Annotated in this window: 89 protein-coding genes and 2 pseudogenes (1 of these 91 running past the window's edge); 46 read left to right on the top strand and 45 right to left on the bottom strand. The window is 62.1% G+C overall.

Annotated elements, in window-relative coordinates; all coding sequences use genetic code 11:
* The 4 genes in view from V7066_RS14945 to V7066_RS14930 are tightly spaced (at most 40 nt apart) and all read right to left on the bottom strand, a layout consistent with a single transcriptional unit that may run on beyond the window.
* A protein-coding gene (locus V7066_RS14945) for a Rieske 2Fe-2S domain-containing protein (RefSeq protein ID WP_334183837.1) crosses the window boundary here: on the bottom strand, positions 1-990 show its 5' portion. The gene continues 369 nt to the left of window position 1, outside the view; the window shows 990 of its 1,359 coding nt (coding positions 1-990); it begins with the start codon at positions 988-990; its stop codon lies beyond the left edge, outside the window.
* 29 nt (positions 991-1,019) lie between these two features.
* Positions 1,020-1,934, bottom strand: coding sequence for a dioxygenase family protein (locus tag V7066_RS14940; protein ID WP_334183836.1), 915 nt, complete (start codon positions 1,932-1,934; stop codon positions 1,020-1,022).
* A 40-nt stretch (positions 1,935-1,974) separates the two neighbouring features.
* Complete coding sequence (catC, locus tag V7066_RS14935) at positions 1,975-2,265, bottom strand: muconolactone Delta-isomerase (protein WP_334183835.1); 291 nt, start codon at positions 2,263-2,265, stop codon at positions 1,975-1,977.
* Between the two features lie 3 nt (positions 2,266-2,268).
* A complete protein-coding gene (locus V7066_RS14930; RefSeq protein WP_334183834.1) occupies positions 2,269-3,426 on the bottom strand; it encodes a muconate/chloromuconate family cycloisomerase in 1,158 nt (385 codons plus the stop codon).
* A 112-nt stretch (positions 3,427-3,538) separates the two neighbouring features.
* Here V7066_RS14930 and V7066_RS14925 point away from each other — a divergent pair, with 112 nt between their 5' ends.
* From V7066_RS14925 to V7066_RS14910, 4 genes are all read left to right on the top strand, one after another.
* A complete protein-coding gene (locus V7066_RS14925) occupies positions 3,539-4,462 on the top strand; it encodes a LysR family transcriptional regulator (RefSeq protein ID WP_334183833.1) in 924 nt (307 codons plus the stop codon).
* A 123-nt stretch (positions 4,463-4,585) separates the two neighbouring features.
* Entirely contained in the window at positions 4,586-5,914 is a 1,329-nt protein-coding gene (locus tag V7066_RS14920; RefSeq protein ID WP_334183832.1) for an MFS transporter, read from the top strand.
* A gap of 10 nt (positions 5,915-5,924) precedes the next feature.
* Positions 5,925-7,136: a benzoate/H(+) symporter BenE family transporter gene (locus tag V7066_RS14915; protein ID WP_334183831.1), complete on the top strand. Its 1,212-nt coding sequence runs from the start codon at positions 5,925-5,927 to the stop codon at positions 7,134-7,136.
* Between the two features lie 55 nt (positions 7,137-7,191).
* On the top strand, positions 7,192-8,661 hold the full coding sequence (locus tag V7066_RS14910) for an alginate export family protein (RefSeq protein WP_334183830.1): 1,470 nt from the start codon (positions 7,192-7,194) through the stop codon (positions 8,659-8,661).
* Positions 8,662-9,274: 613 nt separating this feature from the next.
* On the opposite strand, the gene V7066_RS14905 is transcribed toward V7066_RS14910, so the two are convergent.
* Both V7066_RS14905 and V7066_RS14900 read right to left on the bottom strand, forming a co-directional pair.
* On the bottom strand, positions 9,275-12,028 hold the full coding sequence (locus V7066_RS14905) for a TonB-dependent receptor (RefSeq protein ID WP_334183829.1): 2,754 nt from the start codon (positions 12,026-12,028) through the stop codon (positions 9,275-9,277).
* A gap of 84 nt (positions 12,029-12,112) precedes the next feature.
* Positions 12,113-12,847: an acid phosphatase gene (locus tag V7066_RS14900; protein ID WP_334183828.1), complete on the bottom strand. Its 735-nt coding sequence runs from the start codon at positions 12,845-12,847 to the stop codon at positions 12,113-12,115.
* Positions 12,848-13,494: 647 nt separating this feature from the next.
* Between V7066_RS14900 and V7066_RS14895 the strand changes: the two genes are divergently transcribed.
* The 6 genes from V7066_RS14895 (at position 13,495) to V7066_RS14870 (ending at position 21,468) form a co-directional block, all read left to right on the top strand.
* Positions 13,495-14,361, top strand: a complete 867-nt coding sequence (locus tag V7066_RS14895; RefSeq protein ID WP_334183827.1) for an SDR family NAD(P)-dependent oxidoreductase — start codon at positions 13,495-13,497, stop codon at positions 14,359-14,361.
* Between the two features lie 12 nt (positions 14,362-14,373).
* The gene (locus V7066_RS14890; protein WP_334183826.1) at positions 14,374-14,928 is read left to right on the top strand and encodes a nuclear transport factor 2 family protein; all 555 of its coding nucleotides are present in this window, start codon (positions 14,374-14,376) and stop codon (positions 14,926-14,928) included.
* A gap of 491 nt (positions 14,929-15,419) precedes the next feature.
* On the top strand, positions 15,420-15,920 hold the full coding sequence (locus tag V7066_RS14885; RefSeq protein WP_334183825.1) for an RNA polymerase sigma factor: 501 nt from the start codon (positions 15,420-15,422) through the stop codon (positions 15,918-15,920).
* A 1-nt stretch (position 15,921) separates the two neighbouring features.
* Positions 15,922-16,851 (top strand): FecR family protein, encoded by a 930-nt coding sequence (locus V7066_RS14880; protein WP_334183824.1) that lies wholly within the window; start codon positions 15,922-15,924, stop codon positions 16,849-16,851.
* A 95-nt stretch (positions 16,852-16,946) separates the two neighbouring features.
* A complete protein-coding gene (locus tag V7066_RS14875) occupies positions 16,947-19,964 on the top strand; it encodes a TonB-dependent receptor (protein WP_334183823.1) in 3,018 nt (1,005 codons plus the stop codon).
* Positions 19,965-20,037: 73 nt separating this feature from the next.
* Positions 20,038-21,468, top strand: a complete 1,431-nt coding sequence (locus tag V7066_RS14870; RefSeq protein ID WP_334183822.1) for a phosphoesterase — start codon at positions 20,038-20,040, stop codon at positions 21,466-21,468.
* On the opposite strand, the gene V7066_RS14865 is transcribed toward V7066_RS14870, so the two are convergent.
* From V7066_RS14865 to V7066_RS14855, 3 genes are all read right to left on the bottom strand, one after another.
* The gene (locus tag V7066_RS14865) at positions 21,450-21,605 is read right to left on the bottom strand and encodes a hypothetical protein (RefSeq protein WP_334183821.1); all 156 of its coding nucleotides are present in this window, start codon (positions 21,603-21,605) and stop codon (positions 21,450-21,452) included. The two genes, V7066_RS14870 and V7066_RS14865, sit on opposite strands and share 19 nt — an antisense overlap.
* A gap of 64 nt (positions 21,606-21,669) precedes the next feature.
* Positions 21,670-23,055, bottom strand: a complete 1,386-nt coding sequence (locus V7066_RS14860) for a glycoside hydrolase family 28 protein (RefSeq protein WP_334183820.1) — start codon at positions 23,053-23,055, stop codon at positions 21,670-21,672.
* Between the two features lie 10 nt (positions 23,056-23,065).
* Positions 23,066-25,576: a glycosyl hydrolase gene (locus V7066_RS14855; RefSeq protein WP_334183819.1), complete on the bottom strand. Its 2,511-nt coding sequence runs from the start codon at positions 25,574-25,576 to the stop codon at positions 23,066-23,068.
* A 682-nt stretch (positions 25,577-26,258) separates the two neighbouring features.
* Between V7066_RS14855 and V7066_RS14850 the strand changes: the two genes are divergently transcribed.
* Positions 26,259-26,456, top strand: coding sequence for a hypothetical protein (locus V7066_RS14850; protein ID WP_334183818.1), 198 nt, complete (start codon positions 26,259-26,261; stop codon positions 26,454-26,456).
* Positions 26,457-26,548: 92 nt separating this feature from the next.
* Here V7066_RS14850 and V7066_RS14845 read toward each other — a convergent pair whose 3' ends face one another.
* The 3 genes from V7066_RS14845 to V7066_RS14830 form a co-directional block, all read right to left on the bottom strand.
* Positions 26,549-27,844 carry a polysaccharide pyruvyl transferase family protein gene (locus tag V7066_RS14845; RefSeq protein ID WP_334183817.1) on the bottom strand — a complete coding sequence of 432 codons (1,296 nt, stop codon included), beginning with the start codon at positions 27,842-27,844 and terminating at the stop codon, positions 26,549-26,551.
* Complete coding sequence (locus V7066_RS14840) at positions 27,841-28,743, bottom strand: sulfotransferase family protein (protein WP_334183816.1); 903 nt, start codon at positions 28,741-28,743, stop codon at positions 27,841-27,843. Before V7066_RS14840 ends, V7066_RS14845 begins: the two co-directional genes overlap by 4 nt.
* Before the next feature lie 911 nt (positions 28,744-29,654).
* On the bottom strand, positions 29,655-30,821 hold the full coding sequence (locus V7066_RS14830) for an MFS transporter (protein ID WP_334183815.1): 1,167 nt from the start codon (positions 30,819-30,821) through the stop codon (positions 29,655-29,657).
* 137 nt (positions 30,822-30,958) lie between these two features.
* Here V7066_RS14830 and V7066_RS14825 point away from each other — a divergent pair, with 137 nt between their 5' ends.
* Positions 30,959-31,417 (top strand): winged helix-turn-helix transcriptional regulator, encoded by a 459-nt coding sequence (locus tag V7066_RS14825; protein ID WP_334183814.1) that lies wholly within the window; start codon positions 30,959-30,961, stop codon positions 31,415-31,417.
* Positions 31,418-31,654: 237 nt separating this feature from the next.
* On the opposite strand, the gene V7066_RS14820 is transcribed toward V7066_RS14825, so the two are convergent.
* Positions 31,655-32,554, bottom strand: a complete 900-nt coding sequence (locus V7066_RS14820) for a LysR family transcriptional regulator (protein ID WP_334183813.1) — start codon at positions 32,552-32,554, stop codon at positions 31,655-31,657.
* A gap of 160 nt (positions 32,555-32,714) precedes the next feature.
* On the opposite strand from V7066_RS14820, the gene V7066_RS14815 reads away from it, so the two are divergent.
* From V7066_RS14815 to V7066_RS14795, 5 genes and pseudogenes are all read left to right on the top strand, one after another.
* Positions 32,715-33,122 carry a (R)-mandelonitrile lyase gene (locus tag V7066_RS14815; RefSeq protein WP_334183812.1) on the top strand — a complete coding sequence of 136 codons (408 nt, stop codon included), beginning with the start codon at positions 32,715-32,717 and terminating at the stop codon, positions 33,120-33,122.
* Positions 33,123-33,124: 2 nt separating this feature from the next.
* Positions 33,125-33,355: a tautomerase family protein gene (locus tag V7066_RS14810; RefSeq protein WP_334183811.1), complete on the top strand. Its 231-nt coding sequence runs from the start codon at positions 33,125-33,127 to the stop codon at positions 33,353-33,355.
* A gap of 8 nt (positions 33,356-33,363) precedes the next feature.
* Positions 33,364-34,101, top strand: a complete 738-nt coding sequence (locus V7066_RS14805) for an SDR family oxidoreductase (RefSeq protein WP_334183810.1) — start codon at positions 33,364-33,366, stop codon at positions 34,099-34,101.
* Between the two features lie 7 nt (positions 34,102-34,108).
* Positions 34,109-34,447 (top strand): annotated as a pseudogene (locus tag V7066_RS14800) (hypothetical protein); the annotation flags it as partial.
* A gap of 82 nt (positions 34,448-34,529) precedes the next feature.
* Positions 34,530-35,237 carry an SDR family NAD(P)-dependent oxidoreductase gene (locus tag V7066_RS14795; RefSeq protein ID WP_334183809.1) on the top strand — a complete coding sequence of 236 codons (708 nt, stop codon included), beginning with the start codon at positions 34,530-34,532 and terminating at the stop codon, positions 35,235-35,237.
* A 472-nt stretch (positions 35,238-35,709) separates the two neighbouring features.
* Here V7066_RS14795 and V7066_RS14790 read toward each other — a convergent pair whose 3' ends face one another.
* On the bottom strand, positions 35,710-37,251 hold the full coding sequence (locus V7066_RS14790) for a vWA domain-containing protein (RefSeq protein WP_334183808.1): 1,542 nt from the start codon (positions 37,249-37,251) through the stop codon (positions 35,710-35,712).
* A 255-nt stretch (positions 37,252-37,506) separates the two neighbouring features.
* On the opposite strand from V7066_RS14790, the gene V7066_RS14785 reads away from it, so the two are divergent.
* The 3 genes from V7066_RS14785 to V7066_RS14775 are packed head-to-tail and all read left to right on the top strand — an operon-like array spanning position 37,507 to position 41,451.
* Complete coding sequence (locus V7066_RS14785; protein ID WP_334183807.1) at positions 37,507-39,096, top strand: DUF4153 domain-containing protein; 1,590 nt, start codon at positions 37,507-37,509, stop codon at positions 39,094-39,096.
* A gap of 16 nt (positions 39,097-39,112) precedes the next feature.
* Positions 39,113-39,850: a response regulator transcription factor gene (locus tag V7066_RS14780; RefSeq protein WP_334183806.1), complete on the top strand. Its 738-nt coding sequence runs from the start codon at positions 39,113-39,115 to the stop codon at positions 39,848-39,850.
* Positions 39,847-41,451, top strand: coding sequence for a sensor histidine kinase (locus V7066_RS14775; protein ID WP_334183805.1), 1,605 nt, complete (start codon positions 39,847-39,849; stop codon positions 41,449-41,451). Before V7066_RS14780 ends, V7066_RS14775 begins: the two co-directional genes overlap by 4 nt.
* A 252-nt stretch (positions 41,452-41,703) precedes the next feature.
* Here the strand turns inward: V7066_RS14775 and V7066_RS14770 are convergent, their stop codons facing one another.
* The 4 genes from V7066_RS14770 to V7066_RS14755 all read right to left on the bottom strand — a co-directional run bounded on the left by V7066_RS14770 (position 41,704) and on the right by V7066_RS14755 (position 46,850).
* Positions 41,704-42,636 carry a formylglycine-generating enzyme family protein gene (locus tag V7066_RS14770; RefSeq protein ID WP_334183804.1) on the bottom strand — a complete coding sequence of 311 codons (933 nt, stop codon included), beginning with the start codon at positions 42,634-42,636 and terminating at the stop codon, positions 41,704-41,706.
* A gap of 62 nt (positions 42,637-42,698) precedes the next feature.
* Complete coding sequence (locus V7066_RS14765) at positions 42,699-42,908, bottom strand: hypothetical protein (RefSeq protein WP_334183803.1); 210 nt, start codon at positions 42,906-42,908, stop codon at positions 42,699-42,701.
* 139 nt (positions 42,909-43,047) lie between these two features.
* Positions 43,048-45,357, bottom strand: a complete 2,310-nt coding sequence (locus tag V7066_RS14760; RefSeq protein WP_334183802.1) for a glycoside hydrolase family 3 N-terminal domain-containing protein — start codon at positions 45,355-45,357, stop codon at positions 43,048-43,050.
* An 83-nt stretch (positions 45,358-45,440) separates the two neighbouring features.
* Positions 45,441-46,850: an MFS transporter gene (locus V7066_RS14755; protein WP_334183801.1), complete on the bottom strand. Its 1,410-nt coding sequence runs from the start codon at positions 46,848-46,850 to the stop codon at positions 45,441-45,443.
* Positions 46,851-47,060: 210 nt separating this feature from the next.
* Here V7066_RS14755 and V7066_RS14750 point away from each other — a divergent pair, with 210 nt between their 5' ends.
* On the top strand, positions 47,061-48,122 hold the full coding sequence (locus V7066_RS14750; protein WP_334183800.1) for a LacI family DNA-binding transcriptional regulator: 1,062 nt from the start codon (positions 47,061-47,063) through the stop codon (positions 48,120-48,122).
* Positions 48,123-48,208: 86 nt separating this feature from the next.
* Here V7066_RS14750 and maiA read toward each other — a convergent pair whose 3' ends face one another.
* The 6 genes from maiA to V7066_RS14720 are packed head-to-tail and all read right to left on the bottom strand — an operon-like array spanning position 48,209 to position 56,054.
* Positions 48,209-48,847: a maleylacetoacetate isomerase gene (maiA, locus tag V7066_RS14745; protein ID WP_334183799.1), complete on the bottom strand. Its 639-nt coding sequence runs from the start codon at positions 48,845-48,847 to the stop codon at positions 48,209-48,211.
* Positions 48,840-49,538 carry a fumarylacetoacetate hydrolase family protein gene (locus tag V7066_RS14740; RefSeq protein WP_334183798.1) on the bottom strand — a complete coding sequence of 233 codons (699 nt, stop codon included), beginning with the start codon at positions 49,536-49,538 and terminating at the stop codon, positions 48,840-48,842. The genes maiA and V7066_RS14740 overlap by 8 nt, the downstream gene beginning before the upstream one ends.
* Positions 49,535-50,584 (bottom strand): gentisate 1,2-dioxygenase, encoded by a 1,050-nt coding sequence (gene gtdA, locus V7066_RS14735; RefSeq protein ID WP_334183797.1) that lies wholly within the window; start codon positions 50,582-50,584, stop codon positions 49,535-49,537. Before gtdA ends, V7066_RS14740 begins: the two co-directional genes overlap by 4 nt.
* A gap of 7 nt (positions 50,585-50,591) precedes the next feature.
* Complete coding sequence (locus V7066_RS14730) at positions 50,592-52,280, bottom strand: glycoside hydrolase family 3 protein (RefSeq protein ID WP_334183796.1); 1,689 nt, start codon at positions 52,278-52,280, stop codon at positions 50,592-50,594.
* Complete coding sequence (locus tag V7066_RS14725) at positions 52,273-53,619, bottom strand: sulfatase family protein (RefSeq protein ID WP_334183795.1); 1,347 nt, start codon at positions 53,617-53,619, stop codon at positions 52,273-52,275. Before V7066_RS14725 ends, V7066_RS14730 begins: the two co-directional genes overlap by 8 nt.
* Before the next feature lie 53 nt (positions 53,620-53,672).
* Positions 53,673-56,054: a TonB-dependent receptor gene (locus tag V7066_RS14720; RefSeq protein WP_334183794.1), complete on the bottom strand. Its 2,382-nt coding sequence runs from the start codon at positions 56,052-56,054 to the stop codon at positions 53,673-53,675.
* A gap of 361 nt (positions 56,055-56,415) precedes the next feature.
* On the opposite strand from V7066_RS14720, the gene V7066_RS14715 reads away from it, so the two are divergent.
* The 8 genes from V7066_RS14715 (at position 56,416) to V7066_RS14680 (ending at position 67,534) form a co-directional block, all read left to right on the top strand.
* Positions 56,416-57,747, top strand: a complete 1,332-nt coding sequence (locus V7066_RS14715) for a spinster family MFS transporter (RefSeq protein WP_334183793.1) — start codon at positions 56,416-56,418, stop codon at positions 57,745-57,747.
* Between the two features lie 63 nt (positions 57,748-57,810).
* Complete coding sequence (locus V7066_RS14710; protein WP_334183792.1) at positions 57,811-59,589, top strand: arylsulfatase; 1,779 nt, start codon at positions 57,811-57,813, stop codon at positions 59,587-59,589.
* A complete protein-coding gene (locus V7066_RS14705) occupies positions 59,586-61,004 on the top strand; it encodes a sulfatase-like hydrolase/transferase (RefSeq protein WP_334183791.1) in 1,419 nt (472 codons plus the stop codon). Before V7066_RS14710 ends, V7066_RS14705 begins: the two co-directional genes overlap by 4 nt.
* Positions 61,001-62,470 (top strand): sulfatase family protein, encoded by a 1,470-nt coding sequence (locus V7066_RS14700; protein ID WP_334183790.1) that lies wholly within the window; start codon positions 61,001-61,003, stop codon positions 62,468-62,470. The genes V7066_RS14705 and V7066_RS14700 overlap by 4 nt, the downstream gene beginning before the upstream one ends.
* Before the next feature lie 12 nt (positions 62,471-62,482).
* Positions 62,483-64,192 (top strand): sulfatase family protein, encoded by a 1,710-nt coding sequence (locus V7066_RS14695; RefSeq protein WP_334183789.1) that lies wholly within the window; start codon positions 62,483-62,485, stop codon positions 64,190-64,192.
* Complete coding sequence (locus tag V7066_RS14690; RefSeq protein ID WP_334183788.1) at positions 64,189-66,108, top strand: sulfatase; 1,920 nt, start codon at positions 64,189-64,191, stop codon at positions 66,106-66,108. The genes V7066_RS14695 and V7066_RS14690 overlap by 4 nt, the downstream gene beginning before the upstream one ends.
* Entirely contained in the window at positions 66,105-66,581 is a 477-nt protein-coding gene (locus V7066_RS14685) for a DUF3237 domain-containing protein (RefSeq protein ID WP_334183787.1), read from the top strand. The genes V7066_RS14690 and V7066_RS14685 overlap by 4 nt, the downstream gene beginning before the upstream one ends.
* 644 nt (positions 66,582-67,225) lie before the next feature.
* Positions 67,226-67,534: a hypothetical protein gene (locus tag V7066_RS14680; protein WP_334183786.1), complete on the top strand. Its 309-nt coding sequence runs from the start codon at positions 67,226-67,228 to the stop codon at positions 67,532-67,534.
* 32 nt (positions 67,535-67,566) lie between these two features.
* Here V7066_RS14680 and V7066_RS14675 read toward each other — a convergent pair whose 3' ends face one another.
* Positions 67,567-68,190 carry a TetR/AcrR family transcriptional regulator gene (locus V7066_RS14675; protein ID WP_334183785.1) on the bottom strand — a complete coding sequence of 208 codons (624 nt, stop codon included), beginning with the start codon at positions 68,188-68,190 and terminating at the stop codon, positions 67,567-67,569.
* A gap of 392 nt (positions 68,191-68,582) precedes the next feature.
* Between V7066_RS14675 and V7066_RS14670 the strand changes: the two genes are divergently transcribed.
* Positions 68,583-69,905, top strand: a complete 1,323-nt coding sequence (locus V7066_RS14670; protein ID WP_334183784.1) for a cytochrome P450 — start codon at positions 68,583-68,585, stop codon at positions 69,903-69,905.
* A 441-nt stretch (positions 69,906-70,346) separates the two neighbouring features.
* Here V7066_RS14670 and V7066_RS14665 read toward each other — a convergent pair whose 3' ends face one another.
* Positions 70,347-71,093: an SDR family NAD(P)-dependent oxidoreductase gene (locus tag V7066_RS14665; RefSeq protein ID WP_334183783.1), complete on the bottom strand. Its 747-nt coding sequence runs from the start codon at positions 71,091-71,093 to the stop codon at positions 70,347-70,349.
* A gap of 271 nt (positions 71,094-71,364) precedes the next feature.
* Between V7066_RS14665 and V7066_RS14660 the strand changes: the two genes are divergently transcribed.
* Positions 71,365-71,682 carry a 2Fe-2S iron-sulfur cluster-binding protein gene (locus V7066_RS14660; RefSeq protein WP_334183782.1) on the top strand — a complete coding sequence of 106 codons (318 nt, stop codon included), beginning with the start codon at positions 71,365-71,367 and terminating at the stop codon, positions 71,680-71,682.
* A 628-nt stretch (positions 71,683-72,310) separates the two neighbouring features.
* Here V7066_RS14660 and V7066_RS14655 read toward each other — a convergent pair.
* A complete protein-coding gene (locus V7066_RS14655) occupies positions 72,311-73,609 on the bottom strand; it encodes a metallophosphoesterase (protein WP_334183781.1) in 1,299 nt (432 codons plus the stop codon).
* A 31-nt stretch (positions 73,610-73,640) separates the two neighbouring features.
* Positions 73,641-75,983: a TonB-dependent receptor gene (locus V7066_RS14650; protein WP_334183780.1), complete on the bottom strand. Its 2,343-nt coding sequence runs from the start codon at positions 75,981-75,983 to the stop codon at positions 73,641-73,643.
* Between the two features lie 97 nt (positions 75,984-76,080).
* Here V7066_RS14650 and V7066_RS14645 point away from each other — a divergent pair, with 97 nt between their 5' ends.
* The 4 genes from V7066_RS14645 (at position 76,081) to V7066_RS14630 (ending at position 81,527) form a co-directional block, all read left to right on the top strand.
* Positions 76,081-76,677, top strand: coding sequence for a TetR/AcrR family transcriptional regulator (locus tag V7066_RS14645; protein WP_334183779.1), 597 nt, complete (start codon positions 76,081-76,083; stop codon positions 76,675-76,677).
* A 362-nt stretch (positions 76,678-77,039) separates the two neighbouring features.
* Entirely contained in the window at positions 77,040-77,708 is a 669-nt protein-coding gene (locus V7066_RS14640; RefSeq protein ID WP_334183778.1) for a TetR/AcrR family transcriptional regulator, read from the top strand.
* A gap of 242 nt (positions 77,709-77,950) precedes the next feature.
* Positions 77,951-80,203, top strand: a complete 2,253-nt coding sequence (locus tag V7066_RS14635) for a TonB-dependent receptor (protein ID WP_334183777.1) — start codon at positions 77,951-77,953, stop codon at positions 80,201-80,203.
* Positions 80,204-80,237: 34 nt separating this feature from the next.
* Complete coding sequence (locus tag V7066_RS14630) at positions 80,238-81,527, top strand: MFS transporter (RefSeq protein WP_334183776.1); 1,290 nt, start codon at positions 80,238-80,240, stop codon at positions 81,525-81,527.
* A gap of 68 nt (positions 81,528-81,595) precedes the next feature.
* Here the strand turns inward: V7066_RS14630 and V7066_RS14625 are convergent, their stop codons facing one another.
* Positions 81,596-83,890 carry an arylsulfatase gene (locus tag V7066_RS14625; RefSeq protein ID WP_334183775.1) on the bottom strand — a complete coding sequence of 765 codons (2,295 nt, stop codon included), beginning with the start codon at positions 83,888-83,890 and terminating at the stop codon, positions 81,596-81,598.
* A 124-nt stretch (positions 83,891-84,014) separates the two neighbouring features.
* Between V7066_RS14625 and V7066_RS14620 the strand changes: the two genes are divergently transcribed.
* The gene (locus V7066_RS14620) at positions 84,015-84,881 is read left to right on the top strand and encodes a LysR family transcriptional regulator (protein WP_334183774.1); all 867 of its coding nucleotides are present in this window, start codon (positions 84,015-84,017) and stop codon (positions 84,879-84,881) included.
* A 672-nt stretch (positions 84,882-85,553) separates the two neighbouring features.
* Positions 85,554-86,479 (top strand): annotated as a pseudogene (locus tag V7066_RS14615) (conjugal transfer protein TraG N-terminal domain-containing protein); the annotation flags it as partial.
* Between the two features lie 135 nt (positions 86,480-86,614).
* On the opposite strand, the gene V7066_RS14610 reads toward V7066_RS14615, so the two are convergent.
* The 13 genes from V7066_RS14610 to V7066_RS14550 form a co-directional block, all read right to left on the bottom strand.
* A complete protein-coding gene (locus V7066_RS14610) occupies positions 86,615-87,676 on the bottom strand; it encodes an AraC family transcriptional regulator ligand-binding domain-containing protein (RefSeq protein WP_334183773.1) in 1,062 nt (353 codons plus the stop codon).
* 132 nt (positions 87,677-87,808) lie between these two features.
* Positions 87,809-88,726 carry an SDR family NAD(P)-dependent oxidoreductase gene (locus tag V7066_RS14605; protein ID WP_334183772.1) on the bottom strand — a complete coding sequence of 306 codons (918 nt, stop codon included), beginning with the start codon at positions 88,724-88,726 and terminating at the stop codon, positions 87,809-87,811.
* Positions 88,723-89,610 (bottom strand): SDR family NAD(P)-dependent oxidoreductase, encoded by an 888-nt coding sequence (locus V7066_RS14600; protein WP_334183771.1) that lies wholly within the window; start codon positions 89,608-89,610, stop codon positions 88,723-88,725. Before V7066_RS14600 ends, V7066_RS14605 begins: the two co-directional genes overlap by 4 nt.
* Positions 89,611-89,615: 5 nt before the next feature.
* Positions 89,616-90,194, bottom strand: coding sequence for a nuclear transport factor 2 family protein (locus tag V7066_RS14595; protein WP_334183770.1), 579 nt, complete (start codon positions 90,192-90,194; stop codon positions 89,616-89,618).
* Entirely contained in the window at positions 90,184-91,080 is an 897-nt protein-coding gene (locus V7066_RS14590; RefSeq protein WP_334183769.1) for an SDR family NAD(P)-dependent oxidoreductase, read from the bottom strand. The genes V7066_RS14595 and V7066_RS14590 overlap by 11 nt, the downstream gene beginning before the upstream one ends.
* Complete coding sequence (locus V7066_RS14585; RefSeq protein ID WP_334183768.1) at positions 91,077-91,607, bottom strand: nuclear transport factor 2 family protein; 531 nt, start codon at positions 91,605-91,607, stop codon at positions 91,077-91,079. The genes V7066_RS14590 and V7066_RS14585 overlap by 4 nt, the downstream gene beginning before the upstream one ends.
* A 151-nt stretch (positions 91,608-91,758) precedes the next feature.
* On the bottom strand, positions 91,759-94,098 hold the full coding sequence (locus V7066_RS14580) for a TonB-dependent receptor (protein WP_334183767.1): 2,340 nt from the start codon (positions 94,096-94,098) through the stop codon (positions 91,759-91,761).
* Positions 94,098-94,295 carry a hypothetical protein gene (locus V7066_RS14575; RefSeq protein WP_334183766.1) on the bottom strand — a complete coding sequence of 66 codons (198 nt, stop codon included), beginning with the start codon at positions 94,293-94,295 and terminating at the stop codon, positions 94,098-94,100. The genes V7066_RS14580 and V7066_RS14575 overlap by 1 nt, the downstream gene beginning before the upstream one ends.
* Before the next feature lie 22 nt (positions 94,296-94,317).
* Positions 94,318-95,064, bottom strand: coding sequence for an SDR family NAD(P)-dependent oxidoreductase (locus V7066_RS14570; RefSeq protein ID WP_334183765.1), 747 nt, complete (start codon positions 95,062-95,064; stop codon positions 94,318-94,320).
* Between the two features lie 4 nt (positions 95,065-95,068).
* On the bottom strand, positions 95,069-96,799 hold the full coding sequence (locus V7066_RS14565) for a class I adenylate-forming enzyme family protein (RefSeq protein ID WP_334183764.1): 1,731 nt from the start codon (positions 96,797-96,799) through the stop codon (positions 95,069-95,071).
* Positions 96,800-96,809: 10 nt separating this feature from the next.
* Entirely contained in the window at positions 96,810-97,997 is a 1,188-nt protein-coding gene (locus V7066_RS14560; RefSeq protein WP_334183763.1) for a MaoC family dehydratase, read from the bottom strand.
* 264 nt (positions 97,998-98,261) lie between these two features.
* A complete protein-coding gene (locus tag V7066_RS14555; RefSeq protein WP_334183762.1) occupies positions 98,262-101,018 on the bottom strand; it encodes a TonB-dependent receptor domain-containing protein in 2,757 nt (918 codons plus the stop codon).
* Between the two features lie 262 nt (positions 101,019-101,280).
* On the bottom strand, positions 101,281-102,357 hold the full coding sequence (locus V7066_RS14550) for an AraC family transcriptional regulator (RefSeq protein WP_334183761.1): 1,077 nt from the start codon (positions 102,355-102,357) through the stop codon (positions 101,281-101,283).
* An 806-nt stretch (positions 102,358-103,163) separates the two neighbouring features.
* Here V7066_RS14550 and V7066_RS14545 point away from each other — a divergent pair.
* The 3 genes from V7066_RS14545 to V7066_RS14535 all read left to right on the top strand — a co-directional run bounded on the left by V7066_RS14545 (position 103,164) and on the right by V7066_RS14535 (position 105,387).
* Entirely contained in the window at positions 103,164-103,463 is a 300-nt protein-coding gene (locus V7066_RS14545) for a DUF1330 domain-containing protein (protein ID WP_334183760.1), read from the top strand.
* Positions 103,464-103,466: 3 nt separating this feature from the next.
* The gene (locus tag V7066_RS14540; RefSeq protein ID WP_334183759.1) at positions 103,467-104,456 is read left to right on the top strand and encodes a zinc-dependent alcohol dehydrogenase family protein; all 990 of its coding nucleotides are present in this window, start codon (positions 103,467-103,469) and stop codon (positions 104,454-104,456) included.
* A 64-nt stretch (positions 104,457-104,520) separates the two neighbouring features.
* Complete coding sequence (locus V7066_RS14535) at positions 104,521-105,387, top strand: LLM class F420-dependent oxidoreductase (protein ID WP_334183758.1); 867 nt, start codon at positions 104,521-104,523, stop codon at positions 105,385-105,387.
* Positions 105,388-106,030: 643 nt separating this feature from the next.
* Here V7066_RS14535 and V7066_RS14530 read toward each other — a convergent pair.
* Both V7066_RS14530 and V7066_RS14525 read right to left on the bottom strand, forming a co-directional pair.
* On the bottom strand, positions 106,031-106,663 hold the full coding sequence (locus V7066_RS14530) for a TetR/AcrR family transcriptional regulator (protein ID WP_334183757.1): 633 nt from the start codon (positions 106,661-106,663) through the stop codon (positions 106,031-106,033).
* A 127-nt stretch (positions 106,664-106,790) separates the two neighbouring features.
* Positions 106,791-107,966: a hypothetical protein gene (locus tag V7066_RS14525; protein WP_334183756.1), complete on the bottom strand. Its 1,176-nt coding sequence runs from the start codon at positions 107,964-107,966 to the stop codon at positions 106,791-106,793.
* Positions 107,967-108,272: 306 nt separating this feature from the next.
* Here V7066_RS14525 and V7066_RS14520 point away from each other — a divergent pair, with 306 nt between their 5' ends.
* On the top strand, positions 108,273-109,466 hold the full coding sequence (locus V7066_RS14520; protein WP_334183755.1) for a sulfotransferase family protein: 1,194 nt from the start codon (positions 108,273-108,275) through the stop codon (positions 109,464-109,466).
* Positions 109,463-110,470: an alcohol dehydrogenase catalytic domain-containing protein gene (locus V7066_RS14515; RefSeq protein ID WP_334183754.1), complete on the top strand. Its 1,008-nt coding sequence runs from the start codon at positions 109,463-109,465 to the stop codon at positions 110,468-110,470. The genes V7066_RS14520 and V7066_RS14515 overlap by 4 nt, the downstream gene beginning before the upstream one ends.
* A 13-nt stretch (positions 110,471-110,483) precedes the next feature.
* Here the strand turns inward: V7066_RS14515 and V7066_RS14510 are convergent, their stop codons facing one another.
* Positions 110,484-111,245 (bottom strand): sugar phosphate isomerase/epimerase family protein, encoded by a 762-nt coding sequence (locus tag V7066_RS14510; protein WP_334183753.1) that lies wholly within the window; start codon positions 111,243-111,245, stop codon positions 110,484-110,486.
* A gap of 354 nt (positions 111,246-111,599) precedes the next feature.
* On the opposite strand from V7066_RS14510, the gene V7066_RS14505 reads away from it, so the two are divergent.
* The 4 genes from V7066_RS14505 to V7066_RS14490 all read left to right on the top strand — a co-directional run bounded on the left by V7066_RS14505 (position 111,600) and on the right by V7066_RS14490 (position 115,065).
* The gene (locus V7066_RS14505; RefSeq protein ID WP_334183752.1) at positions 111,600-112,916 is read left to right on the top strand and encodes an amidohydrolase family protein; all 1,317 of its coding nucleotides are present in this window, start codon (positions 111,600-111,602) and stop codon (positions 112,914-112,916) included.
* Between the two features lie 145 nt (positions 112,917-113,061).
* On the top strand, positions 113,062-114,126 hold the full coding sequence (locus V7066_RS14500; protein ID WP_334183751.1) for a Gfo/Idh/MocA family protein: 1,065 nt from the start codon (positions 113,062-113,064) through the stop codon (positions 114,124-114,126).
* Positions 114,127-114,193: 67 nt separating this feature from the next.
* Positions 114,194-114,472 (top strand): helix-turn-helix domain-containing protein, encoded by a 279-nt coding sequence (locus V7066_RS14495; RefSeq protein ID WP_334183750.1) that lies wholly within the window; start codon positions 114,194-114,196, stop codon positions 114,470-114,472.
* Between the two features lie 308 nt (positions 114,473-114,780).
* Positions 114,781-115,065, top strand: coding sequence for a hypothetical protein (locus V7066_RS14490; RefSeq protein WP_334183749.1), 285 nt, complete (start codon positions 114,781-114,783; stop codon positions 115,063-115,065).
* Positions 115,066-115,343 lie beyond the last annotated feature (278 nt).

Here is a 115,343-nt window from a genome sequence, read left to right as displayed (position 1 = left end):
CACTTCGGTGGTGTGCACGTCGATCGGGCGAACGACGCGGATCTGGGTCGAGAACTGGTCCATCAGGAACACGTTGGGATAGAGCGCCAGATTGCGCGTCTGCTCGATGATGAACTTCGCCCGGTCCTCGCCCAGCCGAGCGTCGAGTTCCGGCTTGTGGTTCCAGATCGGCCGCACTTCGGGATTGATCACCTGCGTCCACAGCAGGATGTGCCCGTGCTCGAAACCATAGACGCCGCTGGCGGGCGCCTTGGACCAGCCATTGGCGTCCACCGCCTTGGTCCCGCCCTCAGCGCGGCGACCCATGGTGGACTGGTAGTTTTCGTGAACGGAGCTGACGTGATAGCCGTCGCAGCCGTTCTCCATCTGCATCTTCCAGTTGCCGTCGAAGGTGTAGGTGGAATTGCCGGTCAGCACTTCCAGTCCCTCCGGCGCCTGATCGACCATCTGGTCGATGATGACCTTAGCCTCGCCGAGATGCTGTTCCAGTGGCAGCACGTCATGGTTCAGCGATCCGAACACGAAGCCGCGATAGCTTTCGACGCGCACTTTGGTCAGGTCGTGCGAACCCTCATGGTCGAAGCTGTCCGGATAGGCGCCGGTGCTGGCATCCTTGGCGCGCAGAAGCTTGCCGTCGGTCTTGAAGCTCCAGCCGTGGAACGGGCAGACGAACAACGGCTGGTTGCCCCGCTTGCGGCGGCACAGCTTGGCGCCGCGATGCGCGCAGGCATTGACCACGCCGTTGATCGCGCCGTCCTTGGCACGGGTCAGGATCACGGGCGTGCGCCCGATGAAGGTCGTGAAGTAATCGTTCTTGTTCGGAAGCTGGCTTTCGTGGGCCAGATAGACCCAGTTGCTTTCGAAGATGTACTTCATTTCCAGTTCGAACAGCGCCGGATCGGTGAAGACGTCCCGACGGCAGCGGAACTCTCCGGTTTCGACGTCATCGACCACGGCGGTCGAGACCCGGTGCATGAGGTGTTCGTACATGATCCTGTCTCCCGTGTTGTTGTTGGCGGTCAGGCCGTTTCTGTTTCCGGCTCGACCTCGGCGCGAGCGCGGGACGAGAAGTGCTCGTCATCCGCATCGGCGGCGCGCTGCATCTGGAAGTCGAACTGGATGTAGGCGCTGTCGCCCTGGCGGCTGGGCACCGGCAGCAGACCCTCGCGGGTGCCGAAGGCGAAATCGTCGGCCGCGAAAGGATCGTCGCCGAAGTTGATCTGCGTCGTCAGCGTGCGATAGCCCGGCGCCTCGATGAAGAAGTGCACGTGGGCGGGGCGATTGCCGTGGCGACCCAGCGCCTGCATCAGCTGATCGGTCGATCCGCCGGGCGGCACCGAGTAACCGCTCGGCTGCTTGGAATGGAACGCATAGCGGCCGTCCTTGCCCAGCTTGATGCGGCGGCGGTTGTTGAACGGGGTCTGCTCGCCGGTCGGGTCGAAGTGCGAATACCAGCCCTTCGAATTGGCATGCCAGACGTGGACGATCGCGTTCTCCACCGCCTCGCCGGCCGGGCCGGTGACACTGCCGGTCATGTGCAGGACGGTGGTGCCCTCGTCCTCGTCGACGGAGAGGTTCACATTGCCTTCCACCAGCGGCGCACCGGCGACATAGAGCGGGCCCTCGATGGTGCGCGGGGTGCCGCCGGAGAGGCCGGCCTCGGCATCCTTGGCGTCCATGTAGAGGTCCAGGAAGTGCTCAAGGCCGGTGCCCGGCACAATCAGGCCGATCTCGCCCGCGCTGTCCGAAAGGTACTTCATGGCGAGCCAGAACTCGCTTTCGGAGATGTCGTGGCGGACGATCAGCTCCATCACCGATTCGGTAAGGTCGCGCATGATCGCCTTGAGGCGCGGGCTGCCGCCGCTCTCGTTCACGCCGGCGGCGCGGTCGAGCAGCTGCTGGATTTCCGGGGTCTTTACGAAGCTGACGTCCATTTTGTTCTCTCCCAAGGACTGTATTCAGTGGCTCCGGCGATCAGCGATCGTCGTCATGGATGGAGGATGGGTGCCGGCAGAGCGGCGTGATTTTCATGGTCATGAAGGGGTAGAGCGGCAGGCCCATCAGCGTGTCGTGCAGCGCCGCATTGCTCTCGACATCGAAGATCGAGACGTTCGAATAGAGCCCGACCTTGCGCCAGATGTGGCGCCAGATGCCCGCCTGCTGGAGCTTCTGGAAATAGGCCTTCTCGGCCGCCTTGATCTTCGCGGCTTCTTCCGCGTCGAAATCCAGCGGGATGTTGACGTCCATTTCGACCATGAACAGCATGCCTCAGGCTCCTGCATTTACGGCGTGAAGGCGCGGACCCGAACGGTCACGCCGGAAGAATTCGACCTTGTCGGGATCGAGCGCGATGCCGAGGCCAGGGCCGGTCGGCACCTTCAGCGAAAAGTCCCCGTAGCCGAGCGGCTCGGTCAGAATTTCCTCGGTCTGCAGCAGCGGGCCGAACAGCTCGGTGCCCCAGGCCAGCTCGGGAACGGTGGCGAAGACATGGGCCGAAGCCGCCGTGCCTACGCCGCCCTCCAGCATCGTGCCGCCATAGAGGCCGATACCCGCCGCCGTGCCGATGGCGGCGACTTCTGCCGTGGCGAACAGCCCGCCCGACTGCGCAATCTTCAACGCGAAGACGCCCGCCGCCCCGGCAGAAGCAATCCGCAGCGCGGTGCGCGGCCCGTGCAGCGCCTCATCCGCCATCAGCGGCACGCCGCGCGTGGTGGCAAGGCGGGTCATCGCTGCAATGTCGTCCCCGGCGATGGGCTGTTCGACAAGGTCGCAGCCCACGTCCTGAAGCATCGCCATGCCCAGCTTGGCCTGCGCCTCGCTCCAGTTCTGGTTCACGTCCACGCGCACGCTGGCCCGGTCACCCAGCGCCTTGCAGATCGCGCCGACATGGGCGACGTCCTGTTCCACGGTGCGCTTGCCGATCTTCAGCTTGAAGATGCGGTGGCGGCGGAGGGAGAGCATTTCCTCGCCCTCGGCAATGTCGCGCGCGGTGTCGCCGCTGGCGAGGGTCCAGGCCACCGGCATATCGTCGCGCACGCGGCCGCCGCCGATGAGTTCGGAGACCGGCACACCCAGCCGCTTGCCCGCCATATCCAGCAGCGCGGTTTCGACCGCGCACTTGGCGAAGTGATTGCCGCGCACGCACTTGGCCACTTTGGCCATCGTCGCGCCGACACGGCTGATGTCGCAGGTCTTCAGGACCGGGACGATATACGTATCGATGGCGGACTTGATGCTTTCCGGGCTTTCCTCGCCATAGCTGAGGCCGCCGATGGTCGTGCCCTCGCCGATGCCTTCGACGCCGTCGCCGTCCGTCAGGCGGACGATCACCATCGCCTGCGAATGCATCGTGGTCATGGCCAGAACATGCGGGCGGATCGTCGGTACATCGACGATTAAGGTATCAGCTTGGCTCAACAGGGCCATTGCAGCGACTCTCCCGAATGTTTAGCTTTCGATAGGAAAGTTAGGCCTCACTCGCAGCGGCTGCAAAGATCAATGCGGTTACGGGCCTATACCTGAGAGGTATATTATCGTGATGGACGTGCGCCTTCTGCGCTATTTCGTGGCCGTGGCGGACGAGGGGAACTTCAACCGCGCCGCCGAACGCCTGCACATCGCCCAGCCGCCGCTTTCGCGCGCGATCCAGCAGTTGGAGGCGCATGTCGGCGCGCCCTTGCTCGATCGCGGCACGCGCCCGCTGCGGCTCACCGCCGTCGGCCGCCTGCTCCACGAACAGGCGCTGCAAGTGCTGGCACGCATGGAGGACGTGGAAGCCATGGTGCGGGCAGCCGCCACCAGCGAGCGGCGACGGCTGGTGATCGGTTTCGTCGCCTCCACCATCTATGCGCGCCTGCCCGAACTGATCCGCGAATTCCGCAAGGTGGCAGAAAACGTGGAACTGGTCATGGTGGAGGCGACTACGCTGGACCAGATCGCCGCGCTGAAGGACGGGCGCATCGATGTCGGCTTCGGGCGCATCCGCTTCGAGGACCCTTCGGTCCGCCGCATCATCCTGCGCAACGAGAAACTGGTGGCCGCCTTCCCGGTCGACCACCCGCTGGCCACCGGCAGCGGACCGATCTCGCTGCGCGACCTGGCCGACGAACCGCAGATCATCTATCCGCGCGCGCCCCGCCCCAGCTATGCCGACCAGGTCATCTCGCTGTTCCGCGATCATTCGATCGAGCCGCGGATCGTTCACGAAGCGCGCGAACTGCAGATCGCCATCGGCCTCGTCGCGGCGGAGGAAGGCATGGCTGTCGTCCCGGAATCGGTGCGCCGCGCGCGCAGCCACGACGTCGCCTTCCGCGAACTGGCGGAACCGGCCACATCCCCCATCATCATGAGCCACCGCCCGGGAGACCGCTCCCCCGAACTGGCGCTCATGGCCTCGGTGATCGCGCGGCAATATGCGCTGTGGGGCTACGATGTGCCCGCCGCGCTTGGCGAGGAATTGTGACCCACATGTTTCCGGCGATACCCCCTGCGTATTCGCATCGGACTTAAACGGTATTTGTTGAACCTTCGCAGCTCATTCACTTTCCCGGAAAATCACACAACGTGAAATGGGAGAGGAATCGATATGCAAGGTATCGATGTAAGTCGTCTTGTCGACGAAGCCAGATTCGGAAATCTGCACCTCAAGATAGTTATAGCCTGCGCGCTGCTTCTTATAGTCGATGGCTACGACGTATTCATTTATGGCGTCGTGCTTCCCAAGCTGATGGAGCAGTGGCAACTGACCGCGCCGCAAGCCGGTTCTTTGGCGAGTTGGGCCTTGTTCGGCATGATGTCCGGCGCGCTTCTGTTCGGACCGATGGGTGACCGGATCGGCCGCAAGAAATGCATCACCCTCTGCTTCACCCTGTTCAGCGCCGCGACCTTCCTGAACGGCTTCGTGACGACGCCGACGATGTTCGGCGTGCTGAGGTTCGCCGCAGGCCTGGGCTGCGGCGGGCTGATGCCCAATGCCGTCGCGCTGACCAACGAATATGCCCCCAAGCGGATGCGCAGCACCCTCGTGGCGCTGATGTTCAGCGGCTATGCCGTGGGCGGCATGGTCGCGGCGGGCCTGGGCATCTGGCTGCTGCCCCGGTTCGGCTGGCAGGCAATGTTCCTGGCCGCCGCCGTGCCGCTGGCGCTGCTTCCGCTGATCCTGCGCGGCCTGCCGGAATCGGTCGGCTTCCTGGTGCGCAAGGGCGAGCAGGACAAGGCCCGCACGATCCTTCGCCAGCTCTCGCCGGAGGCCGCCTCCGGCGCGCCGCTGGTCCTGCGCGAGGCCGACGCGGGCCGCGCCTCGGTGAGCGAGCTGTTCCGGCATGACCGCACGCTGGGCACGCTCTCCATGTGGCTGTGCTTCTTCTGCTGCCTGCTGATGGTCTATGCGCTGGGTTCGTGGTTGCCGCAGCTGATGCGGAGCGCCGGATACAGCCTGGGTTCCAGCCTCTCGTTCCTGCTCGCGCTCAATTTCGGCGGCATGTTCGGCGCCATCATGGGTGGGCGCCTGGCCGACCGCTTCGGGCTGCCCCGCGTGGTCATGGCCTATTTCGCCCTGGGCGCGCTCTGCATCGCCCTGCTCGGCCTGAACAGCGCCATGCCGGTGCTCTACCTGCTGATCTTCATCGCGGGTGCAGGCACCACCGGCACGCAGATCCTGCTCTATGCCAGCGTCGCGGAGTTCTACAGCCTCTCCGTCCGCTCCACCGGGCTGGGCTGGGCCTCGGGAATGGGCCGGGTCGGCGCGATCGTCGGGCCGATGCTGGGCGGGCTGCTGCTCGCGGCCGAACTGCCGATGGCGCTCAACTTCCTCGCCTTCTCCATTCCGGGCCTGGTCTCGGTACTGGCGACCGCGCTCTACATGGTGAGCCGCCGCCAGCAGCGCAGCCGGGAAGCCTACGCCCTCGCGGCGTGAACGGACGATCATGACCACCACCATCGAGACGCTCCCGGCACAAGGCCAGACATCGATGATCCCGGCAATTGTCGCCGGGATCATCGCCACCACCATATCCTATGCCGGACCGCTGGTGATCGTGTTCCAGGCCGCGCAAGGGCTGGAGCCGGCGGTCGTTGCCTCGTGGATCTGGGCGATCTCGATCGGCAGCGGGCTCCTGGGCATCGTGCTGAGCTGGCGCTGGCGCGTGCCGATCGTGGTGGCGTGGTCGGCGCCCGGATCGGCACTGCTGGTGACGATGCTGCCGCAGACCGATTTCGCCACGGCCGTGGGCGCCTATATCGTCGCCAACCTCGCGGTGCTGGCGGTAGGCGCTTCGGGCGCGTTCGACCGGCTGATGAAGTACCTACCCGCCGCGATCACCGCCGCCATGCTGGCCGGCATCCTGTTCCGCTTCGTGATCGACATGATCGGCGCCGTGCCCTCCGCGCCGGTCATGGTGATCGCGATGATCGCCGCCTTCTTCGCCGGACGCGTGCTCGCCCCGCGCTATGCCGTATTGGCCGTGCTGGTGACGGGCGTGACGCTGACGGTGCTCGACGGCGGCCTCTCGGGCACGGTCGGCACCCCCCGCCTGACCATGCCGGTCTGGACCACGCCCCGGTTCGACTGGGCCGCCACCGCCAGCATCGCCCTGCCGCTGGCAGTCGTGGCGCTGACCGGGCAGTTCCTTCCCGGCATCGCCGTCCTGCGCGCCGCGGGCTACGAGACCCCGCCCGCGCGCCCGATCGTTTCGGCCAGCGCGATAGGCTCGATCCTGCTCGCGCCGTTCGGCTGCCACGGCCTGAACCTGGCGGCCTTCACCGCCGCGATCTGCCTCGGCCCGGATGCGCACCCCGATCCGGCGAAGCGCTATCTCGCGGGGATCGCGGGCGGCGTGACCTACCTTGTCTTCGGCGCCTTCGCGGCGACCGTGCTGGCCCTGTTCGCCACTTTGCCCAAGACGCTGATCGCCGCACTCGCCGGGCTGGCGCTGTTTCCGGTCGTCTCCGGCTCGCTCAGCACCGCCTTGCGCGCGGAGCGGGGCCGCGACGGAGCGCTCGTCACATTTGCAGTCAGTGCTTCGGGCATGACGCTGGCGGGCCTCGGCTCCGCCTTCTGGGGCCTGATCTTCGGCCTGGCCGTCCACTTGCTCCAGACTTTCGCATCCAGACCGCTGCGCAAGACGGCGACGACATAGCGGCCGCGATTGGCCGCCCCTTTCAGAACAAACGAAAAGAATCGGGAGAGTATCGATGTTCCAGATCATGGCGCATGCCCTGACCGCAGCCACCGCGCAGGTGCCCGCACACACCCCCGCGCCGGTATCGGCGCAAGCGCCCGCCGAGGCCCCCGCCACGACGCAGACCGCCGCGCCCACCGGGACCGAGATCCCGGCGCCGCAAAGCCCGAACCGCCCCAAGACGCCGAAGCCCGCGTTCAAACCGATCAACCACGACGAGGACTATTCCAGTTTCCGCACCGTGCGCGACGCCAACCTCTGGACCCGGATCAAGTACATTCCACTGGCGGGCAATACCTATGCCTCGCTCGGCGGAGAGCTGCGCCTGCGGCCCGAGTTGCGCATCGGCGAGCGCTGGGGGCGCGGCCCGCAGGATGACGACGGCAACTTCCAGCAGCGCACCCGTGTCTGGGGCGACCTCCAGATCGAAGGCCTGCTGCGCGCCTTCGTGGACCTGGAACACGCCACCAGCACCGGACTCGATTCCGTGGTCGCACCGATCGAGGAAGGCCGCCTGGACTTCAACCAGGCCTTCGTCGAAGCGCATGTTCCGGTCGGCAGTGCCCGGATCACCGCGCGCTTCGGTCGACAGGAAATCGGCATCGGCAACCAGACCGTGTTCGACATGCGCGAAGGCGCCAATACCCGCCGCTCGCTGGACCTGCTGCGCGTCATGGGCACGATGGGCCCGTGGGACGGCGGCTTCCTCACCGGCCATGCGGTGCTGGAAAAGCTGGGCACCTTCGACGATGCGACCAACCACGACTACGACCTGACCGGGCTCCACGCCGGACGCACTTTCGGCGCCGGAAGCCATACGGGCCGCGCCGAAATGCTGTTCGTTTCCTCCGACCGTGCCAGCGTGTCCTTCGCCACCGCGCCCGCCGCGCGCGACCGGCGCCGCACGCTCTCGCTGCGCTATGCCGGGAAGGCCGATGCCTGGAGCGTCGACGTCGAAGGCATCCGGCAATGGGGCTCGTTCGGGAACCTCGATATCGATGCCTATTACGTCACCGGCACCATCGCTCACGGCTGGCAGGGTGGCTGGAAGCCCAAGCTGGCCCTGCGCATCGACGTGGGTTCGGGCGACCGCAATCCCGGCGACGGAAAAGCCGGAACCTACGGCCCGCTGTTCCCGAAGCCGCTCACTTACAACGGCGACCTGGGACCGCATAACCTGACGATCTTCCAGCCGATGCTGACGCTTCAGCCGACGGCCAAACTGACGCTCGACTTTTCGGCGGCAGGGCTGTGGCGCACCTCGATCCACGACGGCGTCTATTCGCTGGGCGGGCAAGTGCTGCGCCGCGCCGACGAGACCGATTCCCGCTTCTTCGGAAAGCGGGCAACCGCAGCCGGGCGCTATGCCCTCAACCCTTTCACCACGCTCGGCTTCTACACGATCTACGGCGACGTTTCCGAGAAGTTCAAGCCGGGGCGCGACTTGTTCTACGCCGCCGCCTACCTGACCTTCCGCATATGAAATGGGCCTATTTTCCCGTCTTTACTTGCGATAAGCGTCATCGTCGCAACATCCGACCGAGGCTGCGTCAAAACGCTGCGTCAAGACGGACTGACAGCGGAGCAGGATGTACTGATCGGGCCCGGATTCCCTGGATGAGCGGCTGAACGCAGAAGATCCGGATCATGCGCTTCATCTTGTAGGCGAGAACCCTCATCCGAACAGCATCGACATTGTCATGTCTTATTATCTCTTGAGAACAGCGAAAGTCGTTTCGATGGCAAGCGACCGCGAAATGCGGGGTTGATCATTTCAGACGGGTTTCAACGGATCACTATGCAAAAGCGGCGGTGCTCATTCACGCTTCATGGAGCCGCTTGCACATTTCTGATAAAAACGTGATCGGGATTTTACGCGTTACGAAAGCTCTCTGTCAAAAATTCAAGATTTCGGAAAAGCCAGGGGAGCTTCAGACAGCTCGCTCAAAATGGCTGCTTCCAGGTTGGTGAAGCACAATTCTGTTGCGGATCATGGCAGGTTCATGGCGATCGGCTAACAATATCGGCCGTAACGAAAAGGGCGGCCACGCGGAGCCGCCCTTTCCCATTTGCATAATGCCGGATCCGAAACCCGGTCAGAACTGGACGCGAACGCCCATCGTCCAGCGGCTTCCCGACTTTTCGTACATGGTGGGGAAAGAGGGGTCCATGGTGTAACCCTTCGTCGCTTCCTTGGTGATGTTGAGGCCCTGTACTTCCAGACGGACCTTGTCCGTCAACTGGTAGCTGGCTGCGAAGTCGAGCTGGCCATAGGCGTCGCGGTAGACCGGATACATGTTGTTCTGCACGGCCTCGACGTACGCCCCCTTGCGGTTGAACGACAGGCGAGCTCCGATCGGACCCTTGTCGTAGTAAACGGTGACGTTGTAGACGTTGTCCGCGAGGCCGATCGGCGAAGTCGGTATGCCGAGATCGGACTGCCCCGTCAGTGAGCTGTCGAGGAAGGTGTAGTTAGCGTTGATACCGAAGCCATCCAGCATCGGAGTGATCATGCCGAACGGAATCACCGCCGCCAGTTCGACGCCGCTGACGGTGTACCACCCTTCGGCATTGACCGGCTGATAGACCTCGAAGTCATAGACGCCATCGATCGTGCCGTTGGCATTGTACTTGGTCACGTCGGGAACGATGCCGGTCATCTGGTTCTGGATGACGCCCTTGATCTTCTTCCAGAAGTACGAGGCGGAAAGGATGCCGCCGTTACCCAGGTATTGCTCGGCACCAACTTCCCACTGGTCGGCATAAGTCGGCTTGAGACCGGGGTTGCCGTCAGTGAAGCGGAAGTTGTTGAAGCTGGCCGTGCGCTTGTAGGCGAGATCGGTCAGCGCCGGGCGGATCAGGGTTTGCGAGGCAGCCGCGCGGATCAAGAGGTTGTCGGTGATCTCGGCCCGCAGGTTGATAGCCGGCAGAAGCTTGCTGTACGTGCCCGTGCTGGAAATCGGCGCGGGCGTGTAGCCGGTCGAGCCGTCCGCGTTCTGGATCTGGTGGAAGCCTTCGGACTTCACCTTTGTGTTGATGTAGCGCGCGCCTGCATTCACGAACAGCGGCACGGGTCCTAGATCGAAGCGGAAATCGATCATCCCGTACCCGGCAAAGGTCTCCTCACGAACCTTGTAGTAGTTGCTGTCCTGGAACGGCGTGACGAAGCCGTCCGGGCGGAAGAAGCTGCGTGCATAGTCGTTCGAAATCATCTGCCAGTCGAGATCGCGGACCTGATAGGACTGGCCGCCGACGATATCGGTGACGTTCTCCAGCGGGCTGTCGGACAGCTTGCGGGTGTTGACCCACTCGACGCTGCCCCGGGTCGGACTCTGCAGCTTTTCCTCGCCATACCAGCGCTCATTGGTCTTGTTGGTGTAGCGGCCGCCGAAGCTGATGCGCTTCAGGGCCTCGAACCCGGTAATCTCGAACTTGCGACTGACGTCGAGTTGGGCTGCGTACTTGTCGTCCTTGATCTTCTCCCGCGTGGTTTCATACGCTTCGAACAAGTACGAATTCGGCGAATTGTACATGTCGATCGTGCCGGCAGCATCGCTCGGGATCGTTTCGCCGCCCCTATCGGTATAGCGGGTGCGCGAAGGCGCATAAGCCACATGTTTGAGGTTGGCATAGTCGAGCGTCTTCTTGGCGCCCGAATATCCCCCGAGCAGGTCGATGTGCCAGCTGCCCGTATCCCAGTTCATTTCGCCTCCGAACTGGCGATAGTCGGTCTTGTTGATGTATTCCTTGCTCAGGAATTCATGCTGGGTGCGGGTATAGGCGGCGTCGCGGATCACGACGATGCCATCGTCCGCCAGCGTGGTGGCGTCGTAGTCGTAGATGCGATCCAGTGCCGAGGTGCTGGAGGCCGAATAGCCCGCCGCATCGTATTCGTCCTCATGCGTCTTGTACGAGCCGAGAAACGCGTCGAAGCTGAGGCTGAACTGTTCGCTTGGCTTGTACTGGAGTGAACCCGAAACGCCTAGGCGATCCTGATCGTTGAGGTACATGCGGTCGCCGACCTTGTCGATGAAGACGACGCGGTTGACCTCGTCCTTGTTCTTCAGATCGTCGAAAGAAATGCCCGCGTCACGTTCCAGCACGTTCAGCGTCTGCGTGGTTTGCGCATTGCCCTTGTCGGTCCAGCGCGAGATCGGGCGGAAGTTGATGCCGGAGTTGGAATCGGTGCGGTTCGTGCGCTGCTGCTTGGCGACGGAGAGCAGCACGCCGAAATCGCCGAAGGTATCGCTGGCAAGGAACGAGAAGTTGGGATCGACCTTCTGCGAGATCGAATTGTACGCCCCTTCCGCCGAACCGACGAGCCGCGGGCCCACCTGATCGAACGGGCGCGCGGTGCGGATGGCGACGGAACCGGCGATGCCGCCTTCCTCGTCCGCCGCCGTGGGGGACTTCTGCACGGTGACCGACTGGATCAGTTCGGACGCGAACGTGTCGAATTCCACGTCGCGGCCGCCCGAGCCCGAGGCTGTCGCCAGCTTGTTGATCGAAACGAAAGTGAACTCACTCGGCAGACCTCGCACGTTGACGCGGGTGCCCAGGCCCTTGTCGCGCTCGATGGTGACGCCCGGCAGACGCTGGAGCGCTTCGGAGAGGTTCTGATCGGGAAAGTCGGCGATGTCCGTGGCGATGATCGAGTCCGAGAAGCCGATCGTGTCGCGCTTCATGTCAATCGCCTTCTGAAGGCTGCCGCTGTATCCGGAGACGACGATCTCATCGGCCGCAGGGTCCGGCGTGGTTTGGGCGGAAGCCGGCACTGCGGCGAGAGCGGTCACGGCGCCCCCGATCAGGAAGGGCGCTGCGCGGTGCAGAGCTTTCAATTCAGTCTTCATGTCGCAAAATACCCCCAGGATTGATGGTGCCCGCCTGCAAATTGCCGGTCGGGTCGATGACGAACGGTATGGAAAAGGCCTTGCTCAGCCGGCGCAGCCGGTAGGCTCTGACCGGGACTTCTCGCGCAGGGCCGCCATTTCGGCACGTGCAGCATCGAGATCGGCCCGGAATTCGGGCGAATTCATCTCGGCAGCGAAGATCGAGGCGCCAGCGAGGCGCCCGGCCTCCACAGCGCTATGACTGTGCGAACCACAGATCCAGCGACTGTCGCCATATTCGCGCCCCCGCGCCAGCAACTGCGTCGCACGGTCGGGCGTGATCGCCGCCAGGATCATCGCGACATGCTGGCCATAGGCGGTGTGACCGGAGGGATGGTCGCCATTCCCGGCCAAATGCGCGCTGCGCGGCTCGCAGATCGGCAGGTCGTTGCGCACCCACGGGCGCACGGTGTGGAAATGCTGCTTGGCGTCGGAGACCACGCTACGGTCCTCGCCTGCGCGTGTCAGCAAGTGCGTGATTGCCGGTGCCTCACCCTCTTGAAGGCGGACGCCGAGGGCGCAGGCGAACTGTTCGAAAGCCGTGCCTGAGACGTCTCGCGTCGCCAGTTCCCAGCGCGGCGAGCCCTTCAGGCTGCAGCTCTCGCGGAATATACGCGCATCCGCATCCGCCTGGGCCGAACCTGGCGCGGGAGGTTCGGGCAGGATTTTCGTGAGGTCCGGGCGCTGGTCGAGCTTCAGGTAGCCCTCAGGTGCCGGCACTGCTCCACCCAGCAGGCAGGCGGCCGTCATCACCAGCCAATTCGCTGATATCGAACGCATTGTTGACCCCGTTTCTATTCCTTTTCGCGGGGGTCGATGGGGCAGAGTTATTGCGTGTCTGTTACAAAATTGCTGATTTTTGAAGCTTTCTTGGCACTACGTTGGCGGAATTGTGATCCACGGGGCTCCCGTGACGCCAAACGCGTATTTCATGGAGAGTGGACCTCCACGCGGAAGACCTGTGCCGTTTCCAGTTCGAGCAGCGCGAAGGGGCATGCGTCTCCAGCTACGAACGGCATAGTTGCGGCACTGCGCTTTTTCTTCACGAAAGCGTTGGATCGGCCAGATTACGCACCTCGACCGCGCCTTCGATACCCCGATTTACTGCTTGCATCCAAAAGGGGGGCACAATTGACATGCCGAGATCGGCCGGTCTTGAGCATCGAGCATGAGAAAGCAGACGAACAGCAGTTGGGTGCGGGAGATCGGCGCCTAGATGTCCGAAATGGGTCAGTGGCGCGAATGCGGGAGGGAAGCTCTTAGGCGCCAATCGTGGATTTCTAGCGGCCATTTTGACGACCCTGAAACAGGGGCGGCTCCGTGCGGGAAGCGCCCTCAACTTACCGCGCAGGGGATGTCTGGCGTGGCGTCATTGAATGCATTCTCAGTGACGCTAAACACAAGTTCAAATTCGAGCGAGAGAAGGCATGACGGATCAGGCACCCATCGCACTGGTGACCGGCGCAAGTAGGGGGGCGGGACGAGGCATTGCGATTGCCCTCGGCAGGCGCGGCTGCACTGTCTATGTGACCGGGCGCAGTCAGCAGGCGGGCGATCATGCGTTGCCGGGCACGATCTTCGACACGGCCCGCGCGGTCACCGAGGCGGGCGGAAAGGGCGTGGCGGTCGCTTGTGATCATTCCGACGATGAGCAAGTCGCTGGGCTGTACAGCCGCATCCTTACGGACGAAGGCCGCATTGACCTGCTCGTAAACAATGCCGCCGCCATACACGACGAGCTTACGCAGGCAGGCGAGTTCTGGGAAAAGCCGCTCAAACTGGCGAGCTTGATCGATGTCGGGCTTCGCAGCGGCTATGTCGCGAGCTGGCATGCCGCCAGGGCGATGGCGGAGCGCGGCCATGGTCTGATTGTCTTCACTTCCGCTTCCGGCGCAGCGCATTATTCACTCGGTCCGGCTTATGGCGCACACAAGATCGGCATGGATAAGATGGCCTTCGACATGGCCACCGACTTTCGCCATGCTGGCGTGAGTGTCGCGGCCGTCTCTGTGTGGATGGGAGCACTGCTGACCGATCGGCTCAAGGCGGTGATCGCTTCCGATCCCATTCGCTTCGGTCATATAGAAGGACACTGCGAGACGCCGGAGTTCACCGGGGACGTGATTTGGCATCTCTACAATGATCCCGATCTCGCGGACCTGAGCGGCAGAACGCTGGTCGGCGCAGGAATCGCGCGCAAGTATGGACTCACAGATGGCGGCAGGGTGCCGCCGACCGCCGAAGAACTGCACGGCGTAGAGCCACTTGTATTTCACTCAGCAGTAATCCGCTAGAGAAGAGGTGACATGGCCGATATCGAACAGATCGCGCGTGACGTGGCTTACCTGATGGACCGCCGCGCCATTGAGGACTGCGTACACAGCCATGCTCGCGGGCATGACCGTTTTGATGTGGACCTGCTTACAGCCGCGTACCATCCAGACGGCGTTGACGAGCACGGAGCATCGGCGGTCAACCGAGGGCCGGACTATGCCGAATGGGCCAATGGAATTCACAGCGCCGGATGCCAGCTTTGTCTACACAACATCACCACACACAACTGCGAGATCGACGGCGATACCGCGCATGCGGAGAGTTACGTCCTGGTCGGCCTGCTCAATCCGGACGGCAAAACGGTGCGCTTCATCAATGGACGGTATATTGACCGGCTGGAGAAGCGTAGCGGGGTCTGGAGCATCGCCTTGCGTCGCTGCACCGTGGAGCTGCTGATTTCCGGCGATGCTTCGATTCTCGAAATGCCGCAGTTCAAGGCAGGCGCCTATATAAAAGGACGGCGCGACCGAGCGGACATCTCCTACAGTCGCCCAATGACACTGGAAGAAGAGGTGGAGCGCTGGTGAGCGATCGGCGTAAACACAGTCCGCATATATATTTGAAAATGAAGAAAAATTCGTTATAGGTCTCGATGATATTCCAATTCGAAAAATTCTTCACGAATCTTATGGGCATTACGATGCCATGAGGCTCGGAAACTGGCCGAAGGAGATCGAGCAGTTTTCTGTACCGATCCGAACAAACCCGCCTTCCCTTCACCGCCCTGTCAGTCCGCGTAGGCCGCTTAGAGTTCAGCGCCGCCCATAGAGCGGTGTCGATTGGTGAGCTAGCACCCAGAGAGAGCGTCGTCGGTGTCCGCTTCCCCGCAGCTCTTGTCATAGGCGCGATGCAGGTGAGGATTCCGGCAGGCCTTGGCCGGATGGCACGGAATGTCACCTTGAAAACCCCGGCATCCCTGCAGCGAACTATCCACCCGAAAGGTCGGTAGCAACACTCTCCCGGTCAGAACGCCGGCTTGTCATCAAAAAGCATTCCTGAGATTCTAAGTCGCCGCCTGATGGTAATCGGGAAATCTTTGAAATACGCGCCGAAATCGGCGTTCAGCTGGGCCCGGCTCCGGGATCAGGTCGCGCGCATGACGCGGCGCGAAGATGCCGAGGATTTGCTCCACGATGCATGGGTCAAAGTTGCCAGCGCGCAGGTTCCGGCGCGCAACGCCGACGCACTCTTGGCCCGTGTCGCCACATACCGGGGCATCGATCTCTATCGCCGCGAGTGCCGTTCCGGGGAAACGGTCGTCTGGGATGCGGACGTCGATGAGGTTGCGGACACCCATCCGTTGCAGGACGAGATCCTGATTGCGCGCGAACGTCTCGAACGGCTGCGCGGCGGGGTGAACAGCCTGAGCCCCCGGACCCGGCAGATCTTCTTGATGTATCGCCTGGACGGCCGTAAGTACCGCGAGATCGCCGAAGAGCTCGGCATCAGCCAAAGCGCTGTCGAGAAACACATTTCTCGCGCAATGACGCATCTGGCCGATTGGATGGAGAATTGGTGACGTGATCTTCCGCAGCAAGCCGGAGAGTGTGAACCGGCAGGCGGCGGATTGGCTGGCGCGGCTCCACGCAGATGATCGATCCGCCGGCGACGAGGCGGAGTTTCATGCATGGCTTCGCTCGGATCCGTCACACGCCAGTGCTTTCGAAAAGGCATCCGGAATCTGGGACGGGGTTGGCGGTCTGCGCGACTACCCCCGTGAGGCGCCTGCCGTCCAGCCACGATCGCACTCGCGGCGGGCCGTCCTCGCGGGAGGCGCCGGCCTGATCTTGACGTGCGGACTGGGGCTTGGCTGGCAGCAGGCCCAAGCCGGCGTCTATCAGACGGGAGTCGGTGAACAACGGCGGTTCCTGCTGGACGATGCAACCCGCATCATGCTGGACACCAACACCCGCGTTCGCTTCACAACCGACACGTCCAAGCGGCTGCTGTCGCTTACATCCGGCCGCATCGATATCGAGATCGCCGGAGATACACGCCCCTTCGTCATCGAGGCAGGAGACAGCAGCGCCGTGGCGAACGCGGGACGGCTCGACTTGCGGCGCGAGGACGAGACGGTGGTAATAACCGCCATAGAGGGAAGTGCGAAGGTGCGGTCTCCCGAGGCGAACATGGTCCTGGTGGCGGGTAGCCGGGTAGCCGTGGAACTGGGCCGCAAGGACAGGCTGGACCAGCCGGAGATCGATGATCTGCTTGCCTGGCAAAGCGGCAGGCTCTCTTTCCGTGACGAAACCGTCGCGCAGGCAGCGGCGGAGATGAACCGTTACACACGCCGCAAGCTGATCGTTTCAGATCCCCGCGCCGCGAACATGCGTTTGAGCGGCGTCTACCGGGTCGGTGATCCTGAGGGTTTTGCCCAGTCCCTGGCCGAATTGCTGCCTGTGAAGGTCGCGCTGGAACCGAACGCTATCCGGATTGTCGCGGCCCGCTGAAAATTTTTTTGGGTCGAGGGGTGGGGGAAACCCGAAGCGAAGCGACGACGCAATAAGCGGCGTTCGCGATGAGCGTCCAGACGGGGATATCGGACATGACTTCTTTCAAACGGCAGCTTTGCCGATCGGCGGCGCTTGCCCTGGCGCTTTGCACTGCGGGAATGACGGCATCGGCGCAGGCTCAGACCCGCCAGGTTCGCGTGACCATCGAAGCCCAGCCCATGGACCGGGCACTGGAGCAGCTTGCTCGTGAAAGCGGCCAGGACATTCTGTTCACGCGGGAAGCCGTCGCCAACTTGCGGGCGCCTGCCGTGTCCGGCGAGTTCGATGCCGAGACGGCCGCTCGCCGCCTGATCGCGGGCACTTCGCTGACGGTCATGCGCAATCGTGCGGGTGCGCTCATTGTCCGCCCTCAGTTGGCGGCGGCCGCACAAACGCCCAACGGTGAGCCGGTCCCGGCCAGCGAGATCGTCGTAACCGCGCCGTTCTCGGATGGTGTGGAGCGGTCTCTGGGGGTGAAGCGCAATGCCGATTCGATCGCCGATGCCGTGGTCGCCGCAGATATCGGCAAGCTGCCGGCGTTCAACGTCGCCGAAGCCCTGCAGCGCGTGCCCGGCGTCACCATCGTGCGCGAGGCGGGCGAAGGCCAGTTCATCAGCGTGCGTGGCCTTGGCCCCAATTTCCAGGCGGTGACGTTCGACGGCATGCCGCTGGCCTACAACGAGAACATCCGCAATTCCGGCCAGTCGGGCCGGCAGTTCCGCCTGCAGGTGCTGCCCGCCACGCTGATCGACAGCGTGGTCGTCATCAAGTCCCCCACTGCCGACCTGATCGAAAGCGGCATCGGCTCCACGGTAGACATCCGCCTGATCAAGCCGCTCGACCGCGAGAGCTTCCTGGCCGCCAATGCCTATGCCGGGTACGAGGAACGGACCGACACCGTAAACCCCAATGGCACGATCTCGGCCGGTTGGCGAAATCAGGACCAGACGCTGGGTCTGCTCGCGGGCCTGTCCTATTCGCGGCGCAAGGTTCAGTTCGACCGACTGCGCATGGGCTGGCAGGATGCCGAAGTGGAGGGTCTGGGCACGCTGCGCGTCCCCGGCGATGCGCAGCCTTATCTTGAGACGGAAGATCGCGAACGGCTGAGCGCGGTCGTCGGCCTCCAGTGGCGCCCGACCTCCAATTTCGAATTCGGCATCGACGGCCTTTTCTCCCAGTTCAACAACGAGACGACCGAACGTCGCCTCACCTACTACATCCCCAGCCAGCTATCGAGGCTGGACCTCTCGACAGCCGTGGTCGAAGACGGCAGGCTGGTCGCAGGCACCATCCGCGGCGCGCGCATTCGCAACTACAGCGAATACATGGACCAGTCGCACCAGAACCTGCAGCTCAACGCCACGGCGAAGCTGGACCTGGGCGACTGGCACATCGAGCCGCGCATCAGCTATGCCCGTGCGCGCAGCGATCTCGACACGCCGATCCAGCGCGTACAATACCGTACTGCGAACGGTCGCGGCGGCAATTTGTCGTTTGATTTCAGCGGAGACGTTGCCAGTAAGGGGCGTATCACCTCGCTCTATTCCGACCTCGACCTCACCGATCCCTCGCTGATGCCGTTCGAAAGCTTCTCGGTGCGTCCGATCAATTCGATCGACGAGGACAAGAGCTTCGTACTGAACGTGTCGCGCGCACTGGACTTCGGTGTCGGGGGCCTGCGGTTCACCAAGTTCCGGTTCGGTGGCCAGGTGTCGGACCGCTACCGCGACTACCAGCGCCGCGACCGCAACATCGCCACCCTGCGCGACGGCTTCACGCGCACCGATGCCTTCCTCCAGTATCCGGTTCCGGGCAACGCCTTCGACAAGTCGATCGTGAATCGCCAGCCCTGGACCAATGTCGACTGGTCACTGTTCAATCAGGCCTACACGCTCGGCGCCGAGTACGATAGCGTCAGCCCCGATGCCGACGATCTCGTGCCGAACGCCGCGGACCTCCAGAACTCCTATCGTATCGGCGAGAAGATCCAGGCGCTTTACGGTCGTGTGGACTTCGAGTCCGATGTCGGCGACGTGCCCGTCTCGGGCAATTTCGGCCTTCGTTATGTGCGCACCGAAACCGATGTTCGCGGCACGACGATCGCACCCGTTGCCGACGGCGCGGGCGGCGTGACCACCGAGGTCCTGCCGGCGACCACGCGCGCGACTTATGCCGAGTTCCTGCCCAGCGCCAACGCGATGTTCCGCTTCTCCGACAACGTGCAGCTGCGCCTGGGCGTGGCCCGGACGATGACTCGCCCGTCGCTGTCGGAACTGCGCAATTCCATCAATACGAACAGCGTCACCGTGACCAGCATCTACAACGAGGGTGCGGCGGCGCTGGCCGATCCCACGCTGAATCTGCAGGCATCGGGCGGCAACCCCAACTTGCGCCCCTACACCTCGTGGAACTTCGACGCCTCGTTCGAATGGTACTTCGACAAGTTCGGCGCTTTCACGGTAGCGGCCTTCCACAAGGACATCAGCAACTACATCGCGTCCGATTTCGAGACGCGCACGCTTGCCTTCGCCGTGAGGGACGGCTCCACCCTACCGGTAGACATCCTCGTCGCCACGCCGACCAACGTGGGTGACGCGGCGATTTCCGGCATCGAGTTCGGTTACACCAACAAGCTGCCGTTCGGCCTGGGTATCACCGCGACGGCGACCTTCGCGACCTCGAAGCTGGAACTCGACACCGCCGGCGTCGGCGTCCAGTCGGCGGGCATCCAGGGCGTTTCCGACGTCAGCTACTCGATCACGCCCTTCTTTGAGACGGGGCCGTTCGAGATCAACGTCAGCTACACCTATCGCAGCAACTACATGACGGATTCCGGCGCTAACGTGACTTCGCTGCCGAGCCCCCAGGATGTCGTACCGTATTACCAGAAGGGTTTCGGCATCGTCGATGTCGGCGCGAGCTTCAAGCTCAGGCCGAATATCGAAATGTTCATGCAGGCCGTGAACGTACTGAACGAGCGGCAGGTGTCCTTCGCGGGCACTGAAAGCGAAGTCAGCGAAATCCATACGTTCGGGCGCACCGTCAATTTCGGCGTGCGCGCCAAATTCTGATCGACATCCTTCGCCCATCGCAGAAGCTGCCTCGGCTTCTGCGATGGGCACTTTTCACAAGGTCGCGAAATCGATGTCTCTCTCCCGCAAGACCCTTGCCGCTGCGCTTGCGCTTGCCCAGGCCTCGCCGGGCATGGCGCAAGACGCGTCGCAGCGTAGCTGGCTGGCGGGCGATCACCACGTCCACAGCATCTACAGCGCGCGCTACGAAGCGAACCCCGCAGATCCCGACCGCGTTCCCGAACCGATCATCGGCGGCGATTCCGCACATACGGTCCTCCAGAACGTGCGGATGGGCAAGAGCTTCGGTCTGGACTGGATGGTGTCCACCGATCACGGCGGCCCGCATCATTCGGCACTGAACCATGATCGCGCCTGGCCGGATGTCGTGGCGGCTCGGCGGGCGTTTGAAGGCATGGTCTTATTCTATGGCATGGAGTTCGACGTCCCCGGGGGAGAACATGCCAGCCTCATCCTGCCGACCACTGCCGAAGAGCGCGAGACCCTGCGCGAGATCGAAGCCCGCTTCGGCAAACGAGAGGCCTTTCCGGCCGATTCCACGCGCAACACCAAGGCGCGAATGATCGATGCGCTCCGATACATGGCTGACCTGCCGCACCCTCCGGTCCTGATCGCCAACCATCCGTCTCGCACCGCGACCGGATTTGGCGAGTGGGGCCTCCATGCACCGGCCGAGTTTCTGGCGTGGAAGCATGCCGCACCGAACGTGGTGATCGGCATGGAAGGCGCCCCGGGCCACCAGGCTGCCATGCCCAGCGCCGGCAGAGACAAGGCCCATGGCTCTCGAGGGCTCTACGGAGGGTTTCCGACGATGGGCGGATTCGACCAGATGGTCGCTCGCTTGGGCGGCGCATGGGACGCGCTGCTGGGCAAGGGCCTGCACTGGACGATCACCGCCACATCCGATTCCCACGGCAACTGGCGCGAGGGCGGTGCCGATTTCTGGCCTGGGGAATACTCCAAGACCTGGGTCTTTGCGGCGAAAGACGCCGACGACATCCTCGACGGACTGCACAAGGGCCGCGTTTTCGTGACCACGGGAGATATCATAGATCGGCTAGAATTGTCAGCAGCCGCAAGCCAGGCGCCGGAACGCGCGGCGGGGATGGGCGGCACGCTGGCGCTTCGCCCGGGCGAGGAGATGAACGTCACCATCCGCTTCCGCCCTGCCCGCAGCGCCAACGCTTCGGGGCGCCTGCCAAAAGTCCACCACGTCGACCTGATCGCCGGCAGCGCTTCGAGCGGTTCCGGCGACAGCAACGCCACGACCCGGGTCGTCCACCGCTTCACTTCGCGTGACTGGCGTACCGAAGGCGACGCTCTGGTGATCACGCACCGGATGAAAGCACCGAACGGGCCGAGCTATCTCCGCGTACGCGGCACGAACACTAGCCAGGCCGAGCCGGGGATGGACGTGGTAGGGGAGGACCCTTGGCAGGATCTCTGGTTTTACTCCAATCCGCTTTACGTCAGCCAACAGTGAACTGCGAGCCCTGATCCGAATGGATCAAGCACCCGTTGTTTCGGCTTCCGCCGCCATATCGCCATGTGCAGCGCCACATCGGTGATCTGCGCCACCGCATCACGCTTGAACTCATCGCTGAAATCAGGCTTCCCCATCGTCGTCTCCTGTCCTCAAAATTTGGATAGAAGGCGTCCAGAAATCCAGGGGCTACTCACAGCGCTATTTATCCAGGTATCCCGTTACGTTCACCGTTTCCACCGCTTGGCCAGAAAGGCGGCCAACGCGAACATTCTGCAAGGTCACATCCCTTACCGGCAGAGACGCCTCTCCTTTTAGTCTCGTTCGAAACTGCCCTGCCGTCACGACCACATTGCGTATGTGCAGGCCATCTATCGGCGTCAGCTTGCGCTGGTAGGTCGGCACCAAGGTCCGCCACTGATACAGCACGTCGGTATCAACGCTGAGCACTCCGCCGGCAACCGCGGTGGAAGTGATGTTCGTGAGGTGAATGTTCCGCACGAAGCCCCCGCGTCGCTCGTTCGTCTTGACGAACAAGAGGTTGTTGAGAGCGCTCTTCGCGCCAGACACCTGCTCGACCCGGCATCGGTCAACAAAGACGTTTTCGACCCCGCCGGAAATCTCGCTACCGATGGCCATTAGCTGGTGTCCGTTCTTTACCAGGCAATCGCGCATCACGATGTTGCGTGAGGGGGTGGCCAGCCGCCAAGCGTCGTCCTCGCGGCCCGACTTCACTGAAACGGCATCGTCGCCCTGGTCGAAAACGCAGTTTTCGATGAGGACGCCCTGGCTCATCTCCGGATCAACGCCGTCGTTGTTATGGCCATGCGCGCTGATCCGCACCTGACGGATTACCACATCCCGGCAGAGATAGGGATGGATCGTCCAGAACGGGCTATTCTGGATCGAAACTCCTTCGACCAGTACATGTCGGCAACGGTTGAACTGGATGAAGTGCGGCCTGAGGTTGGCAGCGCCTTTGGTCATGTCGCGCTGCTCGGTCGGTTTGCCGGCACGCGCCAACTGATACAGCTCGACGAGCCCATCCATATGCGCCTTGGGCCTGAGGTACCATTCGCGCCAGACGTCGAGCTGGGCCTCGAGCCGCCCCGAGCCGGTAATTGCAACATTGTCACACTCATGGGCATAGATCAGCGGCGAGTAATTGAGGCATTCGATGCCTTCCCAGCTTGTGGGCACCGGTGGCAGATAATCCCTGGGGTCAGGGGAGAACAGCAGCGTTGCGCCGTCTTCCAGATGAAGTTCGACGTTGCTCCTCAAGTGAACAGGACCCGTGCGCCAGATGCCGGCGGGAACGAGCACCCGGCCCCCTCCTGCATCATGCGCAGCCCGTATCGCCGCTCCGATGGCAGCACTCGTCTTGCCCTGGTCATCTGCGACGGCGCCGTGGGCTACGATGGAAAATTGGGCGGCATCGGTAAAGTCCGGCACCCGGATGACGGGCATCGGAAAAGGAGCCTGGACATGATAGGTGCGATACGGCTTGCGGCCACGGGCAAAGGCACGGCTGGGAAGGATCGGCAGCAACAGCGCTGCCTGCACGATCATCCTGCGATCAAGGGCCATCATTTCCTCCTCAATTTCGAACCATGGTCACGAGCCTGAGCGGGGCAAGCAGACCCGACGGACGCGCCTTGACCAGTTGCTGGTCCTGGTTCCTGAAGCGTTCGCCAAAGCGCATCGAAAGCAACCGGAAATCAACTGGGCCTTTCGCTGCCAAGGCATTGAGAGCACTGTTCACGACGATCAGTTCGATCCGGTTTTCGCCCTTGTGCAGCCATGGGCTTATGTCGAGGCGCCAAGGCGGTGCCCAGACAGCTCCGGCTTTCTGCCCATTGATCCGCACCATCACCGCATCGCGCACCGGCGCGTCCAGTTCAGCCCGAGGACGATTGGGATCGAACGACGGTACAGGGGCAGGCCGATCCTTGCCGAAGTCCAGCAGCAGCCTTTCCGTTTCGGCAGGTGCCTGAACCAGGTTCAGGGTCCGGGTATATCTTACCGATCCGGAGTAGTGGGTGAAAGCCGGATCCGTGGTCCAGTCGCGACCCGGAGCAGGCGGTTCATCGGTCCGCCCTTTCGCTTGCCCGATCCAACCTTCCGAAAGATCCAGGGAAGACTGCGTCACCTCGTCAGCCTGCTGCACCGACGGCTGACCTGCTCTACCACTTCCTGCCACGAGGAAGCGGCTTTGATAAGGCGCCAGCCTTACGCTGATCTCTCCGCTCCCTCCCCCGGCTCCTTCCCGCTCGCCTGTCATGGGGTCCCACCATTCGGCATCGCCGTTAGCGCCAGCAATACGAACACGTGTGTTCAGCGCGCTGGCCCCCGTATTGACCAGAAAGTAGATATGCGTGCCGCCCAGTCTGCGATGGACGAAGCCCAAGTCCGGCGCCAGCTGCAGAAACGCGAGATCCGGTTGCTCCAAGCTGCGGAGTGCCGATGAGAGGTCTTCCGGTGTGACCAAAAGGGCCTGCTTCGGCCCGGAGCGGAAAAGCCGGCGTGAAGTCCGCTGTACCGATAGAGTGGCTTGCGAAGCGTCCAGAAGTCCGCCGCCTATCGAGGGCCGCGTGCCGGTGGCAATGACCTTACCTCCCCTCGCAGCCCAAGCCTCGATAACGCGGTAGGCCTCAGGGTCGATCCGGGTCACGCCCGGCAGCAAGAGCACGCGATGGCGCAGCTTGCCGGCGCGTACAGCGGCGGCATCAATGAAGTCGAAACCATAACCGGCATCGACTACCTGCCCGACGGTATCCGGCTTCAGGCGCGCCTGCATTTCCTCGTTCACGGACGCCTTGGCCGGCCTCATGTCCGCCATGGCATCTTCGATCGGCAGATAGATTGCGACGCTATTGTCCGGTTCACCTTCCCGCAGCAAGGCGCTGATCCGCTGGAGATAACGCGTGACTGAAGGCATCGCTTCGTACCAGGGATTATGATCGTTGAGGGCTGCCGCCGCATAGAAAGCCCAGCCCGGCTCCTCGATCCCTGGGGGCGAGTACGGCCAGCCATGTCCGACGATCTGGTTTACGCCTTGCAGGAAGTGCCGATCCGCTTCGATCTTCATATCGAGCGGCGTGGCGGCCCAGGATGGGGAATGCAGCCAAGTCCAGGTTTCCGCCGAGACCACCGGCTTGTCATAGAGATGAGCGCCGGAACTTGCCCATCGCGTCGAGGTGAAACTGCGCCAGTCCGCACCTTCTCCCTCCGGCAGATCGACCAGCGCGTTGCTGGACAAGGTCGGCGGGGGGAATCCATAGACTTGCGCTCGAAAGCGCGTCCCGTGCTCCCTGGCCCATTTCGTGATGGGACGCAGATACCTCTCGTCGACCATTTCGGACAAGGTTCGCGCCCAGTCGTAGCGGACCGCGGCACTCTCAGGCCGCTCATCGAACAAGGCCGGCAGATGATCCAGCAAATCGTATCCGCGCTTCTCCCGGAACACTTCCGGCAAATCGCTCGTCCAGCTCGAACCGTAGGCTTCGAGGCTATCTGAGAAAAATGCATATGGCGGCGGCCCTCCATCGAACGCGGTGGTCAGGCGACTCCCCACGTTCTGCAGATGGTTGGACACTGCCCCCGTGCTCACATGATCGAGGACGAAGCCTTCTGCCCCCATTGCCGGTCGCTTGACTTGCTGACCCGTTCTTCCCGCTATGAAAAACGTCAGTTGGCGTGTCTGCTCGGTGGCGGCAATTGCTTCGGCCCCCGCAACGCGCTTGCCATCCACGTATACCGTCAGCAACCGTTCGCCCGGCCCAAGCGCCGGTACATCGATGCCGCGCCTTCCCGGAGCAAGCGTGCTGCGAACCATGCGTAATTCGGCAGCCGCCTGGTCTATCGGAATGTGGGGACCGCCGAATGGCCACCCGCTACCCAGAGTAACATCCATTCGCAGCCCCGCCGCGGCAAGGCTTCGCGATGCCGCCCCAAGTAGCTTCAGGAAATCTTGAGAAAGATAAGGGATATTGCGGATCCCTGCGGCGGCATCATCGGGAGACAGCGGATAGGTCGGTTGGATCTCCACGCCCCCGAAGCCACCGGCTCGCATGGCGGCGATTTCCCGGTCCAGCTCTGCAGGCTCCACGGATGGCCCGAACCACCACCACCGTACCATCGGCCGGGCATCATCGGCAGGATGTTCGAACCGTTCCCATAAACTCGATGGATTTGGCGATAGCACTTGCGCTGCATGACCTGGATCACTGACGAGTGCACAAATTATCAGTGCAAGATGCCGATATCTCCCCATGCCTCCTCGCCACCTCTCTCGATATTTTTTTGACCTATCCCATATTATGGCCCATGCATCCACATTATAAATCAGGTGGGCCCACAAGGGGCAGAGAGGAGATAACGTAAGGATTATGGTGATGCTTAGCCGCACCTCTCGAAAGCAACCAATGCCTCAAGAACTCTTTAACAGCAGGCTAAACGGTCCAGATTACCGCCGCTGGCCATAAGCCTACACTCCCAGCGGCGCGGTGGAATGTCACATGTTGGTCGACAGCCGCGGGAACCGGACCGTCTGCACCTGGGCATCGGAAATTGGCGGTTGAGCGGCCGATAAGGGTCGTGACCTGCCGGTAGCGCCCCTGCCCTGCCCTGCTCCGCCGACAAAGCGGCCGCAGACCACCTCAACTCAGCCTCCTGATAGCTGCGCTCAGTTCACCGGGGTTCGGGTGAACCTGAACGACTTGTCGTGGGACATTGTGCTCGGTCCGCTTTGAAACAGAAAGAATAGTTTAGCGGACAAGGGAGCCGCCTTGATGCTCGATACTTTGCCCCATGCCAAAGCCCTGCTTGGTGATCGAGGCGATGATGCCGACTGGTTTCGCAAGGCGCTCACCGAACGCAACATCGCGGCCTGCATCCCGTCAAAGAAAAACCGAAAGGTTCTTATCCCGCACGATGCCATGCTCTATCGCCAGCGCAACAAGATCGAAAACATGTTCGGCAGGCTCTAGGACTGGCGCCGTATCCACACTCGCTACGATCGATGCGCGCACACCTTCATGTCCGCCATCTGCATCGCGGCAACCCTCATATTCTGGATCGATCAATGAGTCCTGAGCTTAGCTTGCCCATTCCCGCGCGGGGATGCGATTTGGTAATGCGCAACGCCTGCTGATAGGCCTGGCTCATCTAAGACGCGTACCGCCTGCTCCACTACAGATGTAGCTTGGACATTTTCCAGATTTCTTTTTATGCGCTTTGCTTCATCCTCATAATTCATCCTCATTTTATCCACTCCTTCCAAGATTCTCACGGTATCCGAATCTCTGATATCGAAGACGTAATCCTGCTGTTGAAAGAGTGCCGTAAGGTCAGAATATTTACTGGCCCACCCCAGTACGACTGCAGGGACACCGCTTCTGTAAGCGAAGACCACCGAGTGATAGCGTGACGCGACGACATATTTAAATCGTGCGATAATTTCTATCAGTTCCGGGCTTGAAAATTCTCCGGAAATTACGTGCGCCTTTGGCCCTATTTTTACCTTGGAAAGTATTTTTTCGACCAGATCCGTATCCGCCGTCGATGTGTTTAGAACGTAAACCTTCTCGCCGTTGTCCAGTAATTTCTGAAGCATTTTTGCATACAAATCGATAATCGAGGACGGATCACCAAATCTAAATATGTTTTTATTTATAATGAAGCCAACAGAATTTTGGGTAGGATAATTTCCTCTCTCATCCCTATAGTCAGAACAGACTTGGCCGACACTAGGAAAAATCTTTTCCCTAATCACCATGTCTGCTGATAATTGAACGTTACGAAGACCGATAGAGGTAAGACATTCATACCCCTCGCGCTCGCGAGCATATATCCGCAAAGGATAAGTCAGTTCTTTCTTGATCTCGTCGATGAAGTTAGAGTCATCTTTATCACCCCAATCGAATGGTCCGAAGCTTTGCGGCATAAGAATTATCTTTTTCTTGAAGCGCCGAGCGATTTTAATTGTATCTAATAGCATTCTTCCGCTTTGCTTAGGCCACCCGGAGCCTAACGTGTAACCACTCGCATCAAAGATAGCATCCGCTCTTTGCAGAGCATTCCTCATTTCTGTAATCTTATCACGCCATTTATCGCTTTTTCGCAGACGTCCAACAATACTAGATAATATCTTTACTAGAAATGGCACCCTGCACAAATCGTATTTCAACATTGGACGCGTAAAATCGTCGTACGGCAGCAATGTGAATGTATATTGCTCTGGGTCGTCGTATTTATCTGAGAAACCGATTACCTCGCATTCACCGTAAATCGATTTCAAGGAATAGCTCAGGGAAAGAAACATGGCCTGCGCGCCTTTGTTTCTCATCTGTATTCCCGTAATGATGAATGTTTTCATATAGCCGCACCTTCCCCTAGATAATTGATCCGCGCAAACCCGTCTGCGTCAGCCATTTCCTGCTGTGCCCGGCCTACCGGTCCGTACCAGTGACTGAGTGAATGGCCGCTCATGTTCTCTAATAATTCAATTGATGGTCTATAGTAATCATTGAGGCGATTTCGAAGATCATCTGTTAATGGCGGGTATCGGGTCTCGCGCGCAACCAAATTGCGAACGGCTTGAAAAGCGGCGGTACCTCGTAACGGACGGGCGATTGGTTTCATCCAGGCCAGACGCTTTCGCAATCCGGCGGGTACGACCGGGACCGTCCTGTCTTTCACTTTATTTTGCCCGCTTGGTGCCAGACGCCGCGGCGGCAAGCCGAGATGGGTCCGGACGCGTGACATCTGCGTTTCCGGGTCATCCAGCACACCCTCGAAGAGAAGAATGAGAAGTGCCTCACGTCCGAAAATGTCGACATAGGATTGCAAGTGCGAAGCGAAATTGCCCCCAACCAGAAACCGCAAATTCTCACCCAGCGAGGGATCGAGGTAGTTCCCTATGTCCACCCCGACTTCGCCACGCCTGAAAAGCATGCAGTAGTTGGAATAGGCGCGTTCCACCGGATTGCGTAGCTGCACAATCAGTTTCACATGAGGCAGGTGTCGGTGGAGGCGGGCCGGTGCTTCGGGCATGTAAAGGTAGGAATTCGATTTCTCGCCGACGATTCGGCCCGCTCCCTCGTCGCTGAATTGCGACAGATACCACTCTTCTCCTCGGTCGTACTCTCTGGAGAAATAGTGCAACTCCGGATCAGGCATGTAAACCGCCGGATCCGACTGCAGCTGCGTCTGAAGCCACGTGGTTGCCGATTTTGCCGCTCCGATAATGACGAAGTCAATGTTATCGAATTGCATTGGTACTGCCCCCTCCGGTTGATACATTGATACTGGAGCGATGTACGTCGATGAGGGCGGACAGGTGCTATCTTGAGATGGCTCCTGCGGGCACTCGCGCAAATCATTGGGAGCAGCCGCGCCTCTCCCTTTGTTTTTAGCGGACATCTCTATCGAGGATCGCGGAATCGCGGCACACACAAGCTCCTAAAAATCGTCCTTAAAAACATAGATGGAAGGCGCTCGTAAAAAGAGTACTCTTTTGGTTTAGACCGTATGCGCCTGTTGAATTTGTTTCATTCGCAGAGACATATGCACACAAAGTAGCAAAGATTACGTCTCAAGAACTGTTCACCAAGCACCGTTAGATTTCGTTTGAGAATGCTCATGGATGGAAAATTCTTCGGTGCATGAGGCTGCCGAGAGCACCGTGGATCATCGGTGTCCATCACAAAGATGATCGCGGCGGAGACGACCTCCTCATGCGCTGGCGAAGCGACAAAATCGACCAGCAGCCGATTGTAAAAGCTCCACGCCAGATCGGGTAACGCGTCATCTAAGCTCAGGACTCATTGATCGATCCAGAAGATGAAGGTTGCCGCGATGCAGATGGCGGACATGAAGGTGCGCGCGCATCGATCGTAGCGAGTGTGGATACGGCGCCAGTCCTATAGCCTGCCGAACATGATTTCGATCTTGTGGCGCTGGCGATAGAGCACGGCATCGTGCGGGATAAGAACCTTTCGGTTTTTCTTTGACGGGATGCGGGCCGCGATGTTTCGTTCGGCGAGCGCGGCCTCTCACGCGCGCGCCGCGGAGCGGCTTAAGTTGGTCGCGAGCTACCTAAGCAGACTGTCTGTACCTGGGATTCCAGAACCGGCTCCTGAACGGCGACAAAGGGTCGGTTCGCCGGGATCGTGGGGATCGAGCCGTCATTTGCGCAGAATGCGGCGACGTCTGATTTGGTTGGAAGCGGTCGCAGCGACGCAGGACCAGAGCGCCAACCCGGCGAGGCTGATGCAGAAGCCCGTCAAGCAAACCCCGCCCCAGCCCCATAGACTGTAGACGTATGTCGATACTGCGGCGCCGGCCCCGCTCCCAGCGGAGTAGAACACCATGTACCCAGCGATGATCCGGCCGGTGGCGTCCGGATGCCTGCCGACAATCAGTGTCTGGTTCGTTACGTGAACCGCTTGCACGGCAAGGTCGAGGAGGGTGATCCCGGCAGCAAGCCACCCAAGCGATAGGGGCAGCAGCATGATGAACCCCCATGACAAGCACAACAGCGGCAGGGCTGCTCCGGTCACCCAGTGCGCCTGTCCTCGATCGACCAGTCGGCCTGCTCCTCGGGCGCCTATGGCCCCGGCGATGCCGACCAATCCGAACAAGCCTATGTGGCTATGGGAAAGCTTGAAGGGCGGCGCCGTCAGCGCAAGCACCAGCGGCGTCCAGAATGTGCTGAACGCAGCGAAAACGACGAAGGCCAAGGCGGCGCGAAACTGGAGCACTCGATCGCGCCGCAACAGTGCCGGAAGCGATCGGAGAATCGCACGATAGTCACCGCGCGGGGAATGCCTTGTGTCACGCGGCAGCGCTGCGCTCAGCACTAGCGTCGCAGCCAAGCACATGACTGCAGAGATTCCGTAGACTGCGCGCCAGCCCAGCCAGTCGCTGACGCTGCCCGAAACGGCGCGCGCGGCGAGAATCCCGATGATGATGCCTCCCGTTACCTTGCCAACGACAGCACCGCGCCGATCGGGCGGGGCAAGCGCACCGGCGAATGCCACCAATGACTGAACCGTCACCGCCAGCACCCCAACCGCCGCGAGTGTCATCAGGAACATCATCTGCGAGCCCGAAATGGCAACGCCAGCGAGAGCCAATGCTGACAGGCCTGTTTGGACGACGATCAGTCGCCGCCGGTCCATCACATCTCCCATCGGCACGAGGAGAATCAGCCCGATCGCGTAACCTGTCTGGGTGAGTGTCACCGCTAGCCCGAGACTTGCCGCCGTCATGGAAAGGCTCGCGCCGATGAGGTCGAGTAAAGGCTGCACAAGATAGACGTTGGCGACGGCCAATCCGGCAGCGACGGCCATGATTGTCGTGGTTGTGGTTGCGAGCGGCTGGGGCAAGACCGACGAAGGAACTACGATGTCTCTATGCATGGTCTCATATTGAGACCAGTATGCGGCGCCAATCCAGTTCGAAATACGAACCACTTCGGAGCCACCCCATGGTGAAGCGCGTCAGCCTCGATCACTCTTCCTGCCCGGTGGCGCGTTCGCTCGATGTTATCGGGGATTGGTGGTCACTGTTGATCATCCGGGACGCCTTGGAAGGCGTCCGACGGTTCACCGCGTTCCAATCCAGCTTGGGCATCGCGAAAGGCATGCTTGCCAGCCGCCTCCGAACTCTTGTCGAGCGAGGAATCTTCGAATTAAGGCCGGCATCGGACGGCAGCGCCTATCGGGAGTATGTCCTGACCACCAAAGGGCAGGCGCTGCACATCGTCGTGGCAGCCTTGCGGCAATGGGGCGAAACGCAACTTTACGGCCCGACCGAGCACCACTCTTCGCTGGTTGATACTCTCGACTGCGAGCCTGTCGCACCCTTGACCTTACGCGCGTCCGATGGGCGCTCGCTCGAGTGGGCTGATACAAGCGTTATCAAGGTGGACGACGCAAGGGATTGATCCGTGGCCCTCGCCCTCCTGTCACAAGCCGCCGTTCACCAATCCAATTTGCGAAGACAGGGTTTGGTCGACACCTGATGGGATAGCGGACCTTCCGCAACAAGGGATCAAGCTTTGATCTCTGAGTGTCTCATAAGGGTCGGTTTGGCCGAGAACGAACGCCGCCACCTGGACGTTTCTGCCGTTCCGAACATGAGCCGCAATGTCCGATTTCGGCGACACCGGGCGTTCGCTGGATTATCTAGCCCGCCCCTTTTGCAGGGCGGCGAGCAGCAGTTTGAAAGCTGGCGATGGTTGACGGCGACTGGGGTAGAATAGGTGGTAACCAGGGAATGGCTCGCACCAATCGGCCAATACATGGACCAGACGGCCAGCCTCGATATCGCCCTTAACCATGTTCAAATTGAGATAGGCAAGACCGAGCCCGTGCAGCGCGGCTTCGTAAATTATCCACCCGTTGTTCGCGATGACCTGACCGTCGACACGCACGTTCACCGTCTCACCATCACGGTCAAACTCCCAAACATATAGCCCTCCATGTGTCGGCGTGCGCAGGTTGATGCAGACATGGTCGGTGAGATCCTGTGGCGTCACAGGGAACGAATGCCGCTCAAAATAGGCGGGTGATCCGACCACCGCCATTGTCGCCATCGGCGCGATCGGTACTGAGATCATGTCTTTGGCGACCTGATCATTCATACGTATGCCGGCATCAAAACCGTCTGCGACGATATCTGACAGACCGTAGTTGACGGTGATCTCGACCTTGATGTCGGGATAGTCAGGCAGCAATCGACTTAATGCCGGCAGAAGGTGGGCCTGAGCCGGATGCTCGGCCGTCGTCAGACGAATAGTGCCAGCGGGCTTTGCGCGCATCTCACTCAGCGCGCTGAGCTCCATTTCTATATGCTCGAAACTGGGTCCTATGCCGGCGATGAGTCGTGCGCCTGCCTCTGTTGGCGAGACACTGCGGGTGGTGCGGGTAAGCAGCCGTACATCCATGCGCTCTTCCAGCGCCCGGATGGTGTGACTCAGAGCCGATTGCGACACGCCCAGTTTGGCAGCCGCACGCGTGAAGCTCTTCTCTCTGGCAATGATGAGAAACACCTGAAGGTCGTTGAGATTCTCGCGGATCATTAATGAGCATTCCTTATCAGTCCATGCCAACTTTAGAGCATAGTTGCTGAAAGGCCCACGGTTTAAATAGATGCTCAAGCCGGATGGCCGGGCTTCCGACCTTCGACTGCGAACCACGACGCGGTCCACGCGATGCGGCCCCCGAAACATGGAGCAGCAGATGATTATCGATCGTAGCGAAGACCAAAAGACTATCGACGCCCCTGAACAATATTTCACTGGCAGGGTGACGATCACCGGGCAGTTCCGTCGCGAGGCACCCTCGCGCATCAGCGGCGGTATCGTCCATTTCGAGCCCGGCGCCCGGTCCGCCTGGCACACCCATCCCCTCGGTCAGACGCTGATTGTCACCGAAGGCGTGGGCTGGACCCAGGTCGAGGGTGGACCGAAGCTGGAGTTCCGGGCTGGCGATATCATGTGGTGCCCGCACGACCAGAAGCACTGGCACGGTGCGACGCCGCACGAGGGCATGACCCATATCGCCATCCAGGAAATGCTCGATGGCAAAAACGTAACCTGGATGGAGAAGGTGACCGATGAGGAATACCTCGCCGGTGAGGCCGACTGATCATGCCACATGTCACGGTCAAAATGTTCACCGGCCGGAGCAAAGATCAGAAGCAGCTCATCGCTAACGATGTAGCCGCGGCGCTGATGAGTAATGGCATCCCGGAAAGCGCGATATCGGTCTCCGTCGAGGATGTCGCCCCGGCAGACTGGATCGATGACGTCTACAACCCCGAGATCCGCTTCAAGTCGTCGCAGATCTACAAGAAGCCCGGCTACGGGCCTGACGTGTGAGGTATCTCATGGCAGAAAACATCCAGGACAAGGTAATCGTCATCACCGGCGCGAGCAGCGGGCTCGGCGAGGCCGCGGCCCGTCTGCTCGCCTCACAGGGCGCGAAAGTCGTCATCGGCGCACGTCGCGCTGATCGGCTAAGGGCGCTCGCGACCGAGATTGGCATCGGTGATGAGGGTTTCCTCGTCACCGATGTGACCAACCGCAGCGACGTTCAAGCGCTGGTCGACCGCGCGGTGTCGCTGCACGGCCAGATCGACGTCATCCTCAACAATGCTGGCCTGATGCCGAGCTCCTATCTCGAACTGCTGAAGGTCAACGAGTGGGGCCGCATGGTCGACGTCAACATCAAGGGCGTCCTCTACGGCATTGCTGCCGCTCTTCCGCACATGATCGCGCGCAAAAGCGGCCACATCATCAACGTTGCGTCGGTGGCCGGCCACAAGGTCAATCCCGGCGGCTCGGTCTATGCGGCGACCAAGCATGCGGTGCGGGTGATCTCCGAAGGCCTCCGGCAGGAGGTGGCGCAGCATAATATCCGCAGCACCATCATCTCGCCTGGCGCGGTCGCCACTGAATTGAGGGACACCATCACTGACCCGACGGTCGCTGAGGGCATGCGCAAGGGCTATGAGACCGCCCTGCCGGCCGATGCCTTTGCGCGGCTGGTTTCGTTTGCGATTGCACAGCCCGAAGAGGTCGCGCTGAACGAGATCCTATTCCGCCCGACCGCCCAGGTGTCGTGAGGTTGGGATGTCGACCATGACCGCTAACCCGCCGGTGCATCTGTCACCGGCACAGGTGCTGCTGCCGATCATGGCAGCAGTTCTGGCTGGCTTCCTGATCATCGGGCTGGCCCTGCCGGTGCTGCCGATACATGTGCATCACGCACTAGGTTTCAGCTCCTTCGTCGTCGGTCTGGTGGCGGGCAGCCAGTTCGCCGCTTCGCTGTTCTCGCGGTTGTGGGCCGGCTCGCATGCCGACCACCATGGCGCCAAGCGTGCAGTTATCACCGGGCTCGTGGGTGCAGCGTCTGCCGGCCTGCTTTATCTTGCCTCGATCGCTTTCGTATCCAAGCCGCTGGTGTCAGTCGCGATCTTGCTGCTCGGGCGCGGTGTTCTCGGCGGGGCTGAGAGCTTCATCATTAGCTCTCGTCACCGGCGCGTCGGCTGGCATGGGCTTCGCAACCGCCAAGGCGTTTGCCGAAAGCGGCGCTTCGGTGGTTCTGGCCGACATCAACCCGGAAACTCTGGCGAAGGCGACGGACAGCCTCCTGTCCGCCAGGCACAAGGCGCTCGCCGTGACCTGCGACGTGTCGGATGAGGTTCAGGTCGCGGCCATGGTCGATCAGGCGATCGCCACCTACGGGCGCCTCGACATGGCCTACAACAATGCTGGCATCCAGGCGCCGCCGACCGACGCGGCGGATGAACCTGCGAGCCAGTTCGACCGGGTGAATGATATCAACCTTCGCGGAGTGTGGGCCTGCATGAAGCACGAGCTTCGCCACATGCGGGAACAGGGCAGCGGGGGCATCGTAAACTGCTCCTCCCTTGGAGGCCTGCGCGGGCTTCCGGGCCGGGCGGCCTATCATGCCTCAAAGCACGGCGTGATCGGCCTCACCAAGAGCGCGGCGCTCGAATATGCGCCGCGTGGCATCCGCATCAATGCAGTCTGCCCCGGCACGATCAACACGCCGATGGTCGCCAAAATGCTGGAGAACGAAGCCGATGCAATGGCTGACATCATGAAGAACCAGCCGATCGCCCGTCTCGGCGAGGCAGAGGAGATTGCTGCAGCCGTGCTCTGGCTGTGCAGTCCCGGCGCGAGCTTTGTGCTTGGGGTTTCGATGCCGGTCGATGGTGGCTACACTTCTCATTGATGCAATACAGGATCAGGTCGACAGGAGTCACGAAACCAAAGGCCTCCCGCTCCGCCGAGAGTACATAGTCTCCAAAGCGGCCATTCTACCGGCCGAGATAAGCTGGGGGGCTTGTCTCTCCCACAATAGCGGTTTCCCTCTGATTCGGACTTTCGCACCGGTTCTGGCGAACGACTTGATTCGGACCCGCACCTGCCGGGAAAGGAGCTGGTCCGCACCTGGGAACTGAAGATCGGAGGCTGAATGGCCGGGAAGGATCGCGACCTGCCGGTGGTGCCCCCTGCCCTACTCCGCCGACATAGCTGCCACGACTACCTTCGGCACCGTCCCGCAAAGTAGACATATGTTCATCTCCTGTCGGCTGCTCTTGCCTGCTCCCAGCGGCCAGCGGCCAGCGGCCAGCGGCTGTGGCTGTGGCTTCCATCTCTCAAAATAAGGAACAACAGAGACTTCAACGTACAATAATTCATTCTCATTGCGCTTGATCAGTCGTAGCTTGCTTCTGGCTGCCCGCCGCCAAGTTGGTCAGTTCCACAAATTCGCTTCGCCAATAATTTGTCTGATGACCCGCAACGCGCGCGATATCAGCGTAGTCAAAGTTTCCCAGCCGAGTATCACCCCGCAGTTTTTGCCCGAATGCGGCAACCGCGATGGCGAATGCAGCGTCGCCCGTCGGCGCCGTTGCCATTAAGACACGGCTGGCGGTCACCGGCACATCAATAAGTCGGCTCCGCGTTCCATCGGGAAGCTTGTAACGGAGACGGACGTTTGCCGCCTCGGATACATCATCAGACTGCGCATGCGTCCCGACCGCGTTCGCGGCGTATTTGCGCGGGGGCAACCACCCCTGCTGGCCGGCCGGCACAATCTCGTAGATCGCCGTAACCTGATGCCCAGCCCCGATCTCGCCTGCATCCACCTTGTCGTCGGCGAAATCCTCCTCACGCAGTGCCCGGTTCTCGTACCCGATCAGGCGGTATTCGCTGACCACCGCCGGATTAAACTCGACCTGCACTTTCACGTCCTTGGCGATAGTGAACAGCGTGGAGGAAAGTTCTTCGCCCAGAACCTTGCGCGCCTCCATGGCATTGTCGATGTAGGCGTGGTTTCCGTTGCCCAGGTCGGCCACCGCTTCCATCATCGCATCGTTGTAATTGCCCTGCCCGAAGCCGAGCGCGGTCAGCGTGATGCCGTCCTCCCTGTTCTGCCGAACCATGTCCTCAAGCCCCTTTTGGTCGGACAGGCCGACGTTGAAGTCTCCATCGGTCGCCATCACGATCCGGTTGATTCCGCCGGAAATGCGATGCGCGCGGGCAAGGTCATAGGCCATCGACAATGCAGGACCGCCCGCAGTGCCGCCCCCCGCCTGCAACCCGGACAGCGCCGCCTTTATCTCTGCGGGATCGTGGCTGCCTTCAACCAGCGCCTCCACGGACCCCGAATAGGTGATGATGGAAATGCTGTCGTCTCCCCGAAGCCCATCGGCCAGGACCGACAGCGCCTGCTTGACCAGCGGCAGCTTGTCCGGCTCATCCATGGAACCAGACACATCGACCATGAACACAAGGTTCGCCGCCGGCCGCTCGGACCGGGCTACGTCGTAACCGCGCAGCCCGATGCGCAAGAGCCTGGTCTGCGGGTTCCACGGCGTCGTAAAAACATCGGTAGTAACGCTGAAGGGCGTGGCCCGGTCCACGGGCAGCGGATAGTCATAGCGAAAATAGTTGATCATCTCCTCGGTCCGAACAGCTTCGGCCGGAACCGGTTGGCCGGCCATCAACATGCGCCGCACATTGGTGTAGGAACCGGTGTCCACATCGATTGCGAACGTTGAAACAGGATCGCTCGCAACACGGTGGATCGGGCTGACCTCCTTGCCATCGTAACGCTCGCCGCTGTCGGCGTTCGACGCAATGTCCTCGTACCCGGCATCGCCTGCAGGTTTCGCACCACCGCAGCCCGAGAGCATGAGGCCCGACATCAAGGGGAAGGACAGGACCACACGAAAGCGCATGTGTTTTCTCCACTGTATTGATAGAGAACACATAGTTCTCGGAATTGCAGCAATACAAGAGGACCAAGAGCGCAGTTTCAGCGCCTGCATTTCAGTTGAGCCGACGCGACCAAAAAAAACGGCGGATTTACTGCCGACTTTCCATTTCCTGCACGGTTTCTGCACAGGCCCTGCGCTAACAATTCATCGCGAAGTCACGATAAACTGCGCCGCCCGCGCTGCATGATAACTCCCGTCATTCAGGGAGATACGCAAATGCAATTCGCCGCCGCCCTTCCGGGCGCAAGCTTCCGATGGAAACTGGCGATAGGACTGGTCTTCGCCTGTGCAGGAGACTGGCTTGTCCATCGCAGCGCCCCGCCTAATGGCGTGCCGGGTATTCTCGCACTCGCCCTCCTGGGCGGCTTGCTGGCAGGAAGGTCGGCGGTACGGCACAGCAGGGCCGGCCAGTTGGCGACCCTTGCCGGGACGGTTTTCGCGCTCGCGCTTGCCTGGGATCCCGGCTTGCTGTCCTGGACGCTTTTCTGGCTTGCAGCGGGAATGGCCACATTGCTTCCTCAAACCGATCGGTTCGACGATAGCTGGCGCTGGGCGCAGCGCCTGTTCTGGCAAGGTCTGCACGCACCGCTCCGTCCCCTGATCGACTTGCGACGCATGGCGAAGGTCCATGCCGCCGGGCACGGCAGACGTTTCGGCCTACGCCGGACGGCCTCCCTGTTGACGTTGCCACTGGTCGGCGGCGCGGTGATCGTGACGCTGTTCTGCGCTGCCAATCCCATATTGGCGCAAACGGTATCTTCGCTGCTGTCGATCGATACAACCGTCATGGCCATGGTGCCCCGCGCGATGCTCTGGACGCTGTTCTTCGCAATGCTGTGGAGCCTGCTGCGCCCCAGCCTGCTGAAACGCCCCCTGGCATTGTTCGACGGGCGCGGCGATCTCGGCCTGCCGGGGGTTTCGCCGGCATCGATTACGATCTCGCTGGTTGCCTTCAACGCGATCTTCGCGGTGCAGAATTCGCTCGATGCAGCCTATCTCTGGGGTACTGCTACCCTGCCGGATGGCATGACGCTGGCCGATTATGCCCATCACGGCGCCTATCCACTGATCGCCACCGCATTGCTGGCGGCATTGTTCTTGCTGGTCGCGCTGCGTCCGGGGTCAGAGAGCGCGCGTTCGCCGGTGATCCGGCGGCTCGTCACTTTGTGGATCGCCCAGAACATCGTGCTTGTCGCATCGTCGATCCAGCGCACGTTCGACTACGTAGAGGCCTATTCGCTCACCCGTCTTCGCATCGCGGCTCTCGTGTGGATGCTGCTGGTCGGCTTCGGTCTCGCCACGATCTGCTGGCGACTGCTGCGCGATCGCAGTTCGGCCTGGCTGGTCAACGTCAATCTCGCGGCAACGGCGATAGTGCTGACCGCGATCTGCTTTTTGGACCTCGGCACGCTGCCGGCCTACTGGAACGTCCGTCATGCCCGCGAGGTCGGCGGCACCGGCGCCGCACTGGACTTGTGCTATCTTGGCCAACAGGGCGAATCCGCCCTGCTTCCTCTGCTCGAACTCGAGCGGCGCCGCGATCTCGGCTTCAATTTCCGCCAGCGCGTGCATGCCGTACGGGTGCAAGCGACAGAGGGTTATGGCATCTACGGAGGCCTGCTCCACGCTCGCCGCCGCGAACAGGCCGAAGCGCTTGCTGAGGCGCTGCCACCCGTTGACCTTGGCGACGGCGAACGCGGATGCGATGGATCGCTGATCCCCGAGGTTGCTCCCCCGTCGCCGCCTACTGCCCCATCGCCAGCCCCACAGACTCAATTCCCACCGCAGGCTACCGCGCCGCGTTGACATGGACCTTGAGGAAATGAACATATCTGCCATGCCCGCCACGATCCTTCTCGTCGACGACGATCCCCATATCCGCCAGTTGCTCGTCTTCGCCTTCGGCAAGGCCGGCGTCGACACCATCGAAGCCGGCGATGGCGAGGAAGCACTGGCAAAAGTCGAGCGACATAATCCCGATCTGGTGATCCTCGACATCAACATGCCGCGTATGGACGGATTGGAAGTCTGCCGCCGCCTGCGGGCGACTAGCGAAGTGCCGATCTTTTTCCTCTCCTCGCGCGACGACGAGATCGACCGGGTGCTGGGCATCGAACTGGGCGGTGACGATTATGTGGTAAAGCCCTTCTCGCCGCGCGAAGTCGTTGCCCGCTCGATGGCGATCCTGCGCCGCACCTGTCCGCGCAATGCCTCACCCGTTGGGCCTGCCGAAACGGCCGCAGTGCTGCGGCACGGCCTGTTGAGTCTCGATCCGGAAAGCTGGACCGCCCAGTGGCATGGCCATGAGGTGGGCCTGACTGCTACCGAGTTCACCATCCTTCGCACTCTTCTCGCCGGCCCGACGCGTATCTTCTCCCGGGACCAGATCATCGACCGCCTACGCGGCCCCGGCTTCGCACTGACCGACAGGACGATCGACAGCCACGTTCGCAATTTGCGCCGCAAATTCGCCGAAGTCGGTGCCAACGACCTAGTCGAGACCCGCGCAGGGATCGGATACCGCCTCGGCACCTGCTCGGGCTCCGCGCCAGAGGGATGATCCGCAGGTTTTGGAAACGAATCAAGGCCATCGTCGCCTGGCATTGGCCGATCCTGCGCCTGCGTACGATCCTGCTGGGAACGCTGCTGTTCGTCGCCGCGCTGCCAGGGTTCGGGGCGATCTTCCTGCGCATTTACGAAAATGCGCTGGTCCGGCGAACCGAGGCGGAACTCGTGGCGCAAGGCGCCGCTCTTGCCGCCAGCGCAGCCGTCGTCGGCGGCGGGATTACCCTACCCACCGCACCTCCCACCGTGCCCGAACGCTATAACGACCGGATGACCGAAGTGGACTTGCGCTCCTCCCCGGTCCTGCCGCCCCGCCCACGCGCAGATTCCGTCGCAGGCCACCCCGATCCCGCCGCCTTAGCTCTGGCCTGGCGTATGATGCCGGCTTTTCAGGAAACCAAGGTGACGACCCTGGCCTCGATCCTGATACTGGACCGGCAGGGCATCCTGCTCAACGGACCCGAGGCCGGTGGCAGTCTGGCCGCGCTGCCGGAAGTCCGCGCCGCGCTTGATGGCGTGCCTACGACCGTACTGCGCGAGAACGCCGGTTATCCAGCCAGGCAAGCACTCGACTGGCTGAGCCGCGCCGCCAACATCCGCCTGCATCATGCACGGCCCATCGTGGTGGACGGCAAAGTCGTGGGCTTGCTGTTGGTTTCGCGTTCGCCGCGTGCCCTGGCCCTCGGCATCTACGAGGACCGGGGCAAGATCGCGTTGGGGTTGGCAGCGATCTTCGCAATGCTCTTGATGCTCTCGGCGGTGCTGTCGCGCGCCATCGTGCGCCCCATAGAAGGGTTGAGCCGCGCAACGCGCGCACTTGCCTCGGGCCAGCGCGTCTCTGCCCGGCAACCGACCTTGCAGGTCGTCGAGATCCGCGCGCTCTACGAAGACTTCGAGCAGATGGCCGATGCCATCGAAAAACGTTCACGCTACCTACGCGATTTCGCTTCCTCGGTCAGCCACGAGTTCAAGACGCCGCTGGCCGGAATATCCGGTGCCATCGAACTGCTTCAGGATCATGGTGCCCAGATGTCACCCGCAGAAAGCAAACGGTTCCTTGCAAACATGGCTGCGGATGCCCGGCGCCTGTCGCGCCTTGTGGGGCGATTGATGGAACTGGCCCGTGCCGACGTATTGGTGGGAACGACGGACGCCCGCATTCTTCCGCGTGCCTTGCTCCTCGCCGTCGCCGATGGACTATCCAGCAAAGACTTCGCGATTTCCGTAAATTTGCCGGAAAAGGAACCAGAGATTTGCATCGACGGCGACACACTGGAAGCCGTGCTGACCACTCTGGTCGAAAACGCCCGACAAGCAGGCGCCAGGCACCTGGAAATCTCGTTACGTGACGGGCCGGGCATGGTTGCCGTCGATTTGATCGACGACGGTCCAGGCATTCCCGACGCGGACCGCCAACGCATTTTCCTGCCGTTTTTCACCAGCAAACGCGAACTTGGCGGCACAGGACTGGGGTTGCCCATCGCCCGTTCACTATTGCAGGCTTACGGTGGCGAACTGGGACTCGTCTCTTCGACACGTGGCGCACATTTTCAAATTACATGCCTTAACGCAACGCATCGTTTGACTGACGATTGAAACAAGCAGAAGCCTGATCTAATAAATGCGCATCGCTTTTTAAGGGCCTCTTTGCAGGTCGCACGTTTGCAAAAAGCAAGTCTAGGCACACGCTGGGACCAACCGGCTCAATCATCGTTCCCGCCGACAGAGCGGACCTAGAGCACGTCATTTCGGTTCCCCGATTGCTGCCCTTGGTTCATTGAATTGCGAATAATTCTGAACAACCATAGAACCGCGACCGGCCGTGATTGGTCGGATGTTCGCCAACGTTTATGTCGCTGAGCGAAGTACGCAACGAAAACCGATGTGGGAGGTCGCGGTGTCGATCATCTCGGGATGGCGCGCAGCGGGGCGGTAGCGCTGGCAGTAGTTCGCCGCGCACAGGTGCGATCCGCCTTTCAATACCTTGCGGCCAATGCGCACCTGGGGCTGATCGGGGTCGAAGCTGTCCTTCAGCTTGCCGCCGCGCGGGTTGCTGACGGTACAGCACGACTGACCGGCTTTCTTCTTCGGCACACCCGGCTTTTCGCTCCACCAGTCCGAGGTCCACTCCCAGGTGTTGCCGACCATGTCGAACAGGCCGTAGCCGTTGGCAGGGTATGTGCCGACAGGAGACGTACGTTCCCATCCGTCAAGCATCTGGTTGGCGAATGGGAACAGACCCTGCCAGTAATTCGCCATCATCACGCCGCCTGGCGCTAGTTCGTCGCCCCAAGCATAGTCGGCGTCATCCAGCCCCCCGCGTGCGGCAAATTCGAACTCCGCCTCCGTCGGCAGGTCTTTGCCTGCCCACCGCGCATAGGCATCGACGTCCGCGTAGGCGACCTGCACGACGGGATGATTCCATAGGTCAAGGCTATCGACATCACTGTCAGGACCAAGTGGATGGCGCCAGTCGGCCCCGAACTCGAAGCGCCACCAATTGCCGGGATTGGACGTGTCTACTGGTGTGGAGGTCTTATGAAATACCAGCGATCCGGCGCGGTTCAGGCCAGGCATCATGCCCGGATAGTCCTTGGGATCAGGGGCGATCTCGGCAACGGTGGTATATCCGGTCGCTTCAACGAAAGCTGCGAACTGACGATTAGTGACGGGCGTGGTATCGATCCAGAAGCCGTTCACCGAGACCCGGCGAGACGGCGCTTCCTCCGGATAGAAACGCTCTGAACCCATTGTAAATGCGCCAGCATCGATCCAGGTCATGCCGGTCGTGGTAGTTGCCTGCTCCCGCGCAGGCCGGTGATCTTTATGTATCTCTCGCGCTTTCATTCGCCGCCGCTCTTCCGCATCTTGGCCAGCAGGCCCTCGCACTCGAAGATCGGAGTGGACGGCTTGTAGGCATCGGGAAGGGGCTGCACCAGATATTTACCGGCGCTTTCGAGATATTCGTTTTCGCCGTTCATGGCGACTTTGGCGACGTCGAGAGCGAACAGGGATGCCTTGCCGAGGAAGGTCGAGGCGTTGATCGCGTGCACGTGGATTTGGCAAAGTCGTGCGGGGCGCGTAGCCTCAGCAGTGAGGCGACATATGGAGTGGCAGTAAACGGCATTGAAGTTTCTCACACTGTAATCGGGTTGTGTTGACTATAGGACTGTCAAGCGACAACCCGCTCGATCACTCCACCACAGTAAAGCGCGTCGTAGCGTCAGCTTGTGAGTTTCCGCCTACCCAGACGTCGAAGGTACTCACGTCCTGAATCCAGCTCTTCGTCACCTCGCTCCAGTATCGAAGATCGTCTGCATTTAGCGTGAATTGCATCCGGCGGCTTTCGCCTGGCTGCAGCATAACTCGCGCAAACTTCTTGAGCTGGCGGACCGGACGCGACGACGTTCCCGTTCGCTGATGGATGTAGAGCTGTGCCACTTCGTCGCCCTCGCGCTTCCCGGTGTTCGTGAGGGTGAACGAAACGGTGACCGCCTCTCCCGGCTTGAGGGTAACCCGATCGGCTTTCACGTCACTGTAGGCGAAGCTGGTGTAGCTTAGCCCGAAACCGAACGGCCAGGTAGGAAGGTTGTCCTCGTTCCAATAGCGCGAATTGGCCCCGGCAGGCTGATGGGAGGGCAAATAGGCATAAGTGTAAGGCGCCTGCGCCGCGCTGCGTATCCAGCTGAACGGCAGCTTACCCCCCGGCACCGCATCGCCGACCAAGAGGTTGGCGACGGCAGTGCCACCCTCGCTGCCGGGATACCAGGCCTCCAGCAAAGCGCCGGGCCGTGCCTCCGCAAGGTTGAAGGGCCTTGCCCCCATCAGCACCACGACGACCGGCTTGCCGGTGGCGATCGCCGCTTCCAGCAGGTTCTGCTGCCGTCCCGGTAACGACAGATCGGATCGCGATGCCGCCTCGCCTTCCATGTTCTGCGGTTCGCCCAGCACCATGACCGTGACGTCGGATGCGCGCACCAGTTCGAGCGCCTTGGCGAACTCGGCCTTCTCGTCGATTTCCGGGTGCGACGCGGGCTTGTTGATGTCATCGAAGAAAGATCGGTTCTTGCGCGTCGGCCATGTCACGCCGGTCGCATAATCGATTTTCACCGCCTTCCCGAGCTTCGCGCGCAGCCCTTCCAATATGCTGACCGCCTTTGGCCCGTTGGCCGGGAAGACCCATGGCCCCAGCGTATCCTGACCTGAATCGGCCAGAGGTCCCAGCACCGCGATCGACTTCAGGGTCTTGCGGTCCAGAGGCAGAAGTCCCCCGGCATTGGCCAGCAGCACCGCCGAACGCTCCGCTGCCAGACGCGCGACCCGGCGATGCTCGGGATCGTCCAGAACCTTGGCGGCCTTTGCCGGATCGACATAGGGATTTTCGAACAAGCCCATCCGGAACTTGGCTTCGAGCAGCCGGCGGACGGGTTCGTCGAGCGCATGCTCGTCAAGCTCGCCCTTGCGGACGGCCTCGATCAGCGAAAGCATCGGGGATGGACCGCTGGGAACCGACATGGCGAGATCCATTCCCGCCTGAAGTGCCCGCACGGCCGCCTGCTTCTGGTCGGCGGCCATGCCCTGCGGCTCCAGCGAGTTGACGCCGTTGGCATCGCTTACCACGAAGCCCTTGAACCCCCACTCCTTGCGCAGAACATCCGTCAGAAGCCAGCGGTTTGCCGCCGCCGGAACGCCGTTCAGTCCCATGTAGGCGCTCATGATATTGCCGGCACCGGCATCGATCGCGGCCTTGAACGGCGGCAGGTAGGTGTTGCGAAGCTGGTTTTCCGAAAGGTCGACCTCGTCGTAGTCACGACCGCCCAGCGATGCGCCGTAGCCCACGAAGTGTTTCGGCCCGGCAATGACGTGGCCCGGAGCACCGATGCCGGAACCCTGGAAACCTCGCACTTGCGCCGTAGCCATGGCCGCGCCGAGCACCGGGTCTTCCCCGGCGCCTTCCACCATGCGCCCCCACCGCGGGTCCAGAGTGATGTCCACCATCGGCGCGAAAGTCCAATGAAGACCAACGGCGCGGGCTTCGGCAGCGGCGACCGCCTGCCCCTTCTCGGCGATGTCCGGATCCCAGGAGGCCGCCACGCCGATCGGCACCGGCATGATCGTGCGAAGGCCGTGAATGACGTCGAAACCGAACAGCAGAGGTATTTTCAGACGGGTCTTCGTGACCGCGACCCGTTGCAATTGATTGATCCGTGCCGGGTCGGTGACGAAGAGCATGGAGCCGACCTCGCTTTTCGCCACCGCCGCGTCGAGATCGACGCCCGTGGTATCTGCCCCCGCCACGGTGGCGCCGCCGAAGTCGAAGTACTGAACGAGCTGCCCGACCTTTTCTTCAAGGGTCATGCGCGCGAGAAGGCCGTCCGCGCGGGTCCGCGCTTCCTCTGGAGTCATCAAGGGCACCTCTTTGGCGCTCGGTGTAACGGGGTTCAGCATGGCGAAACCGGCTGCGGACAGCGCAAGCGCCAGAGCAAATCGTGAAGTCCGCATATTTTCCGCTCCTTGGAATGGCGAGAATGGCAAAGTCGTTATCGATCCCGCGCGCGCTCGGAGTATCCGGCCTGCGCACCAGATCAAGCGGGTTCGCCGCGTGGCAGTCCTGACATGCCAAACAGCAGCGCCGCCAACGCCAGCGGCGAGGCCACCGCGCAGACGATCGAGATCGACAGGCCCAGGCGCGACGGGTCGGCGAAGACCAGGTCCGTCACGAGCGCCACCGAGGTCGGCCCCAGCGTCGAGCCGATGAGATTGATCGCCAGCATGTAGATCACCGAGACTTGCGCCCGCATGCGGTTGGGGGTCAGCGACTGGAGCGTGGCCAACCCGCCGCCGAAGTTGAAGCCGGCAAAGAAGTTCATGCCGCCTACGCCCGCCAGCGCGAGGCCCGCCGTGGGCATCAGCGGAAAGCCGATCGTCAGGGGAATGAGTGCGGTGAACCCGATCACCGCGGCCAGCAGATTGCCGTTCGGCACGCCTCGCCTTTGCAGCCAGGACCCGGCGAAGCCGCCGCAGAGCGCTCCGCTCGTGCCGCAGAAGAAGACCATCCAGCCGTAGGCCGAGCCGATCTGCGCGATAGACATGTCGTAGGACCGTTCGAGGAAGGCTGGTATCCACGCGCCGGTGCCGTTGCCCACAAAGATCATCAGCGCGAAGCCGACGATGATGCCGGAATAGGCGCGGCCATGGGTGGAGATCTGGCCGAACAGTTGGCCGATGTTGGCACTTGGGTTCCCGTTCCGGCCGGACTTCTCGCCGCCGACCGGCTCCGCGACCTTCTGGCCGCCACCGCGACGGGTAGGTTCGCGCACGAGCATCATCGCCAATGACAGCAGCGCACCGGGAATACCCAGAGCCAGAAAGATGATGTGCCAGCCCTTCATCGTCCCCAGCACCGGTATGGCGATCTCCGAGGACGGCGGCACCGCGCTGGCGATCAGCCCGCCCAGGATCAAGGCACCCGCTCCGCCGAGGTAGACGCCCATGTTGTAGACCCCCATGGCCAGGGCCAGCCGGTTCTTAGGAAAGTAGTCCGCCAGGATCGAGTGGGCGGCGGGGCTCAGTCCGCCCTCCCCGGTTCCCACCGCGACACGCGCGGCGAAGAGGCCGCCATAGCTGCGGGTCATGCCACAGGCCGCGGTGGCAAGACTCCAGACGAAGATCGACACGACGATGATATTGCGGCGGTTGGACCGATCAGCCAGCCAGGCCACGGGGATACCGACAATCACGTAGAACAGGGTAAAGCTCAACCCGTAGAGCAGGCTCATCGCCGTGTCGGAAGCGCCGAGGTCTTCCTTGATGGGTTGGACAAGCAGTGCCAGCGCCTGGCGATCGACGAAAGCCAGGGTGTAGGCGAGCATGAGCAAAATCGCCGCAGTCCAGGCTTCGCGCGCGGGAGGCCAGCTGCCGCTGTCGGGATCCGTCATGGGAGGCTTAATGTCGGGCGCCATTCTCAGCGCGGCATCCTTCGCGGTCTGCAGCATATTCCCCATCCCTGAATTCTTTTCTTGCCTGGCGCCGTTCGTGCAGTGCCCCTGCGGTGCGACCCGAAAGGCATGGACAAGCAATTATTTAGCGCTAAAACTACTCGTGTTTTCCGGATTGTCAACGCCGTTGTTGGACAATTCGGCCTTTATCGCATTGGTCGGGCCCACCCTTGCCAATTTGCAGCCGGAACCTATGACAGGAGCGATATGACAAGCGGTACGACCCATCGAAAACGACGGCGCAGCGGCGGCGGCCCCACGATCGCCGAAGTGGCCGAACTGGCCGGCGTATCGACGATGACCGTCTCCAACGTTCTGAACAACCGGCCGGTGGTCCATGCCGATACGCGCGATGCCGTGCTCAAGGCCGTAAAAGCGCTCAACTACACGCCGAACAGCGCCGCGCGCGCGCTTGCCAGCGCCGCCACGCTGCGGATCGGGCTGGTCCACAGCGATGCCGAAAGCGCCCTGCTCAGCGCGATTCTGGTCGGCTCGCTCAAAGCCGCATCGCGGCTGGGCGCGCAGCTCATCATAAACTCCTATGACCTGGCCGATCCGGTCGGCGGCGTGGAAGCTTTCCTGAAAACCGGGCTGGACGGGCTGCTGCTGCCGCCTCCGCTCTGCGAAATGGTCAGTGCCGCAGGCATTCCGGAGCGTCACGATACCGCGATGATCGCGCTGGCTCCCGGCGGCGATCTTCGAAACATGGACTGCGTGCGGATCGACGACGAACAGGCCGCCTACGAAGTGACGCGGATCCTGCTGAGCAAGGGCCACCGCCGGATCGGCTTCGTCACCCTGCCCGGCGCACTGGTCGCCGTGTCGCGACTGCGCGGTTACCTCCGCGCGCTCGGCGAGCAGAGCGTCATTCCCGACATGAGCCTGGTCTGGGAAGCGCGGCCAACGTTCGATGCCGGGCTCGACCTGGCACAGCGCGTCCTGATCGAGGACCGCCGCGTGACGGCCGTGATCGCCGGTAACGACGACATGGCTGCGGCCTTCGTCAATGTGGCCTTGCGCAACAACCTCTCGGTGCCCGGCGATGTCTCGATCATCGGCTTCGACGATACGCCGATCGCCGTGAAGATCTGGCCTGCGCTGACGACCGTGCGCCAGCCGCTTGCGCTGATTGCCGAAAAGGCCACCGAGCGCCTTGTACACATCCTGCGCGAGGAGGGCGGAAAGAGTGCAACGGTGGAGGCCAGCTACGTGGACTTCACCGTGATCGAGCGCAGTTCTGTCGGCTGCGTACCCCGGGAGAACGGATAAAAAAGCGGCGGCGGACTTGCGTCCACCGCCGCATGGGCAACCGGCTCGGGAGGAGGAGATCGAGCGGTCGCCCCAAGGTATCGATACTACTCCGCGTCCGGCTGGCGGGACGGGACGGCAACCTGGAATGCAGGCAGCGCGTTGCAGGCGGCTTCCACTTCGACGATCCGCGGGAAGTCGAACCGTGCCCCAAAGCGCCGCGCATTGCCGAGCTGGGGCACGAGGCAGATGTCGGCCAGCGTGACCTGCGCGCCGAAGCAATAGGGCCCCTCGTTCGCCGCAATCGTTGCGGAGAAAGCTTCTAGCCCGGTCTCGATCACTTCGCGCGCCCAGCCGTTCACGGCTTCCTCTTCGAGCCCGCGCGCGCGCAGCATGTCGAGCACCTTCAGGTTCTGGAGCGGATGCACTTCGCAAGCGATGAGCTGCGCGGCGGCGCGGACTTTCGCGCGTTCCAGCGGTCCTGCCGGAAGCAGCGGCGGATCGGGCCGGATCTCGTCGAGATATTCGCAGATGGCCAGGCTCTGCGTCAGCACCGCACCACCGACTTCCAGGCTGGGCACAAGCCCCTGCGGGTTGAGCCGCAGATAGTCCGGCGTGCGCTGTTCGCCCGCACGGAGCCGATAGGTGCGCCCACTCCAGTCCAGGCCCTTGAGCGCGAGCGCTATGCGCACGCGCCACGAAGAGGACGACCGCCAGAAAGTGTGGAGGACCAGCTGGTTACTCACCGGCAGGCGGTCCCACCGTCACCACGGTATCGCTGAGGCCGGCTACCGAGATGACGATCTCGTCGCCCGGCACCACGGCGCCCACGCCCGCCGGGGTGCCGGTGTAGATGAGGTCGCCCGGTTCAAGACGGTAGGCGTTCGAGAGGAAGGCGATGAGGTCCGCGACCGGGTGGATCAGTTCGGCAAGGTCTGCCTCCTGCTTGACTTCGCCGTTGACCGTCAGGCGGATCGCGCCTTCGTTCAGCGGGCCGGTTTCGGCGATCGGATGGATCAGGCCGAGCGGAGAGGATTCCTCCACGTTCTTGCCCGCGTCCCAGGGGCGGCCCTTGGCCCGCGCTTCGAGCTGGAGATCGCGGCGGGTCATGTCGAGCCCGGTGGCATAGCCGTAGACGTGGTCCAGAGCGTCGGCAACAGCGATGCTGCGCCCGCCCTTGCCGATGGCGACGACCAGTTCGGCCTCGTAATGGAAGTTCGCGGTCGACGGCGGGTAGGCCATGACCGACCCGCTGGGGATCACGGTCTCCGCCCACTTGGTGAAGTAGAACGGCGCCTCGCGGTCAACCTCGACGCCCATTTCCTTGGCGTGGTCGGCATAGTTGCGGCCGATGCAGAACACCCGGCGGACCGGATAGTCGTGACCGTCGCTGGTCTTCGCGATGACGGGCGGCAGCGGGTCGAACAGATAGGTCAATGGTTGAACTCCCGGTAGAGATCGAGCTTCACTTGCGAAGCTTTGTCGGAATAGGCGAACAGCACCAGCTCGGACGCCGCGATGAAACGATGCGGCACCCAGGACGGCACGACGAAGACGTCCCTGGACTTCAGAGCGATGGCTTCCTCTCCCAGCAGCAATTCGCCGGTACCTTCGCAGACTACGAAAACAGTACCGTCGGTCGCCTGCCGGGTGCGGCTCTCGAAACCTGCGGGCAGCAGCCGGACATGGGCGGAGATGGTGGAAAGCACCGGGCCGCCGTCTGCGGGATTGGTGAATTCCAGAGCGTGGCCAAAGTGCGGGTCGATCTCGCCCCCGGCCACGAGCGACTGGAGCGCGGGCCGCCAGTCGGCGTAAGGATAGTGGAACAGCGGTCGTCCTGCCGGCCGCCGGTCCGCCGCGCTGCCGCGCATCGGGCGCATGTTGTGGCCGTAACGCGCCAGCGTGTCGCCCGGTGCGGCCGTCTCGGGGTGGGCCGCAGAGCCGAGGCGCTCCGCAAAGCTGGCATCGAACAGGCGCACGGTCGGGATGTCCAGACCGTCGAGCCAGATCATCGGGGCCGCGCAGTCGTTGCCGTGATCGTGCCACTGGTAGGCCGGCGTCAGCACCAGATCGAACTGCTCCATCACCGCTTTCTCTCCGTCGAGCGCGGTGAAAGCGCCGCTGCCTTCCATGACGAAGCGCAGCGCGTTCTGCGCGTGGCGGTGGCAGGGCGCCACTTCGCCCGGCAGGATCAGCTGAAGCCCGGCATAGAGGCTGGGTGTGATCGCCGCCTGGCCTTCGAGACCGGGGTTCTCCATGATCAGCACCCGGCGCTCGGCCTGCTCGGCACTGATGATGTCGCCGGCCCGCATCAGGAAGCCCCGCGTTTCCTCGTAGTCCCAGCGCCAGGGTTTGGCAGGCGAGCGCGGTTCCGTCAGGACCAGCGCATGAAGATTCTCCCACAAGGGCTGGAGCCCTTGAGGCGCCATCGCCGCATAGAGCGCTTCAAGCTGCGAACGCTGGTCGTTGGCGCCTTGGGTCATCTCGTCCTCACCACTTGAGCTGTTCGAGGCCGCAGAACGGATCGACCGGGCTGACGCCGGTGAACGGCGCCTCGCCGGTCAGACGGCGAACCGTTTCGCGCTGCACCGGTTCGATCGCGCTATAGGCGTTCACGCATGTCTGCATGTGCGGCGCATCGAACAGGTAATAGGGCTGACCGAAGGAAACCATCAGCGTCGGGATCTCGCGCGGATACTGCGTCATCGCCTTGCGGTTGTTGCCGTGCAGCTTCGCGAAATCGAGGAAGATGCGCGAGGCGCTGGGCGTAGCTTCCTGGCCGACCAGATAGAGGACGAGGTCGGTATCCTCGCGCGTGGGCATCGCCTCCGGATCGAAGCTGCGCACCGCGAAGCCGCGCTGCTCCAGTTCGGTAAGCACAGGGCCGTAGCCGCGATCGAGCGAGCCGTCCCAGAAGCTGAAGCCTTCCTCCTCGATCACCACGACCCGGCGGTGTCTCACGGGATCGAGCGGCAGGAGGTCCTGAACGTCCTTGACCAGGGTGACGCTCTGCCCAGACGCGGCGCGGGCCGTTTCGAGGTCTGCGGGGACCTGAAGCGCCTCCTGCATCTCGGCCAGCGGCATGAGCCGCTCCGAAGGTTCGCGCAAGTGCAGCCCGAGCCGAGCTTTGAGCGTGAGGATGCGCGTGACCGCTTCCTCCAGCCGCGCTTCGGACAGCAGGCCCTTGCGCAAACCGTCCAGCATGAAACCGTAGTCCCGTTCGGGCGCGCGGCTGAACAGGAAGATGTCGCAGCCGTTCTCGATCACGGTCGGCACCGTCTCGGCGCGTTCCATCCAGCCCGTCAGCCCGCCCATGCCGGTGGCATCGGAGATGATCAGACCCTTGAAGCCCAGCTCGCCGCGCAGCAGGTCCTGGTTGAGCAGGCGCGAGACGGTCGCCGGCTGGAAGGCCTCTCGCCCGGCATCGGGCAGGCGCGAGCGAATATAGGCGGGGAAGGCGATGTGCGCGGACATCACCGTCATCACGCCATCCCGGATCAGCGTGCCGTAGATGCGGCCATAGAGCGCATGCCATTCGTCCACCGAGAGCGGGTTGACGCTGGTGACGAGGTGCTGGTCGCGCTCGTCGAAGCCATCGCCCGGCCAGTGCTTGAGGCAGGCGGCCACGCCCTCTTCCTGCAGGACGCGGGCGTAGGCGCGGGCCTGCGCCAATACGCGCTCGGGATCCGAACCGAACGAGCGGGTGCCCACGATGGCGCTGCGGAAGGCCTCGTTGATGTCGACCACCGGACCGAACGACCAGTCGTAGCCGAGCACCCTGCTCTCGCGCGCGACAAGGCGGGCGACGGCCTCGGTCATGGCCAGATCGTCGCAGGCGGCGAGTCCCATGATGTTGGGCACGGCGCTGGCGAAGGGATAGCTGATGGTGCCGCCCTCGATGTCGCCGGTGAAGATCGGCGGCACGCTGGCGCTTTCGACCGTAAACATGGTCGCGTCGCGGAAGGCCGCGAGGTCCGGCCGAGGGAAGCGGTTGATCCCGCCCGGCTTCAGCGCGAGCAGCGGGGCCAGTTCCTCGCGACTGTCCTGCGAGGTGGAAAAGACGAAGAGCTGCCCGATCTTCTCCTCGGTGGTCATCGCGTCGCGGGTGCGCTCCACCCAGGCCTGGGCCTCGGCATCGATGGCGAGGGGATCGACGGTATCGGAGACGAGATCAGTCATGGAAAGTTCCGGAAGTCACGGCCACCGGGCCGCGCTTGAAAGGCGCAAAGCGCGTGCGGGCGGCAGCAAGACGGCGGCGCATGTCCGCAAGGACATCAGGGTGCCGGTCGGCCACGCTGTAGTTCTCTGCCGGGTCGGCGTTCAGATCGTAGAGCTGCGGATACTTGGGATCGGTGGGCCGGAAGCCGGCCAGGAAGTAGTCGCCGGAGACGTATTTCCAGCGCTGCGTGCGGATCGCCACCGGGTCTTCATTGTTGAACAGGACAAGTTCCTCATGGGGAGACTGCTGCGCGCCGCCGAACAGGACGGGGGAAATGTCCTTTCCGTCCAGTTCCGCGTCGGGGAGGGCGACGCCGGCAAGCGCGCAGCAGGTGGGGAGAAAGTCGATGGCCATGGCGATCGCATCGCTGTGGCCGGAAGCGGAGATCGAACCGGGGCACCAGGCGATCAGGGGCACCTTGCTGGCACCGTCGTATCCACCGCCGCCCTTGCGCTGGCGCAGGGGGCCGCTCGACCCTTCGTACCAGGGTCCGTTATCGGAGGTGAACAGCACCAGCGTCTCGCGGTCGATCCCCAGCTTGCGCAGCAGGGCGAGGATGCGGCCGACCTTGTCGTCCACTTCCTCCACGGAATCGCCGTAAGCTCCCGCATTCGAGCGACCCGCAAAGGGCGCGGGCGGACGGCAGGGCAAGTGCGGCGCGCTGAGCGCCAGTTCCACGAAGAACGGCCTTGCGGCGTTCTCGGTGATGAATTTCTCGGCCTCCTCGCAGAAGATCTGCTGGAGCGGCATGATCTCGACAGGCGCCTGCACAGCCTCGCGCCCGGCTTCGGCGCGCACCAGCACCAGGGGGCTCATGTCGTGGCTATAGGGGATACCTACGAAGCGGTCGAAACCGTGCTGCGTGGGCAGCCAGTCCGGTCCGCGATGGCCGAGGTGCCACTTGCCGAACAGCCCGGTCGCATAGCCAGCGGGCTTGAGCGCTTCGGCTATGGTCACTTCGGACTTCGGAAGCACGCGGTCGTCGTTGTAGAGGATGACCTTGTCGCCAAGACCAGTCCGCACGGGATAGCGGCCGGTCAGCAGGCCGGCGCGCGAGGGCGTGCACAAATTGGCGGCGGCATAGAATTCGGAGAAAGTCAGCCCTTCGCGGGCCATGGCGTCGATATTCGGCGTGGCGATGCCGCGGGCGCCGGTCATCCCGAGATCGCCGTATCCCAAGTCATCGCAGAGGATCACGACGACGTTGCGCGGGCGGCGCTTCCCCGCGGCCATGGCGGCCGGTGCCGAACAGGCTGCCGCGGCGGCGGCGCTGGAGGCGAGGAACTTGCGTCGATCCAAGTCGCGATCCTTCAAGAAGCGGCCGGGCGATGACGCCCGGCCCAAGGTGGGTCTCAGAAACGGGCGCCGAAGGTCGCACCGAAGTAGCGGCTGGAGTCCTTGTTGTAGGTGCCGACCAGATCGTAGGGATTGGCCGTGGTGGACATCAGCGAGTTGTGGCCGATGCTGGTCAGGTAGTTGGTGTCGAACAGGTTCTTCACGAAGACCGAGAGGCTGTAGCGCTTGTCCGGCGTGGCGACGCCGATCGTGGCATCCACCAGCGTGTAGGACGGCTGGCGGGTCAGCGGATCGAGTTCCGACGTGAAGTACTGCGCGCTTGTGAAGTTCACCCCCAGTTGTGCGAATGCGCTGAACTTGTCGCCTTCGTAATCGTAACGCGGTGACAGGGTGACGCGCCAATCGGGGCTCGCCTGGAGAGCACGGCCACGCAGGTTCTGCTGCGGGGTGGCGCCCACGGCGGTGCGATAGCAGACGTTGACCGGCGTTCCGGTCATGACCGGCGCCGCCGCCTGGAACTGCAGCGGGCAGTTCAACCCGTCGATGTCGATGCGCGACTGCGCGTATGTGACGCCCGCATTGACCGAGAACGAGTCCGAAGGCCGCATCGTCGCTTCGATTTCGAAGCCGCGGCTACGCGACGAACCGGCATTGGTGGTCACGAACTGGATGACGCCGGTGGTCGGGTCGGAACGGTTGGCCTGGACCTGCAGGTTCGAATAGTCCGCCTGGAACAGCGCCGCCGAGAAAGTCAGCTTGCGGTCGGACGTGCTGCCCTTGAAGCCGATTTCATAAGCGTTGACGTGCTCGGGCTGAACTGCCGTCTGGTTGGCGAGGTTCGCCGAGATTTCCATCTCGTAGCCCAGGCCCTTGTAGCCGCGCGTGTAGGTCGCATAGACCTGCGCATTGCGGTTGAACTCGTATTGCAGGCCGGCTTTGCCGGTAACGGCGGTATCATGCGCCGAGAAGCTGCCGCTGGTGCTGGCATTGCCGGGGAACACGGTGTCTCCGGCGACGATCGGCGCGGTGCGGGTGCCGCTATTGGTGCCCTTTTCGTACTGGACGCGGATACCGCCGATGGCGCGAAGGCCGCCGACGATGAGGTAGTCGGCCTGGCCGAAGGCGGCGATGCTGTCCTGCTTCAGACGGATGCGGCTCTCGGCGGACTGCCACACGATATTGGCATCGGCGCAAGGCTGGCCGACGATGCCGGCGGTGCAGCGGGCACGGCGGCGGTCGAAGGGACGCACGATGTCGCTGTGCATGTAGAACGCACCGACGACGTAGTTCAGGTCCGACTTGCCGTTATTGGCGATGCGTAGTTCCTGCGACCAGGCGCTCAGGTCGACGATGCCGTGGTTCTGGTTCCAGAAGGTATAGGGTGCGAAGGCGGCCGTACCCAGATAGATCGGCGAAGTGGCGTTGATGCGGTCGATCGGCTGGTTCACTTCCAGATCGTACTTCTGGTACGCCGTGATCGAGGTGATAGACGCGGCGCCGAGGTCCCAGTCGGCCTGCAGCGAGTACGTCTGCGACTTGCTGTTGGCGTAAGTGTCGGTGTCTTCGTTGATCGTGCGGTTCTTGCGGCTGGCGTCGATCGGGCCGACGACCTGCTGGAGCACCGGATTGACGATGGAGATCAGCGTCGAAGCGCAGCAGTCCGCGTCGGTCTTCTTGTATTCACCGGCGAGCAGGAAGGTGAGGTTGGGCGTGGCTTCCCATTCCAGCTTGCCGCGCACGCCCCAGCTCTTGGTGCCGTTGACCCACTTGTCGGTGCCGATGTTGCGCGTCACGCCCTGGACATCGCTGTAGAAGCCGGAGACGCGGGCGCGCAGGGTGTCGGTGATGGGGCCGGACACGGTGCCGCGCGCACGATATTCGTTATGCTCGGCGATGGTGATTTCGCCCTTGCCCTCGAACGTGTCGGACGGGCGCGCCGTGGTCACGCTGATGACGCCGGCGGAGGCATTCTTGCCGAACAGCGTCCCCTGCGGGCCGCGCAACACTTCGATGCGCTCGATATCGGCCAACTCCGAGAAGCCCTGGGCCGAACGCACCGCGACGACGCCGTCGACGACCACCGAGACCGAGGATTCGACGCCCTGGCCGAACAGGGCCGTACCGATGCCGCGAATGCGGAAGCTGGTGTTGGTGGGGTTGGCGCCCTGCTGGAACGAGAGCGAGGGGATGGCGGTGACCAGCGAGGTCGTGTCGTTGATCTGGCGCGCGGCCAGCGCGTCGGCGGTCACGGCAGTGACGGCGAGCGGCACGTCCTGAAGGCGCTCGGCGCGCTTCTGCGCGGTAACGACGATATCGCCGGGCATGGTGCCATCAGTTGCGGCGGCATCCTGCGCCATGGCCGGTGCGACCCATACGAGCGCGGCACCAAGCGCGGTGACGGAAACGGTAGACACACCGAAAATGGTCTTAAAAGACATGCTTTTCCCCTCCACTGGGTTCCCGGCATCTTTGCTGCCCAGGACCTCTGGACATTCGCGCCGGGTTCGAATCACCTGATTCCTGTAACGCTAAACTCCAACCACCCGGCTGGAGTCAACGATTTATTTTACCGCTAATATAGCCATTCCCTTGTGACTGGCATGAAAGCGGCGCGTTTCCGTGCATTGCTGCCCAGCGACCGATAAGACAGACATCGGGGCGTGTCCTCCGCGCAACAGCTAGTTCGGTTATCATGAGGAAGCTGCACAAATACCCGGTTGACATCTTCGGACACAATTGCTGTTTTAGCGTTAAATATCGGCCGCTGACAAAGACAGGCCATACCAAGTGGAGAGGACTGTGAGGGAACAGTGCGAAAGCGACGGCCGCCAATGGCCTTCGCCGAAACGGGCATGGTTCGCTGCCGGAATGCTGGCAGCGGCAAACACGCTGGCGTTCGTGGACCGGCAGGCGCTCGCCCTCCTCGTCCAGCCGATCAAGGAAGACCTCCAGGCATCCGACACTGCGATGAGCCTGCTCTATGGCCTCAGCTTCACGATGTTCTACGTGCTGGTCGGCATTCCCGTCGCGCGGCTGGCGGACCGGGCGAACCGCCGCAACATCGTCGCCGGAGCGGTGTTCATCTGGAGCATTGCCACGGCCCTCTGCGGCCTGGCACGCAGTTTCGGTACCCTGTTCATCGCCCGCATCGGCGTCGGCGCGGGTGAAGGCGGCCTCAGCCCCGCCGCCTATTCGATTCTGGCCGACTATTTTCCCAAAGAGCGCCTGGCCGCCGCCATGGGCGTCTACCAGATGGGGATCTACGTGGGCGGAGCCGCCGCCCTGTTGCTCGGCGGCTTTCTTGCAAGCGTCGTTCCGCCGGGCAGCGTGGTCCTGCTGCCGGTGATCGGTGCGGTCAAAGGCTGGCATCTGGTCTTTCTGATGCTCGGCATTCCCGGAATCCTGCTCTCCGGCGCCACGCTGCTCGTACGCGAGCCCGCACGCATGGGCCTCAGCGGTACCGTCGCTTCTGCAAGCCCGCCCTTCTCCGAACTGGCCGCCCACGTCGTCCGCCACTGGCAGGCCTACCTGGGTATCAGCTGCGGCTTCGCGCTGATGATCCTGGTCGGCAATGCCACCGGCGCCTGGATCCCCGCCTTCCTCGAACGCAAGTATGACCTGACGACCGCCCAGATCGGCGGCATCTACGGCACGATCACGGCCATCTGCGGCGTCAGCGGCACGCTTGCCGGCGGCTTCGCGGCCGCCGCACTGCGCCGTCGCGGGTTCGAGCGGGCCAACCTGCTGGTCGCCCTGTTCGGCTTTACGGCGCTGATACCGGTCACCACGTTCTTCCCGCAGGCACCCACCGCCACGCTGTCCCTGGCACTCATCGGCGCGATGAACTTCCTGGCCGGGTTCAATTTCGGCGGCGGCCTGGCCGCGCTTCAGGAGATCACGCCGAACCGGATGCGTGCATCGATATCGGCCGGCTACATGCTGATGGTGAACCTGATCGGCGCCGCCGGTGGGCCCTTCGCGATCGCGCTGGTCACCGACTATTGGTACGGCGACCCCGCCGCCCTGCCCAATGCCATCACCATCGTCTGCGCCGTGGCCTCGCCCCTGTCCGTGGCGGCGCTGCTGTTGGGCCTGAGGGGCTACGGCCGCGCCATTGCCGTCAAGAGCTGAGGCTGCTTTCACGCATATGACACCGGGCAGTCGGACGCACCGAAAAAACAGGATAAGGAACCTATGTCGAAGCTGAAGCGCATGACTCGCCTGGCCTGCACCGCTGCCCTGATCGTCGCCGGATCGCTCGCCTCGCAGCCGGGTCTCGCAAAGGCACCGGCATCCGCAGCCGCCCCGTCCCCGACTTCGGCCCCGACCCGCCCCAATATCGTGCTGATCGTGTTGGACGACACCGGCTTCTCGGACATCGGCGCCTTCGGCTCGGAAATCCGCACACCCAACATCGATGCACTTGCGGCAGGCGGGCTGCGCTACAACCATTTCGACACCAAGGCGGTCTGCTCCCCCACCCGCGCCGCGCTGCTGACGGGGCGTAACCCGCAGACCGTGCGCATGGCCGACCTGCCCGCCAAAGTGCTCAATCCCGCCGACATCACGCGCGACCGGGGCGAGCTGCCGCAGAACGCCAGCACCATCGCCCAGGTCCTCCACCGCGCCGGCTACGCCACCCATGGCTACGGCAAGTGGCACCTCGCCCCCGAGGACGAGGACGGCTCGCCCGGACACAACGGCTCCTGGCCGCTCCAGCGCGGGTTCGACGATTTCTACGGCTTCTTCCTGGGCTGGTCCGACCAGTATCACCCGGACCTGATCGAGGGGAACCGCACGCTCCCCAAGCCCGACCGGCCCGGCTACCACTTCTCGGTCGACATCACCGACCATGCGATCAAGGCGCTCTCCGCCAGCCCGGCGCAGCCGCAGTTCGTCTACCTTGCCTTCGGCGCCGCCCATGCGCCGATCCAGGTACCCAAGGCCTATATCGACGCCTATGCAGGCATCTACGAAAAGGGCTGGGACGCCCTGCGGCACGACCGTCTGGCGCGCCAGAAGCTGATGGGCATCATGCCGCCCCAGGCGGAACTGTCCCCCCGCGCCGACGGAGACCGTGCCTGGGCGGACCTGACTCCTACGGAGAAGACCGTCTTCGCCCGCTTCATGGCCACTTACGCCGGTTTCATCACCCATACCGACGAACAGATCGGGCGACTGGTCCAGCACCTCAAGGACACCGGGCAGTTCGACAATACGCTCATCATCCTGGTCTCGGACAATGGCGCGGCTTCGGAGGCCGGGCAGAAGGGTTCGTTCGACCGGATGTACCGGCCCAATACCCTGACCCCAGAGCAGATGCTGGCCCGCCTCGACGAACTCGGCACGGACAAGACGCAGAGCGAATACCAGCGCCCCTGGGCCTATCTCGGCGCCACCCCGTACAAGCGCTACAAGATCTGGCCGCAACTGGGCGGCGTGCGCACGCCGATGGTGGTCAGCTGGCCCGGCCGCATCCACGACGGCGGGCAGGTCCGAAGCCAGTACGTAGACGCGGTAGATATCGCCCCCACCCTGGCGGCGGCTGCCGGCACCGCCTTCCCCAAGGCGGTCGCGGGGCGCGCGGAAATCGCGGTGGCGGGCAGGTCGATCCTGCCGACGATCGCCAATGCGTCCGCGCCTGCCGCCCGCACCGTCCAGTACTTCGAACTGCGCGGCAACCGGGCCATCACCCAGGGTAAGTGGCGGGCGCTGGCGGTCCACCCGCGCGACGGCGATTTCGCCAAGGACGTCTGGCAACTCTACGATACCGAGGCGGACCCCGCCGAGAACCACGATCTGGCCGCTGCGATGCCCGCCAAGCTAAAGGAACTCCAGGCGCTCTGGTGGTCGGAGGCGCGCAAGTATTCCGATCCGCCGCTGGCCGAGGCACCCAAGCCCTTCCGCTACCGCGAAATGTTCGACGGCAGCGGCGACCGCAAGGCGGCCCCGGCCGGAGAGGAACCGAAGTGAGATCGCGGTTCGCCCCTGCCCTCGCCGCGCTCGCGCTGAGCTCCATGATCGGCGGGATGCCGCCCGCGCTCGCCCGCACCGCCGTTCCGGCCAGCGCTCCCGTCCCTGCTGCCCGCACTTCCGGCCCGCCCAACATCATCCTGATCCTGGCCGACGACTTCGGGGTGGAGGGGATCAATGCCTATGGCGGCGAATACCACACGCCCCATGTCGATCGGCTCGCCGCCGAAGGCACCCGTTTCGACAATGCCCACGCCATGCCGCTCTGCTCGCCCTCGCGCGTGCGGCTGATGACCGGGCAGGAGAACTGGCGCAATTACGAGGCCTTCGGCTACCTCGCCCCCGGCCAACGCACCTTCGGCAATGTCATGAAGGAGGCGGGCTACGTCACCGGCATCGTCGGCAAATGGCAGCTTATGGGCAACGGCTTCGACGGCCGCACCGGCATCACGCCCGAGGCCGCCGGTTTCGACGAAAGCTACTTGTGGCAGCTCCAGGCGCTGACGCCCAAGGGCTCGCGCTACTGGGGGCCGACCCGCGCCGCCAACGGCACGCCGAAGATCAGCGAGGAAGGCTTCGGCCCCGATTTCGACAGCAGGAAGGCGCTGGACTTCATCTCGCGTCACAAAGACAGGCCGTTCTTCCTCTATTACCCGATGGTGCTGGTCCACAATCCCTGGGTGCAGACCCCGGATTCGATGACCGCCGAAGGGGCTGCGGACCGTTTCAACGGCATGGTCTCCTACATGGACCGACTGGTGGGAGACCTGATGGCGCGCCTCAAGGCGGAGGGGCTGGACCGGAACACTATCGTCATCTTCACCGGAGACAACGGCACCAACCGCCAGATCACGTCCATGCGCGATGGCCATGCGGTTCGCGGCGGCAAGGGGGCGACCACCATCAACGGCACGCACGTCCCCTTCATCGCCTGGGGTCCCGGCGTCCCCAAGGGCAAGGCGAGCGAAGCGCTGGTCGATTTCACCGACCTGCTGCCCACGTTCGCCGACATGGCCGGACAGCCCGCTCTTGCCGGCAAGGTCGACGGCGTGAGCCAGTGGCCGGTCATCGCCGGCAAGGCGAGCGCCGCGCGCAGTGCGATCTTCATGCACTATGCGCCGATGTGGCTGTTCCAGCCAGAGCGCTTCGCTTTCGACGCCCGGTGGAAGCTTTACGGAGACGATCGCTTCGTGGCGATGGACCCGGTTTCCGGCGTCGAGACCGAAGTGCCCGCCACCCTGCGCAGGGGCGAAGCCGCACGCCATTACGCGGCCTTGCGCAAGGTTCTGGCCGACACCCACGACGGCCCGCTCGATCCCACGCGCTACCCCTGGTGCGAAGGGCAGCCATCCGTCGAACCCGGCCAGCCCGCCACCGTGGCCGGCTGCGGCAGGACACCGGGAGGAGAAGAATGATGCACCGCACGCTCGTTTCCGCAATGCTGGCGGGCACATCCCTGCTCGGCCTGTCCGGCTGCACGACGAACACGGTGCCGACGCACACCGCCTCGGCCCAGCGCCCCGCCGCCGCAGGACGCCCCAACGTCGTCGTCATCCTGGCCGACGATCTCGACTGGGCGGATGTCTCCACGTACGGCCGCGCCGACGTACCGACACCCAACATAGACCGGATCGCGAAGACCGGCGTGGCTTTCTCCAGCGGCTATGTCACCGCCTCGGTCTGCGCGGTCAGCCGCGCGGGGCTGCTGACCGGACGAATGCCGCAGCGCTTCGGCTTCACCTACAACATCAACGACGAGGGCGATGAAGGCGCAGGCCTGCCCGTCGGCCAGAAGACCCTGGCAGAGCGCCTGAAGCCGCTGGGCTACCGCACGGCCGCCTTCGGCAAGTGGCACCAGGGTGCGGAACGGCAGTTCTATCCCACCGAACGCGGCTTCGACGAATTCTTCGGCTTCATCGCGGGCGAAACCAACTACGTCGATCCGAAGACGCCGGGCATCGTCACCACGCCCACCAAGGCGGACAAATATCCGATCACCCCGCGCACTGGTAATCACGCCATGGTCGAAGGCCCGGAGGCCAGACCCGCCGACGATTTCACCCGCTACCTGACCGACCAGATCACCGACCGGGCCGTAGACTTCATCGACCGTTCCGCCGGGGACCGGGACCACCCCTTCTTCACTTATGTCGCCTACAACGCACCGCATTGGCCGTTGCAGGTTCCCCAAGCCTATTACGATCGCTTCCCGCAAGTGAAGGACCCGGTACGCCGCACCTACATCGCCATGATCGCGGCGATGGACGATGGCATCGGCCGCATTCTCGACAGTCTTGAAGCGCGCGGGCTGCGCGACAATACCATAGTCGTGTTTCTCTCCGACAACGGCTGCCCGACCCGCTTCGGCTTCTGCAACCCGGACCATCCCTGGGGCTCGGGGAAGTTCACTTATCTCGAAGGCGGGGTGCGCGTGCCTTTCGTGCTGTCCTGGCCGGCGGGCCTGAAGCCGCAGGGGATCAGCGACAGTCCGGTCTCCTCGATCGACATCGCGGCCACCGTGCTTCACGCGGCATCCCCCCGCAGCCCCCTGCCCGCCGAGCTGGACGGACGCGACCTGGTGGAAACCGCCCGCCATCCCGATCCCGACCGTCTGCTGGTATGGGGGCAGGAGCCGGTCTATGCCGCCCGGCGCGGCGCCCGCAAGCTCTGGGTCTCGCACGACTGGAAGACCTCCCACCTCTACGACCTGACCCGCGACCCGGCCGAGATGAACGACCTCTCCGCCGCCGACCCTGCAGGCGCGGCCGATCTCTCCGCCGAAATCGAGCGTTTCCGCGCGGGCCTGCCCGATCCGCGCTGGAAACTTCACTTCACCCGCAAGACCACCGTCAACGGTCGCGAGACCGAATGGGTCTACTGACGAGGAATCCCGATGAAGACCAGAACCGCTCTCCTCGCCCGCGCGCTTGCCGGTGCCGCCTGCTTCGCTGCCCTGGCCTTGTCGCCGCTTGCCGCGCAGGCCAAGGCGCCTGCCGCCGCGCCCGCCACGCAGGAAGCCCGCCCGCGCAACATCATCTTCGTCCTCGTCGACGACTTGCGCTATGACGGCATGGGCTTCCTCCAGCCCGGCCTGCTGAAAACGCCGAATATCGACCGCATGGCGAAAGAGGGAACCTACTTTCCGAACGCCGTCGTCACTTCCTCCCTCTGCAGCCCCAGTCGCGCCACGATCCTGACCGGGCAGACTGCGCGCAATCACGGCATCGTCGACAACAACGACGGTTCCGAAGCAGGGCTCACCTATTTCCCCAGCTATCTCCAGCAGGCCGGCTACGACACCGCCTTCTTCGGCAAGTGGCACATGGGCAGCAGCACCGATGCGCCGCGTCCCGGTTTCGACAAGTGGGTGAGCTTCATGGGCCAGGGCAATTACTGGCCCGCCAAGGCGACCACGGCCCATTCCTCGCCCGGCCTCAACGTAGACGGCAAGGAAGTCCCCCAGAAGGGCTATATCACCGACGAACTGACCGACTATGCGATGGACTGGCTGACGAAGGAGCGCGATCCGAAGAAGCCCTTCTTCCTCTATCTCAGCCACAAGGGCGTCCATTCCGACCCCCTACCGCCGCCGCGCTACGCTCACCAGTACGACAAGGCGAAGTTCACCCTGCCCGCCAGCGCCGCCAACACGCCCGAAAACAACGCCGGCAAGCCGGTCTGGGTACAGAACCAGCGCAACTCCTGGCATGGCATCGACTTCTTCTACAATGCCGATGTGCCGATGACCGAGTATCTCAAGTACTACTACGGCACCCTCTCCGCGATCGACGACAGCCTCGGCCGGATCATGGACTATCTGCGCAAGAACCACCTGGAGAAGGACACGCTGGTCGTGTTCACCTCCGACAATGGCTACATGGTCGGCGAGCATGGCCTGATCGACAAGCGCAACGCCTACGAAGCCTCGATCCGCGTGCCGCTGGTGGTGTGGGAGCCGGGCACCGTGCCCGCAAACAAGGTCAACCCCGGCCGCATCCGCAATCTCGACTTCGCGCCCACGTTCCTGGACGTGGCAGGCGCCCAGCGTCCGCAGCAGTTCGAAGGCACGAGCGCCTGGGGCCTCTGGGCAGGCAAGCAGGCCCCGAGCGATTGGAAGCCGGGCGACTTCACTTACGAATACTATTGGGAATACAACTTCCCGATGACGCCGGGCACCTTTGCCATCGAGCGGGACCGGGTGAAATACATCCAGTATTACGGCGTCTACGACACCGACGAACTCTACGACCTCAAGAGCGATCCCGAGGAAATGCACAACCTGATCGACGATCCCAAGTGGGCGGCCAAGAAGCAGGAACTGCGCATTGCGCTCTACGACCAGCTTGCCAACCGGGACGGCAAGCACATGATCCCCTATGGCGCCCGCCTCTCGACCGGCGCGGTGCGGCGTGACGTGAACGGCAGCCGCGCGGCGGACTTCCCCGCATCGTGGTACATCAAGCCGAACCCGACCGACCGGCTCGACCCGATCCTTCCCGACGGACCTGCCAAGCTCAAGGCGCAGGCCGAAGGCAAGCCGCTGATCTACACCCCGCCGCTGAAGGACGAACTGGTGAAGCAGGTCGGGAGCGCAGGCCAGTGACCGTGGTATCGCGCCGCGCCGTCCTGGGTTCGATCGCCGGAGCCACCACGTTGGCTGCCACGGGCACCGCCGCCCGCGCCGCCGCGCCGGTCCAGCGGCCCAACATCCTGTGGATCGTCAGCGAGGACAACAACCCCTACGTCGGCGCCTATGGCGACAAGCTGGCCTACACCCCTACTATCGACGGGCTGGCGACCAAGGGCCTGCTGTTTCGCAACGTCTATTCCAACGCCCCGGTCTGCGCGCCGTCCCGCTTCGGCATCCTCACCGGGGTCTATCCCGAAAGCTGCGCCCCGGCGAACCAGATGCGCGCGGTGGGCAAGCTGCCGAAGGCGTTCCGGACCTATCCCGAGTTGATGCGGGCTGCGGGTTATTTCTGCACCAACAGCGCCAAGACCGACTACAATTGCGACGTCGATCCTCAGGCGATCTGGGACGGACAAGGCAAAGCTGCCCACTGGCGCTCGCGCGAAGACAAGAGCCAGCCGTTCATGGCCGTGTTCAACTACGAGACCACGCATGAATCGAAAATCTTCAAGCCCACCCAAGGCCGCGTGACTCCGGAGATGATCACGGTCCCGGCGTTCCTGCCGGACACGCCCGGCATCCGCCAGGACTTCGCCAGCTACTACAACCTGATGGAAAAGATGGACGGCCAGCTTGCCGAACGTCTCGCCGAGCTGGAGGCCGACGGCTTGAGCGAGGACACCATCGTCTTCCACTATTCCGACAATGGCGGCGTCCTCGGCCGGTCCAAGCGCTATTGCTATGACGAAGGCCTACGCTGCGAGATGGTGGTCTATGTGCCGGAGAAGTGGCAGCACCTGATGCCCGGCCGCCCCGGCAGCGAGATCGCTTCTCCGGTCAGCTTCATCGACCTGGCACCCACGGTGCTGGCATTGGCCGGAGCCGCGCAGCCGCCACAGATGACCGGGAAGGCCTTCCTCGGACCCAAGGCCGCGCCGCAAAAGTACGCCTTCGGCATGCGCAACCGCATGGACGAGCGGATCGACTTTCAGCGCACCGTCACCGACGGCCGCTGGCGCTATATCCGCAACTACATGCCACACCGTCCGCTGGGCCAGCACCAGGCCTTCGAATGGCTGGCCAAGGGCTATCAGGAATGGGAGCAAGCCTATCTCGACGGCAAGCTCACCGAAACCCAGGCCCGGTTCTTCCGGCCCAAGGTCTTCGAGGAACTCTACGACCTCAAGGCAGACCCGCTGGAGCTGCACAATCTCGCCGCCGAACCGGCCCACCGCGCCTTGCGCAAGACGCTGAGCCAGGCGCTGGACGCGCACATGCTGGCGATCCACGACAACGGCTTCCTGCCCGAGACCATGGTGGGCGAAGGCTGGGAAGCCAGCCGCGATCCGGCCGTCTATCCGCTCAAGACGGTGATGGCGCTCGCCCGCACCGCTGCCATGGGCCGGATCGAGGACCTGCCCTCGCTGCGCGCCTCGCTGACAAGCCCGGTCGAAGTGCTGCGCTATTGGTCGGCCATGGGCCTGCTGATCCTGGGGGCAAAAGCCGCGCCGGCCGAGGCGGAGATGCTGGCCGCCCTGGCGCGGGAGACATCGCCCCATGTCCGTATCGCCTTGGGCGAAGCGCTAGCCCGCATGAGCGAGCCGCAAGCCGCCCCGAGCCGGACGGCGATCGCGGCGCTCATCGCCCTTTGCGCGGAGGACCGTCCCTGGCAGGTACGGCTCCATGCCATCAATGCTCTCACTTATGCCGGCGCGGCGGCGGCCCCGGCCCTGGATGCGGCGAAACAGGCGATGGCCGGCTCCAACGAGTATCTGAAAAGCGCGGGCAAGTATCTCATGCTGAAACTGACCGGCACCTATACGCCCGCCACGCCGGTGTTCGACTGGGAAGGCATGCAGGCCCGGATCAAGGCCGGAGGCGCGCCATGAGCACCGGCCCCGCCGCTCCCGCGCCGACCCTCGCCTATGCCTTCTCTGCAAAGGTAGAACTGCTCGACCCGATCGACCACGGCATGGTCGAAGGGCGCCGTCGCCGCTTCGTGCCGATCAGCGGCGGCACCTTCAGCGGGCCGGATCTCGAAGGCGTGGTCCTGCCTGGCGGAGGCGACTGGCAAGCGATCGGTGCCGACGGCTGCACCTTGGTCGATGCACATTATGCGCTTCAGGCCAGTGACGGTACGGTCATAGACGTGCGCAATGCGGGGGTGCGTGTGGCGAGCGTCGAAGTCAGCGAGCAGATCGCGCGCGGCGAGCCGGTCGATCCCACCAGCTACTACTTCCGCACCACCCCCCGCTTCGAGGTGCGGGACGGGCCCCATGCCTGGCTGCGGCAGACGATGTTCATTGCCCGCGGCGTGCGCCATCCCGACGAAGTTGTCATCGATTTCTATCGGGTCTGCTAAAAACCTGTGTCATTGGCCGTGGATGGTAATCCCTTCTTGTTCCTCCACTTCCTCTCTCCTGTTATTGTTTTAACGGCGGACGAACAAACTAAGGCTTTACACTCTGACTGCTGGAATGACGGCTCCCGACGATACCGGACCGATGGCGACTTTTCACGATAAGCCGGAACCGACCTTTCCGAACTCGCCGACTTCCCGGTCATAATAGGTGCTTAGCCGCCACCCGAAACCGGGATGGCGGAATTGCACGATCTTAGTCCAAAGCCGACAGCGGCGGACGATCCCGCTGGGACGTGCAGGCGGATCTTGGCCTGTTCCGGCACGGGCTGGGCGTCTACCTCCAATCGATCTGGCATTCCGGCAGCCGCGCCCGAAACACGGTGCCCACCGCCGATCTGTCCTTCGCCCCACTCGGAACGACAAACCTGACAGTCTACACCGATCTAGAGCGCTTGTTGCCGAATGAAAGTTGGGCGAAGAAACTGATAGTCGACATAATATAGTGCTCAGCATAGCGAACACCCGGCCGCGCGTGCAGGACAGGCTCGGCTGTTCCCTGATAGCTTCCACCATCCTCTTCTCCAATCCTGATCTTGGGCGGTGGCACGCGCACGCGGCTCGCCAACATCCTGTTTTCACGGGAGTTGGATAAGCGTTACGCAGCGAGTGGGATTGTATCGCAGGCGATGCATCCCGGCCAGGTCGATAGCAATTTTGCAAGTTATGGCGACCGGCATTTGCAGGAACATATGGCGTCCGCGTCTACGGTATCGCCCGTAGAACCCGCCGAAACGATCGTCTGGCTGGCGACTACAAGCGAAGGCGGTCACCCCGGCGGGCGCTACTTCTTCAGAAAGGCAGAAGAAGCTGCGAGCGCCGCTGCTCTTGATGACACTGCTGCCGAGCGGCTCTGGGACGAAAGCGAAATCCTATTGAAAAGCTTAGGGTTTTGAATGGCGGCGAATTGCAAGTCCCAGCAGCCCGTCTATTCGAGTTCGATCTTGATCGGGCGGGAATAGACGCGAACAATCAACGCATCGAGCAACTTCACGACGTTTCCAATCGGATAGTCGTCAGGTTGCCTCATCCACCAGGTGAGGATGTCGAAAATGGCGTTGGTGACGAGTTCGGTTACAAGATCGACCGGCAGCAGCGGGTTAGCACGAGGGCGGGCGGACCTGAACTCAGCGGATATCCGGGCGAACTCATCCCTCATGGCTGGGGATGCGCCGCCTGTGAGAAGCGGTCTCCATAATTTCCGGTGCTCGTGCACATAATCGCACATCTCTTCAAGACGCCCGTCGTAACGCGGATCGAAGGCATCGCTCGAATAGCCGAGAAGCTGGCGGACCTGTTCGGTCGCCACATCGGCCAGAAGCGCGTCGGTGCTCGAGAACTGGCGAAAAAACACCGGATAGCTGACACCTGCTGCCGCTGTTATTTCCTTGATGGTGATCGATCCGAACTCGCGTTCTTCAATCAGGCTCAGCAATGCGTCGCGAAGCGCTACCCTCGACCGTTGCGCCCGCGCATCATAGGGACGGCTGATACGCTTCTTTTCGGCAACAGGCCTCTTGTCATTTTTCTTGCTGGCTGTTTTGGCGGTCATACTCTCTGATGCGAACATCCGCCCCAAAACGCAAGGCTGACTGAGGGCGTCAGGGCGAACGATGCCGAATCCGACCTAGCCGCTAACTTTTCTCAATGCTTCCGCTAAACGAGGCAAGCACTCCTTCGACTCCTCAGCCACAGCAACGTCCGCTTCAGCGAATAGCATTTTTAGGAGCCCAACGTTGCTCCCTGGCCGAGTTGTAAACGCTTCAGCAGAGCTGCGGCTGGATCCCGGACGGCTATGTAAAATGCCCGAGCGATACTTGGTACAGAACCCCAACTGACTCCCCCGCTCCCACCCAAAACCGCCCTCCCGGCACGATGTCCCATTGCCATCACTTCCCGAGATATATATTACACGGTGTAACACTAAATTGGGAAGGATAGGCAATGAACGCTATCGAGCGGGATTACTACACGGACATGTCGGTCCTCCTCGATCCATACGGATGGTTCGAGGAAATGCGGGCCAAGGGCCCTGTTTGCAGGATGGCCAACCGAGACCTCTGGCTGGTAACCGGATTTGAGGCAGCGGTTGAAATTCTGAACAACGCGAATGACTGGTCGAATGCAATCAGCGTAAGCGGCCCCCTTCTCCCACTGCCTTTCGCGGTCGAGGGCGACGACATCACGGATTTGCTGGTCGAGCATCGGCCCGAGATTCCGATGTCGGATCTGCTGGTGGCGAAGGATGGCGCATCTCACGCCCAGTCGCGCTCGCTGATAGCAGCACTGTTCACGCCGTCGAGGTTACGCGAAAATCAGACCTATGTGACGGAGCTCGCCGACAAGATGGCGCGTGCGGTCGTCGCCAATCGCAGCTGTGAGCTCATTTCTGAAATCGCCAGCCCGTTCGTTACCTATGTCGTGTCCGACATCCTAGGCGTTCCTGAAGAAGACCGCGATGAATTCCGCAAGATCATTGACGCCGCGCCGCCGCCGGGTTCGATGGAAGCCGCCCCTCCGCCGGGCAAGGAAATCGAATGGGCCGCTAAGTCCGCCGAGCTACAGGCTGAATCGAGCTCTAATAGCCCGCTCGTGTTCATGGCTCAATTCTTTTACCTCTACATCGCCGAACGCCGCGCCACGCAACGCCAGGACGATGTTCTTTCGGAATTCGCGCACGCTTCGTTCCCGGACGGCACCCAACCCGACATTCCCGAGCTCATTCGCCTTGCGACGTTCCTGTTTGGCGCCGGGCAGGACACGAGCGCCAAGCTGATCGGCAACGCTATGCGCTACCTCGTAGACATACCCGGCATGCAAACCCAGCTACGCGAGAACCCCGCACTCATTCCCGACTTTCTTGAGGAGGTACTCCGCCTCGAGGGTTCAACCAAAGCTGTGAAGCGCCTCGCCAAGCGACCAATGATGGTCGGTGGTCATCAAATCGCGGCGGGCGACAAGGTCGTAATCGCCATCTCGGCAGCAAACCGCGATCCGCGGCGCTGGGAGGACCCGCTCGAGTTTCGCCTCAAGCGCCCCGGCATCAAGCAGCATCTCGCGTTCGGCCGCGGCGCACATACCTGCGCCGGTGCGCCGCTTGCTCGCTACGAGGTGCGCATCATGTTCGAGAAGCTTCTCGAGCACACGCGAAACATCTGGCTTGTCGAGGAAGCACACGGCCCGGCGGGCGAACGCCGCTGGGACTGGGAGGCCACTTTCAGCATGCGAGGCCTCAACAACCTTTACGTGGGCTTCGATCCTGCCTGAACATACCGTGCCCCGGCCGCCAATCGGGGCCGGGGCACCTCCATAGATAGGCACGCTCTCGCGCCCCAAAGATAAGCGATAATGCTCGCATTACCGAACAAAAAATCGAAAAGCGCTCTACACTGCAAAAACGCTGGATTGCCAAGTCGGCGATTGACAGGCGGATGCTCTTCGTTGGCACTGGCAGGAAACTGTACGTCCTTAGACGTCACTAGCATCAGCGCCTATCACGTAATGCAATCCTTGACCCGCTAGGCCCGAGCAAAAAAGCGAACTCCGATTGTGCCTTTTTTCCCGAACGACACCGACGAACGTAGCAATGCACAGCGCTACGTCCGTCGTAGCCAGGACAATGGTTAGAAAACTAAATTTAGATTATTACGAACGTTCACACGCCAATCCGTATTCAGCAGTGTCAATCACACTACCGGTCGCACGGTGTCAGCAATACATTCCCCCGTTAACATTGATTTCCTGCCCAGTGACGTAACTTGCACCGTCCGAGCACAGCCATTCGCAGGCAGATGCGATGTCCTCCGGCATACCGATCCGTTTAACGGGCACAGCTTGAACCATGGCCTCGATGCGTGGGTTCGTGCCATCGACTTCTTCCGTCCTGCGGCTCAAACCGGTATGCACGATCGCTGGCGGAATGGTGTTCACGGTAATGCCCTTTTCGGCAAATTCACGCGCCAGTGCTTTCGTGAGAGATGTCACACCGCCTTTCGATGCCGCGTAGTGCGCCATATTTGGCGCGCCGACTTGCGCGCTCATCGACGATATTGTCACGACGCGCCCCCAACCTGCAGCAACCATATCCGGCAGCGCGAGCTGGATCGAATGGAACATACCCGTGAGATTGATGTCGAGCATGCGCTGCCATTCCGCAACTTCCATCTCCAGAAACGGCTTGTATTCGGAAATTCCAGCGTTCGCGATCAGCACTTCGATCGGACCGAATGCCGCGCGAGTCTTTTCAATCGCCACGCCAAGGTTTTCGCGATCAGCGATATCCACCTCAAAGGCGACGGTTAAGTGACCCTCCGCATTGAGTTCCTCCGAGGCGCTCCGAACTGCTTCTCCGTTGCGGTCCATCATCGCAACTTTGTGGCCGGCGCGCGCGAACCACTGGGCAACGCCAAGCCCAATGCCCGACGCCGCGCCCGTCACGATAGCTACTCGTCTCATTCCACTCTCCCCAGTCATTAGCGACGACGGCATTTTACGTTCTCCAGTAGAACGGATATACCAAGTCGAGTGAGCGTCAAAATCGACGGGGGCATGACCCCGGAAAGATCGCCCTACCGCTGTTCGGGCTGAACCCAATTTGGTGCAATTCCGCCGCCCATCGCTGCCACGGTACCCGGTTGATTGCTCCTTTCCGATTTTTACATTACACAAAGGAACGTAAAAAGAGGTCTGAGACCGCGCCGCTCGCGGATAGAAGGAAAGGAAATTCATGCCGCAGATCCAAGTCACTCGCCGCGATGGGGAACTCATTACGATTCATCGCGACACAACCGTAACGCTCATGGAGGCCATTCGGGATGCTGGTGCCGACGAACTCCTGGCATTGTGCGGGGGATGCTGCAGTTGTGCCACTTGCCATGTCCATGTCGACGAAGAGTTTCTCGACAGACTTCCCCCAATGAGTAGCGATGAGGATGATCTTCTCGAAAGCTCCGACTATCGCAATCATACTTCGCGGTTATCTTGCCAAATTCGTCTGACGTCAGATCTTGAAGGCATGCGTGTGTCGATCGCCACTGAAGATTAGGACCATCCGCAACGAGAAATTGAGCTTAATAAGCATCGAAGAGTCGAACCGCGGAGGATGATCACGGTGCCCACGCCCACGCGTCCCCTCGAACATTGCGATCTGACGGGGAGAGAATCGAGGTTCACGCCGACCTTGAGCTCTGCCCAGCTCGAATTTCGTCTGCGGTGCTAGGCGACCGTGAAAATCAGCGTGGGAACGATCCCCTGCAGCACGGTGGCAATGTTGAACCGAGCGTCCAACCCATCGGTATCACGCGGACCGCAAACGCGCCGGGAGGTGCAGCGGCAACGGTCATGATCCCGAACATGATTTTTTGCGTCCGGTAACACGCGACAGAACCGGGAAGGGACAAGCATCGCAATGCTGTCGCCGCAATCGGTGCCTGAAACGCCTGCATTCCGCCGCGCACGGCCATCGTAGATGAGCCACAGCTCCGCGCGATCGGTCAGGAACAGCGTGATAAGCTCGAGGGCCGAAACGTTTCCGGCGATGTCGGTGATCCACCAAGCGCGTGACAACTAGCTGAGCGCCGAACTGATCAGCGGCTATTTGGAAGAACAGTGTGTGACGAGCAAGCGAGTGCGATTTCGAGCCGTACTCGCCTACCCATCATACCTGGGTGCAGTTACTTTCCAGCTGCACCGAGTTTGCCGAAGCGCGTGCGGAAATCAATCAGGTTGATCGTAAAATCGTCCGCCTTCATGTACTCGTCGTCAGTCAGCTTGGGCTTTTCCTCGGCCTTGTACCACTTGGCATAGTCGGGCGCGTCGACGCTGTTGACCTTGTAGTGCGTCGAATAGGTCCATACCTTTACCTGCGGCACCTTGGCGCCCATGTCGAAGGTCATCAGGCGCAGCCAGCCGTCGCCGATACCCATGCCTTGCTCCAGTTTCGCACCGGCATCTTTGGCCGTCTGCGCACGATCCTGGTAGTCTGCCAGCACCTGATAGACCGGATGGCCGAAGGCGTTGGCGTCGGTGCGGAAGGCCTGCGCATGTTCGTGGCCGCATAGAACCATGAAGATCTGGTCGTGACGGCTGAGGAACTTGTCCCAGATCATCTGCGGGCTGTTATCTTCCGGATCGACGGCGGCATTGTCAATGATCGGATTGGCCAGACGTTCGCCGGCAGTGTTCAAGAAGTCGTGCATCGAGACGATCGTCGGGAGGCCGGGATACTTCGCGATGACATCCGCTGCCCATTGCAGCGAGGCGTTCGGCGCATCGAACTGCAGGCCGATATGCAGGAAGCGATAGCCACCAGCCGAGAAAATCTGCGCGCTGTCGGCGCCATCGTCATGGCTGGCGACGTACCAGGATTGACCCTTGAAGTACTTCGACTTGTCCGAGAACACTTTCTTCCAGTTCGACAAGCCGCCCGAATGCAGCATGCCCACGTCCGCTGCGCTGCGGACCTGCGCGGCAGGTGGATGGTTCGAATCCGTCCACATCGCGTCGTAGTCGTGATTGCCGGGAACGACGGAGAACGGCACCTTGCCCGCAATCATGTCCCAGCCTTGACCAACAGTCGGCATCTCGACGGTGTGGACCTTTTCGGTCGGCGCGAAGTGGGTATCCATCATCGGGTTCGGCGCGCGCTTGAAACCGCGTGCGGCGTGGCCCGGGTCCATCGTCAGCGACTGGTGCTGCCAGTTGTCGCCCAGACCATCGACGAAGGCGATGTCGCCCCCGGCGCTTTTCAGGTTAGCGGCCACGAAAGCCATCTGGTCGAGAAACAGCTTGCTGGCGTCGAAGGCGAAGCCTTCCGCGCTCTGGTGGGTGTAGTCGACATAGTTCTGCGTGTCCGGGATCACGGCGATGGTAAAGTTGTCGTCCATCCTGTCTGCGGCCGCTCCGGGCGCGGCGGCGAGGGCCACGCCGGTGAGGCAGGTGCACAGGGCGAGCAGGCGGGTAAGCGATTTCATGGGTCTATGCTCCGATCAATGTCAGGAAGGGTCAGAACGAGAAGCGCAGCGTCGCGCCGTAAGTCGCCGGATCGCCGAAGAACGCCACGTAGGTCCCCGGCAGGACCGAGCCGTAATTGAAGAAGTTGGTGGCATACTTCCTGTCCGTGACGTTGCGGCCCCAGACGGAGAGATCCCAGTTGTCGTTCAGGCGCAGGCCCGCGCGCAGGTTGAGCAGGCCGTAGCCGCCGGTGCGGGTCAGCACGGAATCGTCGAGCGAGCCGAAGTAGGTCGAGCGATAGGAGAATTCGGCGCTGGCATAGCCCACGAGGCCGGATGCGAGTTCATGCTCGTAAGAACCGTTGATACCGGCGGTCCATTTCGGCGCACCGGCGATCGGGCGGCCCGAAAGGTCGCAGGTCGCTTGTCCCGTGATTTCAACCGGGCATGGACCTCCGGTGTATTCGCGGTACTTGGCATCGTTGTAGGCGGCGAAACCGTGGAGCGTGAAACCCTGTAGCGGGCGCAGCGTGGCTTCGGCTTCCACACCCTGCGTGCGGGCGCTGCCGGCATTGGTGAGAAGCTGGACGACTTGGTCGTTCACTTCCATAAGCACGTTGGCCTGATAGTTGCGGATGTCAGTGCGGAACACGTCGAGATTGACGGTCAGCGCGTGGTTCAGGAAGTCACCCTTGATGCCGGCTTCGTAGTTGGTGGCAGTTTCCGGCTTCACCTTGAGCGCATCGGCTCCCAGCCCTGCAGGCGGCAGCGTGGTATTGAGCCCGCCTGCCTTCTGCCCGCGCGAAACCTGCGCATAGATCATCACTTCGGGGCTGAAACGGTAGTCGGTGCTGATCAGGAACGAGGGCGCGGTGTTGGAGATGCGCGCATGGATCGGCCCTGCCGCCTGCGAGGCGAGCGCGGCAACAGGATCGCCCGTGGCCGTGCTGACCGGCACGAGCCGGGTCACGTCTTCCTGCTTGGTCTCGTAAGTCACTCGCAGGCCGCCAGTCACGTTCCATTGGGGGGTCACGTGCCAATTGACCTGACCAAAGCCGGCGATGCTATTCGTTTCCGGCGCGGCATGCGTGTCCCAGCGCGTGCCGTTGTAAGCCAGCAGGGTCGCCAGTGCGGGCGAGAACGGCGCATAGGCCCTGATCGCGGCCGTTGGCATGCCCGCCAGCCATGCGGCCGCGTCCTGGCCGTAGGAGACGTACTGCGTGGTATCGACTTTCTGGTAGAAGTAATAGACACCCGCCACCGCATCGAAGTTGCCCATGCGCGGGAAGGCCAGGCGGACTTCCTGCGTGAATTGGTCGTTCTTGATGTGATAGCCGCCGTACATGACATCGGCGCTGCTGCCTTCAGTGTCCGAGGCGCTGTCGTACTGCCAGTAACGGTAGGCGGTCAGCGAGGTCAGCGTAAAACCGCTGCCGAAGTTCCAGTTGATCTCCGCCGAGCCAGCACCCTGCCGCGTGCCGGTGCTGTAGGGGCCGCCCGCCGCAGTGGTAAGGCCGTCGGGATCGACCGCCAGGATCGCGCCTGTGGCGTCCAGCTTGGTCTGGATCGCCGCGGGGGTCAGCCCCCAGCTTGGGATCACCGTGACCGCGCCCGAGCTTTGCTGCTCGCGCGCATATTCGCCGATCAGACGCACGCTGAGATCGCTGGACGGCTTGTAGAGCAACTGGAACCGCGCGCCGCGCCGGCCCAGATCGCTGACCTTGTCGCCATTGCTCATGTTCTTGACGATGCCGTCGCGCGTGGTGTCGTACCCGGTCAGACGGAAGGCCAGATCATCGCTGATCGGGCCGGTGACGGTACCCTGATACTGCTGATAGTTGAACCGGCCATAGGTCACCGCCGCGCGGCCGCCCCAATCGAACTGCGGCAGTTCTGTCGTGATGTTCACGGCACCGGCCGTGGTATTCTTGCCGAACAGCGTGCCCTGCGGTCCGCGCAGCACTTCAACTTGCGCAATATCGATGAGGTCACTCGCTGCCATGCCCGGCCGGCCGAGGTAGACGCCGTCAATGAACACGCCCGCACTGTTCTCCAGCCCGTCGCTGCCCGGATTGTTGCCCACGCCGCGGATGGAAATACTGGTTTGATGGCCATTGGTGACGACGACATTGGTGCTGGGGACAAGCTGGTTCAGATCCTCCAACCTGATGTGGTCGTTACGGCGCAGTTCATCCCCGCCGATGACGGTGATGGCAAGCGGTACGTCGCCGATCTTCTCTTTCACCTTGCGCGCGGTGACGACGATGTCGCCGCCCGGCCTCTCTTGCGCCGGAAGAGGCTGCGCTGAGGCCTCCTCGGAATAGGCTGGAGCGGCAACGACCAGTCCGCTGCTCAGCGCGAGAACGCTTGCGAACGATGCGAATTTTCCGATCACGACCCGAATCCCCTTTTTACAATTCCGAAATACGGGACGAGCGTGTATCGTTATTATGTGACAGATTTGTGAGGCTGAATCAGGTAAGGGGAAGGCGATGACGGACGAAACGGAAGCAACAGCGCGCGGCAGAGGGCGACCACGAGACGAGGAAAAGAACGTGGCTATCGCGGAGGCCACTTGGCGTATTCTGGCCGAGAAAGGGTATGAGGGCCTGACATTCGAAGGCGTGGCGGAACTAGCCGGATGCAGTCGATCCACCCTCTATCGGCGTTTCGCCAACAAGGCGGAGCTGGTCGAAGCGATACTTGGGCAAACCTCTCGCCGGATCGAGCCCAAAACGGATCCGACGATGAGCCCTCGCGAGGTGCTGATCGCGCATTCCAGCGCGTTATGCACTTACATGGCCGGCGCGCGCGGCCCCGCGACGCTGATGATGTCGGTCAGTGCCGAACATCATGCCGACCTTTCCGCCGCCCTGGCGCGCCATGGCGCGAACGAACAGGCCTTTTACTTGCGCGAACTGGAACGGGCGCGCCCGCGCACCAGCGAACAAGTGCGTCATTTCGCGTTCAATACCCTGATCGGCACGATCATCTTTCATGTCGCCGTACTCCGTACGACGTTGACTGAGCGCCAAGTTATCCGCCTAGTCGACGGTGCTCTGGAGCTATTGGAAATGGAACCGGGTTGATTAATGCGCCAACGCATCTTCGATAACGTGGACTCGACGCTGCGGTGGCAGGCCATAGAGGCGAGACGGCGCACGCGCGCAGCGAACGTTGGCTTACCTTCGACGGACGCCGGTAAGTCGACAGTCGCGAATGTCCCACGATGCGGCGTTTGCCGTCCGAGAAAACAGCTCTTTCTCGCCATACACTCGAACAACGGTGGCGCGCGAAAGCGTTCATTGAGGGAGCCCGCTGACCGGCGGCGTGTCCAGGCACTTTGTCGCTGACCCTGCTGGTGGAAACCCAACTCCGTGTCCCGTCGGCTCCTGCCTTGAAGCGGCGTCATGTCCCTTGCACGAGGTCAGCTTCACGCATAGCTAAGAGAATGATGTCACGCATCGTCGCGCCTAGTGCTTCAGCCGAACACCGAACCCGCGGACGTCCGCCGCTTTCTTCCGATGCGCTCTCTCTACGCCGGGGCAGAATTCTTGAAGCCGCTACACAGATGTTCGTCGAGCGAGGGTTCTCTTCCGTCACTCTGTCCGAGGTTGGCGCGGCCGCCGGGGTAACGAAGAAGACGATTTACGAGCTTGTCGGGGACAAGGACGCGCTGTTCAGAGCGGTTTGCAATTCGATGCGCGCCGAGGGTCCGTCTTTTCGCTTCGAGATAGCGACCGAGGATTCCGATCCGAGCGACGTCCTTCATAAAATGGCGCGCCAGCTTATCGAGCATTCGCTCGACAAGCGCCTCACAACGTTGGAGCGGGCCGTCATGGCCGAAGCCACTCAGCGCGAAGCAGCGGTCAGCGAGGTCATTACCGAAGGTCGGGACAACCTGTTCCGCGTGATCGCCCGCCTGTTCGACGCCTTAATCGAACGGGGAGTTTTCCCGCCGCTCGATACGATCACGGCCGCCCGGATGTTCTACGACGCAACCGTGGGCACGCGGGGCTTCAGGGCCGCACTCGGCGCGCCGGTCGAACGTGCCGATGATGACGAAATCGCCATGCGCGTTACGATGTTCCTGAAGGGCTATATCGAGCAGATCGCCTGAGCGATGGCGTAGACGCCAAGCCATTGACAACCCTGCCGTCGCGATTACTCATACCCGAAGTATAGAAAATAAAAACCAGGAGAGGTGGCGGATTCCCTGAGTCCGCCGCGCCATGCAACCCAGGAATTCCTGCTCTGCCGACGACCTTTCAAGGGCGGATTCCGCGCTTTGCAGGGGGCAGATGGCTGAGGCGTAAGAGGGGAATCGTCATGCTTGAAGGCGTCTCGATACGTGCGCGTTTAATGACAGCAGCGGCGATCGCCGTGCCTGCCCTGTTATCTGCGCAGCCAGCCAACGCGCAGTCTTCCGGGAATGCCGAACCCTCGACTGCCATCAACCGCGCGGAACCTGCATCGGGACTGTCGGAGATCATCGTCACGGCACAGCTCCGGGCGGAGAACCTGCAGGATGTGCCGATCGCGGTAAGCGCCGTGACGGCCGATATGCTGGCCCAGTCGGGCGTGGACACTTCACGTGACCTGCCGCAGATCGTGCCAAGCGTGCAATTGACGCGATCCGGACCGAGCGGCCTGTTCTTCATCCGCGGCGTGGGCACCACAAACGCCGCTGCGGGAGAGGAAGGCGCCAATGCCTTCTACGTCGACGGCGTCTACCTCGGTGACCTCAGCCAGACGATCAACAACTTCAACAGCATTGAACGTGTCGAGGTTCTGAAAGGGCCGCAAGGGACGTTGTTCGGCCGAAATGCCACCGGCGGCCTCATTCACATCATCACGCGCGAGCCGGGCCAGGAGGCAAGGCTGGATGGCAAGATAGGATACTCGAACTACAGTACGGTGGACGCGCAGGTCTATGCGGCCGTTCCGATAAGCGACACGATCAGCGCCGATGTCGCTTTGACCAGCAAGTATCAGAGGGATGGCTGGGGAAGGAATCTGACGCGCGACACCAAGAACGGGATCAACGAATATCGTGGCATAAGGTCCAAGCTTGTCGCCCGCCCTCTCGATACGCTCAAGCTCACACTTTCGGGAGACTACTTCAGCAGCGCGGACAACCTCGGGCTGGGCTGGCGCCTGGCCGATGGGACGGTCGGCACGGGTGGAACGGTCGGTCCGGGCGGGCACGATACGACGGCCAATCATGACGCGCTCACGAAGCTTCGGTTGTGGGGTGTAAGCCTGACGGGAGCACTGGATCTCGGCTTCGCGGACCTGACCAGCATTACCGCGCTTCGGCGCACGTCCAACAACAGTCATTTCGACGTGGATGGAGGACCGCTCAACCTAGTCAACATCGAATACCTGGCCAAAGGCAGAACCTTCCAGCAGGAGCTTCGCCTTGCCTCCACGTCTTCCGGACCGCTCACCTGGCAGGCCGGCCTATTCTACCTCTATTCCCGGGCAAGCACCGACCAGAATCAGAACGGAGACGCTTTCGCCGCGCAGAGCCTGCGCGAAATCGACATCATCTCTTCGCTGACTACCCGCTCCTATGCGGCATTCGGGGAGCTGACATATGCCATCACGCCCACCACGACGGTTACGGGGGGCCTGCGCTATACGCAGGACGTCCGCGATTTCGACGGCACGCAAACGCCGACCCTGCTGACCGGTGCCGTCCTTCCCACCACCACGGTCCTGTCCCGTCTCAAGTACAGCGAGTTCACCTACAGGGCGGCGCTGCGCCAAGAGCTTGCCGAAGACGTCAGCCTCTACGCTTCCATCAATCGCGGCTTCAAGGCAGGCACATACAGCCTGCAAAGCCCGACAAGCCCGCCCGTGAATCCACAGTTCATCATGGCCTATGAGGCAGGCATCAAGTCCGAACTGCTCGATCGCCGCCTGCGCCTCAACGTCTCCGCCTATCACTACGACATCGACGATTATCAGGTCCGTTCTGCCGCGGCCGCCAACCCCGGCGCCAACATCCTGCTCAATGCCGCCACCGTCAAGGTGGACGGTCTGGAGGCGGAATTCGAAGCGCTGATCGTCGACGGGTTCCGAGTGTTTGGCGGCGCCAATCTTCTGCGGTCGAAGTATCAGCGGTTCGGCGGACCCGACTCCGACTTCCAGGCGCCGATCTCCTACCCCAGGCCGGCAACCTGCCCGCCATCACTGGTTGGCACCGCCGATCCCGGCGTACTGCTGCCCGGTCCACGCACCGGCGGGCTCGCGACCTGCTTCGGCGATGTTTCCGGAAACTACACCCCTCTCGCCTCCAAGTTCGCCGCCAGCCTTGGCGGCAGCTATACCTTCGACGTGGGACAGACCGGCAGCCTTCGCCTCTCGGCGCTCTACAATTACAACAGCGGGTATGTCTTCGAGCCGGATAACGTCGCCCGACAGGCAAGCTTCCACCTGCTGAACGGCTCGATCGAATACCGGCCCTCCGAACAGGTCGGCATCGAATTCTGGGCCAGCAACCTGACCGACACCGAATATGTCGTTCAGGACCTGTCGACGGCCACCGGCGTCACCGAAGTGCTGGCACCGCCGCGCACTTACGGGGTCAATCTCAAGTTCAATTTCTGAGGTGCGGAGCAGCCCGGCCGACAAGGCAGCAGCCATGACGAGGACCATCGCGCAAGGCGGCATCCCGCCAGTACCGATGACGGCCCTTCAGGAATGGAGGGAGCACTGGGGACTGGTGCTGGCGGCTTTCATAGGCTTCTCCTTCCATTCGCTCACAACTTATTCCGCCGGGCTGTTCCTGGAGCCGTTGACCGCCGCTTTCGGATGGACGCGCGCCCAGGCAACTGCCGGCCTGTCCATCGCGGCGATGGTTTCCATTCCTCTCGGCCCGATCATCGGCGGCGTAGTGGATCGCTGGGGCGCGCGCGTCCCGGCAATCCTGGGACTGCTGCTGACCGCGATTGCGGTCAGTTGCTTTGCTTTGGCAAACGGATCGTTCGGCCAATGGATGGCTTTGTGGAGCTTCTATGCCGTTGTCGCCACGGGCATCAAGTCGACCGTGTGGACGGTCGCCATCACGGGAACCTTCACCGCAGGTCGAGGCCTGGCGCTTGGCGCGGTAATGTGCGGCGCTGCTGCAGCGCAGGTCGTCACGCCGCCGTTGACGCGGATGCTGATCGACACCCAGGGATGGCGAGCGGCCTATGTCTGGCTGGGCGCTGGCTGGGGCGGCATCGCCCTGATCGTCGTGGCACTCTGGTTCTGGGATGCGAGAGCCAGGTACGAAAGGGCCAGCCGCCGGATCGAGGACGACGGCGCCCGGCCCGATCTTCCGGGACTCGCGCTGTCCGCAGCGCTGATGGATCGATCCTTCCTGATGATTGCCTGTTCAACGCTCGTGACGATGTTCATCGGCGTGGCCTTCATCGTTCACCAGGTTCCGCTGCTGACCGATCTCGGCATAGCGCGCGAAGACGCGGCCTATCTGGCCAGCCTGAGCGGCGTCGCGGGGATTTTCGGGAAACTTGCGACAGGATGGATGTCGGACCGCTGGGACGCGCGCCGGGTGGGCGCGATCACCTTGCTGGCTCCAGCGGGCGCGCTGGCGCTCCTTCTACTCCCTGACCGCAGCGCGACGGTGATCATCGTCGCCATGATCGTCATCGGTTACGCATCGGGCGCGAAGCTTCAAATCTCCGCCTACTTGATCAGTCGCTTCGTTGGCATGCGCAACTTCGGCAAGGTCTTCGGCATAGTTGGAGGCCTCATCGCCGCTGGCTCGGGTTTTGGCCCTGTAACTGCTGCCTGGATCTTTGATCGATACGGCAGCTATACGCCTTTCGTCATACTCGGCATACCGGCCAGCGTTCTCTGCGGGCTCCTAATTTACTATCTGCCGCCATTGCCTAGTTGGGACGTACCGCCCACTTACAAGCGACAATGAAATCCTCGAGCAAGGAAGTCGCAAGATCACGTCCTGGCGCAGGCAGTTGCTCGAAGGGACAGCCACTCTCAGTCGAAGACGATGCTAACGTGAGGGATATTACCCTCGATCGCGCCATGCGGTGTCACGTAATCGGTCACCGGCACCCCTAAGTCGCGGCCTATATCCAGCGTTTCGCCATTACCTGCCGCGAGCAGCATGCTGGTAGGAAGTTGCACCCTCGCTAACTCCGTGCGGTCCACACTGAGCGTGACGATAGCGGGGCCGGCGATCTTCTCGACCGCGAAACGCATCGTCAGCTTGCTCGCGCCCTCGGGCAATTTGCGGTCTGCAACGACACGGGTGATCTCCTTGGGATCGGTCGAGCGTGCGCCAATGAACGCGGGACGCCCCCGATCGAGATAGAGGCTCCATCCCCCGAACTTGCTGCCATACGCGGTCACGACCCCGGAAGCTGCTGCGGTGTCAAGCTTGAGATCTGCCGTCAAAGTGAACGAGCGCAGTATCGGCATCGGTCCGTTTGGGGTCGGGATGCTGACGTCCTTGCCCCAGAAATCGAAGTGCTTCGGCCCATTGTTACTAAGCGTCGCCGCGCCGCGCGCCATGGCGAAGCGGTGGTCGAGCGGGAAGACGTTGTTGCGCTGCGCTTCCTGCTTCCAAAGCGCCTGCATTGCCGCGAGCCGCGCTGGCTCCTTCACCGACAGGTCAGTGGCCTGCGAGAAGTCCCGGCTCAGGTCGTAGAGCGTCCACTGCATCTCGGGTCGGGTGCCGCCGGGCGGGAGGTTTTCCCAGGCCAAGCGCCCATCCTCACCCGAGAGGAACCACCCATCATGGTAGAGGCCAACCTTGCCGCCTATCTCGAAATACTGGGTGCGCGGCTTCATGCCTTCGCAACTGGCAAGGCTGGGCAGCAGGCTCGCACCGTCGATGGGCTTCTGCTTCGCGCCCAGCACCATATCAGGCGCCGGCAGCCCTGCAGCGTCGAGGAACGTCGGCGCCAGATCGTTGAGGTGCGAGAACTGGTCGCAAATCGCGCCGGGATGGGCGACATGGCCCTTCCACGAAAGGATCATCCCGTTGCGGATACCGCCAAGGAACGATGCATACTGCTTGGTCCAGCGCAGCGGCGTGTTCATCGCCCAGGTCCACCCGGCAGGATAGCTTTCGTAAGTGTCCGGCCCGCCCAGCTTTTCGATGTTCGCCTCGAGCCAGGCGGAATCCTCATCGTGGCGGCCCATGCCGCGCAATTCGTTGATCGTACCCTTCGGTCCCGCCTCGGCGCTGGCACCGTTATCGCCGAGGATCATGGCTACGATCGTATTGTCCAACTCGCCCATGCGATCGAGTTCGGCAATCACCCGTCCGATCTGTTCGTCCTGGAAAACCAGCTGCGCCGCAGCGACCTCCATGGTGCGGGCAGCAAAGGCCTTTTGCACGGCGCTCAGACTGTTCCACGAGGGTATCTCTGCGGGGCGCGGGGTCAACCGGGTGCCTTTCGGGATAATCCCCATCGCGAGCTGGCGGCGCCATGTCTCCTCGCGCACAATGTCCCAGCCCTTGTCGAACTTGCCCTTGAAGCGAGCGATGTACTCAGGCGGCGCCTGATGCGGCGCGTGCGTCGATCCCGGCGCGAGATAGGCAAAGAACGGCTTTCCAGGCGCGCCCGCCTTCTGGTTGTGGACCCAGCGGATGACATCGTCCGCAAGGCGGGCATCAAGCAGCCGGGTGCCGCCGGCCTCAGGCGGATCGACGCGCTGAATGCCCCGAAACAGCGTCGGCGTATACTGATCGATGTCGCCAGCGACGAAGCCGTAGAAGTAATCGAACCCAAACCCGGTCGGCCACGCGTCGAATGGCCCCGCCTCGCTGCGCTCATTCGAGGGGGTGTTGTGGTGCTTGCCGAACATCGCGGTGCTGTAGCCGTTGAGGCGAAGAGTCTGGGCAATCGTTGCCGTCTCCGGCAGGATGCGCCCGCCGTAGCCGGGATAAGGCGATGGTACGTCGCTCAACCAACCAACACCGGCAGCGTGGTGATTGCGCCCGGTCAGCAGCGCGGCGCGGCTTGGCGAGCAGATGCCGGTCGTGTGAAAGCGGTTGTAGCGCTGCCCCTCTGCGGACAGCCGGTCGAAATTAGGCGTGGGCACCGGCCCACCGAAGGCACTCGACATTGCGAAGCCGACATCGTCACTCATCATGACGAAAACGTTCGGCGCACCTTGCGGTACTTGCACCACGCGACCCGTCGCAGGCCTCGCGTCCAGCACGTTCTCGGCCATGGTGCCGTCGAAGGCAGCCGTGGGCACCGGCAGGACACGGCGATCCTGAGCGTTGGCCTGAATTGCGCAGAGCGCGCTTGCTACCATCAGGATTGCCCTGCATCGCCGTAACCTCATCCAGCATCTCCCGTGGTTTCATGCCAGGTTAGGATTGTGGCGCGATGTCGTCCAATGCATATTACATTACCTTAGAATGCATAAGGGTAATGCAATGGACCTCACGAAGCTGCGCCATATCCTCGCCGTCGCGCGAACCGGGAGTTTTTCGCGCGCGGCGCAAGAAGAGCGGATCACCCAGCCCGCGCTGAGCCGCAGCGTCGCCGCTTTCGAGCAGCAGTACGGACTAGTGCTGTTCGATCGCGGGCGCGGCGGTGTTCGCGCGACGCCGGCCGGTACGCTGGTGATCGAGCACGCGAACGCGCTGCTGGCGGCCTCTGCCGATCTGGAGCGCAGTCTGAGGCTCTATGGCAGCGGCGAAGGCGGCCGGGTCAGCTTCGGGATGGGGCCGTTGCTGGCCAGCCTGTTGTTGCCGGAACTCGGAGAAGCGCTCCTGCGGAACCGGCCGGGCTTGCAGATGACCGCGCTCGTCCGTCCCCCGGAACACCTCATGCCCGAACTCCTGAACGATCGCATAGAAATGATCGTCGGCAACAACTGGCAGATCACCAATGTGCCGGGGACAGAGGCGCGCCATCTCGCAACGCTTCCGCTCGTCATGGCTGTGCGCGCAGGCCACCCGCTTGCAGGTCGGCGTAACCTGAAGGCCGCTGATCTCGCGGACTACCCTTCTGCGAGCGCGGTAGAACTTACGGGAAGGTTCGGAAGCGGTGGCGCTTTCGTATGCGATAACTATCACATCTTACGTGATACTGTACTTCGCACCGACTGCATATGGCTGACTTGCGCAGCGTTCGTAGCGCATGAGTTTGCGAACAACCTGCTGACGCCGCTTTCCATCACCGACCTTGCCCCGATCGATACGGACATCTGGCTGATCGTACGCAAAGGCCGGACGCAATCGCCTGCAGCTTTGGCCATGACAGACCAGATCATCGCGATGCTTGCAGCGCCGTCCTAATGCCGCGAACGTCGATTATCCTCAAGCTGGTTTCAGCCGATGGTGATGGCACGCGAGGTCTGGTCGACAAGCTGTTGGCACTGGAGGAACAGGAAGATGCCATACGGGCGCGGATGAGCGAGGCGCCTTTATTGCGCCGGATATCTATCCGAACATTGCCAAGTTCTACTACAAGAAAGTTGAGCGCCTATCCGAGGCGCTTCATCATCCCTCTGAACGAGACGAGGCGGCATGCGCCATTCGCGGTCTGATCGAGCGCGTCACGCTGTTTCCCGGCGCCAAACCTGGCGAGATGAATGCCACGCTTCACGGTGAGTTCGGGGCTATTATGGAATGGGCATCGCAGCACGAAACCGCCGGAAACAACGGCGGATCCGGATCTGTTGCTACGCCAATGTCGGTATCGGTGGTTGCGGGGACATGCAGCTAACCCCCTTCCCCTCACCAAGCTCAGATACCCAACTTCACATTCAGCGCACCGAGCAAAGTTGTTGTCTAATTGATTTTTGCATTGCCGTTCCATTTTTCTCATGCCCGTTTGCCAATGGTTGTCGTCGGGGTCTCGGACGGCTCTGTGAGCTGGCTGTCCGTGCCTCATGATCGCGGCCTAGCGGGGGTGGGTGGACGTCTCTGGGTCCCAAACGAGGTTGAAGCCTCGACTTTTTAGACGAGATGATCTTCGGCGACCCCCGCTACGAAACCCTGGTCCTCATCATCGCGACAGCCGGTATCGTACTAGGCGCGGTCATCGCCAGCGTCCGCGGTTCCGGAATGGGTCTGGTGGCGTTCGGATTTCAGATCCTGTTCGGGGTCGGCGTCTTCGTCGGCCTCATCGCCTCGACCGGCACCGTCCACGTCTATGACCGCGTACGCAATGCCTACCAGGCCGTCGACGGCGTGCCCGCCTCATTCGCGGCGATGGCGAGCCTTTCGGAACTGCGCACCAACAACTTTGCCTCCAATGCCTGGCTATTGGCGCCTTCGGCAGCGATGAAGGCGCTGGCCATCTTCGGCACGTTTCGAACGGCGGCCGCGGGTCTTGCCGGTGCTTTCGTCTTCACCGTCTTCCGCTTCAGCGGCAACGTTTTCTCCACCTTCACCTCGGGCTCGCTGGGCATCGCCGGTCAGGGGGCGGCCGCAGCGGCCCCGATGGCCACGGCAGAAGGGCAGGCTTCCGCGCTCGAGGCCCAGGCCTCGGCGCTTGGAACCGACTCACGGCGCAGCGCTGCCTCCAGTTTCGGCGATTTCGCGAGCGAACGACGTTCCAGAACAACCGCACCTTCGGTGAGGCAGGTCATGTGCTCGGCGAAAGCCCGGGCGCACGCGGCTCGACAGTTTTTGCACTCGGCGGGATCGAGGGCGCGCGCCAACTCGGCAGCCTGGCCCCTGCTCTTTCCCGCAAGGACCTTTCCGATCCTGCCACCGCGCGGGCGGTCGAAGCCAATGCTGCAACCGGAGCCATTCACCAGTTCGCCGAAAAGGATGCCTTGCGCGCGATAGGCAACGGCTACTTTGGGGAAGGCAAGGTCGGCGAACAGGCCTTTGCCGGCTTTTCCCAGAACCTCGTACAGTGGCGCGCATTCGGCGATCAGCGCGCGCCCCCATCACTAACAAACCTATTTGTCCACTCGGTGGGGGCAGATCGCGGCTGAAGTTGCCAATGATCGAGAGCACGCTGATTCTCACGCAAGATTTCATAACCCGCGTGAAGCGCGGATATAGTATGCTCTTTCTTATCGCAGTTGAAAGCCTCGCCTTAATTCCCGAGGTGATGAATGCAACCGGGCGCGCGCAAATCTTGTCATGGCGGACTGCTCCGAAAACCCAAGCTTTTCCGATATCTTGCCGAGCGGAAGTTCTGTGCGCTTGAGGTAATAGAGCAGAATATCACTCCTCACTTCATCCTTGATGGATTGAAACAAGCACCCTTCAGCTTGCAGGCGCCGATGCAGCGCCCGTGGATGGACCTTGAGCACTCTAGCCACGTCCTCGACGCAGCACATGCCCGTCCAGAGCATCGGCATCACTACGCCGCGCACTTGTGCGGCAAATGTGGCTTGGCGCGTACCGTATGTTTGCTCCACGGTTTCCAGGAGCTGATCAAAGGATCCTTCATCCCGCTCCAGGATGGGTGCAGCAAGATCCGCTGCAGTGAATGCGATGCCATCTTCATTGCAGCAAAAGCGAACATCACACCGGAAATGGCGATGGTAAACCGGTATCGATGACGTCGCCTGATGGCGGAAATGCACCCTGCGGGCCTTCGTGCGCCCGCCTGTCAAATCGCCTACCGCGAGGTGTCCCGCAAGCAGGATATGTTCAACTGCCTGTTGCCGCGTCGAGAGTTCCTCCGCGAGCAGTTCGTGCCCCATGAATATCGAGCGTCCAGATGCAGTCCGGCCCATCCAGACCCGCGCAGCAAGGCAATGGGCCGAATTATGGGTCGCCGCATAGCTAAGAGACTCGCCCAAGGTATGGCAGTTCTGCATGACTTGGCCCAACGCCCCAAACACGCCAGTCCCCCCTTGCCGCTCAGCAAGACGCATACCGATATCGGCAACGCCAAGGACCGCAGCGGCGTGCTCCAGGACACGAACCCATTGCCGGCACGTGACCACGGCCTCCTGCTCGCATGTCTCTTCGTCGAGGCCATGCGCCGAAAGGATCGCAGCCGGATTGCCGCCAAGATCGTTGATCAGTTTAGGGAAAAAGCGAAGAATGCGCGCTTGGATCACCTCGGAAGCCGCCTCCGGCATCCACTGAGCCCCCGAATCTCTGGCATGGCGCGGAATCATGAGTGCGGGCTCTCCGTCCTGCGATCCAACGCCGCCCAATCAAGATTACCCTGAAATAGCATTCCCTGTACCAACTCCCGAGGTTGGCCAGCTTGGTGCTGGCACGCCTGCCCTTACTCGCTCGACGCTAAGCTAGAATTCGTGGCGACGCACCAAATCAAAACTGCGCGCCATGTGCTCCCCAAAGCCATTTTCGGCCGGATGGAAGGTCCATTGACGCGCCATGTCGCGTATGTCGCCGATTTCGGCTACCACACTATCGATGGTCCAGTCCGGGCGGTAGACACCCTCGGTCTCCGATATGAACGCCCGGGCCACGCGCCCGCCCATTGAAACGTACATCTCTCCTGTGACCGAGCAGGATTCGTGCGCCAGCCAACCCACCACTGGCGCTACAAGTTCCGGTCCCATGGCCGGGTATTGGGACGTGTCCAGTCCTTCGGCCATGCGCGTCACCGCCCCGGGCAGGATCATGTTGGATTTCACCCCATGCGCCGCCCCTTCGATGGCCACGATGTTGTTCAGCCCGATCATGCCGGACTTCGAAACCGCATAGTTGACCACGCTCGGCATCGAATAGAGCCCGCCGATTGATCCGGTGAGCACGACCCGGCCGTACTCTTGCTTCGCCATGCGCTCGAAGCTGGGGCGCACGACGTGGAAGGCGCCCAGCAGGTGCACGTCCAGCACGCTCCGGAAATCGTCGTAGCTGATCGTGTCCAGCGGAGCGAAGCGATTGTTGCCGGCGTTGTGGATCAGCACGTCGATCCGCCCGAACGCGTCCAGCGCCGCCTCGACGATGGCTTTGCCGCCCTCCGGTGTTGCCACGCTTTCGGTGCAGGCGACGGCCTCGCAGCCGGCGTCGCGAAGCGTCTGCACGGCTTCCTCGGCCGGACCTGCGTCCGAGCCGGTACCCGACATCGCGCTGCCGTTGTCGTTGATCACGATCCGCGCGCCCAGAGATCCCAGAAGTTCGGCATAAGCGCGGCCCAACCCGCGCGCTCCGCCGGTCACGACGGCAACGCGTCCATCAAAGCGACGTTCGGTCATGGCTTGCTCCAGGTGGTGTCTCCGGCAGCCCACAACGGGCTGCCGCGCGTTTCGCGAAGAGAGGGGACAGCGTGACCGTCCTTGTCGGTCACGCCATATTCGGCGGCAAGTTCGGCATTGATGAAGGTACCGCCGGAGCGCCCCTTGACCTCCGGGTCCATAGCCAACGCCGCGATCACCCGCCCCGGAAACTCGGGCGAGGAGCCGACCGCGCTGTTCAGCTGGCTGGCCATGCCGGGCACCGTCTTCAGGTTTTCCGTCGCGCGTTCGGTATACGTGAACCCCTGCCAGAGCGAGACGGCGCTGACACCGGTATCGCGCAGTTCGTGACCCATGTCGCGCATCATCCGATCGGTCGCGGTCTTGGTGGTGCCGAACACGACGTCGTAGGTGTAAGTCACGCCCACGTAGCCGGATAACGCAGCGATCAGTCCCGAGCCTTGCGGCACCATGATCCGGGCTGCATGCCACGCGGCGATATAGGCGGCGCGCATACCGGTATCCCAGATCTCCCACTCGGCCAGCGGCTTTTCCCAGAAGCCATCGCGCCGGGTCATAGCATCGGGAATGGCCATGGCATTGTTGGCGAGGATGTCGAGCCGCCCCTCATCGCGGCGCACCTGATCGAACAGCGCCGCGATCTGGCCATCGTCCTTCAGATCTAGCTCCACGGCGACGCCCTTGCCGCCGCGTGCGTTCACCGCCTCCACCGTCTCCGCCAGCGTGCCCGGCAACGGGTTCTGTCCCGCACCTGTGGTCCGGCCGGTGACGTAGACGGTCGCGCCATGCTCGGCCAAGGCGCAGGCAATGCCCTTGCCGATGCCGCGCGTGGCGCCGGTGACAACCGCGACTTTGCCGACAAGGCCGTCAGAGATCCGCGCCATCCCGCTCACCCCTTCCCCGGATTGCTGGGCGCGCGCCGGTTGACGAGCGGGCGCTGGTAAGAGGGATCGTCCTTGCTCCGACTGGAAACGCCGTTCAGCGCGATATCCGGCACGTCCGCGAAGGGGATCGGCATCGGCGGCGGCAGGCAGCCCCATTCGATGATGTTGGTCCGCAGGGCGATCTTCCAGACACCTTCGCGCCGCTCCAGCCGGTCGACATAACGGCCACCGGCGATCCACAGGCTCTCATCGCGATTGCGGCCGACGAACTGGTAGTACGTCTCGGTATGCGCGGTTTCGTCATTGAGGTCGATGGTGGTCTGGAGCAGCGCGTGATGGGTCAGGATTTGCCCGGCCTCATGCATCGGCACGGCCCAGTCCCAGCAATCTGCCGCAGAGCCCACGAACGGCCCCGCCGCCATCGTCGCATCGTCCCAGAATGCCGAGAGGTAGGTTTCCCGGTCGAACCGGTCCATCCCGCGCGAAAAGCGGGCCAGGCATTCGAGAATATCCTGCTTGTCCAGCAGTTCGTCCAAACGCGCGGCGCGGTCCCGGAGTACTTCGGGGTGTGCTTCACTTGCCACGGTAGTCTACCTCCGCAATGGGCTTCCAGATCGGCGATCCGCGCGAGGCGCGGGCTGACTGGATCACTTGCCCGTCCACATCGGTCAGGCCGTATTCCTGCGCGAGTTCGGCGGTGACGAACTCTCCGCCCGAACGCTTCATCACTTCCGGGTCGGCGGCCAGCGCCGCGATCACCCGGCCGGGATGCTCCACGCTGCTGCCGTGCATCTGGGTGATCGAGGCGGTCATCTTGTCGCCCATCTTGGCAAGGTTGTCCTGCGCCTTCTCGGTCAAGGTCAGCCCCTGCCACAGCGTCAGCGAGGCGACGCCGTGCGGCTCCAGCTCGATCGCCATATCGCGCGCCATGCGGTCCACCGCCGACTTGGAGGTGCCGAAGATCACGCTGTACGTGTACGTGACGGCCGCGAAGCCGGAAATCGCGACGATCAGCCCCGACTTCTGCGGCGCCATAATCCCGGCGGCATGCCAAGCGGCAACGTAGTTGGAGCGCACGCCCACGTCCCACATCTCCAGATTGGAGAGCGGCTTTTCCCAGAAGCCCTTGGGCTCCAGCAGATCTTCGGACAGCGTGAAGGCATTGTTGACCAGAATGTCCAGACGGCCCTGCTCGGCAGCGATCCGCTCGAACAGTGCGGCCACGGCGGCATCGTCGCCATGGTCGCAGGCGACCGCGATGCCGCTCCCGCCGCTCTCCTTGCTGCGCGCGTCGCATTCGGCCGCCGTTCCGCCTACGGTGCCGGGCAGGTAGTAGTCCCCCTCCCGCACGGTGCGCCCGGTAACGTAGACGGTCGCGCCCTGTTCCGCGAGGACCAGCGCGATGCCCTTGCCAATGCCCCGGCTCGCGCCGGTAACCAGTGCGACTTTGCCGGCCAGCGGCGCGGTCATGCCGTTTCTCCGGCGAACCAGCGCTCACTGAAATCGCCCTTGGCGCGGCCGGGGAAATGCTCTGCCGTAAAGGGATAGCCCATCACGCCCTTCGACCAATCGGCGGCGGCGCCCCAGTCCTGCTCCCAATCGTAGAGCATCACCCGGTCGGCGATGCACCATTCACCGCCGCGCTTCTCGAACGTGTCGAGGTAGCGACCGCCGATGCAGGTATCGCGATCTCCCTCCCCCATGTCGACGCGATGATAGGAGAAGACGTGGCTTTCAGCGCGTGCGCTGTCCCCGTCCAGCTCGATCACCGACTGGCCGATCAGGTGCTGCGTATTCTTGATGGCATCGGCGCCGGGCACGACCCAGGCCAGATAGGCGTCGAAATCGCCGGCATAGACGCCGTAGTCGAACCGCGCCTCCGGCCACCAGCAGGAGCGGATCAGATCCGCGCTACGCCGGTCTTCTCCGCGCGCAAGGCGGGCGACGCAATCGCGGATCGCCTCGCGATCGAGGAGGGTCTGGATCTCTGGAGTCATTGGTCCTCTCCGTTTTCGGTGTCAGCCCGAATTCGTTCAAATTCCGATGCAGATCTTGCCGACCTGCTGGCCCGAACGCATGTGTCGCGCCGGCTGCCCACCGCCAACTCAAGCCGGTAATCCCCGCCTGCGGGCGCAAGGCGCATCGCCTTCATCGGAACTTCGCGCCCAACTGGATGCCGTACGTAACCGGCGCGTTCCACACCGAGCCGGTGCCCAGCGTATTGAACAGCACCTGCGTGCGATAGCGCGTGTTGGTGACGTTATCGCCGAACACCGCAACGGTGTAGCGGTCCGATGGATCGGTCCACTCCGCGCGCAGCGCCAGCACCCCATAGCCCTTCTGCTTGAACTGCTGCTCCGGATCGAAATAGAAGCTCGATGTGTAGTAGAGGTTGCCTGAAAGCACGAGCTTGCCGCCGCCAAGGTCCAACCCGTAGCTCGCCCCGATATTGCCAGTAAAATCGGGCGCGCGCTGCATCTTGTAGCCGGAGGCATCGGTGGAGGTCTGCGTGATCGCGCCGGGTCCGAAACCGCCCAGAGCGGTGGGGATGCAAGCCATCGCATTGCTCAGGTCCGCAATCGCCGGATCGCAGTAGCTGTAATAGGGCGCGTTGGTGAAGGACTTGTACCGCGCATGAGTCCAGGCCGCGCCGCCCAGCAGCGAGAACGCATCGCTGACCTTGTAGCGAAGCTGCGCCTCCAGTCCGTAAATCTCGGAAGAGGCCGCGTTGCGGATCTGCGCGGCACCATCCTGGTAACTAGATACCTGCAGGTTCTTGTAATTGTAGTAAAAGCCCGCAAAATCTGCCGAGAACCGGCGATTGTCGTACTTGAAGCCCACTTCGAAGGCGTCGATCTTCTCGGGCTTCACCGGCTGCTGCGAATAGCCGCCGACGTTGAGAATGCCCGCTTTGTACCCGCGCGTCCACGAGGCATAGACGCTCGATTCCTCGCTGGGCTTGTAACGAACCACCACGCGCGGCGTGAAGCTGTCGTTCTTCAGCGTATTGACCGGGATGCGCACGCCGGCGCCGCCTGAATAGGGCACCGGCAGACCGTCCGACCCGATGTAGGATGTGGTCGTCGCGTTGGTGACGAAGTAGGCATCGCCCACCGTGTCATGGCTGTACCGGCCGCCGAGCGTGAAGAACAGCTGGTCGCTCACCGCATACGTCGCGTCGAGGAACGCGGCGTAGGACTTGGTCGTCGTGTTCGATCCGCCGAACGGTCCAAAGGGCGATCCGCCGAAGCTGGCGCCGATGTCCCAGGTGTCGCGGATCTGGAAATAGTTGAGGCCCGCCGTCCATTGCAGCGGCGATCCCGCCTTTGAGCTGACCAGGAATTCCTGGCTCCAGGTCTCGTCATTCACGCCGACGAAGATGTTGAAGAACGGCAGCGCCGTCGCGTCCAGATCGCCGTGATAGGGTGACAGGTCCTTGCGATACTGAGTGTAGGAGGTGAATTCCGCAAAGCCCAGATCGGCCTTCAGCGTTGCCTGAAGCGCATCCGAATTGGTGCGGAAATCGAGAGGCGCATTGAGCAGGACCTGCCCCGGCTTGGTCGCATACGTCGAAGACGGCGCATAGAAATAGACCAGCGGCAGCCCTTGCGAACTGGACGTGCCGTAGATCGCCCGACCGGCCGGCGAGACTTTGTCGAATAAACCGGCGCCGCCGCTCTTGTCGACATAGGCGTTCACGAGCTGCGTGGTCGGATCATCGGTTTCCGCATGAACCCAGCGCAGCAGCAGCGAAACGTCGTCGGTAAGTTCCGCCTTCATGCCAACGCGCAGCGACCAGTTCTCGTACTTGCCGATATTGTCGTCATTGGTGGCGACGTCGGTGAAATAGCCGTCGCCCCGGCGATAGAGCCCCTCCACATCGATCGCCACGCGGTCGCTAATGCCGAAGGTGCCATAGGCCTGCGCCTTCAGCGCGTTGAAGCGGCCATAGCTGATCTTGGCCTCAGCGCTCGTGTCAGTGCTGGGATCGGCGGTGGCGACAAGGATCGCGCCGCCGGTGGTGTTGCGCCCGAACAGCGTGCCCTGCGGCCCCTTGAGCACTTGGATATTACGGACATTGAGCAGGTCGAAATCCGACATGTAGGTGTTGGCCTGGAAGAACCCATCGACATAGATGCCGACGTTTGGCCCGCCGCCCGAAGTGGTGATGGCCGTGCCGACGCCGCGAATGGTGGGCTGCACTGCCGGCCCCTGGCTGTCGAAACGCAGGCCCGGCGTCACGCGCGCAGTGTCGGATAGCTGCTGGACATTCGCGGTCGCCAGTTGGGCCGGCCCCAGCGAGGTGATGCTGATCGGCACGTCGCGCGAGGCTTCCGAGCGGCGCTGCGCTGTGACGATGATCTCGGAGGACCCGGTTGCCGGTTCAGCCTGTGGTGCTGCCTGTTCTTGCGCGAGGGCAGGATATGCTGCCAGCGAGCCTGCCAGCGCAAATAACGAAACCGACCGCAACGTTCGCGAGCAAGCCATCAAATCCTCCCCTGGTATTGCGCGTTGTGCTGCAATCGTCGTCGTTCAACGACGCAGCCCGCATCTGCATTCGCTGCAAATGAAACGCCAAGGGCGGAGTAAACTTGACCGATTGCGACAAACCCGTTGATGTCGCAAAAGTTCGCTCGCGCGATATCTTCTTCGCCCGAGAATGCCAGCAGGCGTTCGCGCGCCATACCGAGCGCGTTGCCGCATCTGTTAGCTGGGAATCCTGCCCCCGTTGATGCCGATGGTCTGGCCTGTCACATAGCCACTCGTCTCTTGGCAGAGCCAGGAACACGCGTTGGCAATGTCTTCCGGTTCACCCGTGCGGCGAACCGGTATCATCTCCCGAACGGTATCCAGAGGAATTGGGAACTTCGCCTTGTTCGCTTCGGACATAACCGTGTTCATGATGATCCCGGGAGGAATGTTGTTCACGGTAATCCCAAGGGGGCCGAGTTCAGCCGCCAGAGTCCTCGTGAGCGTAATGATCGCTCCCTTGGAGGACGAATAGGGGGCCATGCCAGCGGATCCTGTCTGTGCGCTCGACGACGACATGTTGACGATCCGCCCCCAGCCGGCATCGATCATATCGGGCAGCACCTCCTGGGTGACAATGAAGGTCCCTTTCACATTGACGGTGTAGATTTGATCCCAGCGCTCGTCCGAGATCTCGAGGAACGGCGTCGTGTCGGTTATACCCGCGTTGTTGACCAGCACAGTGATCGGACCAAGCTGCGATCGTATTTGCGCGAGCGCCGCGCCAACTTGCGAACGATCGGCTATGCTTGCCTCCACAGCCACTGCCTGACCGCCTTCGGCGCGGATTTCCGACGCCGTCTCCTGAGCATCCTGGTAAAGGACATCGAGGACGCCAACAGCGAACCCGTCACGCGCCAAGCGTTTTGCGCAGGCCTTGCCAATCCCCGAGGCTGCCCCCGTAACCAATGCAACTCTGGTCATCCGCTTACCCTTTCGACTCGCTTGCATATGTTTCGACCTCAGCGGCGAGCCGCCCAGCGACGAGATTGCGCAGTTCGCCAGTCTTGATCTTCGCCGAGCCGGTTAACTCGACCTCGCCGTCCTCAAGCGTGATGATCCGCCGAGGTACCTTGTAACTGGCCAGAACGGTCCTGAGATGGTTGCGCAGATCTACCTCGTCGGTTTCGGTGCCGGGATGGAAGACGACGCAAGAAACCACCATTTCGCCCAGGGTCTCGTGCGGTACGCCTACCGTCTGACTGAGCTTCACACCCGGCAAGGCGCGTATGGCTTCGTCGATCTCAAGCGGGGAAACATTGGCTCCGCCGGTCTTGATGATGTCGTTCAACCTGCCCTTCCAATGCAAACGGCCCTGCTCATCAATATGGCCGCCATCTCCGGTTCGAAAAAAGCCTTGCTCATCCAGGCTCTCTGCGAACGGCACGCCGAGATAGCCAAGCATGAGCGTTGGGCCCTTTACCGCAATCTCGCCGCTCTCGCCGAGGGGCACGCCAAGGCCGGACAGCGGGTCGACGATTCTAACGATGTTCCCGGGAAGCGGAACACCATGGCTTGCGCCAGCCGCATCATCCGTCGTCATGGCGGGATAGGCGGTACTCAGCGTGAAGGTCTCGGTGTTCCCATAGCAATGCTTGGGTTCGATCCAATCGGTGCTGACGGTCGGGTGAGCAGCCAAGGGGGAGGTCTTGTCAACGTACTTCAACGCGGAGAGATCGACGGCCGCCCAGTTCGCAGATGCGGTGAGTTGTTCCCATTGGTGCGGCCATGCGAACGGAAACGTGACGCCTTCAGCCTCGAACAATTCCAAAGCTTGCGCAGCATGAAACGTGCGCTGCAGGACGAGGGAACCACCCATCGACAAGGTGCCGCCCACGATCATCGCGAAATTGCCGGACCAGAAAAAGCCGTTTGCTGTCCAGCTTCTGACCTCTCCGTTCAGGCCTTGCTGACGCCCCATTCGCCACATCTGTAGCGAGACGCCTTGGTGCGATGACAAGATACCTTTCGGGCGCGCCGTGGAGCCGGACGAGAAAAACAATACGCCTGGATCCGATGGAACTATGGCCTCCGCCCGCTTTGCCAACCTGGCCGGTTCCTCCGTGTTCCCCAGGGCCTCAAAGGCGCTCCAGGACCGCATGGCACCGCGGCCATCCCCGTCCACTTGCGCCAGTTCCCGGAGAAACGGGAAACGCGTCGACGAGAACGATCCCGGGACACCCTTCCCTATCGCGGGATCCAGATCATCCAGGATTTCGGCAAAATCCTTTTTCAATACCCGGCGCTCGAACAGGAGAACCGAAACCGCCGATAATTCCAGCAAGTATCCGAGTTCAGAGGCCGTCGAGAACGTGCTGATCGGGGACGCCACGCCGCCGGCGAGCGCCGTGCCGAACACGGCTGCAAGGAATTCGGGCCGGTTGGCCATCAGGATACCGACCCTCTCCCCTTTCCCGAGCCCGACCGCCATGAGCGATCGGGCTATTCGGCAAGACCGCTCCCACAGATCTTGGTAGCTCCACCGCTCGCACTCCGCTTCCCCTGCGCAATGGACGAGCGCTTCGCGATCTCCAAAGCGCTCCGTGACATCGCGAAGGAAACCACCCAGCGTGAGCGTTCCGAGCCCTTCCTCCAGTTCGAGCGGGAGTCCGCGCGAAATCGACACCGATCGGTCGGTTACGAATTCATGGTACGACACATCCGCGTCCTCAATAGGGCAGTTGCACTTCGTTGACCGACGTGACCACGATCTTGCCTTCCTGATTGGTCATCCGCACTTCCACGCGCACGACCGGGAAGCCCCATTCGGAATTCTCGATTTTCTCGACGACCTCACCCTCGATGTAGGTGACGTCGCCCTCGAAGGCAGGGCCGCGGAACTCGCTCTTGGCGTGCCGCACCATGCCATCGTGACCGGCCCAGAATGCCAGATAGTCGGTGTTCCACGCCGCCATCGTCGCGCCGTAACCATAAGCGCGGTGCATGCCGATCTCGCTGGCACGACCATCGTCGATATGCCCACGCGATGGACCAAGGTAGAGGCCGTCGCGCAGGCGCGGGTCGATCAACGCGCCTTCCTCGTCGAACGAGAACCCCTCGATCCAACCCATGTCCTGATTGACCCAGCAATCGGGCACGCCTTCCACACCCTGCCAGTAGAAGCTGCCCCAGATGTTGAAAATGAAAGCCCGGTATTCGGTGGTGAAGCTGGCGATCGAGTGCGGCCCGATCACGCGGCGGGGCAGTTTGTCACCGACCGACACTTCTTCGAAATGCGGCGACTTGCCGTCGCGGTTGGAAAGGAACCAATCGCGGCGAATTTGGTCGATCTCAGCCAGTTCGGCCGCCGTCCACTTGCGCGGTGCGCCGGCGGTGGAGGCGTACATGCCGCGCTTTTCCGCTTCCTTCGCCAGATAGCGGATCACCGTGGGGCACGACTTGGCAATCAGATCGCCGCGCTGGTTGCGGTGGATGGTGTCGCCTCGCTGGAACAAGGTGGGACCGGCGAACTTGGTGTCGGTCAGCTTGTAGCCGGTGAAGATGCGCTCATGGCTGATCTGGTCGCCGGGACGGACGTGGGCACCATACCACCACCATTCCTCGCCGCCGAAGATCATATGCTGGCCTTCGATCCGGCCGACGCAGGCCTGATTGTTGCCATGCCCGTAATCGAGGGCGACGCAGATCGACTGCGGAGCGATGATGTCGCCGAACTTAGTCTCCTGCGCGAAGCGCTGGTCCCAGTGGAGCGGATTCACATAGTCCATCGCCATGACCCAGCGGCGGATATCGGTCTTGTTGCATGGCTCCCATAGCTCGCCCCCGCCGACGTGGTGGCCCAGGCGCCATTCGACGTCGCTGATATCCATATGCGCCTGACCATCGAATTCCGCCACGCCTCGTCTCCCGCTTTCATTCGCTCAGGGCTCAATGCCGCTGCTTCGGCAACGACTATTGCAGGGAGGCGTACTCACTGACTTGACGGATCCGGACAAATTACAGGTTGAATTAGGCGGCTACAAGACCAGCGGCATTAGCCACGAATGGAACGTCGACGGGATCGAGGAATTTCTCGAAAGCAAGGTTATCGCGATCGGCGTATCTTTACCCAAGCGTAATCGGAAGCGCCCGAGGGGACCCTCGGACGCTTCCCCGCTAGGTCAAAACTTCTTGCTCACGCCCAGTTGGACGATGCGGCCGATGCTGAACGCGCTGCCCTGGGTGGTATCGAAACCCAAACCGGCTGCGGACCGAAATTCGGGCGGCGCCACGTCAAAGAGGTTCTGGACATTCAAGGTGAATGAAAGATCGCTGGCCCAGGCAGACTTCGATTTCACGTCGTATTTGAAGAACAGGTTGATCGCATCGAACGACGAAATCCGTGTTTGCCCGAATTCGACCGTACCGCGCTTGTAGCCCGACGTGTGATTCCAAATCACCTGCGCCCGCAGTCCGCCGATCCGCGTTCCCAATGTACCCTGCAGGCGGAATACCGGATTGTTGAAGGCAAGGTCGTCTGCCAGCGGCAGCGACGGCAGCGCGCGCGATTTTTGTGAAAGTCGATAATTGCCTGAGACGCTCGCATCGAAGGAGGCAAATCGCGTATCGAGCACATAGTTTGCCGAGAAGTCGATCCCGTCGAGCGTCGCCGTGCCAAGGTTTCTTGACCGCGTGTCGAGGGTCACCAGGACTGGTACGCTTGTCCCGCCGGAGGTAATGATCGCCTGGCTGGTCGACGCCGGATTGGCGACCGTGAAGTTGAAATTGGCCGGGTCGAACTGTGTAAGATACTGTGCCAATTGCTGTCCGCTGGGACGGACTGCGTAGAGCTGCGGGAAGTTCGCGTAGTAATCGCTGAGGTCAGCCCCGGTGACCGGCCGCCCGATCGTCCCGCTCAAATCGATATTGTAATAGCTGGCGTTGAGCGTCAGTCCGGGGACGAACGGCGGTTCGATCTCGGCTCCGATAGACCAGTTGGTGGCTTTCTGCGGTTGCAGTCCCGGAGCAGTGCCGGATACGAACAGCCCGATCTCGCCCGGACCAGCGGTGACGCCGGGCGGCGTGCGCAGGAAAGCCGCCGGTACCGTGGCGACAGCCGATGCCAGGACCCCAAGCTGATCCACCGGCGAAGGGGCAGTAAAGGATTTACCCCAGTTGCCTCGGATCGCGATCCACTCGACCGGCCGCAGCGTCGCGGCAAGCTTCGGATTGAAGGTATCGCCGAAGTCGTTGTATTTGTCGTAACGCCCCGATGCCGACAGCGTCAGCTCGTTGATGAACGACATGGCATTGTCGTCGCCGACTATCGGAATCGAAAGCTCGCCGAATACCGAATCAACCTTCTGGACATAGGTGGTCGGATCCTGCTGAGCATAGGTCGACGCATTCGACGTGCGCCGCGTGAAGTTGTCTTGCATATGCTCGTAACCGACAGCGGCGCGCAACGAGCCGCCGGGAAGCGCGAACACCGGTCCATTGACGATCGCCCTGTAATCAAACAGCTCGTTCCGACCGCTACCTGTTGCATAGCGACGTAGTCCTGACACCACATCGGGAGCGGTCGCGGACACATCGTAAGGATTGAGCGTGCCGTTCGCCAGCGCCACCGATTGAGCAGCCGCGCTGACCTGTGCGTTCCTGAAACTGGTTGTCGCGATGCCGTAGCTAAACAGCCCTCTGAACTCCCAATCAGAGCCCAGCTCAACCGAGATCGACGGAGCCACTCGCCAGGTTTCCAGGTTGGTTTTCTGCGTCGCAGACTTCAAACCGAACAACGGACTGTAGTCAAAGCGGACGACTTGCGGCAATCCGGCATTGGCATCGGCGGTCGAACGATAGAATGGCGAGGCCGTAGTTAGTGTCGCCTGCCCGGCTGCCCCTGCACCTAACGCGCCTGTGCCCAACGTTCCCCCGACCTGCTCGATCGCGCGATTGGCGTACAATGCGGTCAGGTCAAAGCGCACGCCGTTCGACAGCCGCTGATTGAGCCTCGCGAATACCGTGTGCAGTGTCGTCGTCGGGTAGATCGCAACGGGATCCGAAAAATCGCATACATTCGGTCCACCGACGACCAACCCGGAGCCGGAGGGAACGTACGATGTCGAGCCGACGGTCACATTGGGTGCGGCGCAGTTGCGACCGGTTGGAACCTTGGTGTTCCAGTCGATCTGCCTCACCCAGTCCCGATCGGCACCATAGACACTGTCATGGTGCGCAAAGCCATAGGCCACGTAAAAGCCGCCCGACCCCCAATCCTTGCCAGCCATCGCGCTGGCCTCGACAGATTGGTAATCCTCGCCGATCCCATATCGGCCATCGACCTGGACCCCGTTGAAACGATCCTTGGTGACGAAATTGATGACGCCGCCGATCGCATCCGAACCATAAACGGCCGAACCGCCGTCCGTCATCGCCTCGACCCGCTGGATCACGCCGGGCGCGATGATATCGGGATCCACGGCCACCTGCTGGATACCGGCGCCAACCACCCGCTGACCATCGAACAGCACCAGCGTTTGCGCGCCCCCGCTCGTATTCGCGCCTGGCAAGTTGCGGAGATTGGGGCGGTTGATCGGATTGCTTGCATTGGCGCCCGGTTGCTGCGAAATCCCGGCCGGGAGCGCATTAAAGAAGTTGCCGACCTGCGGAATCGTGCTGAGTACCTGGCTCGTGGAGGCCGCTCCGGTCGCTGCAATCTGATTGGTGTCGACGTCGATGACGTTGTTACCCGCCGGTGCAATGCCGCGGATTAGTGTCCCGATCACCACAATCGGTTCACTCGTAACCTGATCGGCCGCTGACGGGTTGCCCGACGGTGGCGGAGCATCAGTCTGCGCCAGAGCCGCGGTCGGCACGATTGCGATCGTCGCCACCCCGAACGCAAGCCTCCGGGCTTTGTTCGTGCGCTTATTTGCCATCCATTTCTCCTCCCCTGGTAGAAACTATCTCGCCGGCCTTTGCGACCGATCGAGGCATCGACATTCGACGGTGGAACTGCTTCGTTTTGGCCGGACCTTCAGGTTCGAACGTTCGCTTTGAGCACCGCAACTCGGCGTCGGATCACGTTTTCGATTCCCGCGTGGCGCAATGCAGTCGCTCCACTCCCCCTTTCAATCCTCGGCCGAGCCTTGGTTGTCCGCTGTGCGGATCATATTCCTCTGCGAGCGATCATGCTTCAAACTAGCGGGGTTTGGCTTGACCTATCCGGACAAACTCCGTGCGCAAATGATAGGTATTCTTCAGCTCCGTGGGCGATTTCCCGAACCACCTCCGACAACTCCGCGAGAAGATCGACTGCTCGGCAAACCCCAGCTTCTCGGAGACTTCGCGAAAATCGAGATCGGTTCGTTCGAGATAGTATCGGGTCAATTCTCGGCGAACGCTGTCTTTAATATCCTGAAAGCAAATACCTTCGTCCCGCAGCCGGCGACGCAGTGTACGGGCATTGAGGTTCAATTCGTGCGCAACGCTATCAGTCGAGCTGGCTCCCGTCGCGAGCGAACGAAGAATAAGCCCGCGCACTTCCGCTTCAGCAGGAAGCCGGCATTTTGGGATATGCTCCTCGATGTAGCGGATCATGTCTCGATACACATATTCGTCTTGACTGACGATGCGACCGGCAAGATCCTCCGGGTAGAACGCTATGCCATCGGCGGGCTGCCCGAACAGAACATCACAACCAAAATTGCGGCGATACACAGCTGGTGGAGACACCGGCTCGTGTCGGAAATGGATGCACCGGGCCCTCGAAAACCCGCCCGTCATTTCGTGCGCTTCAAGATGGCCAATGAGCAAGATCTGTTCTATCAGCTGAGCGCGATTGGCAGTGCCGCCCAGCAACAACTCGTGCCCCGCAAATGTCGCCGATCGCTCCGGATCTTCGGAAAGCCAGACGCGGGCTGCGCGGCTGTGCGCTCCGCAATGCTCGCTCGCTGATCGAAGGGCATCGCCGAACGTCCGGGAGTTGCGCATGACTTTGCCAAGAGCACCAAAGACGGCCCCTCCACGCTGACGCATGGCAAGCCGCATGCCAAAATCCGGACACTCGACGGTTCTGGAGGCAGCATCAAGCAACCCGATCGCTTGTCTGTATGTGAGACGTCCCGCTCCTTCCGAGAAGTCCTGTACTGCGATTTCCAACGATTTAAGGAGCAAGGAAAGATCGCCGCCGAGTTCCGAAAGCAGGGTCGTGAAATGACGCAACAGCGGAGCGTTCAATTTCTCAAATGCGGCCTTGCTGGCGGAGGTCCTCGTCATCGATGTCGCTCGCACATCCACAGCTCCTATGACTTGATTCGACTCCTTCCGAAGTCGCATCTGACGAGTGCAAACCCGAAGCAAACCGCCAAAATCCTCGCATTGCCCCCCCTTCCGCGCCTGCGGGGGGAACGGCCATTATGACCGACTTGATCTCATGGTAGGTCTCCCCACTCTCGACCAGCAGCGTCGCGCGTGGATCCCGTTCCAGGTTGACGATCTTCTGGCTCTTGCGAAAGCTGGTGATGACGATGCTCCCTCGTCGTCCATGCCGGAGTTCATGGGAACAGGATGCGGCATTCCATCCGGACCGTTGGCCACAACGATCATTCGTCGCTGAGTATCAAGATAACGCCGAATTTCTTCCTCGGTCATCGCTATAGGACTGCGCCGCGACGCCATCGTGCAATCTCTCCGAATTGACCCGCTACAAGATAATCGTGCCCTCGATATTCGAGGGCCTCAATCGCGAACCGCATACCATCGGCGCTGATCGCCTCCGCGTCGTCGAATCGGCAATATCCGCTCCAAGCGCGGCAATTGACTCAGTCCACGTCAAAGCTGCAACCAACAGTTGCATCTATGAATGGCGCAAAAAAGCTATTTGCGATCCAAAATCAATCGTTTCGCTCTTTCCCATCATCACTGCGATCTCTCGGCCACTGTCCGTGATCTTCGTTGGCCGACACGCAAAAGGCTGATTAAAGGTCTGCCTTCAAATCCTAATAATGTGCAGGAGCAACGAATATAAACCTGGGATAAGGACCACCGGAGGGAACCAACCTTCCGCCAGGAGGGAGAATCCGATGCCTGCTTATATGGTGTTCATCCGCGAGAATCCGGTGCACGACAGCGAGGAAATGGCTGTCTACCAAGCCATGAACCGGGAAAATGTCCCTGCATTCATGCCCTTCAATATCAAGCCGTTGGTGGTATACGGTGCGACAGAGGCCATCGAAGGCGACGCACCGGACGGCATCAACATCCTCGAATTCCCGACGGTCGAGGACGCCAAGGCCTTCTACAACAGTCCCGAATATCAAAGGGCCCTACCGCATCGCGTCAGCGCGGCCGAGTATCGCGCGTTCATCGTGCAGGGCCTCTGAGTAATGCGCCAGCTCCTCGCCAAGCCCGGTGGAGGTATCGGTAGCCTGCGGGTCGGGAATGCTCCGATCCCCACGCCCGGCCCCGGAGAGGCGCTCGTGCGGCTTGTGGCGGCCAGCCTGAACTACCGCGATCTCCTGTGCCTGCGCGGACTGGTGCCGTCTATCAAAGAGCCGGAATATGTCCCTTTGTCAGACGCCGTCGGATATGTGGAGGCAGTTGGCGAAGGTGTAAACCGGGTTGCTCCGGGGATGCGGGTCACACCGCTCTTCTCTCAGGGATGGATAGACGGCTCTCACCCTTCGATGAGCATGCTCGGCGGCCCGGTGGACGGAGTAGCGAGAGAGTTTGCTGTCTTCGAGGCACAAAACCTTTGCATCGTTCCCGATGAAATCGGCGACCTCGAGGCAACCACACTTCCCTGCGCCGGACTGACGGCCTGGAGCGCTGTATTCGGGCCGCGGCCGATTCAGCCCGGCGAATGGGTCCTGGTACAAGGGACCGGGGGCGTGTCCTTAGCCGCTATGCAATGGGCTAAAGCGGGCGGAGCAAACGTGGTGGTAACCTCGTCCTGCGATGCGAAGCTCGCAAGAGCCCGTTTCCTCGGCGCGGACCTCGAGATCAATTATCGCCGATACCCGCATTGGGCGGGCGAAGCGCGCAGAAGGCTCGATAGCAAGGGCGTCGACATCGTCGTCGATGTTGTCGGGATGTCCCAGATCGACCAATGCCTTGAACTGCTCAATCCGGGCGGCGTAGTGGCCGCCATCGGCCGGCTCGAAGGCGAAACGACCCAGGACATCGCCTCCGATGGATCGATTGCCCGGATTGTGGTGGGCAATCGCTGCCAGCACGAAGCCATGCTCGCCTTCGCCGCACGCCAGAACGTACGGCCGGTGGTCGATCGCGTCTTTGATTTCGAGCGCGCGGCACAGGCGTTTCAAACGCTCGAGTCCGGGAACTTTCTCGGCAAGATCGTTCTCAATCTTGCCTGAATACAAACGGACAAAGGTAGGCTTAGGGAAGAGGCCCGAGCCCTATTAAGTCAGGACTTGCCCTGTGAAGATCGGTGTCAGTTATCCAGTGACCGAAGTGGCGGGCAGCGCCGCGTCAATTCGCAAATTCGTGTCGGCCATCGATGAGCTCGGCTTCGATCACATGATGACGCCGGACCACGTCATCAAATGCCCCCACGACGGCCGTGAGCCGAAGCTGGCAGGTCCCTACACGGAGAAGCATCCGTTCCACGATCCTTTCGTTCTATTTGCGTTTGCGGCAGCGCTCAGCGACCGGCTCGAGTTCGCCACCGGCGTGCTGATACTGCCCCAGCGTCAAACTGCGCTTGTCGCGCAGCAGGCAGCGGATGTCGATCTTCTGTCGAACGAGCGCTTGCGCCTCTGCGTCGGAATTGGCTGGAACCACGTCGAATTTGCCGCTCTCGGACAGGATTTCCGGACCCGTGGCAAGCGGGTCGAAGAGCAGATCGGCCTGTTGCGGGAATTGTGGACCAACCCAATAGTCACGTTCGATGGCCGCTTCGATAAGATCGACCGGGCGGGCATCAATCCGCGTCCGCGCCGCATGATACCTCTGTGGGTCGGCGGCCACTCCGACGCCGCCTATGAGCGCGCGGCGCGGATCGCAGACGGCTTTCTGTTCGCCAGCACGGCTGAAGGCGCTGTCGAAGGATGGTGCCAGGTCCGTCAGCACCTCGAGGCGAACGGACGCGCGGACGATCCGTTTGGAAAGGACTTGCTCGCACAGTTCGCGCGTGGGCCAGAGCAAGCGGCCGATACTCTCAAGGCGTGGCGCGAGGCAGGCGGCACCCATGGCTCCTTCCCGACAACCGATCAGGGTTTGGGCGCGGATATCGACGCCCACATCGCTTACGCGGCGAGAGTTAAAACCCTTGTCGATGCGGGCTGACTGTTGGCAGGCTGACACCCCTTCGGCAGGTTCACGTAAAATCTCACGCACATTGCCACTGCGCAACAGTGTGAACGTGCAGCGCGCAGCATTCGACGCCGCGCACCGGAACCAGGACGGGGAAACCCGTGAGTACAGGATTTGAGCATTTCGACATCGGTGCACGCGACGCACAAGTTGCGAGGAGTCCAAGAACAGCTCCTATGACTGCTGACGAATTCACGGACGAAGCGCGACAGCTGGTCGAGGAGGCTTTTCGCACGTCGATGCTGTCAACAATTCCGACTTAACCCGACTTTTTTGCGATCATGTTCAAGCACCCCGAGCTCCCCCGGACCGAGATCCGGACAAGCATCGAACTCGGCACGAAGGGATACATCTCGCCACGCGAGAGAGAACTTGTCGTCTTGCGCGTTGCTTGGCGATCGCGGCCCCCGCTCGAGTGGGGTGAGCATGTCGTCCACGCCAAGAAATGTGGCGTTTCGAAGGAAGAAGTCGAACGTATCACGCACGGTTCCGTGAAGCGGGTACGGGCACGGCGCACGCGATGCCACCGTGACGCAACCGCTGGCTTCGATTGCGGCATCACCCATGAACTGCGGACAAATGCGCTTCAACTGGCGCCGCGCGGGAACCAAGCGCATCACACGGGACCGGAATAGATTCCATCCATCACGAACCTGGTGGTTGCCTGCCGCAGAACTTCCTCGTCGGCCATGCCTTCCGGGTAGAGCCAGTCCTTGAACAACACGCAGCCGAGCAGAGAGGCGAAGCTGATACGAACCATGAGTTCCGGCGGCAGCTTATCCGCCCCTCCGGTGCGCTCGCGCACGACCTCCGCGCCGCGTGAGAAATAATCGTGAAGAGCGTCGATTCCCGCCATACCCTGCACTTCACCCCGCTTTCCCGTTTCCGCCATTATCAGCGACAGAAACATGCGCTGGTGCGCGGAGATGAAATCCTGCAGTTCCTCGATATAGGACCGGGCATGGCCCTCCAGTGAAGCCTCGTCCCCCATATCCGCGAAGGCCTGTGACATGAAGTTCTTGAGATGATTATCCAGAGGTTGCTGGATGGCCTCGCGGAACAGTTCCGCCTTCGAGCTGAAATAGCGGAATATCTGGGTTTCGGTGGTCTTGGCGCCGGCGGCAATGGCCGCAGTGGTTGCGCCGGAGAACCCATAACGCGAATATTCCGCTTCCGCCGCGCGCAGGATTTCCTCGCGAACCTGCTCGGTAGAGCGCCTGGAGCGCGGTTTGTTGTTCTGCTCGCCCAATATCGTCTCCGAACGCAGTCCGACCTTTCAGGCCAGCATGACCTGCTCAAGTCCGTCCGGCCGTCCTACCGCCTCCGGCAACGATTTACCACTCACCGAAGCCACAAGGGCTTCGCCTCGATCCAGCTCACCAGCGGCGACGTCGCTGACAGGCTCGCACCCGACGGGCGATTTCCTCCCGCCGCTCGGCGGGCGTGACCTGAGGCGTATCAGGTGGCAGATGATCGCGCAGTTCCGCCAGCTTGACACGCCTGATGGTCGGCACGGGCTCGGAACTGCAGTCATACCAGCGACCGTAGATTCCCCCTTCCCTATAGCCGGCGGGATCGAGCCAGTTCGGAACACCGGGATCGTCTAGCGAAATGACCGCGCGAAACCGTCCATCGGAGGAAAGCCGGGCCATGGCGCCATTGGTACTCGACAGGCGGTAGACATACTCCAGCGCGTTGAAGAGAGGATCGTTCAACTGGATGTTCCAGTAGGGCGCCTTTTCCGGGATCTCGGTTTCGATGATCAGGGCCTCGTCTTCCGCGAACTGGAAACACGCGGGCCAATAGACCTGCTTCACCAGCGCACCGGGCATACGCACCGGCTCGAACACATTGAATCCCACGCGATCCTTCACACCGTTCTGCATCGGATAGTAGAGGTCGGTCTTGCGAGCGGGAAAGCGCGCCATCTCGGCAATCCTGGCGAGAATATCGTCCGGAGAAAGCCTGGGCTTGAGTGGAACGCGATCGAGGCATTCGATCGAAAGTTGCGGATCGGTCTCGTTTTCCCAGTCGTACATCCGGTAGCGCAAGTACATTCCCCGCGCTTCGGGATCGATCGGTGCCCAATGCCCGACATGCCCCTCCGGCCGTGCCGCGCTGAAAAGGATCTCGAAGTCCTCCCCCAGGCCGATGCCGAGATCGTCGCAGTCCACCTCGTTGTGCCCGTTCGGCCTCGGCATCTCGTCCACCGTGCCCGAAAGCGCTTTCTGCGTCGTGAAAGACAGGATCCTGCATGTCCCCCGGTTGCCGAAAACACGATAGCTGAGGTCGCCGCGGATGGGCGACTGCACGTAGATATCATCGGGATTGGGCTGGAGGGTAAAAACCGGATTCCACAGGGGCGCCCAGTCGGGATGCTCGGCGTCGGCGTGAAAATACATGAAATAGGCGTAAGAGAGGCTGGTCATCGTCTGCCGATAGACTTCCGCCTTATAGGCCGGATCCTCCGGCCGCCATGTATTCGCCAGTTGCCGCGCCGCCTCTTCCAGAGGCGCGAGATAGCTTGCAAGCGGTTCTATCGAAGGATCCATGGCTACCTCTCACGTGTTCTGCGCGCATGGAAAGCGGCGCCATATGCATACTTTTGGACGGGGGGCCGGTTGTCCGGTGCCATCGAAACCGCGATAGAGCGGTCGCATTAATTGACAGCATGCACTATCTTCATTCGATGCCGCAAGGCCTCTCTTCAATCCCTTCCTTGCATCGCCGAGAGGATATGCATCGGATCGGCATTAGACAGCCTTGACTGTCTAAAAGCGTCGTTCAGTGTTTGCATGCATGCGGTCGCCCGAAAGGCAGCCACCCGCGTCACGTTTCCCGGCTAGGATACCATCAAGATGGATACGAGCTACAATCCCCCCAATGCCTTTCGTCATGCCGGCGACGCCTTGCACGAGCTTGTCGCAAAGGAGATCGGAAGCAGCGATTTCGGACCTGACGACTACCTGCCGGGGCTCGACGCCTACCTTCATGCGATGGATTACGACCCCCGCTTTCACGAGCAGGGCCGGCGCGCGGCCTGGGGACAGATCATAGGCGTATTGCGCGGACGAGCGCATGCCTATCTCGCCATGAAGCAAAACCCCGGCTTCGATCGTCACCCCGTCGTCAGCCCCGTCGTGATCACCGGCGTTCCGCGAACGGGAACCACCGCCCTGCACCGGCTCATGGCGTTGGATCAGCGTTTTCAGGGGCTCCAGACGTGGCTTCTGGATGCTCCGATGCCGCGGCCGCCGATCGATACCTGGGCCGACTACCCGCAGTTTCGCAAGACGATGGCCGCCATCGATGCCCAACATGCAGCGGTTCCCGGCCACCGGGCTGCCCACTATCGCGCGGCTGAGGAAGTTCACGAGTGCTGCATGGTGCTCTGGCACGGGTTCACCTCGAACATCCTCGCCTGCTCGGGGCCTTCCGCGCAAACTTACGACGCCTGGTGGCGAAGCCAGTCGGAAGCTGCATCCTACGATCATTTGCGCGCCTGCATCCAACTGATCGGCAGTAACGAGCCGGACAAGCGATGGCTTCTCAAGAACCCGGGGCACATCGAAAACCTCGACCTGCTCTTCGCCGTATTCCCTGACGCCAAGGTCATCCAGACCCACCGCGACCCCGGCAAGGCGATCCCCTCGCTCGTCTCGCTGATGAGGAACCTCCATCCCCTGTTCGAGGAAGGCCGGCTTCAGGAACGATCCGAAAACATGCTCATCCGCGAAGTGGCGAAGTGGTCCGAGGCGGTGGAAAAGGCCGAGCGGGTGCGCGCACGCCACGCGGGACAGGTCCTCGACGTCGTCCATGCCGATTTCCATGCCGATCCCATGGCCGTCCTCGAACGCATCTACACCTTCATCGACATGGACATTCCCGATGCGCTCATACCGGGCTTCGAGCAACGCATCGCCGAGAAGCCCGAACTCTCGCGCGGTGCCCACCGGTACGACATCGCCGATTTCGGCATGACGGCAGACCAGGCACGCGAACCGTTCCGGGCCTACATAGACCGTTACGACCTTCTGGAGAAAAGCCGGTGAAAGCAGCGATCTACCCCGGTCACGGGCAGCCCGTGACCATCGAGACCGTTCCCGAGCCGCGCCCTGCCGCCGGCGAGGTGCTCATACGCGTCTCCCGTTGCGGAATCTGCGGAACCGACCTTTCGATGACGCGGGGCGGAATGTGGGATTACGGGGCGAACGTGCAGTTCGGTCACGAGTACGCAGGCGAGATCGTGGAACTGGGCACCGGCGTGGACACCTTGCGGGTGGGAGACAGGATTTCCGTCATCCCCTCGGTCGCTTGCGGGGCATGCCGGACGTGCCGGTCGCATGGCAACAACGTGCTGTGCGAGGACAAGGCCGGCTCCGCCATGTTCGGTTTCTCGGAGTTCGCGGCCATTCCGCAAAGCGTGGCGACGCCGCTGCCCTCGGTGCTCTCCATGGCGGACGGGGCACTGATCGAACCCCTGGCCATCAGTCTCTATGGCGTGCAACTCGCCGCGATCCGGCCCGGGGACAGCGTGCTCGTCCTGGGCGCCGGCACCGTCGCGCTTTACGCGATCTACTGGGCGCGCAGGCTGGGCGCTGGACGAATTACGGTGATGTCACGTTCGCCCAGGCGCGAAGCGCTGGTGCGTCAGATGGGAGCGAACAGCTTCATCCCTTATGGAGAGAACGAAATCGGCGAAGTCGTCGAAGCCCTGGGCGAAGCACCCGGCATCGTGCTGGAATGCGTGGGAGCCGAAGGCATGCTGATGAAGGCGCTCAATCACGTCGCGCCGTTCGGCCGGATCGTCAGCCTTGGCTTCTGCACGTCGCCGGATGCCGTGATACCGGCGATCGCTTCGTACAAGTGCGCCTCGATGCACTTCTCCGTCGGCTACTCGATGAGGGAATTTCACTACATCGCCGACCAGATGGACAAGGGCCATGTCGATCCGAAGGCGATCATCTCCAGCACGATTTCCCTGGACCGCCTGCCGGAAACCATGGCCATGCTGCGCGCGCCTAACGAGGAGACCAAGGTCCACGTCGCATTCTGAGGCGCGTCGTCGATTATCCGGTGAAATCCTGGCCCAAAAACCGACGGGTCGCCGAAAGGCAGCGCGCCATTCGGGCCTCCAGCGAAACGCCCGCCAGCGCCGCCGACCGTTGCGGAACTTCAACCCCGACGACCAGGTTGCCCGGTAGCTCCGCCAATATTTCCGCCAGGGGAAGCTCTCCTTCGCCCGGAGCCATCCTCTCGCACACCGCCTCTTCCATGTAGTCGGGAATGATCGCCTCGCGGGGAGCATCGGAAATCTGGATATAGCCGATCGCATTCGGATCGACATGGTCGATATCTTCCGGCCGCCCACCCGTGCGGCAGAAATGCATGGTATCGAACATCATCCGGCAATCGCTGCGGCCGACATGCTCGATGGCCTGCAAGGCGATATCGATATTGCGGATCGGAAAGATCGGCACGAACTCGATCAGGGTTTCGATATCGAAGGAGCCTGCCAGCTCCGCCAGAAGCGCCAGTTGGTCGAATGTCCTTGAGAGGTCGGGATCCAGGCTCACGACATTGATTCTGGCAATTGCCAGTTCGCTCATGATCTCGAGATCGCGTACATGCGCCTCTCGCACGTCGCGCCCCGGAACGATGGCGATGCCTTCTCCCGAAGCGATGCTTATGCCGGTATCATCCAGGACGGAGAGTAAATCGCTGCGCAATGCAGCATCGCTTCGCAGCGAAAAATGCGGATGCCCTTCCACGCTTTTGCGGGAAGGCTCCAGAACGGTGGTGACATGCCGATAGCCCAGCCGCGCCGCCAAGCGAACCGACTCGATGGGCGGTAATCCCAGAGTGCTCGCGGATTCGAGGCTTATGGGTCTCATGCCGGTCCCTTTCACGACAGCACTCGATCCTGATCGATAACCATCGCCGAGCCAATATGATAGCAGTTACTGCCTTCGTAAGCACACCGAATGACCGCGAACCCCGATGGGGTAAAGCGACCCGCCAACCTCAGCGATAATATCGCCAGAGCGAATAGCGCGACATGATGCCATCGGCTCGCACGCGACACTCGACAGTGTTCGCTTTCTTGTGGACTATCGATACCAAGCGTCAGGCTGCCAGCGCCGCGCAAGCCATGACAGCAACCAGAGAGCAGGATGCTGCAAAAAATGCATATGAACGATATGGTCCTCATCAGCGTGGACGATCACATCTGTGAGCCGCCCACGATGTTCGACAATCAGCTTTCGGGCGACCTTCTCGCGTCCGCGCCGAAATTGCGCGTCGACAGGAACGGCAAGAATTTCTGGGAGTATCAGGGCCGCCTGAAAGGCTCCGTAGGCCTAAACGCGGTAGTCGGCAGGCCGTTCGAGGAATACGGCATGGAGCCGACCTCGCTGGATCAGCTTCGCGACGGCTGCTACGATGTGCATGCCCGTATCGACGACATGGACGTGAACGGCATTGCCGCTTCGATGTGCTTCGGCAACTCCATCGTCTTCGATGGACAGACCTTCCACCAGGCGCCCGACAAGAACCTCGCCCTGCGACACATGCAGGCCGCGAACGATTGGCACTACGAAGAATGGTGCATGGCCTATCCGGGCCGGTTCATACCTCTCGGCGTCTTGCCCACTTGGGACATGGATGCCACCGTTGCAGAAATCCATCGGCTCGCGAAGAAGGGATTCCGCGCCGTCCAGATGAACGAAAATCCGACGGTGCAGGGGCTTCCCAGCATCCACAACGATTACTGGGATCCCTTCTTCAAGGCGATCGCCGATACCGACACCACCGTCGCACTGCACATCGGCAGCGGCAATCCCGCACCGCATGCCTCGATGGAAACCCCGATCGAGGCATGGATCTCGACGATGCCGCTCTCGGTGGCCCAGGGCGTTGCCGATTGGCTGCAACTCGAAGAACTTCATGCCTATCCCGAAATGCGCATCGCTATCTCGGAAGGCAGCATCGGGTGGGTACCCTATTTCATGGAACGTGCCGACTTCTCGAACTGGCGTCACAAGGCCTGGACGCATTCCCGCTTCCAGGAGATCAAGCCAAGCGACCTGTTCAGGCGTCATTTCCTCAACTGCTTCGTCGATGACCGCTTCGGCCTTCGCCATATCGAGGAGATCGGCGAAGACAACGTCGCCTACGAATGCGATTATCCCCACTCGGACACGCTCTGGCCCGAAGTGCCCGAATATCTCTGGGATTCGGTCAAGCACCTGACCGATGAGCAGATAAACAAGGTCACTTACCGCAATGCCCTTCGCTGGTTCCGCTTCGACGACTTCCTCCAGCACAACCGGTTGGAGGACATGACCGTGGGCGCTTGCCGTGCCCGCGCCGCCGCCAAGGCGGTGGACGTCAGCCCGAAGTCTTCGGGCGGCGCGCGGCCATTCGAAGGCGGCCTGCCCCGCCCGGTCACTTCCGGCGACGTGATGACCATGTTCAAGGAGCACGCCGAAGCGCGGGCATAGGCCCTCGCGTTTCATAAGGCATTGCAATGGCGGATCCGACCGGAACACAGATCTGCGGGCGGCTTTCGCAAACGGTAAGCCTGGACGGAATTGACGCGCATCGGAACAGCCGGCGCGCAGCGGTCTCCACGGCGGAAAGACTTCTATGAAAACCATATCAGCTATCGTCGTCGGGACCGGATTCGGCAGCCGCGTTCATGTTCCGGCGCTGCGTGCCGCAGGCTTCGAAGTGGTGGCGCTGGTCGGGCGCAACGAGGAAAAACTCGCACGCAAGGCCGCGGACAACGCCATACCGGATCACTTCACGGATCTTGGCGAAGCCATTTCCGCAACTGGCGCCGAACTGGTCACGATCGCCACCACACCGGATACCCACGCGCCGCTCGCTCACCAGGCTATCGAACGGGGCTGCCACGTCCTTTGCGAGAAGCCTTACGCCTTCGACGCCGCGGAAGGTGAAGCGCTCGTTGCCGCTGCCGAACGGAAACGTATCGTGCATATGGTGGCGCACGAGTTCCGTTGGTTACCGGAGCGCGCGCTATTCGGCCGGGCCATTCGCGAAGGCCTGATCGGCGAGCCACGCTTTCTGGCGATGGATCAATTCATTCCCTTCTGCGCCGATCCATCCACTCGACTGCCGTCCTGGTGGTTCGAGAAAGGCGCCGGGGGTGGCTGGCTCGGGGCGGGCGGATCGCATCAGATCGATCAAATCTGCGATTGGTTCGGCGATTTCCGTTCCCTGAGCGCCAATCTGTTTACCGTGTCCGACCGCCCGGAAGGCGCCGAGGATTCCTACTCGATGCGTTTCGTCATGAAGAACGGCATGGAGGGCTCGCTGCAACAGTCCGCCGGCGCCTGGGGCCCGCCCGCAAGTCTATGCCGATGCGCGGGCACCAAAGGCTCCGTGTGGCTCGATGGCGACAAAGTCTTCCTGGCCGATAGCACCGGCACGCGCCAGCTGGAAGTTCCGCCGGAACTGGAACTCCCCAAGCCGCCCCTTACCGATGATCCCGCAGTGGCCAAACGTCTCGCCCAGTTCGAGCTGGGACCGTTCACACGGCTCGCGGAGACCATGAAGGATCTAATAGAAGGTCGCCCCGCGCAAGACTGCGTGACCCCACCGACATTTCACGACGGCCTGGCCTGCACGAAGATCATGGATGCCATGCGCAGTTCCGCAGCACAGGGAGGTGCATTGCTGACACTGTAAGAACCACGCCTGCGGCAGGGGTGGAGTGGCCCCTGGGATATGACAGGTGGCACCATAATGATTGACCGTGGGTTTGGCTTTTGGAGAAAAGCCAACGCGACACCGTTCCCGCGGCATCGAGTTCAAACGCCAGGCCGTTCAGGAGTATCTGAGCGGCGAAACATTGCATGGGCTGGCCAAGCGTCATGACGTTTCTCGCCAATTGATCCGGGTCTGGATCGAGAAGTACGAGGCGGGCGAGTTAAACGATGACGCACAAGCGGCTGTCTCATCCAGCAGTATGAGGCCCGCATCGCCGCGCTGGAACGCCTGGTCGGCAAGGAGGCCCTCGAACTTGAGTTTCTAAAGGTGACTCTGCAAAGCGCACCGCGGCCGAGAAACGGGACTACATCCGTCATCACCGGTCCTTTGTCCCCTCCGTCTTCCAGCGTTGCAGACTGATGGGTATCGCACGTTCATGGGCGGGTGAAGCGGGTTGACGAAGCTGATCGGCTGACCGCAGATCATGGCGATCTGCACGGCATCTGCGCAAATCCTAAGCAGCATCAAGCGTTTGATGCGCGAACACAGCCTTCAACCGCGGAGGCGGCGGAGACATGTCGCAACGACTGACAGTGATCACGATCTGGCGATGCGCACCATTATCGCGAGCAGTTGAACAACCTGACCAAAGCGCTCTTGGAGGGAGATGAGATCAATCGGCTCAATGCCGAAGAAATAATCCGCTCACGGATCGACCAGATCGTCGTGACGCCGGAAGGACAAGAGCTGGTGGTGGAGGTCCACGGCGATCTTGTTGGAATTCTGACGATCGCATCTGACCGCGCGAAGCGCACCAAAAAGGCGGGATCGAAGCATAAAGCCGAAGAATGTCAGTTAGGACTGGTTGCGGGGGCTGGATTTGGCCGATCACAACACTCGCTTACTGCTGTGATCTAACCGTCTTGGGCCGCATTGAGACCAGCCGCTACAGCGTATTGGTTGGAGAAGCGGGATGTCCCCTATGTGGAGGATGCCATGTCCCCTCGAACGCTAAAAAGGCGCGCCGAGATCACCCAGCCGCTCTCAATGCGACAATCAACCTGGCAGGTTCTGCAAGAGAAAATCGGCGCGTACGGTCACGGTATCTAGGGGCAACGTAATTGGTTCGTATTGAACCGCTCCGGGATTGCCGGAGGCCAGTTTTCTTAAATTAGGCAGCCAGTGGGACGTCGTCC

It is taken from the genome of Novosphingobium sp. (genome assembly GCF_036820275.1).
In the GTDB taxonomy this organism is placed as follows: domain Bacteria; phylum Pseudomonadota; class Alphaproteobacteria; order Sphingomonadales; family Sphingomonadaceae; genus Novosphingobium.
This window is presented reverse-complemented; position numbering and strand designations above follow the sequence as displayed.

Coding starts and splice junctions, on each gene's coding strand:
- V7066_RS14750 (WP_334183800.1), top strand. CDS start 47,061: ATGACAAGCGGTACGACCCATCGAAAACGACGGCGCAGCGGCGGCGGC.
- V7066_RS14660 (WP_334183782.1), top strand. CDS start 71,365: ATGCCGCAGATCCAAGTCACTCGCCGCGATGGGGAACTCATTACGATT.
- V7066_RS14640 (WP_334183778.1), top strand. CDS start 77,040: ATGATGTCACGCATCGTCGCGCCTAGTGCTTCAGCCGAACACCGAACC.
- V7066_RS14550 (WP_334183761.1), bottom strand. CDS start 102,357: ATGACGAGGACCTCCGCCAGCAAGGCCGCATTTGAGAAATTGAACGCT.
- V7066_RS14545 (WP_334183760.1), top strand. CDS start 103,164: ATGCCTGCTTATATGGTGTTCATCCGCGAGAATCCGGTGCACGACAGC.
- V7066_RS14790 (WP_334183808.1), bottom strand. CDS start 37,251: ATGCGCTTTCGTGTGGTCCTGTCCTTCCCCTTGATGTCGGGCCTCATG.
- V7066_RS14685 (WP_334183787.1), top strand. CDS start 66,105: ATGAGCACCGGCCCCGCCGCTCCCGCGCCGACCCTCGCCTATGCCTTC.
- V7066_RS14915 (WP_334183831.1), top strand. CDS start 5,925: ATGACCACCACCATCGAGACGCTCCCGGCACAAGGCCAGACATCGATG.
- V7066_RS14785 (WP_334183807.1), top strand. CDS start 37,507: ATGCAATTCGCCGCCGCCCTTCCGGGCGCAAGCTTCCGATGGAAACTG.
- V7066_RS14600 (WP_334183771.1), bottom strand. CDS start 89,610: ATGGCGCGGATCTCTGACGGCCTTGTCGGCAAAGTCGCGGTTGTCACC.
- V7066_RS14840 (WP_334183816.1), bottom strand. CDS start 28,743: ATGCAATTCGATAACATTGACTTCGTCATTATCGGAGCGGCAAAATCG.
- V7066_RS14610 (WP_334183773.1), bottom strand. CDS start 87,676: ATGATTCCGCGCCATGCCAGAGATTCGGGGGCTCAGTGGATGCCGGAG.
- V7066_RS14770 (WP_334183804.1), bottom strand. CDS start 42,636: ATGACCTGGATCGATGCTGGCGCATTTACAATGGGTTCAGAGCGTTTC.
- V7066_RS14710 (WP_334183792.1), top strand. CDS start 57,811: ATGTCGAAGCTGAAGCGCATGACTCGCCTGGCCTGCACCGCTGCCCTG.
- V7066_RS14830 (WP_334183815.1), bottom strand. CDS start 30,821: ATGGCCGTCGCTGCCGGATTGGCCGTCGCCAACGTCTATCTTGTGCAG.
- V7066_RS14820 (WP_334183813.1), bottom strand. CDS start 32,554: ATGATCCGCGAGAATCTCAACGACCTTCAGGTGTTTCTCATCATTGCC.
- V7066_RS14905 (WP_334183829.1), bottom strand. CDS start 12,028: ATGAAGACTGAATTGAAAGCTCTGCACCGCGCAGCGCCCTTCCTGATC.
- V7066_RS14670 (WP_334183784.1), top strand. CDS start 68,583: ATGAACGCTATCGAGCGGGATTACTACACGGACATGTCGGTCCTCCTC.
- V7066_RS14875 (WP_334183823.1), top strand. CDS start 16,947: ATGACTTCTTTCAAACGGCAGCTTTGCCGATCGGCGGCGCTTGCCCTG.
- V7066_RS14570 (WP_334183765.1), bottom strand. CDS start 95,064: ATGACCAGAGTTGCATTGGTTACGGGGGCAGCCTCGGGGATTGGCAAG.
- V7066_RS14555 (WP_334183762.1), bottom strand. CDS start 101,018: ATGGCAAATAAGCGCACGAACAAAGCCCGGAGGCTTGCGTTCGGGGTG.
- V7066_RS14920 (WP_334183832.1), top strand. CDS start 4,586: ATGCAAGGTATCGATGTAAGTCGTCTTGTCGACGAAGCCAGATTCGGA.
- V7066_RS14815 (WP_334183812.1), top strand. CDS start 32,715: ATGATTATCGATCGTAGCGAAGACCAAAAGACTATCGACGCCCCTGAA.
- V7066_RS14520 (WP_334183755.1), top strand. CDS start 108,273: ATGGATACGAGCTACAATCCCCCCAATGCCTTTCGTCATGCCGGCGAC.
- V7066_RS14630 (WP_334183776.1), top strand. CDS start 80,238: ATGACGAGGACCATCGCGCAAGGCGGCATCCCGCCAGTACCGATGACG.
- V7066_RS14825 (WP_334183814.1), top strand. CDS start 30,959: ATGGTGAAGCGCGTCAGCCTCGATCACTCTTCCTGCCCGGTGGCGCGT.
- V7066_RS14695 (WP_334183789.1), top strand. CDS start 62,483: ATGAAGACCAGAACCGCTCTCCTCGCCCGCGCGCTTGCCGGTGCCGCC.
- V7066_RS14925 (WP_334183833.1), top strand. CDS start 3,539: ATGGACGTGCGCCTTCTGCGCTATTTCGTGGCCGTGGCGGACGAGGGG.
- catC (WP_334183835.1), bottom strand. CDS start 2,265: ATGCTGTTCATGGTCGAAATGGACGTCAACATCCCGCTGGATTTCGAC.
- V7066_RS14860 (WP_334183820.1), bottom strand. CDS start 23,055: ATGGCCCTTGATCGCAGGATGATCGTGCAGGCAGCGCTGTTGCTGCCG.
- V7066_RS14940 (WP_334183836.1), bottom strand. CDS start 1,934: ATGGACGTCAGCTTCGTAAAGACCCCGGAAATCCAGCAGCTGCTCGAC.
- V7066_RS14910 (WP_334183830.1), top strand. CDS start 7,192: ATGTTCCAGATCATGGCGCATGCCCTGACCGCAGCCACCGCGCAGGTG.
- V7066_RS14580 (WP_334183767.1), bottom strand. CDS start 94,098: ATGGCTTGCTCGCGAACGTTGCGGTCGGTTTCGTTATTTGCGCTGGCA.
- V7066_RS14730 (WP_334183796.1), bottom strand. CDS start 52,280: ATGACTGATCTCGTCTCCGATACCGTCGATCCCCTCGCCATCGATGCC.
- V7066_RS14635 (WP_334183777.1), top strand. CDS start 77,951: ATGACAGCAGCGGCGATCGCCGTGCCTGCCCTGTTATCTGCGCAGCCA.
- V7066_RS14755 (WP_334183801.1), bottom strand. CDS start 46,850: ATGCTGCAGACCGCGAAGGATGCCGCGCTGAGAATGGCGCCCGACATT.
- V7066_RS14720 (WP_334183794.1), bottom strand. CDS start 56,054: ATGTCTTTTAAGACCATTTTCGGTGTGTCTACCGTTTCCGTCACCGCG.
- V7066_RS14620 (WP_334183774.1), top strand. CDS start 84,015: ATGGACCTCACGAAGCTGCGCCATATCCTCGCCGTCGCGCGAACCGGG.
- V7066_RS14895 (WP_334183827.1), top strand. CDS start 13,495: ATGACGGATCAGGCACCCATCGCACTGGTGACCGGCGCAAGTAGGGGG.
- V7066_RS14525 (WP_334183756.1), bottom strand. CDS start 107,966: ATGGATCCTTCGATAGAACCGCTTGCAAGCTATCTCGCGCCTCTGGAA.
- V7066_RS14795 (WP_334183809.1), top strand. CDS start 34,530: ATGGGCTTCGCAACCGCCAAGGCGTTTGCCGAAAGCGGCGCTTCGGTG.
- V7066_RS14805 (WP_334183810.1), top strand. CDS start 33,364: ATGGCAGAAAACATCCAGGACAAGGTAATCGTCATCACCGGCGCGAGC.
- V7066_RS14850 (WP_334183818.1), top strand. CDS start 26,259: ATGCTCGATACTTTGCCCCATGCCAAAGCCCTGCTTGGTGATCGAGGC.
- V7066_RS14605 (WP_334183772.1), bottom strand. CDS start 88,726: ATGACCGAACGTCGCTTTGATGGACGCGTTGCCGTCGTGACCGGCGGA.
- V7066_RS14505 (WP_334183752.1), top strand. CDS start 111,600: ATGCATATGAACGATATGGTCCTCATCAGCGTGGACGATCACATCTGT.
- V7066_RS14890 (WP_334183826.1), top strand. CDS start 14,374: ATGGCCGATATCGAACAGATCGCGCGTGACGTGGCTTACCTGATGGAC.
- V7066_RS14780 (WP_334183806.1), top strand. CDS start 39,113: ATGAACATATCTGCCATGCCCGCCACGATCCTTCTCGTCGACGACGAT.
- V7066_RS14585 (WP_334183768.1), bottom strand. CDS start 91,607: ATGACTCCAGAGATCCAGACCCTCCTCGATCGCGAGGCGATCCGCGAT.
- V7066_RS14900 (WP_334183828.1), bottom strand. CDS start 12,847: ATGCGTTCGATATCAGCGAATTGGCTGGTGATGACGGCCGCCTGCCTG.
- V7066_RS14500 (WP_334183751.1), top strand. CDS start 113,062: ATGAAAACCATATCAGCTATCGTCGTCGGGACCGGATTCGGCAGCCGC.
- V7066_RS14810 (WP_334183811.1), top strand. CDS start 33,125: ATGCCACATGTCACGGTCAAAATGTTCACCGGCCGGAGCAAAGATCAG.
- V7066_RS14870 (WP_334183822.1), top strand. CDS start 20,038: ATGTCTCTCTCCCGCAAGACCCTTGCCGCTGCGCTTGCGCTTGCCCAG.
- V7066_RS14845 (WP_334183817.1), bottom strand. CDS start 27,844: ATGAAAACATTCATCATTACGGGAATACAGATGAGAAACAAAGGCGCG.
- V7066_RS14675 (WP_334183785.1), bottom strand. CDS start 68,190: ATGACCGCCAAAACAGCCAGCAAGAAAAATGACAAGAGGCCTGTTGCC.
- V7066_RS14575 (WP_334183766.1), bottom strand. CDS start 94,295: ATGGCGCGCGAACGCCTGCTGGCATTCTCGGGCGAAGAAGATATCGCG.
- V7066_RS14540 (WP_334183759.1), top strand. CDS start 103,467: ATGCGCCAGCTCCTCGCCAAGCCCGGTGGAGGTATCGGTAGCCTGCGG.
- V7066_RS14665 (WP_334183783.1), bottom strand. CDS start 71,093: ATGAGACGAGTAGCTATCGTGACGGGCGCGGCGTCGGGCATTGGGCTT.
- V7066_RS14655 (WP_334183781.1), bottom strand. CDS start 73,609: ATGAAATCGCTTACCCGCCTGCTCGCCCTGTGCACCTGCCTCACCGGC.
- V7066_RS14775 (WP_334183805.1), top strand. CDS start 39,847: ATGATCCGCAGGTTTTGGAAACGAATCAAGGCCATCGTCGCCTGGCAT.
- V7066_RS14885 (WP_334183825.1), top strand. CDS start 15,420: ATGGTAATCGGGAAATCTTTGAAATACGCGCCGAAATCGGCGTTCAGC.
- V7066_RS14700 (WP_334183790.1), top strand. CDS start 61,001: ATGATGCACCGCACGCTCGTTTCCGCAATGCTGGCGGGCACATCCCTG.
- V7066_RS14625 (WP_334183775.1), bottom strand. CDS start 83,890: ATGGTAGCAAGCGCGCTCTGCGCAATTCAGGCCAACGCTCAGGATCGC.
- V7066_RS14930 (WP_334183834.1), bottom strand. CDS start 3,426: ATGGCCCTGTTGAGCCAAGCTGATACCTTAATCGTCGATGTACCGACG.
- V7066_RS14760 (WP_334183802.1), bottom strand. CDS start 45,357: ATGCGGACTTCACGATTTGCTCTGGCGCTTGCGCTGTCCGCAGCCGGT.
- V7066_RS14590 (WP_334183769.1), bottom strand. CDS start 91,080: ATGACCGCGCCGCTGGCCGGCAAAGTCGCACTGGTTACCGGCGCGAGC.
- V7066_RS14865 (WP_334183821.1), bottom strand. CDS start 21,605: ATGGGGAAGCCTGATTTCAGCGATGAGTTCAAGCGTGATGCGGTGGCG.
- V7066_RS14645 (WP_334183779.1), top strand. CDS start 76,081: ATGACGGACGAAACGGAAGCAACAGCGCGCGGCAGAGGGCGACCACGA.
- gtdA (WP_334183797.1), bottom strand. CDS start 50,584: ATGACCCAAGGCGCCAACGACCAGCGTTCGCAGCTTGAAGCGCTCTAT.